Origin of the sequence: Trinickia sp., from assembly GCF_051954495.1 — a bacterium.
In the GTDB taxonomy this organism is placed as follows: domain Bacteria; phylum Pseudomonadota; class Gammaproteobacteria; order Burkholderiales; family Burkholderiaceae; genus Trinickia.
This window is the reverse complement of sequence record NZ_JBQCHR010000153.1, coordinates 1-115,002: the sequence shown is the minus strand read 5'-3', so window position 1 is coordinate 115,002 and position 115,002 is coordinate 1. Positions and strand designations below refer to the sequence as shown.

The following is a 115,002-nucleotide window of genomic DNA, read 5'->3' as shown; positions in this document are numbered from 1 at the left end:
TTGAAACCCCGCCCTTCAGGGCGGTGAGCTGGGACCCCGGCCTGAAGGCCGGGGTTTCAGCGATTCTTTGGGAGGGGTGCAAACCCCTTCCAAAAGTGTTCAGCCAAACCGGCCTGAAGGCCGGTTGTGGACAGTTGCTCGAGGCTGGCCGAAAAATTCGAAAGTGAGGTCGAGTACTGGCGCTTCGTCGAAATCCTCAATCTCTTCAAGGGCGAGATAGACTCGAGGCTCCTCGGGAAAGTGAAGCAAATCAAGCAGTACCGCGATTGGATCGCACATCGAAACCCGAGCAAACCGGCCCCGCTCAAGCCACACCCGAGACGACCTTCGACGTTCTGACGCAGATGATCGAGCAAATCCGGCTCACGCATACTCAGCCTGTCGAAGACGAGGTAATCGAACGACTAACGCTTGCACCCACGCCATAATCCTCCCTTCCGTGCGGCGCGCGCCAAACAAAAAACGGCGGACGCATCAACGACACGCCCGCCCAAGCACGACGAGGAGTTACTTCAAAACGAGTGCCGCATGCCGATCCGCAAATCCGCTTGCGTCGTCGTGGTCGACGGCGCAAAGCTGTATCCGATGACGGCATCGACGCCGCTCGAGGCCTTCAGGTAATCCCCCGAGATATACACATCCGTGCGCTTCGACAGCAGGTAGTGCAAGCCCGCCGACACCTGATTCCAATGGTGCCCCTCGAAGTGCGTGTATTGATACCCGCCGATCGCGCTGAACGCCGGCGTCACATTCCACGCCACCCCGCCCTCGCCCACCTGCATGTGCGACGATTGCCCCAGCGCCTTGATCGTCGTGTACGAATAGTTGCCCATCACCGTCACGGGGCCGAACGCGTAGCTCGCGCCTACGCCGAACGTGCCTTGCTTGTCGACGGGAAACGACGTGCTGGAGAACAGATCCGTCACGGCGCCCGTCGCGGGATCGACACTGACGGTCGGGGCGCCGAGGAACGTGCGCGTGCCGATCATCGCGTATGGATCGAAGGCATAGATGCCGAACGGGTTGTTCAATTGCGTATACGCCGCGCCCATCGTGAACTTGCCGTGCGCATAGTGTGCGCCGACGCTGTAGGCGCTGTTCTGGTGGAAGTTGCCGGCCGTATTGCCGAACGACCACATGCCGCCGAACTTGAAGCCGTCGATGTCGTTGGACAGGAACTTCACCGAATTGGGCAGGCGGTCGCCGTTGAAGCGGTCGAAGTCGCCCTGGTGGATCGCGTACCCGCTGGCCCAGGCCGAGACGTTGTACAGAAACACCATCTCCTCGGTCATGTCCTGCTGATTGCCGAACGATACCGTGCCCCAAGGGCCTGCAAGCCCGACATAGGCCTGCCGCCCGAACTCGGAACCGCCGAACGTGAGCCGCCCCGTACCGAGCTTGAACCCGCTCTCCAACGCAAATACCGCTTTCAGCCCGCCGCCCAGATCCTCGGTGCCCTTAATGCCCCAGCGGTTGCCGTATGAAATGCCGTCGTCGAATTTGACGACATGTGAACCGCCCGTATTGCTGACGTAGGTGATGCCCGCATCGAGGATGCCATACAACGTAACGCTGCTTTGAGCGTGGCCGACGCCGGGCAATCCGGCGAGCGCCAACGCGATACCCGCGCCGATCGGGGTGCGCAATGCTTTCATCATGTGCTCTCGTTATGTTTAAAGGGTGGCGGTCCGTTCAGTGATCGGCAAGCGCGCTGGTCACGGCCTGCAGCCCATTCGCCCCGTTGGCGGTCGTCACGCCGTCGAGCCAAGGACCGAGCAAGTCGGGGTGCGACTTCAGCGCATCGCGCGCGGCGGTGTTCACGTTGACTTTGTCCTGCAGAACGCTGGCGATGATGTGATTCTCCAAGTCCACGCTGAACGTCATCTGCTTGAACAGCCTGCCCAGATTCGCGCATTGGCTCGCGAAGCCCGTCCTCGTGACGGTATTCACCGTCGCCCCGCCGTAGTTCGGGCCGAAGTACGCATCGCCTCCCGACAAATACGTCAAATGGAATTTGGTATTCATCAGGTGAGGCTCCCACGCGAGGAACACGATCCACCGCTTGTCGCGCACGGCGCGTTCGACCTGCGTCAGCATGGCGGTCTCGCTCGAGGCGACGAGCGTCCAGTTGCCGAGGCCGAAGGCCTTGTCCCCGATCATCTTCGTGATGTTCTGATTGGCCGGCGCGCCGGGCTCGATGCCGTAGATCTTGTCGTCGAACTTGTCCGCGTACTTCGCGAGATCGGCGAATGAGTGCACGCCCGCCGCGGCCACGTAGTCGGGCACCGCCAGCGTGAACTTCGCATTCGTCAGGTTGGCGTGCAGCACGTCGATCGAATGGCTATCGACGAACGGCTTCACGAGAGGCCCTTGAGCCGGCATCCAATTGCCCAGGAAGACGTCGACCTGCCCCTTCTTCAACCCCTCGTAGGTGATCGGCACCGACAGATTGGCGACGCTCTGCCGATAGCCGAGCGCTTTGAGCACGACGCCGCTGATGGCGTTCGTCGCATCGATGTCCGTCCAGCCCGGGTCGGCCATGCGAACGTCGGTACAACTGCTCGCCTCGCCCGCCCGCGTCGCCGCCGGCATCGCCGCTGCCACCGCCAGTAGGAACGCTCCAATCAAGCGCCCATATCCCAACTGCCCGCTTCCGTTCATCTCTGCTCCTTCAAGATTGACCTGCGTGTGGTGTGATTCGGTCTCGGTCGGCCGGACGTGCCCGTTATTCTTTTGCGACGCGCGGAAAGCGCGCCATGGCCTCGAGCGTGTCGAGTTCGATGTGATTGCGCATATAGCGCTGGCTCGCGTCGGCAAACGGCTGCCAATCCCAGGCTTGAATGCGTCCCTGGGTAGATGCCGCGTAGTGAAAGCGCCGACGGCGCTGGCTTGCCAATACATCCCGATGTATGGCGTCGATGTCCCAACGCCTCTCGACTTCGGCCCTGAACTGCTCCACTAACGCGGCATGCTCGGGATTCGCGGCGAGATTGACGAGTTCTTTAGGATCGGCGGATAGATCGAACAACTGATCGGGGTCGGCCGGAGTGTGAATGAATTTGTAGCGGCCCCGACGAATCATCACGATCGGGGCGATCGCGCCTTCCGCAAGGTATTCGCCGAAGGTTTCGTCGTGCCCGCCGTCGCCCTGCAAATGCGGAACGAGGCTGCGGCCGTCGACCGGATCGGGCCACGCCGTTTGGCGCTCGCCGGTCGCCAGTTCGACGAGCGTCGGCAGCAGATCGATCGTCGACACCGAACCCGCCACGCGGTGCGGCGTGAAGTGCTTCGGCGCATGAACGATCAGCGGCACGCGGGCTGCGTTCTCGAAAAACGTCATCTTGTACCAAAGGCCGCGTTCGCCGAGCATATCGCCGTGATCGGAAGTCACGACCACGATCGTATCGTCTGCTAGCCCCGTTGCGTCGAGCGCATCGAGGATGGCCCCGAATTGTGAATCCACGTACGACAGAGCGCCGTAGTAGGCACGGCGCGCGTTGCGCACCTGCTCTTCGGTCGGCGGCGTCCGGTCGTTCTCGCAGACATGGCGCAACCGCTTCGAGTGCGGATCGCTTTCGTCGAAGGTGAGCGTCGTGCTCGGCATGTCGATCTCTTCATCGCGATAGAGATTCCAGTACTCGGGCGTAATCGCATACGGATCGTGCGGATGAGTCAGCGACGCGACGACGCAAAACGGCCGCACGTCGGCGCCTGCCTGCTGCTCGCGCGCAATGTCGTAAAGCTTTTGCCGCACGGTGAAGGTGACCTCGTCGTCGAAATCGAGCTGATTCGTGCGCACGCATCGGCCGGCGTCGAGCACCGAGCTCATGTTGTGGTACCAGCTGGGGCGCACCTCCGGGTGATCCCAATCCGGCGCCCAGCCGAAATCGGCCGGGTAGATGTCGGTGGTCAAACGCTCCTCGAATCCATGCAGCTGATCCGGCCCGCAAAAGTGCATCTTGCCCGACAACACGGTGCGGTAGCCGGCCGCACGCAGGTAGTGCGCGAACGTCAAGGTTTGCGCGGGAAATTCGGCCGCGTTATCGTAGGCGCCGATATTCGAGGGCAGCTTGCCGGCCATGAGCGCGAAACGCGACGGCGCGCACAGCGGGCTCGCGCAGTACGCCGAGTCGAACACCACCCCGTCGCGCGCCAGCGCATCGATACGTGGCGTCTTCGACACTGCGTTGCCGTAGGCGCGCAGCGACGACGGCGTCATTTGGTCGGCCATCAAGACGAGAATGTTCTTTCCGGTGTTGGGCTTCATGAACTCGATGTTTAAAATGCGTTGAACGGGCGTCGCCGCGATCGGCCTGGATGCGCCGCTGCTGCACTGCAAGATCGCGACGGCTTGGCGCCGGTGACGTGACGCCAATATGTCGACCCACAATTCGCGTGTGAAGACGGCCGCTATTTATGGCCCCATAAGGCATGCTTATGTCTGAGCAAGACCGTTTGCCCCCGCTGCAGATGCTGTCGGTGTTCGAGTCCGCGGCGCGGCTGGCCAGCTTCACGGCCGCTGCCCGCGAGCTCGGCTCGACGCAGCCGGCCGTGAGCCAGCGCATCGTGCAGTTGGAGGCGGATCTGGGTGTGCCGCTGTTCGAGCGCGGGCATCGCGGCGTCACCTTGACGCCCGATGGCCAACGTCTTTACGAAGCGGTCCGCCAAAGCATCGGGACCATTCGCGATGCCGTGGCCGACATCCGGGCCGCCCGCGCGAAAGGCGCGCTGACGATCGTGACCGACGCCGGCTTCGCCACCTATTGGCTCGTGCCGCGGCTCATGGACTTGCGGCGCTTTCTGCCCGACATCAACGTGAAGGTCGTGACGTCGCAATTGGCATTCGATCCCCGCCGGGACCACGCGGATGTCGCCATCGCATTCGGCGACGGCGATTGGTCGCCGTGCACCGCCACGCGGCTTTTTCAGGAGCAGGTCGTACCCGTTTGCTCGCCCGCCTTTCGGGCGGCGCACCCCGAAATCGCGAGGCCAGCCGATTTGCGCGGCGCGCCGTTGCTGCACGTGCAGCCGGCGCAGCCCGAGCGCTGGATGGGGTGGAACGGTTGGTTCGCGACGCACGGGTTGTCCGCGCCGCCCGACGAACACGGGTCGACCTTCAACAGCTATGCGCTCGTCATGCATGCGGCGCTCACGCATCAGGGGGTGGCGCTAGGATGGCTGCCGCTCGTCGACGAACTCGTGGCCAGCGGCCAACTCGTCACCCTGTTCGACGAGCCGGTCACGACCGCGCGCGGGTATTTTCTCGTGTGTCCGCCAGCGCGGCCCGAAACGCCTGCCGCGCCGGCCTTTCGGCGTTGGCTGTTCGCCGCCTGCGCGGCGAGCCCGGTGACGGCGCAGTAGGTGCGCTTCCGGCTTATGAGCGGTGCAGTCGTCGCCGAACCCACTCGGCGAAAGCTTCGTCTTCCACTCGATAATGGCCAAACAAGGCGCGCGACCACGGCAAAGCGCCAGGGGTCCGGCTCGAGCGTTTCACGGCTGTCACAGCGCCTCGATCAAGTCCTTCCGCTTTGTCCGGCAATACGCGGTGCAGGCGAGATGCGCGGCGCTGGCGGCGGCGTTGACCATCGCACTCGCATTCGTTGGCTTGCAGACCGATACGACGATCGGCGGCGGTACGGGTTTAAGGGGAAGCTCGACGAACTCGCCGGTCTGCAGCTCGTCGGTCACGAATAAGCTCGGGATGCACGCCACGCCGTAGCCGTCCCGAATGAGCTGTACGATCGCGGCCACCGAAGGCGAGCAGGTCGTCCGCGTGTGCTCGGGACTGATTCTCTCCTGCCGCGCAAGCGCCAGCACGATGCTCTGCAGCGCGACTTGCGGCGCCGTACCGCGGCCGAACGTCAAGATCGGACGCTGCAACACGCGCGCCGCAAGTCCGCTCGCGCGCCGCGACAGCAAGCCACGGCGAGCGATCCAGCGCACCGGATAGCTCGCGATCGCGCTCGAGGCGATCTTCGTGCTGTCGATGCCTTCCACCCGTATCGCAAGATCGAGTTCGCCCGCAAGCAGCCGCTGCTGGAGCACCGCACTCGAATCGACCGTCAAATCCACATCGAGCTGCGGGAATTTCGAATTCAAGTGCGTGACGTAGTGCGAAAGCCACGAGTGCACGACCGTCTCGATCACGCCCAGCCGCAGCTTCCCGCCGACGATCACCTCCTGTCCGGCCGCCTCGCGCAACGCGCGCGCCGCGTCGACGACGTTGCGCGCAAGACCGAGCAAACTCTCGCCGGCAGGCGTCAAACGAAACTGCGTCGTCGAACGGTCGATCAGTTCGGTGCGTAGCTCGTCTTCCAGCGACTTGATCCGCAAGGAGATCGTCGCCGGGGTCGCATGCAAGACGCGCGCCGTCGCCCGAAAGCTTTCGAGTTCCGCCAGCGTCACGAACGTTTCGATGAAACGCGTATTCATCGCATTCTTGCGTGCCCGGTATCGCTCTCGACGCGGAATGCCTGCATCGCTTCGCCGAGCTGCTGCGCCTGCTCGTTGAGCGAGACGGCCGCCGCCGCGGCTTGTTCGACCAGCGCGGCATTTTGCTGCGTCGCCCCGTCCATCTGCGAAATCGCGCGATTGACTTCGTCGATGCCGATGCTCTGCTGCGTCGAAGCGCTCGCGATCTCGCCGACGATCGTCGTCACACGCTTGACCGCCGTCACGATCCCGTCCATCGCGGCGCCGGCCGTTTCCGCCAGCGCCGCCCCGCTTTCTACCTGCGTGATGGACGTATCGACGAGCACGCGGATTTCCTTCGCGGCCGCCGCGCTGCGCTGCGCCAAGCTGCGCACCTCGCTCGCCACCACCGCGAAGCCGCGGCCGTTTTCTCCGGCGCGTGCCGCTTCCACCGCCGCGTTCAACGCCAGGATGTTCGTCTGGAACGCGATGCTGTCGATGACCGACGTGATGTCGGCCACCTTCTTCGAACTTTCGGCGATCGCGCGCACCTTGCCCACGACGTCGCCCACCACATTGCCGCCGCGCTCGGCTTCCGACGACGCGCTTGCCGCCACTTCCGTCGCCCGCGAGGCGTTTTCAGCGTTTTGCTTGACGGTCGAGGTCAGCTCATCCATGGCCGCGGCAGTCTGCTCGAGCGAGGCCGCCTGCTGCTCGGTGCGGCTCGACAAATCGCCATTGCCGGTGGCGATTTCGGCCGCGGCCGTGCGTATCGTCTCCGCCGCCGTCTTCACGCGCGAGACCGTGCCCGCCAGCGTGTCGCGCGTGTAAGCGATGGCCGACACGATGCTCTCGTCGTCGCCGTGCGCCACGTCGATGCGCCCCGTCAAATCGCCCGAGGCGATCTGGCGGGCCAGTTCCGCCGCCTTCGCCGGCTCGCCGCCCACCGAACGCCGCACGCTCTTGATCGCGAGGGAAGTCAGCACGGAGATCGCCGCCCCGAGAATGATTAGGACAACCAACGATGTGATCAGCGTGTGATAGAAGGACGCCTGAATGTCATCTTGGTAGACCCCAGCGATGAAATCCCAATTCCACGGCTTATAGCGTTTCACGAAGCCGAGCTTGGAACTGGGCTCCTTCTCGCCCGGTTTCGGCCACCAGTATTCGACGTAGCCCGTCCCGCTCGGCGAGGCGCCGGCTGCCGCGATATCGCGGTAAAGGAAATTTCCCTTGGCATCCTTCCATTGCGACATGTCCTGGCCGTTCAGCTTCGGCGCCATCGGGTGCATGACGACCACCGAGTCGCCGCCGACGACGGTCACGTAGCCGTTGCCGCTATAGCGCAAGTCGGCAATTCGGGCCAACGCTTGCTGCTTGGCCGCGTCGGCGGCGAGCTTGCCGGCCTGCGCGTCGCGATCGAGACCGGCCGCGATCGAATAGGCCATTTCCGCGATATCGGAGAGCGCGTGCTTGCGCTCGGTCAATTGCATGTCGCGCATCTGCATCGCGTGCCAGACAGTCAACGTCAGCAGGCCGAGCCAAGTGAGAAGGAGGGGAATCCAAAGCTTTTGTCGCAGGGTCAAACGAGACATGTGGTTTCTTCCGACGAATGAGGCTTGTTGGTATAGAAGGCGCAGCGAAGGGCGTGGGGCCGCCCTTCTCTGTTAACGGCACTCGAAGGCGGATGTTAAGCGGATCGAGATGTATCGACCGCGCTTTTTCATGCGCGAATTCGACTGCGCGGCGCGGGATAACTCAATCGGGGAACACCCTGCAGCGGCGGCTTCGAACGGCGATTTTTGCTTCATTCGGCAATGACTTAGGCGATCGGTCCCGATGCGGATCCTCTATGTCACGCTGGGGAAAACCCGCACGAAAGCGTTAAGAAAACCTTGACAGCGGCGCACGGAATTCCTTGCTGGCGGAGGATTTTTTTCAAACCTAATCTCCTCACCAAGCTCATCGTCATCAAGGAATGCCGCCATGCCTCAGCGCTTTCGTCAGCTCGTGCGCCATAAGGACTTCAAAGGCCCCACCGCCGGGCAGTGCGGCGAGTATGCCCAAGCCAATCTCGTCATCATCCCGAGCGCCTATGCGCAGGATTTCCTGCGCTTTTGCGTGAGCAATCCCAAAGCGTGTCCGCTGCTCGGCGTGGGCGAACGCGGCCAATGGAATGTGCCGTCGCTCGGGCGGGACTTGGACTTGCGCACGGACGTGCCCGGCTATAACGTCTATCGCGACGGCCGGCTCGCGGAGCAGCCCGACGATATCGTTGGGCTTTGGAACGACGATCTCGTCGCATTCGCGATCGGCTGCTCGTTCTCGTTCGAACAGATGCTGACGCAAGAGCGCATTGCGCTGCGGCACGTCGACGAGGGCGTCAACGTCCCGATGTTTCGCACCCACATCGCCAACGTGAAGGCCGGGCCGTTCGGCGGGCAACTCGTGGTATCGATGCGCCCGATGTCCGGCGCGCACGCGATACGCGCCGTGCAAGTGACGAGCCGCTTTCCGTCCGTGCACGGCGCGCCCGTCCATCTCGGCAGCCCGCGTGCGATCGGCATCGCCGATCTGTCGCGCCCCGACTACGGCGACGCCGTCACGATTTACGAAGATGAAATACCGGTGTTCTGGGCCTGCGGCGTGACGCCGCAAAGCGCGATCGAAGCGGCGAAGCTGCCGTTCGCGATCGCTCATCGCCCCGGGCACATGCTCGTTACCGATATCCCCAACGCATCGCTGGCCGTCCTCTGACGCGCAGCGCGCATCCCAACGCCGTGGTAGAGGAGACAGAGACCATCATGAACACCAAAGCCCATTATCCGAATCGGGAAGCCGTCGACGGACGCGCCGATCCGCCCGCGGCGCCCGGCGACAGCCACGCCCTGTTCGGCTGGTACGGCCACTTGAACAGCAACGAGCGCCGGGCGTTTTGGAGCTGCAAGATCGGCTATGCGCTCGACGCGATGGATACGCAGTTTTTGAGCTTCGTCATTCCCGCGCTGATCGCCACTTGGGGCTTGACCACGGGCGAGGCCGGCCTGATCGGGACCGTCACGCTCTTGATGTCGGCGCTCGGGGGCTGGGTCGCCGGCATCCTGTCCGACAAGTATGGGCGCGTGCGAACGCTGCAGATCACGATCGTCTGGTTCGCGCTCTTCACACTCGCCTGCGCCTTCGCGCAGAACTTCTCCCAGCTGCTGATCGCGCGCGGGTTGATGGGGCTGGGGTTCGGCGGGGAATGGACGGCCGGCGCCGTGCTGATCGGCGAGGTGATTCGCGCCCGCGACCGCGGCAAGGCCGTAGGCATGGTTCAGGCAGGCTGGGCGATCGGCTGGGCCGTCGCGGCGGGGCTCTATACGCTCGTGTTCTCGCTGCTGCCGCACGATATGGCTTGGCGCGCGCTCTTCGCGATCGGCATCCTGCCGGCGCCGTTCGTCATCTTCATTCGGCGCTTCGTCAGCGAACCCGAAGTGCATCGTCTCGCCAAGCAGCACGAACGCGACACGCACACGACGCACTCGTTCATGGAAATTTTCAGCGCGGACATGTGGTTCACGACGCTGCGCACCGCGCTGCTCGCCACGGGCGCACAAGGCGGCTACTACGCAATCACGACCTGGCTGCCGACCTACCTGAAGACCGAGCAACATTTGAGCGTGGTCGGAACGGGTGGGTATCTAGCCGTGATCATCGCGGGCTCGTACGCCGGCTATCTGTTCGGCGCATGGCTCTCCGACCGGATCGGCCGTCGCCGCTCTTTCATCGCCTTCGCCCTGGCGTCGATGATCATCGCCCTGGCCTACACGCACGTGTCGCTCGACAACACACTGCTGCTGATTCTCGGCTTCCCGCTCGGCTTCTTCGCATCGGGCATGTTCGCCGGCATGGGGGCGTTCATGTCGGAGCTGTTCCCCACTCGGGTACGCGGCTCCGGCCAAGGTTTTTGCTACAACTTCGGCCGTGCGGTCGGCGCTGCGTTCCCGTTCCTCATCGGCTACGTCGCGCAGCAAATGTCGCTCGGGTCGGCGATCGGCGCCTTCGCCGCCGGCGCGTATGGGATCGTGATTGTCGCCGCGTTGACGTTGCCGGAAACGCGCGGCGCGCAATTGAAGTACTGATGTGTCAATCCGACGCGCCGAGCAGCCTTAGATACGAGAGCAGGGTTCTGTGCGTCGCCTCGGCAACGCACTTGACGATCGCGCTGTAGTCGCCCCGCACATCCGCCTCGACGAGCGCCGCCTGGTAGCCCTGACGATCCTCCTGCCGAATGACGGCCGGAGGATAGCCGGCCTTCATGAGGTCGAAGTTCAGCAGCAGCCGGGCCGTGCTTCCGTTTCCGTCTGCAAATGGGCGAATCTTGAGGAATCGAGCATGCAGTTCGGCTGCGCGCGCCACCGGATGCATCGTCGCTGCTTGCTCGTACCAAGCGATGAGTCCAGCCATCTCGGCCGGCACCTGCGAAAAATCGGGACTAGTCGTACTCCCCCCGGCGATCGTCGCGTTCTCTTGGCGATAGCGCCCGGCCGCTTGATCGTCGATCCCTTTGAGCACCAGCCGATGAATGTTTTGAATCTGCGGCTCCGACAGCGCCTCATTGCCCGCGACGATCTCTTCGACGTAGAGAATCGCATCGCGGTGATTCGCCGCTTCGCGTTGCTCTCGAAGGGTCTTGCCGTCCACCGTCACGCCCTCGAGCGCTACCTTGGTTTCGAGCACCGTCAGTGTGTTCCCCTCGATTGCGTTCGAATGGTAAGTCCAATCGAGCGTCAACTGCTCGCGCAGCGACTCCAGCGTATGCAGCGGCAGCGGACGCGCGCCGTCGAGCCGAGCTTTGTCGGCATCGACGGCTTGCAGTAAAGACTGTGTAGAGACATCCATCGAATCACCCTTGCGATCGTTAGCGCCACAGAGTATAGCCTCTGCGATGCACCTAAAAGGGGTACAAGGCGCGCGAGCGCGCCGCGCCCTCTGCGCAAGGGTGACTTCGTCCTCTCTCAGCGCATTTCGCGCGCTTCCTTCATCGCCAATATAGGCGCCGCGATCGGGTGCCGTTCTACCTTCACCGTATCGAGCGCGCGCAGAAAATCCTGCGCGTCGAAGATCGCGCCGAGGCTCACCACGCCGCCCTTGCTCGTCGTGCGCCGGCTCGCCAATCGCTCGGCGGCTTCGACGACGATCGGTGCGCTGACCGCATAGATGTCGCGCCCCGCCGCCGTGATGCGACGCGTCGCGCCGCCTTGCTCGATGACGATGTCCATGACGAACTGCTGAGCGGAGCGGCCCTGCTCGTCGCGCGCCTCGGGCGGCGGCGTGTTCGGATTACGAATATCGCGTAGCGCCGACGCCGCAAGCCATGACTCGATCGTATCGACGCGCAGATGACGCGACACCGTCAACACCTCCGTGAACGGAATCATCGTGACATCCATCTCGCCGAGCGGCGTCGGGAACGACCAGGCGGCTTCGGCCGCCGGCAGCGGCAAAGGCGTCAGGGCGCCGCCACGTTGAATGAGGCGCGTCGCGCGATTGCGCTCGCCCGCAACCCGCGTGCCGCGAGTCGGATGCCAGCTGTCGAGTCCGATCGCGATATCGATCCGCTCGATCGGCACATCGGCGTCGACCGCCGCCGTCACAAGCAGATCGGCAAGCCCGCCGTAAAACGCCGCGGCGGGAACGAGCGCCACGCCTGCCTCGCGTGCACGCTCGTCGCGCTGCTCGACGAGTTGCTGGAGCGCGGGCTGCTCGGCCGTCACGTCGAGATACGGAATGCCCGCGCGCAACGCCGCATCGACGATCGGCAGCGCCGTATCGAGAAACGGACCAGCGCAATTGATGACGGCATCCGCGCCGCGCAGCGCGGCGTCGAGCTGCGCGGCATCGTCCATCGCCGCCACTCGCCATACCCCCTCGCGATCATCCGCGATCGATTCCTGCAAGCGCGCCGCGTCCCGCCCAACACGAATGACGCCATGCCCGCGCCGCTTCAATTCCGCGACGACGAAACGCCCCGTGTGGCCCGCAGCCCCGTACACCGCAACAGTCATTCGATCGCTCATCGCTCAACTCCAAGTGGGAATGGCGCATTTATAGTACAGATCTGTAGCGTGGTCAATACAGATCTGTAGCGTCGTCATTCTCGTAGTGCTACCATCGCTTCCCATACACGGCATCCGGAAAATTTCGAGGGCGACCATGGCGAAGAGAGGAGAACAGGCGGCAGCCTCGCCCGCCGACACACGCGAGCGCATTTTGCGCACGGCCAGCGAACTCTTTTATCGCGAGGGCACGCGCGCGGTGGGTGTCGACCTCATCGTGGCGGAATCGGGCGTCGCCAAAACAAGCCTGTATCGGCACTTCGGGACGAAAGACGATCTGATCGAAGCGTTTTTGCTGCGCGAGGACGACGACTTCTGGCGACATTGGGACGCCGTTGCCGCCGAACACGAGGGCGCTCCGCGTGAAGAACTGGATGCGCAGCTTCAGTGGCTCGGCGAACGTATCGCTCGGCCCGGGTATCGCGGTTGCCCGCAGATCAACATCGCGGCGGAGTATGCCGACGACAAACACCCCGCGCGCAAGGTGGCCGTGGCGCATAAGCGTGAACTGCGACGCAGGCTGGCGGAATTGGGGCGTGCCATGCGGCTCGACGATCCCGAGACGTTCGCCTTACGCTTGGGCACGATCATCGACGGCGCGCTGAGCAGCGGGCGCGCGCTGCACGCAGCGGGGCCCGCGAAGTTTCTGCAGGAATTGGCGCAGGCGCTATTACCGAAAAAGCCGAAGCGTTGAACACGCCGCGGCGCGCTCGGTTTGTCCCGCTGTCGGCAATCAATGCTCTAGGCGTTCGAGATAGAGCATTACGCCGCACGGCGGAACGACGGGGCGTGAATTGTCCGCGAAGGATACCTCGAATCGAATCCAGTCCTCGCGGCTCGGCCGGGCTGCACCCTTCCACACCTTGAACGTCAGCGACGCGATATAGTCTCTGGGCAACCGATCGCGCACTTCGACCGTATTGTGTTGCTGGGAAAAGGTGAAAGCGCGCAATCCCATTGGGACTTCCGGGTAATTCGAGCGGGTATCGAGTTCGATGACGCTGCCGAAGGCACCCGCGCCGCTGCACGTAAACTTGAACGCGACGTCCTGCACAAAGTCGTCGACGATTTGCATCGCGTAGTGAAATTCCGCCGCGTAATCGCACGGCGTGGCATTGGCCGGCAGGCCCAGTCGGGCCGGATAGAGGGCAAAGTCCTCTCGGTGCTTGTTCGGAGCATACATTTTCAAACCGCCCATGTCCTGCGCGGGCGCACTGGCGAGAACCGAAGCCTCCGCCGGCGTTTCAGCGAACGATCGTCCATACCCCGCGACGAAATTCAAACTATGCGATCGATGACTAACATTCGGCATGTTGCGTCTCCACGTCTATAAGCGCTTTCGTTGGCGCACTACTCCCCGTATTCGACGCATCATGCCAGATGTCCGTTTCGACTCAAAGACTGCGAGCGGCCCGCCGTCAACCGTCAATCAGCGCCAGCGCATCGGCGCCCGCGGCGATGCGCATGGGGCTCGACGGATCGTTCGCCGCCCGCCACACCGCTTCCACCACATCGATCGAACGCGTGGTCTCGGAGGACTCCCATCCCCCGTAAACGCTTTGGGCGAGTTCTGCATACGGCGCGGGGATGCCGTCTTGCATCCGCGGCTGCGCATTCTCGCGAAAGCGCGTTTCCGGCGCCCGCCCCGGAAGCACGAGCGCCACACGCACGCCGAACTGCTCTAGCTCGAACGCCAGCGATTCCGTGAACGCATTGACGGCCGCCTTGCTGGCCGTATAGATCGACAGCAGCGGCAGCGACTTCAGCGTGACGCTCGACGTCACGTTCACGACCACGCTGGCCCTTCGCTCGCGAAATTGCGGCAGCACGGCGCGCGTCATCGCGATCGTGCCGAACGTATTCGTCTCGAACACGTCGCGGATCACCTCCATCGACATGCCTTCGAGCGCGCCCAGCACCCCCACGCCCGCGTTGTTGACGAGGACGTCGATCGGGCCCGCTTCATCGACCGCCCGGCGGATGCTATCAGCGTCGGTCACGTCGAGCGCCAGCACGCGCAAGCGTTCCGAGCGAGGCAGCAAGTCCTCGCGCGGCGTGCGCATCGTGGCGACGACGCGCCAATCGCGAGCGAGAAAATACCGGGCGATTTCGAGGCCGAATCCGGACGAGCAGCCGGTGATCAGGATGGTTTTCGACATGGAAAGACTCCTACGAGTGGGTTTGGCGTACCGAGACGATAGGCGCTCCCCGCCGGATTCGCTACAATCCTAAGTCCGATTTTCATTCGCGAGAGTCCAGCCCATGGTCGACCCGCTCTCCGAGGTGGTCGCGCTGCTTCAGCCGAGCGCCTCATTCTCGAAAGTCGTCGGCGGCGCCGGCCGCTGGCGCGTACGCCGCGCCGAATCGGGGCAGCCGTTCTACTGCTTGGTCGTCGACGGCGCGTGCTGGCTCGCGGTGGACGGGTACGAGCCAATCACGCTGGTGGCCGGCGACTTCGTCCTCATTCCGTCGGGCTACGGCCGCTCGATGTCGAGCCTCGAAGCGCCTACGCAGAAGGACACCGTCACGGCTCCGGTTCAGCTCGAAGACGGCGAGTTCCGGCTCGGCGAACGACACGGCCCGGCGGACGTTCGTTTCCTGATCGGCCATTGTGTCTTCGGTTCGCCCGATGCCGCATTGCTCGTCTCGCTGCTGCCCAAAGTCGTGCACATTCGCGGCGATCGACGCCTCGCGACGATCGCGCAACTCGTGGGCGAAGAGTCGCGTGCGATGCGGCCCGCGCGCGACGTGGTCCTCGCGCGGCTATTGGAAGTGCTCTTGATCGAAGCGTTGCGATCGACAGCGGGCACCGACGCTTCGCCGGGCCTTTTGCGCGGGCTTGCCGACGAGCGCCTTTCCGCCGCCATTCGACGGATGCACGAGAACCCGCGGCAAGCTTGGACGGTCCCGCAGCTAGCAAAAGAGGCGGCCCTCTCGCGCTCGGCGTTTTTCGAGCGATTCAGCCGTGCGGTGGGCGTGCCGCCGATGGAGTACCTACTCGGTTGGCGCATGGCGATGGCCAAGCACATGCTGCTGCGCAAGGAAGGCAGCGTCGCCGAGGTGGCCGAACGCGTGGGGTATGGTTCCGCCAGCGCGTTCAGCGTCGCGTTCACGCGCTTCGTCGGCGTGCCGCCTACGCGCTATTGCCGCGAGCAAGCGGAAGATAAGGCTGGCCAATCACCCGCGGCGGCGCCCAATACGATCGAGAGCGAAATCGATGCCGATGCCGACACGGATACCGACACCGACGCATTGGAAGACCCCGCCTTGCTGCGCCGCCTGCTGCGAGCCAAGGACCGGATGGACGCGGCATCGCACGAAGTTTGGCCGGTCAAGCGGCTCGCGAAGGTCAGCGGTATCTCGGAAGCGCACTTTGCGCGCTCCTTCAAACGTGCGTTCGGTCTGCCGCCGCACCGCTATCTGTTGACGCGGCGAATCGAACAGGCCACCACGCTCTTGCGCGATACCGATATGAGCATCACCGAAATCGCCTTCGCCACGGGCTGGGAAAGCCTCGGCACGTTCGGCCGAATTTTTCGCGACGTGACGGGGCAAAACCCTGGCGCGCTGCGTCAGCAAGCCCAGATGAATATTCCCAACCTCGCCCTCATGCCCGCCTGCGTCGCGAAGGCCGCGCAGCGGCCGGACCTCAAGGTGGCAGTTTCGGAGAAGCGACGCCGTGCCGCCGCGGATACAGTGCCGTCACCAACAAAGGAGGCGTCATGAACGAAAGTGTCAATGTGGTGGGCATCTATGTCGACGATCAAGACGAAGCGCTCGCGTTTTATGTCGATAAACTCGGCTTCAAGGTTCATTCCGACGTGCGCAACGGCAATTACCGCTGGCTTACCGTGCAGCACCCCGATCAACCTTCGTTCCAACTGGGCCTATTCATGCCTGGGCCGCCGATGCACGACGAGGCCACGGCGCAAACGCTGCGCGCGATGGTCGCCAAGGGGGCGATGCCTCCGCTCGTGCTGTCCGTCGACGACTGCCGCGCGACCTACGAGCGCCTGCGCGAGCGCGGCGTGGAATTCACGCAAGCGCCGGTCGATCGGTACGGCAATGTCGATGCCGGTTTTCGCGATCCGGCCGGCAACGGATGGAAGATGATCGAAAGCGCGAAGGTCAAGGCATGAGCGTCGCCGCCGTCATTCGTCGTTTTTGTCGATGGCGCCCTCGATACGTGCGGTCCGCGTAGCGTCGGCTAGCCGTTCGCGACGACGAACTGCGCGGGCACGCTGGCGGACAGCACGAGATCGGCGTTGATCAAATCGTTCTCGTCCAGCTTTTCTCGTATGGCCGCCTGATCCATGCCGTACCCTCGCCATCGCGCGATCAAGCGCTCGATCAGCACTTCGCGCGGCACATCGAGCATGACCGTGACGTCGAAGCGGCGCTGCAGCGGCAACCAGGCAGGATCGTCGAGCAGCAAGTAGTTGCCTTCGACCAAGACGATCCGCGCCGAAGCCGGAATGATGGCCGCGCCGGCGCGCGCGATCTCGAGCGAGCGATCGAAAACGGGCACGGCGATGTCCTCGCCTTCGTCGGCGCGCAGGCGATCGACCATGGCGACAAGGCCGCCCACATCGAACGTGAACGGCGCGCCCTTGCGCGGTCGATGGCCGCGCGCTTCCAATACGCGATCGTCGAAGTGGTAGCCGTCCATGGCCAGCACGCAAGCCAAGCCAGGGCGATCGGCGTTCAGTTGTTCGGCAAGCGATTCGACGAAGGTGCTCTTACCCGATCCGGGCGCTCCCGCGATGGCGACCACGCGGCGCGCCGTGCGTTGCGAGCGGTGAAGGTGTTCGGTTAACTGGGGGAGATCGAGGCGGTGTTGTTCGGGTTGGGTGCGGTCCACGGCAAGCGGCTCCGTTAAGAAGGCGTCGACGCCGGCCTCGCTGCGAACCGAGCAGCGCGCGGCGTACTGATCTGCGTATCGATGCTAGATCGTAGCAGCCTTCTTGGAGCGCGCGCTCGCGACGAACATGGTCGGCGTCATCCCGCACATCCGCTTGAAATGCCGGCCGAAATGGCTTTGATCGAAAAAACCGACTTCGGTGGCCACGGCCACGCTCGGCACGCCCGCCAGCAGCAGCGCTTGCGCCCGCGCGATGCGCAAGCCGCACAGATAGCGATAGGGCGACGAGCCGAAACGCTCTCGAAACGCCGTCGCGAAGCGAGAAATACTGAGCGCGGCGGGCGCGGCCATTTGCTGGAGCGTCAGCGGCTCCGCGAAATGCGCCTCGATAAACGCCCGCGCTTGATCCAAGCCTTCTGTTCGCTTCATCAGATTTTGCTCCGAGAGACCTCGGACTTTAGTCCGAGGAGGTAAGGAGCGCCGCCGCAAGACGGCATTTTAGAGGTAGTATGAGCGGCATGATCAACGCCAAACCCAAGACGGCGAAAAGCATCTACGACGCATCTTGGTCGGCCTTCCGAAACAAGCTCCGCTATCAAGCGATCACGCACGGAGCGCGGTTCGACGAAGTGACCGAGGCGTTTTTTTACGTAAACAGTTATGCGTGCCATGCGCGCAGCGGCCCAAGCGGGCTGAAAGGCTTGCGAATGAGAGAGTGGCAGTGCGGTGGTTGCGGTTGTGTGCATGATCGCGACATCAATGCTGCGCTGAACATTCTCCGATGCGGACGTGCATCGCCAGTTGTGGGAATCACCCGCCTTCAGGCGGGCGAGGACGTCAAGTCACACCTGCTTCGTTCTTCACCCGCGCTCGGCGATGCATAAGCATCGCCGGCTCATGCCGCGCCCCGTACCGGCTGAAGGGCTTGGAGTTCATCCGCGGAGCGATGACACAGTATCTGCGCGCCCGACGGCAGCCTTCTCAAGGGCGGCGGCGTCGTGTTGCATTTGCCGTCTACGCGCGCGGAGCAGCGCGTGCGGAAACTGCACAGCCCGCCGTTGCCCGAATCCGCCGACAGCGGCGGAAGCGCGCATGCCCCCACGTTGCGATGCGCGTCCAGCCAGCCGCGCTTGAGCGCCGGCACCGAATCCACCAGCAACCCCGTGTAGGGATGATGCGGCGGCTGGTCGAGCAGCTTGCGGTGCCCCGCTTCCACGCGCCGGCCCGCGTACAGCACCACGACCTCGTCGCAGATCGCACGCACCGTGGAGATATCGTGGCTGATGAACATGTAGGACACGCCAAGCTCTCGGCGCAACTCGCGCAACAAATCGAGGATCGCGGCGCCTACGACGGTGTCGAGCGCCGATGTCACCTCGTCGCATAAGATCAGCGACGGCTCCGCCGCCAAGGCCCGCGCGAAATTCACGCGTTGCTTCTGGCCGCCGGACAAACCGCCGGGGCGCCGCGTCGCCGTGGACGCCGGCAGCTTCACGAGATCGAGCAGTTCCCCGATGCGCCGCTTCGCGGCCGCGCCGCGCAGCCCCTTGTAGAACGCGAGCGGGCGCCCCAATATGTCTTCGACCGTATGGCTCGGATTGAGCGCCGTATCGGCGTTTTGAAAGACGAGCTGAATGCGCCGGTATTGATCGGCGGTACGCCCGCTCAGTTGCGCGGACAACGGTTTGCCCTCGAACAGCACCTCCCCGCTCGCACGCTGGACGAGTCCCGCCACGACGCGCGCGAGCGTCGTCTTGCCCGATCCGGATTCCCCGATCACGCCAAGCGCGCTGCCGCGCGCAATCGAAAGATTGACGTCGTCGAGCACGCACACGGCGGGATAGCCGTGCCGGTCGATACGGCCGTAGCCTGCCGCCAAACCGCGGATCTCCAATAACGGTACGCCGGCGCTGCCGCCCGCGGCCGCGGCCGCGGCGCGATCTTGCGTCGACCGTCCCTCCCGGTGGGCGGAAGCCGCGAGCAGCGCCCGCGTATAAGCATGTGCGGGCGCGTCGAGCACCTGATCGACGTCGCCGCATTCCTGCACTTCCCCGCCGTTCAGAACGACGATCCGATCGGCCATCTGCGCCACGACCGCCAGATCGTGCGACACGTATACCGCGGTCGCCCCGACCTCTTTGATGACGCGCTTGAACGCGACCAACACCTCGATCTGCGTCGTCACGTCGAGCGCGGTCGTCGGCTCGTCGAACACGACGACGGCCGGGTCGGTAATCAGCGCCATCGCCGCCATCACGCGCTGCAGCTGCCCGCCCGATACCTGATGCGGATACCGATCGCCGATGCTGTCCGGAGCCGGCAGCGCCAATGCGCGAAACAGCTCGACGGCCTTGGCGCGCGCCGCATCGCGCGTCATCAGGCGATGCAGCAGCGCCGGCTCGATCACTTGGTCCATCAACGTACGCGCCGGATTGAACCCGGCTGCCGCGCTCTGCGCAACGTAAGCCACCGTGCGCGCCCGAAGCGCGCGCCGCCCCGCATCGTCGAGCGCCAACACGTCGGTCGCGCCCACGCGCACCGAGCCGCCGGCGAACGAGCAGCCGTGCCGCGTATAGCCGAGCAGCGACAACGCGATCGTGGTCTTGCCGGAGCCCGATTCGCCGATCAGCGCCAGCACCTCGCCCTTCTTCACGCTGAAGTCGACGCCCTTCACGATTTCGGTCAAGCCTTCGCTCGCGCTGCCGGCGACGATGCGCAAGCCTTTCACTTCGATCATCACGTCGCTCATTTCTGGCCTCCCTGGCCAAAGCCCGCATGGCGGCGCAAGCTATCGATCAGCAAATTCATTCCGACCGTCAGCGTCGCAATAGCGATCGACGGCATCAACACGGCGGGCGCCGCTTGCGACAAGCCGCCGATGTTCTCCCGAACGAGCGAGCCCCAATCCGCGTTCGGCGGCTGCACGCCGAGGCCAAGGAAACTCAAGCCGCTCAACAGCAGCACGATGAAGACGAACCGCAATCCGAAATCGGCCAGCACCGGATGAATCATGTTCGGCAGCACTTCGACGCGCGCGATATAGAAGAGCCGCTCCCCGCGCGCCCGGGCGACGAGAACGTACTCGAGCGTCATCAAATTGACGGCGAGCGAGCGTGAAATCCGGAATGCGCCCGGGATGTACGCCACCGCGGCAATGATCGTCAGCATCGGAATCGACGAGCCGAAGGCCGCGATCGCAACGAGCGCAAGCACCTTGCTCGGGATCGAAATCAAGGCGTCGAAGAAGCGCCCCATGGCTTCGTCCACCCAACGCACGGAAACGGCCGCAACGAGCCCCAAGCAGGTGCCGATACCGCTCGCCAGCACCGCGGCGCCGAGCGCTAGACCGACGGTGTAGCGCGCGCCGATGAGAATCCGGCTCAGCATGTCGCGGCCCAGATAATCGGTGCCGAACGGATGCGCCGCGCTGTAGCCCGCGAAACTGAACGGCGAAGCGAGCGCGCCTTCCTTGTACGGGGCGAGCATCGGCCCGAACACGGCCATCAGCAGCCAGAAGCAGACGAGGGCCAGGCCGATCTTGCCGAACCACGACATGCGGCCTCGCCGCGCGCGGCGCGAACGCTTGACCGCATGAGGCGCCGCCTCGTCGTAAATCTCGGTTCCCGGATGCGGGATGGAGGGTTGGGCGGGGCGATTCATCGTTGACGAAGCCTCGGATTGGAAATGATCTGACATAGGTCGGCCATCAATACGAGTGCGAGATAGGCTGCGCAAAAAACCATGACGCAGCCCTGAACGAGCGGCATATCGCGGTTGGTCACCGCATCCACCATCAGGCTCGCGAGTCCGGGGTAATTGAAAATCGATTCGACGATCACGACGCCGCCGAACAAGTACGACAGACTAAGCGCCACGGCGTTGGCGATCGGACCGATCGCATTGGGCAGCACGTGGCGCAGCACGATGCGCACTTGCGACGCCCCCTTCAGCGACGCCATCTCCACGTAGCCCGAGTTCAGCTGGTCCAGCACGGCCGCCCGGGTCATGCGCGCCATCTGCGCGATCAAGACGCAGCACAGCGTCATCACGGGCATGGCGTAGATGCGGACCAGGTCGCTGAACGAGGAGACCGACGACAGATACGACAGCGCGGGCAGCCAGTGGAGATTGACGGCGAAGATCAACACGGCGATCGTCGCGACGAGGAACTCCGGTACGGCTACTGTCGACAGCGTCAAGAGGTTCAAGGCGCGATCGAGCAGCGAGCCCCGATACATCGCCGACAAAATGCCGATAGCCAAAGCGATCGGCACCGCCACGACCGTCGTCAATCCGGCGAGCATCAACGAATTCGGCAAGCGGGTTTGAATGAGTTCGCTCACGGGCAGGCTGTTCGACAGCGATATGCCGAAGTCGCCCCTGACGATATGAAAGAGCCATTGCAGATACCGCTGCAACGCCGGTTGGTCGAGACCGAACTGATGCCGCAACGCGGCGACGGCTTCGGGCGTGGCGGCCTGGCCGAGCGCCTCCTGGGCGGCATCGCCGGGCAGCAGGCCGGTCATGGCGAATACTATGGCCGAGACGATCAGCAAGGTCAGCAATGCCAGCCCCAGGCGGCTGGCAATGAGCCTATAGGCTTGTCGTTTCATGGATGCTCGTCTCCTTCGTCATGCTTTGCATCTTGTTTCGTCGCCGGTGTCCGAATGCACCTCCCATCCGGACACCGAGGCGTGTTTCGATCAGGCTTCGAGCCACACGTGCTCGGCGAACATGCCGCCCATCAACCCCATCAGCGGGATCGATCCGAGGCCTTTCAGCTTGCTCGTATGCGCATCGAGCGAGCTGAGGAACATCGGAATGCCCAGACCGCCCTTCTCGTGCACGAGCACTTGCATGTCGCCGTAGATCTTCTTGCGCTTCGCTTCATCGGGCTCGCTGCGAGCCGCCAGCAGCATCTGGTCGAATTGCGGATCCTTCCAGTTCGCTTCGTTCCACGGCGCGTTGGACGCGAAGAACTGCGTGAACAGCATGTCGGCGGTCGGCCGCGCGTTGATGTTGCCGTAGCTGAGCGGGTGCTTCATCCAGTGATTGGACCAATACCCGTCGGCGGGCACGCGCATCACCTGCAAGTTCAGGCCCGCTTGCGGCGCGGCTTGTTGCAGCAGCATGGCCATGTCGACCGAGCCGTCGGCGGCCGGCGATGCGAACACCTGCAGCGGCGTGCTGCCGAGGTTCGCCTTCTTGAAGTAGAACTTGGCCTTGTCCGGATCGAACTTGCGTTGCGGCAAGCCGGCGAAGTAGTACTTGTTGGTCGGATCGATCGGCTGATCGTTGCCGATCGATCCATAGCCCTGGAAGACGGCCTGGCGCATTTGATCGCGGTTTTGCAGATGCATGAGCCCGAGCCGGAAATCCTGGTTGCCCGTGATGCCGCCTTCGTTGCGCATGATGAGGTCGGTGTATTGCCCCGTCTTCGTCTCGAGCACCGCAAAACCGGGCGTCCCTTTGATGCGGCCGGTCGACTGCGGGCTCACCTGGTTGATGAGCTGCACGTCGCCCGAGAGCAACGCATTGACGCGCGCCGCTTCGTCGCTGATGCCGATGAGTTCGATCTCATCCAAGTGCGGCAGCCCAGGCTTCCAATAATGCTCGTTTTTGACGACGACCGTATGCACGCCCGGCGTGAATTCCTTGAGCGTGAACGGGCGCGTGCCCACGGCCGTTTTAGTGTAATCCTTCGTGCCGTCCTTGACGATCAGGAAATGCGCATCGGCCAGGATGACCGGAAAATCGGCGTTCGGGCCCGACAACGTGATGGTCACTTCGTTCGGTCCGCTGGCTTTCACGTCGCTGATTTGATCGGCGAGCGTCTTGGCCTTCGAGGCGGTGGCCGGATCTTTGTGGCGCATGAGCGAATAGACCACGTCGGCCGGCGTCAAGGCTTTGCCGTCGTGGAATTGCACGCCCGAGCGCAGCTTCACGACCCACACTTTCGTGTCTTGCGTGTCGAACGACGTGGCGAGCGCCATGGTGGCGCCCAGGTGCGAATCGAGTTCGGTCAGGCCGTTATAGATCATGTTGCAGCGCACGTAGTCCGTCGCGAGCGCGCCTTTGGCCGGATCGAGCGTGTCGGCCGTCGACGACGACTGCGTGGCCACGCGAATCTTGCCGCCCTGCTTGGGCGTGCCCTGCGCTTGCGCGGACGCGCTGGCGACGAGCAGGCCGCCGCCCGTTACCGTGACGAGGCCGGCCGCCATGAGCGCGCGCAGCGCATCGCGGCGCGACGCGCCCTTCGCGGTCAACTGTTCGAGCGTGGTCTCGGCCCCGACAGCACCGTATTGTGAGGTGTCCTTTTTCATTGCACTTCTCCGCGATGTAAGCCAAGGCTGGCAAAAATAGTTAACCGGCGGTCAACTCGATGATTCAATCAGCGCCTTCGTTCGGCGATCGCCGATGTCAATAAAAGACATCCTTGATCCGGTAGTACGTGCCGACGATCGGTAAAAACCAGGGCTTGCCCGTATGCCCCGGAATGGCGGGCCACGACAAATCCCGCCATGGGTTGGCGTCCTCTCGGCCGCCGATGACCTCCGCCATGACTTGCCCCATGTGCGTGGACATCTGCGTGCCGTGGCCGCTGTAGCCCAGCGAGAAATACACGCCGTCGTGCTGTCCGGCGCGCGGCAAGCGATCGGCCGTCATGTCGACGAGGCCGCCCCAGCAGTAGTCGATGCGCGCGCTCGCCAGCGATGGAAACAGTTCGGCCAAGCTGCGCTGCAAGATGCGCCCGCTGCGTTCGTCGGAGGGCTGCTCCGACGCCGTGAAGCGCGCCCTTCCGCCGAATACGAGCCGGCTGTCGGCCGTGACGCGGAAGTAGTTGTGCATGAGCCGCGTCGTCGTATAGGCGCGCCGGTTCGGAAACATGCGCGCTACGACGTCCGCCCCGAGCGGCTCGGTCACGATGATGAAAGATCCGATCGGTGCGATGCGCCGCCGATACCAGGCGAACGGGCCATGCTTGGACGGGCCGGTCGCGATGAGCACGTTCGTCGCGCTGAGCTCGCCGCGCGCGGAGACCACGCGATACCCGAGCGTGCCCTGCTTGGCGATCGTCGAGACGCCCGCGTGCTCGTGAAGCGTTGCGCCGTAGCGGCGCGCCGCCCGCGCCAAACCGGCGGCGAATTTGCCCATGTGCATCTGGCCGCCGTGACGCTGCAGCAAACCGCCGTGGAACCGGTCGGACTGCACTTCGGCGCCGATACGGGAGCGATCGATCAGTTCGATGTTCGAATCGACTTCTCGATGAATGAGCTCGGCGGTCTTGGCCAAGTGCTCGTAGTGATGCGGCTTCGAGGCTAGCTTGAGCTTACCCGTCGCGACATAGTCGCAATCGATCGATTCCTCGCGAACGAGGCGCTCGACGGTGTCGACGGCCGAGGCGTAGGCAAGGTAATACCGTCGCGCGCGCTCGAGCCCGATCTTCCCGACTAGCGCGGAAAAGTCCTGCGCCACGCCGGTGTTGACGTGTCCGCCGTTGCGCCCCGAGGCGCCGCCGCCGATCCGTCCGGCATCGAGCAATGCGACGCTCGCGCCGCGCCGGCTCAGCGCGAGCGCGGCCGACAGTCCCGTGAAGCCGCCGCCGATCACGGCAACGTCCACGCGGCCCTCCACGGGCCCTTCATCGCCGAGCGGCGTGGCGGGCGCGGTATCGAGCCAGTAGGACTCTAACTTCATCGTGGGTTTCCTCGTTCGATCTCTAATGCGTTCAGCCGGCCGCGCCGCTGGAAGCTAGGGGTGCTCAGGTCGCGCTTCAAAGGCTGTTAATGCCTGCGTCGTGAATACATTTAATCAATGCAAAAACAAAAATGCTTTCAATTTGGAGGGCGACCGCCACACAAAGCGCTCGTTTTGCCCCGGCGCGACAGCAGAGTCTGCGGCCATTCGGGTGCACCCTTAGCGCGAGGCGCACCGGCCGGTGCGCCGCCGCTTCGATCAACCGTTCAGGTCGATCAGCACGCTCTTGAATCTAAGGTTGGCTTCGTAGGCTTGCTTGCCGAGATCCTTGCCGATGCCCGAGCGCTTGTAGCCCCCCGTCGGAATGACGAAGTCGTTCGAGCGGCCATAGCGGTTGACCCATACCGTACCGGCCTCGAGCTTTCTCACCAAGCGCAGGGCGCGGCCCACGTCGGCGGTGTGAACGCCCGCCGCGAGCCCATAGTCGGCATGGGCCGCCAGTGCGAGCGCCTCGTCTTCGGAATCGAAGGTTTGCACGGTCAGGACCGGGCCGAAAATCTCTTCTCGCACCGCCGTGCTGTCGGCGCTCACGTGTTCGAGGATCGTCGGGGCGTAGTAGGCGCCGCCGGCGGGGGCGCCGGTTTCGACGCGCCGTGCGCCGCAACGCGCCTGCGCACCTTCTTCCAGCGCGGCGCGAACGATGGCGTCGATACGCTGCGCCTGCGGCGTGGAAATAATCGGGGCGAGCGTCGTATCCGCCTCCCAAGTCGCGCCCGCGTTCAATCCTCCGAGGATTCGCTCGATCCGCTCTATGAGCGGCTCGGCGATCGATCGCTCGACGAGCAGACGCGACCCGGCCACGCAGACTTGTCCGGCGTTCGTCGCAATGCCCGATGCAATGCGGCGGGCGACGTCGTCGAGCCGCGGCGCATCGGCGAATACGATCTGCGGGCTCTTGCCGCCGAGCTCGAGCGTGACCGGCTTCGTGCCGGTATGCGCGCACGCGGCCATGATCGCCGCGCCGGTACGCGTCGATCCCGTGAAGGTGACCTTGCCGATGAGCGGATGACGGACCAACGCGTCTCCGGTCGTGCGTCCATCGCCTTGGACGACGTTGAAGACGCCGGCAGGCACGCCGGCCTCGATTGCGAGTTCCGCGAGCCGCAGCACCGAAAACGGCGTCATCTCCGAGGGCTTCAATACGACGGCATTGCCGGCCGCCAAAGCGGGGCCGATCTTCCACGAAGCCATGACGAGCGGAAAATTCCAAGGCGCGATTGCACCGACCACGCCATAGGGTTCGGCGATCGTCATCCCCAGGTGGCCATGATCGGTCGCCGCGACGTCGCCGCCGATCTTGTCGGCGAATTCCGCATAGAAGCGAATGCCTTCGGCCGCGAACGGGACATCCCATGCGAAGGCGTCGCGTACGGGGCGGGTCGAGCCGAGCGCTTCGAGCGGCGCGAGCGTCTTGGAGTCGGCCGCGATCGCGTCGGCGAAGCGGCGCAGGATGCGCGCGCGCTCGCGCGGAGCCATCGTCCCCCAGCCGCTTTGTCGCCACGCGCGCCAGGCGTTGTCGACGGCGTGCGCAACGAGATCGGCGTCGCCTATGGGCAACTCGGCATAGACGCGGCCGTCGGAGGGACGCGCGACGTCGAGGCTCGCGCCTTGCGCCTGTATGTATTCCCCGCCGATGTAATGCGCACCGCGCACGACGATCGCGCCCGGATCGAAGCTGTTCATTAGAGGTTCCTCCCTGGTCTCGGCCGCTGACACCGGCGCCGCGGCACGTCGGCTGCATGGGTGAAATCGTAAGTCGGCAGGCACAGCATATGTCGCCGACAAAATTCGTCCGACGGCAGAACACGCGCGTCGTTGCGTCGCGAACCAGCGAGATTGCATTGCACCAAAAACGGCGCGCGGCGCGTCTTTCCGATGAAAAGATCGTCCTAGTCAGGCCGCGTGGCCCATGACACAGTTCGTACCAATCAAGATCACGAGGGGGTGTGCGTGTCCGACTCCATTCAATACAGGCGATTCACCGCGGCGGATATCGCTGCCGCTCACGCGCTGACCGCCGAACTCAAATGGCCGCATCGCGCGGAAGACTGGCAATTCGTCGTCGGCCTAGGCGAAGGCTTCGTCGCGGAGCGCGACTCGCGCGTCGTCGGCACGGTGCTCTGCTGGAAGTATGGGGAGCGAACTTCGTCGGTCGGCATGATCATCGTCTCGCCGGCCCATCAGGGCTTCGGCATCGGCCGCAAGCTCACCGAGATGGCGTTGGAAGCGCTCGGCGCGCGAGCCACCGTCCTCCACGCGACTCCGGCCGGGCGGCCGCTGTATGAAAAGCTCGGTTTCGCGCCCATCGGCACGCTCGACCAGCATCAAGGCGCCGCGCTGCAGCCGCCGCTGTTGCCGCTGCCCGCGCGGGAGCGCTTGCGTCCCCTCGGCGTGAACGACACGTCGCGTCTGATCGAGATGGCGTCGCGCGCGAGCGGCCTCGACCGCTCGTCCGTGCTGCCGGCGCTGCTCGAATCCGCCGAAGGCATCGGTCTCGACCGCGATGGCGAGCTGATCGGCTTTGCGCTGTTTCGGCGGTTCGGACGCGGTCGCGCGATCGGCCCGGTGGTCGTACCGCGCGACGAAGATTCGGTGCGCGCCAAAGCGCTCATCGGTCACTGGCTGGCCTCGAACCCCGGCATGTTCATCCGCCTGGATACGCCTGGCGACAGCGGCCTGACCGACTGGCTCGAATCGCTCGGCCTCACGCGCGTCGACACCGTCGTCAAAATGGTGCGCAATCCCGAGCACATGCCCGGCCCCGATGCCGAATTCGCCCAATACGGCATCATCAACCAAGCGATCGGCTAACCCGCGCGGCCCCGACGCAGCGTCAGCAGAAAATGCTGACGAACGGGATCAAAACGCGCGCCGTGCACTTTCCAGGGGCGTTTTTCGGAAACGAAGCGGGGTGCGCCGCCGCTACTATGGAATCGTCATCGTTCCTACTCACACAGGGCCGTCACCATGTCGATTTCCTCGCTGATCGAAGCCGATCGCAAGCACCTGATTCACCCGGTCGTCAACTATCGCGCGCACGAGGCGCGCGGCGTCACTATCCTCGAATCGGCGCACGGATCCTTCGTGCGCGACGCGCAAGGCAACGAATTGCTCGATGCGTTCGCGGGCCTGTGGTGCGTCAACGTGGGCTATGGTCAGCAAAGCATCGTCGAAGCCGCGTGCGCGCAAATGAAGAAGCTGCCTTACGCAACCGGCTATTTTCACTTCGGCTCCGAGCCCGCGATCGAACTCGCCGCGCAGCTCGTCGAGCGCAGCCCCGCTTCGCTCCAGCACGTGTATTTCACGCTGGGCGGATCAGATGCCGTCGATTCGGCCGTGCGCTTCATCACGCACTACTTCAACGCGATCGGCAAGCCGGGCAAGAAGCAGTTCATTTCGCTCGCGCGCGGGTATCACGGCTCGTCGTCGGTCGGCTCGGGCTTGACCGCTCTGCCCGCCTTTCACCGCCATTTCGATCTTCCGCTGCCGAGCCAGCACTACATTGCGTCGCCCTATGCATACCGGAACGACTTCGCCGACGATGCGGCCCTGATCGCGGCCTCGGTCGCCGCGCTCGAAGCGAAAGTGGACGAACTCGGCGCGCAGCACGTCGCGGCGTTCTTCTGCGAGCCGATCCAAGGCTCGGGCGGCGTCATCGTGCCGCCGGTCGGCTGGCTCAAGGCCATGCGCGATGCATGCCGCAAGCTCGGCATTCTGTTCGTGGCCGATGAAGTCATCACGGGATTCGGGCGCACCGGGCCGTTGTTCGCGTGCGAAGCGGAGGGCGTCGAGCCCGATTTGATGACCGTCGCCAAAGGGTTGACGGCAGGGTATGCGCCAATGGGCGCGGTGCTGATGTCGGACGAGGTGTATCGCGGCATCGCCGACGGCAGCCCAGAGGCCGCGATCGGCCACGGCTACACCTACTCGGCGCACCCGGTCAGCGCCGCCATCGCACTCGAAGTGATGCGGCTCTATCACGAAGGCGGCCTGCTCGCGAATGCGGCGGCGCTCGGCCCGCGCGTCGCGCAGGGCCTGGACGCGCTGCTCGATCCCCCGCTCGTGGGCGATTCGCGCCATCGCGGCATGCTGGGCGCGCTCGAACTCGTCTCCGACAAGGACACCAAAGCCGGCTTCGACGCCGCGCTGAAGCTGCCCGAGCGCATCGCGGCCGCCGCCTATCGCAACGGGCTGATCTTCCGCGCCTTCGGCGACAACATCCTCGGGTTTGCCCCAGCGTTGTCCTACACGGCAGGCGAATTCGATTTGCTGTTCGAGCGCCTGCGCCGCACGCTCGACGACGTGCTGGCGCAGCCCGATGTGAGGGCGGCGATGGATAGTGGAACGCGCGTGACCGCGTGCTAAAGTAATCGCTCACCGTTAGTGGTATGACTCGGGCAACGATACGATGACGATGAGCGGCGACAGCAAGCTTGATCGGATCGATTTACGGATCCTTTCGCAACTTCAGAAGCGTGGACGCATTACGAACGTCGAACTTGCCGATGCCGTCGGCCTTTCGCCGAGCCCCTGCTTGATACGGGTCAAGCGGCTCGAGAAGGCCGGCTACATCGTCGGCTACGGCGCGCAGATCCAGCTCGAGAAGCTCGGCGACGTGCAGATCGTTTTCACCGAGGTGACGCTGGCCGATCACCGGCGCGAAGACTTCGTGCGCTTCGTCGCCGCGATCAAGGATGTCGACGAGATCATCGAATGCCATCTCGCGAGCGGCGGATACGACTATCTGCTCAAGTTCGTCACACGCAGCGTCAGCCACTATCAAAGCGTGATCGAAGGCTTGCTCGAGCGCGATATCGGCATCGAGAAATACTTCAGCTACGTCATCATCAAATCGCCTTTCGTGAAAACGCACTATCCGCTCGAGGTGCTGTTTCGGCATTCTTGAAGCAGCGCAGTCGGTCATCGACATCGCTTTGTTCGCGTCTCGCTTCATGCGATTCGCGATGGACTACCTATTTCGCTCATTCCATACTTGGAGGCATTTGCATCATGGCTGGCACTTATCGAATCGCCGTGATTCCCGGCGACGGCATCGGCACGGAAGTCATGCCGGAAGGTTTGCGCGTGCTCGACGCGGCGAGCCGGCGTTTCGGCATTGCGCTCGAATACGAGCATATCGACTGGGCCAGCTGCGATTATTACGAGAAGCACGGGCAGATGATGCCCGACGACTGGAAAGCGCAGTTGCTGCGCTGCGATGCGATCCTGTTCGGGGCCGTGGGTTGGCCGGAGCGCGTGCCCGATCACATTTCGCTTTGGGGCTCGCTGATCAAGTTCCGGCGCGAATTCGACCAGTACATCAACCTTCGTCCGGCCCGGCTGTTCGAAGGCGTGCCCTCGCCGCTCGCCAACCGGCGCGCCGGCGACATTGACTTCTGGATCGTGCGGGAAAACACCGAAGGCGAGTATTCGTCGGTGGGCGGGGTGATGTTCGCCGGCACCGACCGCGAGTTCGTCGTGCAGGAATCGATCTTCACGCGCCGCGGCAGCGAGCGGGTGCTCAAGTTCGCGTTCGATCTCGCGCAGCGCCGAGCGAGAAAGAAGCTGACCGTCGCGACGAAAAGCAACGGCATCGCGCTCAGCATGCCGTGGTGGGACGAACGCGCGGCCGAGGTCGCCGCCGCTTATCCCGACGTGACGTGGGACAAGCAGCATATCGATATCCTCTGCGCGCGCTTCGTGCTCAATCCCGACCGCTTCGACGTGGTCGTGGCGACGAACCTGTTCGGCGACATCCTGTCCGATCTCGGTCCCGCCTGCACGGGCACGATCGGCCTTGCTCCGTCGGCGAACCTCAACCCCGACCGCGCGTTCCCGTCGTTGTTCGAGCCCGTGCACGGTTCGGCGCCCGACATCGCCGGCAAGAACATCGCCAATCCGATCGCCATGATCTGGTCCGCGGCCATGATGCTCGACTTCTTGGGGCAGCACGGCGGCAAGGAGCGGGAAGCGCACGACGCCATCCTCGCCGCGATCGAAGCCACGCTGCAAGAGGGCCCGCGCACGGGCGATCTGGGCGGCAAGGCAAGCACCGACGAAGTGGGCGCGGCCATCGCCGAGCGCGTCGCCCGCGCATGAAGCGCGCGGCATGACGCCAGCGCTCGCCAAACGACCAACGACCAACGACCAACGACTTAGACCATACGAGAGGAGTCTCGAACATGACGCGCATCTTCACGCCCGAAGCGTTGATTCGCACGGAAAACTTCATCGGCGGCCAATGGGTGCCCGCCGTAGACGGCAAGCGGTTCGCCGTGACCGATCCGGCAAACGGCAAGACGATCGCCGAAGTGACGGACAGCCACGCCGCCGATGCGCGCGCGGCGACCGACGCCGCCGCGGCCGCCCTGCCCGCCTGGCGCGATACGCTGCCCAAAACGCGCGCCGAGATTCTGCGGCGCTGGCACGCGCTCATCGTCGCGAATCAAGACGCGCTCGGCGCGCTGATCTCGCGCGAGCAAGGCAAGCCGCTGGCCGAAGGGCGCGGCGAAGTGGCTTACGGCGCGTCGTACGTCGCGTGGTTCGCCGAGGAAGCGACGCGCATCTACGGCGATTTGATTCCGCAGCAGCAGCACGGCAAGCGCATGAGCGCGGTCAAGGAGCCCATCGGCATCGTCGCCGCGATCACGCCTTGGAATTTCCCGCTCGCGATGATCGCGCGCAAGATCGCGCCCGCATTGGCCGCAGGCTGCACGGTGGTGGGCAAGCCCGCCGAGGACACGCCGCTCACGGCGTCGGCGCTCGTGCTGCTCGCGCACGAAGCGGGCGTGCCCCCGGGCGTCCTGAACCTCGTCACGGCCTCACGCGATCGTGGCATCGACGCCGTGGCCGACTGGCTGCAAGACAGCCGCGTACGCAAGATCACGTTCACGGGCTCGACCGCCGTGGGCAAGTACTTGGCGCGCGAATCGGCCGGCACGCTCAAGAAACTTTCGCTCGAATTGGGCGGCAACGCCCCGTTCATCGTGTTCGACGACGCCGATCTCGATGCAGCAGTCACGGGGCTGCTCGCCGCGAAATTCCGCAACGGCGGTCAGACTTGCGTCAGCCCCAATCGCGTCTACGTGCAAGCCGGGGTCTACGAACGTTTCGCCGCGCTGCTCGCCGAGCGTGTGAGCGCATTGAAGGTTGGCCCCGCCAGCGACCCTGCCACGCAAATCGGGCCGATGATCAACGCGCGCGCGGTGGACAAGATCGCACGGCATGTGGACGACGCGCTCACGCGCGGCGCGCGGGTCGTGACGGGCGGCAAGCGCCTGCCCGAACTCGGCGTCAACTTTTTCGCGCCGACCGTCCTGGCCGATGCGAACGCCAGCATGCAGCTATGCGACGAAGAAACGTTCGGCCCCGTCGTCCCCCTCTTTCGCTTCGACAACGAGCAAGAGGCCGTCGATGCGGCGAACGCCACGCCCTTTGGACTCGCGTCGTACTTTTACAGCAACGACATGAAGCGGGTCGAGCGTGTGTCGCGCGCACTCGAATCAGGCCTTGTCGGCATCAACGAAGGGGCGATTTCGAGCGAGGCGGCCCCCTTCGGCGGCGTCAAGGAATCGGGCTACGGTAGGGAAGGCTCGAAGTACGGCCTCGACGATTATCTGTCGATCAAGTACGTATGCCAGGGTAATCTGGCGTAGCGACCCGACGACGCCGAACCGGATGAGCGGGCTGAGTGCAGGCTATGGGCGGCGTTTCGCCAAACGTTGCGGCGCGGGCTAGAATGCGCACGTTTGCTGAGACACTCGGATGACGACATGTACATCGATAGCCACTTTCACATCTGGTCGCTCGCGCGCGGCGATTACGGCTGGCTCACGCCCGATCTCACCGCGCTCTACCGCGACTTCGGCGTCGCTGACTGGCAGGCGCAATGGGGTCCGCTCGGCGTAAGCGGCGGCATCCTCGTGCAAGCGGCCCCGACCGAGGCCGAAACGGCGTTCTTGCTCGAACAGGCCGCCGCGCACGCCGATGTCGTACTGGGTGTAGTCGGTTGGGTCGATTTCGAACATGCCGATGCCCCCTCGCGCATCCGATCGCTCGCGACCGATAAACGGCTCGTCGGCTTGCGGCCCATGCTTCAGGATTTGCCCGATCCCGCTTGGATCGCGCGCGAATCGGTCCAGCCGGCGCTGCAAGCGATGGCGGACGCCGCGCTGACGTTCGATGCGCTCGTGCACCCGGTTCATTTGCCTTACATCGACGCGCTGGCCGAACGCTACCCCACGCTCACGATCGTCATCGATCATGCCGCGAAGCCGTCCATTGCCACGGGAAAGGACCGCGATGCCTGGTTGCGTGCATTGACCGCGCTCGCGCGGCGGCCGTCGGTCTACTGCAAGCTGTCGGGGCTCTGGACGGAAGCCGCGCCGGGGGCGAGCGTGTCGAGCGTCGAGCCGTGGGCCGAGGCGGCGCTCGATCTCTTCGGCGTGGAACGCATGCTGTGGGGCAGCGATTGGCCCGTCCTGCGCTGCGCGGGCGGCGCGGCCGACTGGTTCGACTGCGCGATGCGGATGGTGGCCGCACGAGGACAGGACGCAGTGGCTAGCGTATTCGACGGCAACGCCCGGCGCGCCTATCGATTGACGCCACGCGCTTGACGGCTCGTGCGTACGTGCATCGCCTTCGATCGAGTGTCAGAACTCGATCGAAGGCGATGCGGGCGTCAAGATCGTTTGGTCCACAGGGGCCGTCCAGAGGGTTTTCAATTCGCTCGCCAAGGCGTCGAGCAATCTCGACACATCGGCGAATGCGGTAGCGTGCAGCGCCTCGGCCACGATCAACACGGCCGAGGTCTCCGGCCTCACCGCCGACAACGCGCTTTGCCGATGCGTCCAACGGCGCGCATGGGCGGCGTTCCCCGCGTCGACGAACACCACCTCGCCCACGTCCGGTTGTTCGGTCTCGCCGGCGAAAGATCGATACCGCTCATCGCCCATGGCCAGGCGCACTTCGAGATGCTGCTCGATACGCGACAAGTCGAATACGGCGATGGGGATTCCGAACGCCAGCGACATCGCGTTGCACAAATCGACCAACGGATGCAGGCTTGGAAGAGCGCCCTCCTTTCGGAACCGCCGGAGCAGCGATTCCGCCGCGCAGCGGTATTGCGTGGGCTTGAGCCCCATCTGCGAGAACGCCCGGCGCCATGCCTGAATCTCCGGCCAGTCGCCTTCCGTGGCGACATCGAGCCGTGCACGCGCGAGCGCCTCATACTCCGCCGTGCGCGCCCGCACGTCCCTATCGGCGGCGAGCCCCCACGCGATCAGCACGCCGGGGACCAAGTTCGGGTAGCCGCGCCAAATGTCGGGCGAGTGTCGGAAATACATCGAGCGGCCTCCTGTTCCTATGAAAAGTCACAGGGTGGCCGAGCCCGCGCTTGCGGTCTTGAACGAAATTGCAGCGGAACGGGGCGCGCCTTGCGGGCGCACGTCGCCGTACGTTGAAGCGCGCGGGCCGCAATATGCCGCGGCTTGGCCGAGGCGCGCCGCGAACGCGTGCGCCCCGCCCTCCTAGCAGCAAGGCCTTACTTGCGCTTGAGCTGCGAAAGGTCGCGCACGGCGCCGCGATCGGCCGAGGTGGCCAACGCGGCATACGCCTGCAGCGCCTGCGACACGACGCGCTCGCGACCAACCGGCTGCCAGGCCTTGTCGCCGCGCGCTTCCATGGCCGCGCGACGGCTCGCCAACACCTCGTCGGAGACGGCCAAGTGCATCTTGCGCTGCGGAATGTCGATCTCGATCACATCGCCGTCTTCCACGAGACCGATCGTGCCGCCTTCAGCCGCCTCGGGCGACGCGTGACCGATCACGAGCCCCGACGAACCACCCGAGAAACGACCGTCGGTAAACAGCGCGCAGGTCTTGCCCAAACCCTTCGATTTCAGATACGAGGTGGGGTACAGCATTTCTTGCATGCCGGGGCCGCCCTTGGGCCCTTCGTAACGGATCACGACGACATCGCCCGCCACGACCTTGTCGCCGAGGATGGCCTCGACGGCGTCGTCCTGGCTTTCGAACACGCGCGCCCGGCCGGAGAACACCCATTGCGACTCGTCGACGCCGGCCGTCTTCACGATGCAGCCCTTCTCGGCCAGGTTGCCGTACAGCACCGCGAGGCCGCCGTCTTTCGAATACGCGTTTTGCTTGCTGCGGATACAGCCGCTCTTGCGATCGGTGTCGAGCGAAGCGAAAGTCGCCTCCTGGCTGAACGCGACCGTGGTGGGAATCCCGCCCGGCGCCGCACGATAGAACTTTTGCGCTTCCTCGCCCGCGCTGCCCATGACGTCCCACTTGGCGATTGCATCGCCCAGCGTGCCGCTGTGCACGTTGCCGCACGACAGGTCGACGAGCTCGGCGCGCGCGAGTTCGCCGAGAATGCCGAGAATGCCGCCCGCGCGATGCACGTCTTCGATGTGGTATTTGTCCGTCGCGGGCGCCGCCTTGCACAAGCAAGGCACTTTGCGCGAAATGCGATCGATGTCCGACATCGTGAAATCGACGCCGGCTTCCTGCGCGGCCGCCAGCAAGTGCAGCACAGTGTTGGTCGAACCGCCCATGGCCACGTCGAGCGCCATGGCGTTTTCGAAGGCCTGCTTGGTGGCGATGCTGCGCGGCAGGACCGACGTGTCCTCTTCCTGATAGTAGCGACGGCACAGATCGACGACGAGGCGCCCAGCTTGCTCGAACAGGCCTTTGCGCCAGGCGTGCGTAGCCACGATCGTGCCGTTGCCCGGCAGCGACAGGCCGATCGCCTCGGTCAGGCAGTTCATCGAATTGGCGGTGAACATCCCCGAGCACGAGCCGCACGTGGGGCAGGCGCTGCGCTCGACTTCGGCGACTTCCGCATCGCTGATTTTCGGATCGGCGGCTTTGATCATCGCGTCGATCAGATCGATCTTCGCGATCACTTGACCGTCGGTGGGCGATTTGACCTTGCCGGCTTCCATCGGACCGCCGGATACGAAGACGACGGGGATGTTCAGGCGCATGGCCGCCATCAGCATGCCCGGCGTGATCTTGTCGCAATTCGAAATGCAGACCATGGCGTCGGCGCAGTGCGCGTTGACCATGTACTCCACGGAATCGGCGATGAGTTCGCGCGAGGGCAGCGAATAGAGCATGCCGCCGTGGCCCATGGCGATGCCGTCGTCCACGGCGATGGTGTTGAATTCCTTGGCCACCCCGCCGGCCGCTTCGATTTCCTTCGCGACCAGCGCGCCCAAATCGCGCAGATGCACATGACCCGGAACGAACTGCGTGAACGAATTCACGACGGCGATGATCGGTTTGCCGAAATCGTCGTCTTTCATGCCGGTGGCGCGCCACAACGCGCGCGCGCCGGCCATGTTGCGGCCGTGGGTGGAAGTGCGTGACCGGTACTGGGGCATCTGTATCCTCTAATGTGGCGAAGGCAAGGGCGGAGGCGGCCGCCCTTGCGGTTGTTATCGTCGAATAGCCGAATAGTGCGAGAACGCCCGTAAGACGTCCAATATATTTTTACTACGTTATTAGGTCGCAAATTATATCAACGCGGGACGACGCCAGACGGCAGTCGCCTGCGCCCAAATCGACCTGACCGCTGTTGGGGTACGACCTAGTGCTCAACGGTTCGACCGCCATGCACCATGAGGTCGAGGACGCGGGCGAACAGGAACGTAATCGGGGACACTTCGCCATAGCTAGGATTGAGCCGGAATTGCGCCTCTTTTTGCCCAATCGCATTCGTGGGCGGGGGTGCACACTGTCTCCATCGACACGCTGATCGCCTCAAGGGGTAGACGGCTTGGGTCGCGATCCTCGACATTTAGGAGACTGGCATGACCACATTGGCGGTAATCGTTTGCGTTTGGGCCATGGTCGCCACGTGCGCGGCCCTCTTCATCCGCGGCGCCAGCCCGCGCCTTGAGCGCGCCACGGTGCGCGTGTCGCCGGACAACCATCGAACGCACGCTTCGTTCACCGAATAACCGCCGGCGGGCATGCGCCCGCATGCCTAGTCAGGTCCGCGTCGTCTATCGGCCGGGCCTTGCCTCGTTTTTCCCCGCCTCCTCTAGTCGTTCCTCGCGCAACGACGCTCTCTTCCGCTCCCGCTGGAATCGCACTTCCCCTGCTCCTCGCACAAGGCCGCGCAAGGCCGCCTGATAAAATCGCTGGCGCCAGCTACGAACAAGGACCTCTTCATGTCGACCGCCTCGCATGCGCTCCCTCGCTGGACGCTATGGGCTCCGCTCGCCGCATGGCTGATACTCGCGCTGTCGCGCGTCCTGCCCGCGCAGGGGGTCGCCGTCGCCCTTCTCGCCGTCGGGCTCGCGGGCGCTGTCTTCGCGGCAGTCCACCACGCCGAGGTCGTCGCTCACCGCGTGGGCGAACCGTTCGGTACGCTCGTACTCGCCATCGCCGTGACGATCATCGAGGTCGCGTTGATCGTTTCCGTGATGCTCACGGGCGGCCCCGAGAAAGCCGGCCTCGCGCGCGACACGGTATTCGCCGCGGTCATGATCGTTTGCAACGGGATCGTCGGACTGTGCCTGCTCGTGGGCGGCTGGAAACACGGCGAGCAGGATTTTCAAGGGCTGGGCGCGAGCAAGGCGCTCGCCGTGCTGGCTTCTTTGTCGGTGCTTTCGCTCGTCATGCCCAATTACCTGAGCGCGATGCCTGGGCCGCAGTTGTCCACATCGCAGCTCGCATTCGCGGGGGTATCGTCGCTCGTGCTGTACGGCGTGTTCGTGTTCGTCCAAACCGTGCGCCATCGCGGCTATTTTCTCGCGGCCGGCGCGGAAGACGAGGCCGCGCATGCGGTTCGGCCTAGCGGCCGCGTCACATCGACCAGCGTGGCGCTGCTGTTCGCGAGCCTCGTCGCCGTCGTGCTGCTCGCGAAGCTGCTCTCGCCCGCGGTCGAGCGCGGCGTGCTCAGCCTCGGCGCGCCCGAGGCCGCGGTCGGCATCGTGATTGCAGCGCTCGTGCTGCTGCCCGAAGGGCTGGCCGCCGTGGGCGCCGCCCGGGCGAACCGGCTGCAGACCAGCATGAACCTCGCGCTAGGCTCGGCCCTCGCCAGCATCGGGCTGACGATTCCGACCGTCGCCGCCGTGTTTATTTGGACGGGGCGCCCGCTCCTGCTCGGGATCGGAGGGATGGAAACGGTGTTGCTGGCGCTGACCCTGTTCGTCAGTTCGTTGACGCTCAGCACGGGACGCACGACCGTGCTGCAAGGGGCGGTGCATTTGTCGCTGTTCGCGGCGTACTTGTTTCTGTCGGTCACGCATTGAGGTGCGGCGCGGCATGCGCGGCGCGGCGCAGCTGGTCACGGTGCGGCCAGCGCGTCCCAAAGGGCCGGACCGTCGTTCAAGTTTCGCGGTAAATTTGCGGTAGTACATCGGAGGCGTGTGCGACAAGCCGGTCAGCAGCCTTAGATGCAAACGAACTCTCGATGTCATGCAAGCAACGCTCATCCAACTGACCGCGAATAGAAGCCAACGATTGACCGCCGCGCTGGCGGCCGCCGTCTTGCTGTGCACGATGGCGATGGTCTGGCCGTATTCGACGGTCCAGGCCAGTGCCGTGCTTCCGTTCATGCCGATCTTCGCCACCTCGGTGGTGATCGCGGAAGGTCTGACCGCCTATTTTTTGGCGACGCAGTACCGCATATCGGGCCGATTCGTTTTCGCGGTATTGGCAAGCGCTTACGCTTTTACGAGCGTCGCCGCCGCAGCTCATTTAGCCGTTTACCCGGGCGTCTTCTCCGCCTCCGGCCTCTTTCATACGGGCAGGCAAACAGCGATCTGGATTTGGCTGCTGTGGCGCGGCGCGTTCGCGCTGTTCGTCATGCTCGCCCTTGCTATCAGGTCGCGCCCGCCGATCGGAAGTCACGATGGACGGCGCTGGCGCGGCGCGCTGGCGATGGGGGGGTCGATCGCGGGCTCGATCGCCCTGTGCGCGGCGGCGGGCGCTGCGCACGATCGGCTGCCGAATCTCGTCGCGAGCGCGGGGCCGTATCGGCACTTGAGCGCCAATCCCGCAATCGTCTCGGTCGCGCTGATGTGCATCGCCGCGCTCGCCGTTCACGCCTACGTCACTCGGCTGCGAACCTTGATGGATCTCTGGCTCGCGGTCGCGCTCCTTGCCGGCGTAGTGGATATCGTGCTCACGCTCGGCGCAGGCGCGCGCTACAGCGTGGGCTGGTACGCCGCGCGTATCGCCTCGATGGTGTCGGCCAATGCTTTGCTAGGGATGCTCGTGTCGGAAACGAGCCGCACCTATCTGCGCCTTGCCGATGCCCATCGCACGCTGCAAGCGCTATCCGTGCGAGACGGACTGACCGGCGTATTCAACCGCGCCTATTTCGACGAACGCTATCCCCGCGAGCTGACGCTCGCGCGCGCGGCCGGCTACCCCCTGTCCATCCTGCTGGTCGACGTCGATCACTTCAAGGATTACAACGACGCGCTCGGGCATTTGGCCGGCGATGAGTGTCTTCGTCGCATTGCGCACACGCTGGCCGCATCGTTGACGCGCCAAACCGATTTCGTCGCCCGCTACGGCGGCGAGGAATTCGCCGTCGTGCTGCCCGCTTGCGATCCGCGCGTGGGGGCAAGCACCGCGGAACGCTTGCGGCAAGCCGTGGCCGATATGAAGCTGCCCGGCCCATCGGAAAAAACGCCCTACGTGACGATTTCGATCGGTCACGCATCGAGCCGTTCGCATGCGGACCTGCAAGGCGCGACCTTGCTGGCCGGCGCCGACGCGGCGCTCTATGCGGCTAAGGCCTCCGGGCGCAATCGCGTGGAGCACGAACAAGCGGGATAATGCCGTGTAGACGGGTCGAGCGCGACGCCGCGCTCGCCCCACAGTCGCTCGTCCAAGAGGACAACGCATGCACTTTCGCGAAACCATCGGCGCCCGCGCCTATCGCTTCGACAGCCTCGCCGCGCTGCTCGCCAAGGCGAGCCCGCGGCGCTCCGGGGACGAACTGGCGGGCCTGGCCGCGGCCACCGAGGAAGAACGCGTAGCGGCGAAAATGGCGCTCGCCCAAACGCCGCTGGCCGCCTTTCTGACCGAAGCGCTGATCCCTTACGAGCACGACGAGGTCACGCGGCTCATCGTCGATACGCATAGCGCGGAGGCCTTCGCCGAAATCTCGCACCTCACGGTGGGCGATTTTCGTAATTGGCTGCTGGCCGATACCACCGACACGTCGGCGCTCGAGCGCGTGACGGCCGGTCTCACGCCCGAGATGGTCGCCGCCGTATCGAAGCTGATGCGCAATCAGGATCTGATACTCGTTGCGCGTAAACGGCCCGTGGTGACCCGATTCAGGAATACCGCGGGCCTGCCGGGACGCCTTTCCGTGAGACTGCAGCCGAACCACCCGACCGACGATGTGAAAGGCATCGCCGCCTCGATGATCGACGGTTTGATGTACGGCTGCGGCGACGCGATGATCGGCGTCAACCCCGCCTCCGATTCGCTCGCGGCCATTACCGCGCTGCTCTCGATGATGGACGATTTTCGCCGCGCTTACGCGGTGCCCACGCAGACCTGCGTGCTGACGCACGTAACGAATACGCTCGCGGCGATCGAAGCCGGCGCCCCCGTGGATCTCATCTTCCAGTCGATCGCGGGCACCGAAAAGGCGAATGCGAGCTTCGGCATTTCGCTGTCGCTGCTGGCCGAGGCCTACGACGCCGGGCTATCGCTCAAGCGCGGCACGGTGGGCGAGAACCTCATGTACTTCGAAACCGGGCAAGGCAGCGCGCTGTCGGCCGATGCGCATCACGGCGTCGATCAGCAAACGTGCGAGGCAAGAGCCTACGCGGTGGCGCGCAGGTTCAATCCGTTCTTGACGAATACCGTGGTCGGTTTCATCGGCCCCGAGTACCTATACGACGGCAAGCAGATCATCCGCGCGGGCCTCGAAGACCACTTCTGCGGCAAGCTCCTTGGCGTGCCGATGGGGTGCGACATCTGCTACACGAACCATGCCGAAGCCGATCAGGACGATATGGACACGCTGCTGACGCTGCTCGGCGCGGCCAACGTGAACTTCATCATGGGCGTGCCAGGCGCGGACGACATCATGCTCAACTACCAGAGCACGTCGTTTCACGATGCGCTTTACGTGCGGCGCTTGCTCGATCTCAAACGCGCGCCCGAATTCGAATCGTGGCTCGAGGCGATGCGCATCACCGATGCCTTCGGCCAAATTCAGGATCAGGCGCGTCACCCGCCGCTACTCGATTGGATCGAACGATGACGGACGACATTTCGGATGGCCCCGGCGCGAAGGCCGTCGCCGCCAACTCTTGGCATGGGCTGCGCCGGTTCACGGATGCGCGCATCGCACTCGGGCGCGCCGGAGCAAGCTTGCCGACGGCGCCGCTGCTCGCGTTCAACTTGGCTCATGCTCAAGCGAGGGACGCGGTTCACGCCCCGCTCGACACCGAGGCGCTCAAACGCGAACTCGATTCGCGGGCGCTCGATTCGATCGAAGTACGCAGCGCCGCGCACAACCGCGAGCAGTATTTGAGGCGCCCCGATCTCGGTCGCATGCTCGACGCGGCAAGCGCGGAGCAGCTGGCGCGGCATGCGGCCGGCGCCAAAACCAAGCCGGATTTGGTTTTCGTCATCGCGGACGGGCTGTCCTCTCAAGCCGCTGCGTTGCACGCCATTCCGTTGATCGATCGAACCATCGGGCGATTGAACGGCTGGCGCATCGGCTCGGTCGTCATCGCCACGCAGGCGCGCGTGGCGCTCGGCGATCCTATCGGCGAGCTCATGCAGGCGCGAATCGTCGCCGTCCTGATCGGCGAACGGCCTGGCCTCAGTTCTCCGGCCAGCCTCGGCGTGTACCTGACGTATCAGCCGCGCGTCGGACGCAGCGATGCGGACCGCAATTGCATTTCGAACGTGCGGCCCGAAGGCCTTGTGTACGATGCGGCCGCTTTCAAGCTCGCGCATCTGCTCGAGGCGGCGCGCAGCCGACAACTCACGGGCGTGGCCTTAAAAGACGAAAGCGTCTGGGACGACGCCCCGCTGCTCGCGCCTAACGAACGGAGTTAGCCCGGTAAAGGTCGAGCGCCTTTCTGGCTTGTGCCTGCACGGCCCGCCGCACGAGCGGCGTCCATCCGAGCAGCCAGCCCTTGAACCCGAGCGCGTGGCGCGACCAACGCCACAGGTCGAACGTGTCTCGATGCTCTGCGATCAATCCATCGCGGAAGACGAACCGCGCGTCGATCCGGTTCACCACGGTCCGTCCCGTTTGCGCGAACACATACGTAGCGGTCCACGATGCGCGGCCGGTATGGTCGTTCGCCTCGACATCGGAAAACGTCAGCGAAAAATCTTTGGCGCGCCGCGTCAGCATGCGCCACATGTCGCTTGCGGCCGCACCGCGCAACTCGCCGAAAGCCGGATCGCTGAATACGACGTCGTCGGCGTAGCAATGCGCCATCGCCTCGGCATCGAGTTTTTGGAAGGCCTCGTAGAAGCGGACCACAAGGCCGGCGTTGGGATGACGATCGTCCATAGGCTGCGGATAACCCCGATTTTTGTTTAATGAAAAGGCTGGCCCAGCCGCCACGATACTACGCGTGGGCCACGCGCGCGTGCTGCGTGGCGACTCATTCCCACTGACCTGACTTGTCCTCGGGATCGACGAGCGTCATGCCCGCCGCGGGCAATGGCAACGCCGTCTTATAGCGCACTTGCTTCAGCGCGAAGCTCGAACGAATGTTCGAGACACCCGGAATCGTCGTCAACCGTTCGATGATGAAACGCTCGAGCGCGCGCATGTCAGGCATGACGACGCGCAGCAGATAATCCGCGTCCCCGGACATCAGGTAACACTCCATGACTTCCGGCTGTTCCGAGATCGCCTTCTCGAAGCGCTGCAACGCATGCTCGACTTGCTTCTCTAGGCTGACCTGAATGAACACGTTGATGCTGAGCCCGAGCGGCTCCGGATCGAGCAGCGTGACTTGCTGTTTGAAGAGGCCAAGCTTCTCCAGCGCACGGACGCGATTGAAGCACGGCGTAGTCGACAGATTGACGGCGCGCGCCAGCTCCGCGTTCGTGATCCGCGCGTTCTGCTGCAGCTGATTGAGGATGCCGATGTCGATCCGATCGAGCCGTTTGGGGTTTACGCTCATTCTTCAGAATTCTTTCGATTAGGTCATTGGCAGAATATTTACACTACATAAAGCCAAAATCAAAGCGAAATGAGACGCAAATTTTGTATGGCGGCGGGTAGCATGACTCCTGTTGATGCAAGCCGACGAGACTTCGGCGGGGGACATGCCATGACGGATTTGTCGAACGGGATGGAGCAAGCGAAGCACGCCGAGGCCGGCACGGTCGACTCGGATCCGGCCGAAACGGCTGAATGGCTGGACGCGCTCGACGCCGTGCTCGCGCATGTGGGCAAGGCGCGCGGGCAATATCTCCTCGATCGCCTCGCCGACCACGCGCACCGCGCCGGCCTCGCGCCCGCCCGTGCTCGCGCCACGCCATACCTGAACACGATCCCCGTTCACGAGCAGCCCCGCTATCCGGGCGACCTGGACATCGAAGAGCGGCTGTCGGCGGCGCTGCGCTGGAATGCCCTGGCGATGGTCGTACGCGCCAATCGCGCCTATGGCGAACTGGGCGGCCACATCGCAAGCTATGCGTCGGCCTCGGATCTGTTCGAAGTCGGCTTCAATCATTTCTTTCGCGCCGGCGCACCCGGCGCGGAATCCGGCTCGGGCGGCGACCTCGTCTACTTCCAGCCGCATTCGTCGCCGGGCGTCTACGCCCGTGCGTTCCTCGAAGGGTTTCTGACCGAAGATCATTTGCGGCACTACCGCCAAGAAATCGCCGGGCCCGGGCTGTGTTCTTACCCGCACCCGTGGCTGATGCCCGACTTCTGGCAGTTTCCCACGGGCTCGATGGGCATCGGCCCGATCAACGCGATCTACCAAGCGCGCTTCATGCGCTACCTGCACAACCGTGGCCTCGCGCAAACCGAAGGCCGGACGGTCTGGGGCTTCTTCGGCGACGGCGAAATGGACGAACCCGAATCGCTCGGCGCGCTCTCGCTCGCCTCGCGCGAAGGGCTCGACAACCTCGTTTTCGTGATCAACTGCAATTTGCAGCGCCTCGACGGCCCCGTGCGCGGCAACGGTCGCGTGATCGACGAACTGGAGGCGCATTTCGCCGGCGCGGGATGGAACGTCATCAAGGTGCTGTGGGGCTCCGATTGGGACCCGCTCTTCGCCCGCGATCATGCCGGCGCACTGGCCCGCGCATTCGCCGAGACGGTCGACGGCCAGTTCCAGACCTTCTCGGCGAACGACGGCGCCTACAACCGAACGCGCTTTTTCAGCCAAAACCCGTCGCTCTGCGCGCTCGCCTCGCAACTCACCGACGCTGAGATCGACCGCTTGCGCCGCGGCGGTCACGATGCGCGCAAGCTGCACGCCGCCTATACCCGTGCGCTCGCGCACCGGGGCCAACCCACCGTCATCCTCGCCAAGACGATGAAGGGCTTCGGCATGGGTGCGGCGGGACAGGGCCGCATGACCACGCATCAACAAAAGAAGCTCGAGTTAGAAGATCTGAAGGCGTTTCGCGATCGCTTTCGCCTGCCATTGTCCGACGACGACGTCGAACAGTTGACCTTTTACAAGCCGAAGGAAGACAGCCCGGAAATGCAGTATTTGCATGCTCGACGGGCTGCCCTGGGAGGCTATCTGCCCAGAAGGCGGAGAGCGGCATCGAAGGGGCTGACCGTCCCTTCGATGCCATCCTGGGGAGCATTCGCTTGGGAAGCGAACGGACGCGAAATGTCGACGACGATGGCGCTCGTGCGCATGCTCACCGCGCTGCTCAAAGACGGTGAATTCGGCCAGCGTATCGTGCCGATCGTGGCCGACGAGGCACGCACGTTCGGCATGGCGAACATGTTCCGGCAAGTGGGCATCTACTCGCCGCTCGGGCAGCGCTACGAACCGGAAGACCTCGGCTCGATGCTCTACTATCGCGAAGATACGCGCGGGCAGATCTTGGAGGAAGGTATTTCAGAGGCGGGCGCGATCTCGTCATGGATTGCCGCGGCCACCTCGTACAGCGTGCACGATCTGCCGATGCTGCCGTTCTACATCTATTACTCGATGTTCGGGTTCCAGCGGATCGGCGATTTGATTTGGGCCGCCGCGGATCAACGCTCGCGCGGCTTTCTGATCGGCGCGACCTCGGGCCGCACGACGCTCGGCGGTGAAGGCCTGCAGCATCAGGACGGCAGCAGTCATCTCGCGGCGTCGACGATTCCGAACTGTCGCGCCTACGATCCGGCTTTCGCCTATGAAGTCGCGACGATCGTCGATGCCGGCATGCGCGAGATGGTCGAGGAACAGCGCGACGTGTTCTATTACGTGACCGTCACGAACGAGAACTACGCGCAGCCGTCCGCTCCTGAAGGCGACGCGCAAGCGTTGAGAGAGGGCATTCTCAAAGGGTTGTATCCATTGCCTCGCACATCGCACGAGTCGCCGCGTGAGACCGCGCAGGTTCAGTTGCTGGGTTCAGGCGCGATTCTTGGCGAAGTCCTGGCCGCGCAGCGCATGCTCGAGGACGATTGGGGCATCGACGCCGCCGTATGGAGCGTGACGAGCTTCTCCGAATTGCAGCGCGATGCGATGGCGGCCGAGCGGCAATCGCGCCTGAGCGATGAGACGGTAACGCCCTACGTGAGCGCCGCGCTCGCCCCATCGCGCGGGCCGGTGATTGCCGCCACCGATTACGTGAGAGCCGTGCCCGAACTCATCCGCGCCCATGTGCCGCGCCGCTACGTGACGCTCGGCACCGACGGGTTCGGCCGAAGCGATACCCGGCAGGCGTTGCGTGCGTTCTTCGAGGTCGATCGCGCCAGTATCGTCATCGCCGCGTTGAAGGCGCTTGCGGACGAAGGCGAGATAGATGCAGGCGTCGTGCGCGCAGCGCGTGATCGATACGCGTCGACGTCACGGGAAGACGCCGCCCCTTGGGAGCGTTGAGCAACCGTTCCTGCTGAAGCCGCTCGTCGATGCCAGCCCGCACTGCAACGCGGGCCGGCGCGCGGGCGCAATTCATTGATTCGGCAGTGCATAGGCGATGACGTAATCGCCTAGCTTGGTCCCGAACGATCCGTGTCCGCCCGCCGCGATGACCACGTACTGCCGGCCGTTCACGGAATACGTCATCGGCGTGGCCTGGCCGCCCGCGGGCAGACGCTTGCGCCACAGTTCCTTGCCATTGTCGACATCGAAAGCGCGGATGTAGTTGTCAGCCGTCGCACCGATGAACGCCACGCCCCCGGCCGTCACGATCGGGCCGCCCAACATCGGCATACCCACCTTGAAGGACAAAGGAATCGGCGTGCTGTCGCGCGTGGTGCCGATACGCTTTTTCCAGACGATGGTGTTCGTCTTCAGATCGATAGCGGACATGTAGCCCCATGCGGGCTGCTTGCAAGGCAAGCCGAACGGGGAAAGGAATGGATTGAGCGTCACGCCGAATGGAACACCGTATTGCGGCTGCACGCCCGCCTCCGTCCCGCTTCCTTTCGCGCCGGCGACAGGCTCCATCGGATTGCCCGGCCCTCGCGGAATCAGCCGCGAAACGAACGGCAGCGCGATCGGATTGGCGATGGCGATCTGGCGATCGGTATCGACGGCAATGCCGCCCCACTCGAACATGCCGAGATTGCCCGGAAAAACGAGCGTGCCCTGAAGCGACGGCGGCGTGTAGATGCCGTCGTAGCGCAGCCGGTGGAACATGACGCGGCACACGAGCTGGTCATACATCGTCGCGCCCCACATGTCCGCGCCGGACAGGTTGCGGTCGGGCCGGTACGTCAATGCGGAGAACGGCTGCGTGGGCGAGACGTGATCGCCAGGCGCTGCGCCCTGCGGCACCGAACGTTCGGGCGCGGGCACGACGGGCGTACCGGTGCGCCGATCGAGCACGTAGAGGTTGCCTGTTTTCGCGGGGGCGTAGACCACGGGCACCGTCTTGCCGTCGGTGCCGGTGATGTCGGCGATCGTCGGCTGCGAAGGTTGGTCCATATCCCAGAGGTCGTGATGCGTGCTCTGGTAGAACCAAGCGAGCTTGCCGGTCGATGCGTGCAGCGCAAGCAGGCCGCTCGCATAGCGTTCTTGCAGCGGCGTGCGGTTACCGCCCCAGATGTCCGGCGTCGAAACACCCATCGGCAAATAGACGATATCGAGCTTCGGATCGTAAGCGGCGGGCGCCCATGAGTTGGGCGAGTTCCAGCTATAGTGCTGGCCCGGGCCCGGAATGGCGTTCGGATCCTGTGCGCCTGGATCGAACGCCCAGAGCAGCTTGCCGGTGCGCACGTCGAAGCCGCGGATCACACCCGAGGGCTCGCGCGTCGAGAAGTTGTCCTCCACGGAACCCGCCACGACGATGACCTTGCTCGTGACGACTGGGGGCGAGGTGGGCTCGTACATGCCCGGTGTCGTGACGGGCTCGCTGTGCTGGAGATCAAGGTCGCCATTGTCGGCGAAGTCGGGGCAGCGCTGGCCTGTGTCGGCATCGAGTGCGTAGAGATGGCCGTCGTTGACGGGTAGCAGCACGCGGCGGGCGCAGGCAGGTGCCGATGCCGATGCCGATGTCGATGCCGATGCCGATGCCGATGCCGATGCCGATGCCGATGCCGATGCGGCAGTGTCTGCCGAGGCGGCGTCCGGGGCCGACGCAGCGTCCGGAGTCGACGCGGCCGTCGCGCCGGATGCTGCGGCATCGGAAGCCGGCGCCGTCGCCATGTCCGGTGTGGCGCTCGCCGTGGTTGAAAGGTCGACGTAGGAAACGCCGCGGCAAGTCACGTGCTGGAACGACGGATCGGCCTTGAGCTTAGGATCGAATTTCCACTTCAGCTTGCCCGTCTGCGCATCGAGCGCGAACAAGATCTGGTGCGGCGAGCACAGATAAAGCAAGTTGCCGATTTTCACCGGCGTAACTTCGTTCGTGATTTCGACGGGATCGTTCGGCCCCTTCATGTCGCCCGTGCGAAAGGTCCACGCCACTTGGAGGTTCTTCACATTGTCGGGCGTGATCTGCCCGAGAGGCGAGTAGCGCGTGCCCTGCTCCGTGCGGCCGTAGGCGGGCCAATCGGCGGCGTCCGCATCGCTTGCTGGAGCTGGCGCCGCCTGGGCGGTCAACGTGCCGTTGACGGTTTGCGGATCGTGGAAGACGGCGTAGACGAGCACGGCGCCCCAAATCACGAGCGCGCCGAGCAGCACGCCAACCGCCAAGCCGCGTGGCGCGAGCAGCGAAGGACTCGCGACGATCAACAGCCACAATCCGAAAATGACAAGCACGTCGCAGCGCGGCACCAGCGCCCAAAAATCCGGGCCCGATTCCCATAGGCCCCAGCCAGCGGTGCCGACAAGGACGAGCGCATAGAGCAGAAACGCAGCTGGGTGCCTTCGTGCGAGCAACCATGCAACGACGAGCAGAACGAGCCCCGTCGCGATGTAATACGGCGATCCGCCGATGGCGATCAACCACCCGCCGCCGACCAAAAGATAAATGGCCGTGAGCCCGCAGAAGGCGACCGACAGCGCGTTGGCTACGCGCATCGGGCTAGAAAGGGTAGACGTGTTGGCCACGACCGCGCTCCCGTGAAGACGGTTTGAAGTACGGCGCGTCCATTTACACCAAGTTGCGCCGGATCAACCGCAACGCGACGCAAGAGACGTTCCCGGTTCGGTGGCGACGCGCTTCGTCTGAGCGGTCAATGGCCTGCCGCGCCCTCTACCTTGAGGTCGTTTTGTACGGCCGTTACGCCGTCGAGACTCTGCACGGCATCGCCGGCGGCCCGTTTCTGCTCGGCGTTCGCGACGTGCCCCTCGAGCTTGACGACGCCACCCGCGGTGGTGACGTGCACGTTATTGGAATCGACGTGGACGGCGCGCAGCAACGCCATCTTCGCGCGCGCGGTGATGATGCCATCATTGACCCCTATGCCGCGCGAAGGCGTGGACAGGCTCTCGGGCGGGACAGCTTTGCGCGGCATCGTACTCGATGCCTGGCACCACGCCTCGCTCGCCATGAGCGCGAGTGAGAAGCCAAGCCCCACAGTCAAACCAAAACGCTTCAACGTCCCTTGTTTCATTCGGATCTCCCAATGACTACGCACGCGTTCGCGGCTCGCGTCGACCTGCTCGGTCGCCAGCGAGAACGCGCAACGTACGTACCAAAGGGAGGAAGATCCGGCATGGCGCCGCATCGACCTTCCGGTTCAAACCAGATTCGGCGTAATGGAGTTGATCAATCCCGCGCCTTGCTGCCAAACGATGAAATCGTCGCCGGCTAGGTAATAGCTCATTCTTTTGTACGCGTGCACCGCCTCGCTCATGTGCACGAACCCCATGGTGCTATTCAGTTGAGCGGTCGTTTGAGGCTGCTGTCCCGGTTGCAGCGGGAATGTTCGTCGAAATTCCTTTTCGAAGTCGGTGGCGTTCGCGTGCGCCTGCGGACCGACATGCCCGGCGCGATGGCTCGCTATCTGCCCTTGGCGGCGCGTTGCCTCAAGCACGCTATTGACGATCAACGGATCCTTGAGAATATAGGTAGCGTGCATATCATCCGACGCGTCGTGGATGATTCCCGCGCACATGTAGCAGCTTTCCAGCGTCGTGAACAACTCGACCCCTTGCGGGAAATTCTGACGCCCGGTTCTGGCCATCCACCTCATGACGGCGTAGGTTTCCGCATGCAACGTCGGGTTGAGCAACCCGACATTCACGCCCCACTCGATGATTTCCCCCTGATCGGACGTGACGATGCAGCCTATGTTGTGCCCTGTAAGGTGCCCGCTCGTCCCACCGTTGCGCGCGATGCCCCTGCGATCCCTGAACCCCACCGCCGCGACCAAGGCCTGTGCCATCACCGTCAGCATGGCTCGGCGGTTGGTCGTCAATGGCGTCGTCAGCGGTGCACTCAAAGCCGGCAAGACGCCGACTTGCGCCGGAAGGGCCACCGTGCGATAGACATAGCAGTGTTCGGCGGAGATGAAAAAGTCTCGCGTTTCCGGAACGATGAAAGCCCGATGCAGTTGGTCCCACCAGGTTCTTGCCAGTGCGGCTTTCACCTGTGTACTCGCCGTGTCGAAATTTGGCGGGAGCGACGCAACGCTGACGGACGCTGGCGCGTGAACGGCCTGCGCTGCCCACGGACGGTTTCCGTTCATGACCCGGCGGCGCAGTACATTCCCCTCGTAATGGAATACGTTTCGCGCGCCGATCATCTTCGCCATTCCCAAGCATGCCTCGGTGGGCGGGTAGGTCAGCGCGATGTCGAAGCGGTTTCGCGGCATTTGCGCATAGCCGCCCTGAAGCAAGTTCACTGCCGCGGTCGCGGGGTCGTTGCCGTGTATCCGCGTGTCGACGCCTATCGCCAGCACCGTTTCGCTGTCGAAAGCAACGGCGATATGACGATTGCCATGCTCGGTCATCGTCGCATAGGCAATGTACGTCACGTGCTGCGCGACGGTGATGTTCGGCATTTGAATGGTCCCCGAAATGACTAACGCGTAATTGTTCTACCTCGAACGGCGGATGCCGTTCACGGAGGTACGAGAGCGTTCACTCGTGATTCTTATTGCTGCTGGTGCTTTCGCTGGCTCTTCCCACCGCAACATTCCCCAACATCGGCAGCACCCCGCTGCTCCCGATCACCTCCGGCAGGCGCCCATCCCACTTGGCGACGGCCTGCTGCTGAATGATCTCGGGCGTTAAGGTTTGCTGAAGCAGCTTTTGCGCTTGAGCCTGGGCATTTGCTTCGACGATCCTTTGCTCGGCAAGCACCTTAGCCTTCTGCAACTCGTATTGCGCCTGCTGCGCGACCTGCTTCTGCTCGATCGCCTGCGCAAACTGCGAACTGAAATGGAAGTCGGTGATGTTCACCGAATCCACGACCAATCGATAGGGTCTGAGTTCGCTGGTGATCTGCGCTTCGATCTGCCCGCGCACCTGATCGCGGTGCGTGATCAAATCTTCCGCGTTGTAGTGGGCCGTCACCGCCTTCACGGAGTTGCTGATCGCAGGCTTGATGATCTTGGCGACCAACGCGGCCTCATTGCCTATGTGCTGGTAGACCCACTCGGCATCGGCAGGCAATATGTGCCAGTTCGTCGCGACTGTCGTAGTCACATCCTGTAGATCGAGGCTCGCCGCGGTTTCGGCGTCCTGCGAGTTTTGCACCTGCACGTCCATTTTGGCGACCGATTGCACAATCGGCATTTTCAAATGCAAGCCAGGGTCGAGCACGCCCGGCGCGACGGCGCCCCACGTCATGAGCACACCCCGCTGCCCCGGGCCGACTGTCACGAAACAGCCGCCGATGATCGCAAGCGCGACGAAAGCGGCGGCGACGATGCCGCCAACGCGAAACTGCCCCGGAATGGTCATGATGTCGTTTTCTGGTTTCCCCGGCGTATATAGTGACGGATTAAGGATTGTTCCGCAATCTGGGGGGATGCCGGGTGAACGCCTGGGAACGGTCGTCTACTTGCATGGCGGGAGGCCGGTAGGCGTGGGACCGTCGTTTTGACTAATGCCAAGGGGACAAGGTGCTAGCCGACTCACCCGGCCGAGGCAGACGCAATACATCGAAATACACGTCGAGCGATCGTTGAACAGATTCAGCGACCAAGGACGTGATCCCGATGTAGTCGCCGCTTCCGCACGCGATTTCGAGGGCATCGTGGTACGCGAGTTGATCTTCCTTGCGGATAATCGCAGGTGGGTAGCCTGCCTTCATCAATTCGAAGTTCAGCAGCAAACGTGCTGTCCGTCCGTTGCTATCGACAAATGGGTGAATCTTAACGAATCGGGTGTGCAGCTCGGCCGCCCTCTGGATCGGATGCATCGCGCCGGCACGACCATACCACTCCGCCAGCGCGGCCATTTCCGCTTGCGGATACACGAAGTCCGGCGCAGTCGTGCTCGCGCGCGCGGTCACAACGTTCTCCTGCCGATCCCAGCCGACATGTCCTGGTTTGATGCTCATAACGACGACAGCGTGCAGATTGAGAATCTGCCGCTCCGTGAGCACCTCATGCTTCGCGACGCTCTCCTCGACGTACAGAATCGCGTCGCGGTGATTCGTCGCCTCGATGTGCTCGCGAAGGGACTTTCCGGCGACAGTAATGCCTTCCAACACCACCTTGGTTTCGCGCAGCGTCAATGTATTGCCTTCGATCGCGTTCGAGTGATACGTCCACTCCAGCATCAGCTTGTCCCACACCGAGGCAACGGTGTACGGCGGCAGCGGATGCGCGGCGTCGAGCGTCGCCTGGTTAGCGTCGATTGTCGTCAGCAGCGCGGAAGTTTGGGGCGACACTTGTCTTTTGCAATGAAGTTCGGTACGTCCAACACGTTTTGAGGAATCGTCGGCACGGAGTTAGTCGGTCGAGCACGAAGCTATCGATGATGCGCAATCTTATTGCCTTGCGCCGGATACCCCCGCTCCGCGATGGCCCGGTTCATCTCCTCGATCGACACTGGCTTCGCAGGCTTCTTCACGATGCCTTTGAGCAACCAGCTAGTCCACTTCAATGACGCGAATTACGTCCGCTAATGTGAGCGCAGCATCAGCTGGCGACACCACTATCAGCTCGGCTTCTTTTGGATGTTGCAGCATGCTCGTATGCTCGCACGGATTAAAGATCCCGCATCCGAGAGCCACGAGCCGCTCCAAGCTAACCACGTAGACGACACCGCTCACAAGCCCACCGATCGTGGCGAAGCGACGCGCAACGTGCTCATCGGTCGAGAACGAAAGTCCGGGGCCGCCGAACGCCTCGCTATTTCGATGATGCGCGTGGACCGCTTGGCTTGTGGGATTCCCGTAGATCGCAGATCCGTCGCAGTTCCAAGTACCGTCAAGCTTTGCTTCCCGACGGAATGAGCGCTCGGCGTTTCGCGGGCGCAGATCAATGCCCTGTTCGTGCATCTCCCGATTCACTCCCCGATATAAATGCACCTCCCCATTCGTTGCTACGCTCATAGCCGTTTGTGCTCCTCCGTGGCGAGATCGTCGCCCCGTCAGTGAATTTCTTCGAAGCGCTGCACTTGCACTCCATCCACATCAACCAGCTCGAAGAACACTGCTTTCGGTCGACACCAAATTGAACCGTTAGCGGCCCGATAGACGATGATCGGCGTATGATCCGACTCCATCGTGGCCTCGCATACGAGTTCATAGATGCCACCCTTGTAGTGCCGATATCGAACCATCAACTGTTTTCCTATATGTTGCATCCGAATCAAGGCTAGGTCGAAGCCGCACCTGCGAGTTTGGCAGTTTCGGCGTGATTGCGCAGGTGTTTCTCGTGCGGGCGCCAACGCGCGATCACCGGCCGCTTGAGCGCGCGCCCGTGTAACGTCCCGTATTCCGTTCGGCGCAACTCGTCGGCAATGCAAATCCGCATCGTATCGGCATCGATCCACAGGCGTCCAAGGTCGAAAAGAGTGTGGATGTCACCCCGTAAGAGCAAGCCGTTGTCCAGACGGTTCGAATGCTCGCCAAGATACGGAATAATGTGCGCAGCCTCAAGCACGTCAACCGCCGTGCATCCGGTCACCGCGCATGAGCCCTGATATGCCTCGATCAAGGCTTTCCGAAACTTCGCTTGGCCACGCCGCACTACAACACCCTGCAGCGCTCGCTGACGAGCGTCTTCCAGCGAGTCAATGGCGGATCGGGCCGCCGCGATCGCCTGTTCGGCGGTTGCGAGTGCGTCGCCAATGGGATTCCGCCGGCGGTGGATCGACGCAGACGACCCAGAGAACGATTTGGTCGTCTTGATGAACACTTGGAGATCAGTCAACTCATCGTCGCACCGGACTTTAATGTCGACTGCGTGGTAATCGCGCCCGTACGCGTCCTTCAACGGCTTGGAAGGCCATGGCCTGCGTTTGCGGGGTCGATACAGAGGAAACCGCACGATGACGTGCTTAGCCCTCGCCACAACCTGAATAGTCCAGCTGATCGAATCGCCTACCACCGGGTCAAACCGATACTCGACTTCGTTTGCGGTCCGATTGATATAGCCGTGATCGTCGCCGATGTAGTGGTCTAGGAGCAAGCGGATGACTCGCCTCAAATTGGAGGCAGCTTCGGCATGTTTTCGCATCCATTCATGAGCAAACGGCGATGCTTCAATATTCGGGTCTCTGTGGCGCGGCATGGATCGTCTCGTACGTTGGTTGTGTTTCCCGTTCTCTTGTCGAAGTCAGAGCATAACGACCAGGACGCCGACGTGGCCATAGCGAGCACACGTCTGGGTAACTTTATCGTTGAGCCTAGTTGAGGATGTGACATTGCGTACCAGGCCGGAGGATTCTACGTTGTCATCGCAAAATGATCGACCATGCCTTTCACTGTTGTATGTGGCGTCGACATCTAGACAACGGCTTCCTGGCCGTCTCTAAATTCGCATAATCGCCAGTTGGGACGTTGCCGGAGCGAAGTACATCGCACCGCTGCAAACTCTCCGATGACAAAACAATGCGTGGCAAGAAGATCAGCGATCGACAGCATCGAAAGGTTGGCACCGGGCGTCGTTGCAATAGCAATTTGACGATCCCATCCGCGATAATCTGCCAGGCGAGGTGCCTTGTTGCTCATACCGGCTGCGCCTCCGCGAGCACTCGCGCCCGGAATCTATCCGGCAGAGCATTCGGCGTCAGCACGTCTACTACGACACCGAGCAAATCGGCCAGCTTGTAACGAATGATCCCGACGTTGATCAACGACATATCCGGCAGCGGCTCCACCAACAGGTTAAGATCGCTTTCGTCCGTATCCTCACCACGCAGCACGGAGCCGAACACGCGCGCGTTCGAGGCGTGATTGTCTTCCACAATCCTGCGAATCTCCGCGCGATGCGCGTTCAGTGCGATAGACGGCCTCACGAAAAGCTCCTGATGATGGACTCATGACATACCCGCAGTCGGGGGCGTTGTGCAAAGCGCGAGCGCTCGCTTCTTCATCCCGATCCGCTGCGGGAACAGCTCACGGGTCATGCCAAGCTCGCTCATCGCATGACGAAGCAACGCCTGCGGTGTCTGTGACGTTTCCTTCTTCACGAAGCGATCCCCGGCTTGTGCTCGTTCACTTCGTCATACATGACGTCGGGTGCGATATCCGCGCCGTTCGGCCAAACCACTACGCCGTCGCAGATCGTTGCCTGAGCAAAATACGACTCGTCGGCCAGAGGGGCGAATACACTGCTGAATTTGTCTTTCGACATATCGACAATGCCCTTCAGACCATCGGCAAATGACACCTCGAGCCGATGACCGGACAGAACCTTCAGCGTTGTTACGCTCCATGCAATCATCATGTCCACTCCAAGGGAAGAATCAGTTCCTAGTCTTCGAAAAGAATATGCTCACCAGCGCGCGACTGCATCCGGACCTTGCCCTCGCTACGCATCACGTTCTGCCATGCAACGATCGCCTCTGCAACCGCTTCCTCTTCGCCGCTGAACGCAAGCACGGTTTCACCGCATGCGGGGCAGATGCCGCCAAAGGCAGCGTGAATACCTCGCATGTTTCGCGTGTCCATGGCATCGAAGTCGGTGAAAGCCGTTTTGCAGGCACCACACACCAGCTGTTCCGGACGTAGCGCATCCATCTTCGCCCTCCGAACACGGTCACACCGTGGTCGATCAAGGGCAAGCAGAGGTCGATGATCTGGAACGTGTTGTCGGTGGCCACCTCAAGCAGGTCGTTGGCGCGGCGTGAGGCGGTAGACTTCGCGTCCGGGTCGGTGGCTGCATCGCGCTCCATCCGCAGTCGGACGATTTCGTCAAACTCACGGGCATCCTTCTCGAACAAGGTGCGCAGCGAGGGTTCGATCGCGCCGAGTTCATCGAGCAGGTGGCGCAGTGTGACCTCGGTATTGCGCTCGGGATTCTTCTGCAAGCTCTTCAGGCACACCGTGCGGATGAGTTTGACCGCCAGCAGTCCCATGAGCGCCGCGGCGCTGCCAGAGCCGGGCGATGCTTGACCGGCGCCGAAGGCGTCGAGCAACTGATTGGTCGGCTGCGCGAGCAGCTCGGCCTCAGGAAGTACGTGGTCGGTCACGAGGGGGCCTCTTCCTAGGGTTTTGCGTCCTATTTGGCCAGGGTCGCGGCAAGAGCATTCTTGCCAAGAATGTCTGTCAGCTCCGCTGTGATTGCGTCCACTCGACGCGACTCATCTGAAATTGCGCCAGAGACCGATTTGTTCGAACCAATAAACTCGACGAGTTCCGCGCGCTCGTGCAGGAGCCGCTCGACCACTTCGTAGTCGAGGCCTGGCAGCACGACCGAGATAACGTTTGACTTCAGCATGTGTCTGTCCTTTTTCCTACTCAAATGGAGTCGCCGGCTTGCGCCCGGAACGCTTCGATTGCCGAAATGTGGACTCGATAGAGCGCTGCCTCGTGCTCATTGAGAGACAGCGCATTCACAAAAGTGGGCTGCACATAGAACGAAGGGTCGCCGCTGACTCGCGCACCAACTACGTACCAAAGAAGCGTCCGAGGCGTATACCCTCGCTCCCGCCCGCTCGCCTGAACGTCCTGGCGCACAGCTTTGTTCATAGCATCCATCGCGACGTCCCGGCCTTTGTGAGCGAAGACCGTCAGCATCCGGTCCAAGATAACGCCGGGATTGCCGACGAATGACAGTTCGGTGTTGTCCATACGTATCCGCCCGAGAACCCCCGTTATTGAGCGAACGTCGCTGATGGCTGAGGATTCTCCCATTGCGATGACGGGAGGATATCCATGCTTGAAGCGGAGAAGTTGGCTGAGGATGCGGCGGATGTGAGTTCGGCGCCGGCGAGAAGGCGGCGCAATCGTGGGACACGGCCGTGGCGAGAGGTCATAGGCGAGTTTCGAGCAAGCGGGTTGACGATCCAAGCCTATAGCGAGCGAAGTGGGATTTCCCGCTCCTCGATGACGAGGTACTTGGCGCTTGCTCGCCACGCCGAGCGAAGCGGTGACGTGCAACAGAACGCGGGCGCCACGGTTGCGCTCGCTCAGACCATGGCGGGGTTTATGCGCGTTGGCATCGTCGATCGCGCGATGGACGCTACTGGCAACGGCAGTTCGTGCGATGTGCCGGAGTTGATCCTAGGCAATGGAGTTCGGCTGCGACTGCCTGCGTATGCGCTCGAGCCTTTGCTGCAGGCGATGATCGACCGTATCGGTGCGGGGGCGCGATGATGATGCTGTCGACGGCAGTGAAGGTGTACATCGCCGCCGAGCCGATCGACATGCGCAAGTCGATCGATTCGCTTTCGATGCTTGTGCGCCCGATGTTCGATCAGGACGCCCTGAGCGGACACGTGTTCGTCTTCTATGGTCGGCGTCGCGACAAGATCAAGGTTTTGGTCTACGACCGCACGGGATTTTGGCTGATGTACGAGCGATTCGAGAGCGGCTCGCTGGCCGATCCCGCGACGATCGCGCGGCGTGGCATCTCGCTCGCCGAGCTCACGACGTGGCTCGAAGGAATCGATGTCGGTGTGCGCCGTCGCGTGCGTGCGGTGAACGCAACGGTGGTCGCATGAATCGCGAGGATATACCCATGAGCGGGTCGATCGCAGCGATAATGCTGACCTATGCAACCGCTCAACGTCCCTGCCTCGAAACAACCCTTGCCGATGGCATTGGGGGCATGGAGCCTTCCCGAATTACTCGACGCGATTGCGACGCGCGATGCGACGATCGAGCAGCAGCAACGCGAGATCGAACGGCTGCGCGAACGGCTCGAGGGGCAAAGCGAAGTGCTAGCCAAGACGCAGCAAGCGCTGCTCGAGATGCGGGCCAAACTGACCCATGCGCGGCAGGACATGTTCGGGGCGAGCCGCGAGCGCATGAGTGCGTGGCAACTGGACATCTTCGATCAGGCGCACGAAGCACCCCTGCCGCCGCAGCAAGGGTCGGCCAGCGCTGCCAAGCGATCTGCCGATCGAGCGCGTCGTGCATCCGATGCCGGAACAGGAGTTGTCGCAATACGATCGGGTGACGGTGATCGGCGAGACAATCACGCGAACGCTCAAGTACACCCCGGCCAAGATGTCGGTGGTCGAGCATGTGTGCCCGCGATATGCACTGGTCAAGAACGGCGTCTCGACGGTGCGCGGCACGACGTTCCAAGCGTCCCCGCTGATAAAGAGCAACGCGAGCCCGGAACTGCTCGCGCGCATCGTCGTGGCGCACTTCGACTCTGGCCTGCCGTTTTACCGGCTGGAGGAAGAGTTCGCGATGCACGGGCTTCGCATTTCGCGCAATACGATGAGCGACTGGACCATTCGGCTTTCGAGGCTGGTGTCGCCGCTGTACGAGGCGTTCGCTCGGCAGTTGCTCAGCGCGCCGGTGATCTTCGGCGACGACACGCCGTTTCCACAGTTATGCAAGCAACTGGAGCGCACCAAGACGGTCCGGCTGTGGGGCTATGCGAGTGCGGGAGCGAAGTTGCTCGATGGTCAGTGGGTGAGCGTTCCCAAGGTGATCTACTACGACTACACGTCGAGCCGGGCCGGCCGCCATCCGATGGCGCTGCTGGGCAACTACGAGGGTTATCTGCAAGCCGACGATTACTCGGGCTGGGCGGCGCTGTTTCGCGGCGGCAAGGTTCGGCACGTGGCTTGTCACGTTCACGCGCGCAGGATGTTCTACAAGATCTACCGGCAGCTTCGCAAGGAATCGCCGCAGACCGCCCACGAGAGCGTGGCCGCGCAGGCACTGGCGTGGATCCGCAAGCTCTACGACATCGAGCGCAAGCTGCGCGATGCCGATCCGATAGCGCGAAGACGAGTGCGACAACTGGAATCGGTGCCCGTTTTACGCGACTACCAGCTTTGGTTGCAGGCCAAGGCGAACGAAGTGCTGCCCAAGTCGGCCCTGGGCCGGGCCATTGCCTATTCGCTGTCCAATTGGGAAGCGCTTACGCGCTATGTGGACGACGGCAATCTGGCGATGGATTCGAACCTGATCGAGCGGGCCATCCGCAGAGTCGCCATCGCTCGCAAGAACCATCTGTTCTTTGGCTCCGAGGCCGGGGGCAAAGCCGCGGCGGTGTTCTACAGCATGCTGGCGACCTGTCGGGCCAACGATATCAACCCGTACGATTACCTGAGCGACGTGCTCGGGCGAATCAACGACCACCCGATCAACCGGATCGAGGAATTGGCACCCTACAACTGGAAGCCCTCTGGCGTGGCCGGATCGGCATCGAGCGTGGCGTCGACGTCGTCCTTGCCGGCTGCCAGCTCGGCGACGCGGCACTGAATCGAGCTCGCGCATCAAGCGGAACGAAACGATGAATAAGGCAAGCGCGGGCAAGCCCGAACGCAAGATCTCCGAGACGATTCTGGACTTCGGCGAGCCGCTTCTCTCCGAGGCGATTACCGAAGACACGCCGATCGCCGTGGTGCGTGAGATATACAAGCTGGTGGTGCTCGTTTGGAACGCGCATGTCGCGGCCACCTCCCGCTGGGGCGACCCCAGTTACCTACAGATGCTGCAGCAGTTGGCCGCCTCGCCGCAGATGCCATCGGAAGCACGTGACTGGATCGGCAAACTCTCGAATCGCTGGCGGGAGAAGTTTGCCGACGCCAAGTACTGCGTTGGCCATTGGCACGTCAAGATCAAAGACGACGATACCCTGAGCTTCTACTGCGACGCGCGGGAAGCGCCGCGGCGATAGTCCTTCGTCGCGCACGCTGTCCCCTCAACGGCGACGACGTCGCTACGTATCGGCGTCGCTGCCGCTGACCACGCTCCCCCACGGTACTCGATCTTCCGCGAAATCGGGGGCACTCGCTACTACGGGGATTCTCGGGCGGATACGTCCATACGGCAGTGTCAATGATCGCCGCTATGGAGCCAAACCGGGATCGGCGTATTGGAGCCACCGCAGGATCGGCGTAAAGGAGCCAGCGGATGATCGCCGTAATGGCGCCACTTCAGGATCGCCGTAAAGGCGCCAGCCGATGATCGGCGTAATGGAGCCACCGGCGCCGTAACCGGAACGCGTTTCGAACTTCCATCAACTGGTTACCCTTCGAGCTTTGCTCGGAGGGGCCGTGGGTAACAGGAGGTTCGAAGTGTTTGAGTACCGCCAAGTCCTCGCGCGCATGCGTCAGGGCGATTCCGACCGAGACATCGCCCGCGCCGGGCTGATGGGCCGCAAGAAGTTAGCGACCATCCGCGACGCCGCCCTCCAGCACGATTGGCTCAACCCCGCGCGGCCCATGCCCGACGACGCCGTGCTGGCCGCCATGTTCGGCCGCAATCCCCAACTGCCGCGTACCTGCGTGTCGACGCTGGAGCCATTTCGCGATCTGATCACGCAATGGTTCAACGCCGACATCCAAGGCACCACGATCCATAGCGCGCTTCAGCGCAATCACGGCTATACCGGCAGCTACTCGGCCGTGCGCCGCTTCCTGCAGGCGCTCAGTGTTGAGCGCGGCGTGAAGGCCACGACCGTTCTCGAGTTCGCACCGGCTGACGCCGCGCAGATCGACTTCGGCGCCGGACCGCAACTGCTCGACGCCGACGGCAAGCCGGTCAAGACGTGGTTCTTCGTCGCGACGCTGTGCTGGTCGCGCCATCAGTACGCCGAACTCGTGTTCGATCAAACCGTGGCGACGTGGCTCGCCTGCCACCGGCGGGCGTTCAACTGGTGGGGCGGCATCCCCGCACGGATGATCATCGATAACGCCAAGTGCGCCATCACGCGGGCCTGCATGTATGACCCAGAGGTGCAGCGCTCTTACGCCGAGTTGGCCGAAGGATACGGCTTCAAGATCGACGCATGCCCGCCGCACGATCCGCAGAAGAAAGGGATCGTCGAATCGGGCGTCAAATACATCAAGAAGTCCTTCCTACCGCTGCGTACGTTTCGCGATCTGCCCGACGCCAACCGCCAGTTGCATCAGTGGGTCATGAGCGAGGCGGGCAACCGCATGCACGGCACAACACGCGAACAGCCGTTGGCGCGCTTTGCGCTCGAGAAGCCGCTATTGAACGCGTTGCCCGACGTGCCGCCGGTGTTGGCCGCCGAATGGACCAAGGTCAGCGTTCATCGCGACTGCCACGTGCAATTCCATAAGGCGCTGTACTCGGCGCCGTGCGTCATTCAGGATCTGGCCACCGGCCGTTACCTGCAGGAGAACGCCAACGTGCTGATCGCAGGTCCCACCGGCGTCGGCAAGTCGCATCTCGCGCAGGCACTGGGCCACTGCGCGGCTCGCCAGGGACATGACGTCCTGTTCCTCACGCAGACCAAGTTGCCTCCTGCGATCGACGGCAGATAGCCCGAACTGACGATGACCGAAATCATACTTTCGATGGAGGAGTCGTCAGCGACGTCGAAGGTCTTTCCGTGAGGCGCATCGCAGTCGTCTCCAGCCGATACACTCGCTCTTGACACATAGACGCGCATCTTGTTTTCCGCGCTACATGCGAGGGCGCGGCGCCGAAGTCTGACCCGGTGTATCGAATTCATCCAGCAGCGTTTGCAAGTCTTGGCGCATCGTCGGAAGGTCGGTTTTGATGGTCGCCCACACTATGTCCAGGTCTACCTTGAAATAATCGTGTGCCACAATGCTCCGCATTTTGTAGCTGAACTTCCACGGCACATTGGGGTGCTGCTTCACAAACGCGGGATCATGCTTGAGAACTTTGTTGCTGGCCTCACCGATAATTTCGATGTTGCGAATCACTGCATCAACCACAAGATTGCTCGCGCCAAACGCGTCTCTGTCCATATCACCGATATAACTCTCGATACGGTCGATCGCTTCAATCATGTGGCCGAGATAGTCAGGCACCCGGAGTTCCTTGCCGCTCATACAGGTTGAGCCTCCGCCATGACGTGTGCGCGGAATTTTTCCGGAAGGGCATTCGGTGTCAGCACGTCTACCTCTACGCCCAGCAACTCCGACACACCGCATTCGATCGCGCCGACATTCAACAATGTCATGCCAGGTTTCGGCTCGACGAGGAGATCCAAGTCGCTCTCGACGGTATCCTCGCCGCGCAGCACCGAGCCGAACACGCGCGCATTAGAAGCTCGATTGCTTTCCACGATCCTGCGAATCTCCGCGCGGTGCGCGTTCAGTGCGACAGAAGGTTTCACGCGAATCTCCGGTTGATTGGAATTACTATATACCCCCATTGGGGGTATATCAAGCCCTTTTTTCGTTCCACTCCAAAATCTCGCGAACATACGCCCAAACCACGTCGGGCATGTTCCTGAAATCACTTGTCCCCGCAGGAGCAAGCCACTTATCGAGCGTCTTCTCCGGCACGCTGATTCGTTGGGCAAAGCTCGCACGAGTCATCCCCAGCCGCTGAATCGCGCCCTTCAAAAACTCTTGCTGCGAAAGGGTTGAGGATTGCTCCATGACCATCAGATCACCCCCCGTACGATCGCCGACAATCGCATTGGATCGCCTTCTACGAGGTTCTTAACGGCAGACAGCGACGAAACGCCAATAAGCTCCTGAATCAGCTTTAGTGAACGTCCGTCGCGATGTAGGCGCACAGCAAACGTGCGTCTCGCGGCGGAGGCATTGCCGCCCTCGATCCCTGCTTGCTGATGCAGCCGCCGCACAATCTCCGTCAGACTTTCACACGAATAGCTGATCGCGCCAGCGACGGTGACGCGCTTCGTGAATGCAAACGGTCCGCCGTCACCGGTCAGAAAGAGCGGCCCGTGGGGGTCTAGCCCGCGATACGCGGCCGGAGCAGTCGTGACGCCATGGCCTGCGGCCAGTCGATACGCGAGGTAGTCGTCGATCGCGCTGCAAATCTTTTCGTTCGCCCACACCAAGGGGCGAGGCTTCCCGTTAAAAGCGATTTCGGCACGAACAGTAGAGTCAACACGTACAGCCCCGTCCGCTTTCAGATAGTCCGAAACTACGAGCTTTGCGGCCTCGTTCGGCATAAGCCCCGTGCCATAGAAAACGAGTAGCAGCGCAACGTCGCGCATAGGGCTTTGCCCCGTAACGGCAGCCACCTTGAGCGCGTGGCGAAGCTGATGAGGTTCGATAACTGGAGGTTTTGCCATCTCGTAATGCCATTCGATTTCATGGTATTACGAGAAAGTATGCCCGCGCGCAAGTGCAAACGCAAATGCGGGCCGCACAGCAGCTCGCTTCCTCGGGAAAACGCCCCCGCCGACGCGCAGCGCGAAGCCGCAATGGATAGCCTCCCAACCCGCCCCCGCCCCACCTCACACCGTCCCCTGCGGCGCGACAACCGCCGCCTCCTTGATCTGCCGAAAGATCAAAGCGGACCCCAGCGTGATCACGCCCACGCAGACGAACGCCATCCTGAACCCCATGGCCGTGGCGCTCGACTGCTCTGAAAACACCTTGACCAGCGCCCCGCCGATCGACACGCCCAAGCCCATGGCCAACATCTGCACCATCGAGAACAGGCTATTCCCACCGCCTGCGTCTTCATGCGACAACCCTTTGAGCGTGACGCTGTTCATCGCCGCGAACTGCATCGAGTTGGCCGCGCCGAAGATCGCAAGAATGACGGCCTCGACAACGAGCGGCGTATCACGAGTAATCAGCGCGAACCCCACGATCGATCCGCCGACCACCAGCGTGTTGAACAACAAAAACATGTCGTACCCATAGCGGCGAATCAACGGCGCGATCCAGCGCTTCGCCACCGTACCTGCCAATGCCGCGGGCAACATCATCAGCCCAGACTGCAGCGGCGTGTAACCCAACTCGAGCTGCATCAGCAGCGGAACGAGAAACGGCACGGCGCTCGAGCCGATCCTGCACACGAGATTGCCGATCAAACCAACACTGAAATTCGGCTCGCCGAACAACGATAATTTGAACAACGGGTCACGACGTCGCCGAGCATACGGCACGTAAGCCAGCATCGCGACGAACCCAAGCAAGAACAAACCGCTCGACCAACCCACCCGATGCGATTCGAACGGCACATCCACCGCCAGGGAAAACGCGAGCATGCACAACGACAGCAGCGCGCAGCCCGCCAAGTCGAACGGCGGAGCCGACGACTCGGTTTCGCGCGGCAAATACCGGTGCACCGCCACCATGCCGACCAAGCCGATGGGCACGTTGATGAGGAAGATCCAATGCCACGTAGCGGCCTCGACGAACCAGCCGCCGAGCGTCGGCCCGACGATCGGCCCAACTTGGCCCGCAATCGAAATCATGGCGAGCGCCGAGACATATTGCTCTCCGCGCACCGTGCGCAGCACGGCAAGCCGCCCGATCGGCAGCAGCATCGACCCTCCGACACCCTGCAACACCCGCGCGATCACGAGCTGCCCGAGCGTATGCGCACTCGCGCAGCACAGCGAACCGAGCACAAAGATCAAAATCGCGGAAAAGTACACGCGGCGCGTGCCGAAGCGGTCGGCCAGCCACCCGGACGCGGGCGTCAGCATGGCCATCGTCAACGTATAGGCGACGATAGCCGACTGCATCGCCAACGGCTTCACGCCGAGGCTATGCGCCATGGAAGGCAGCGCGGTATTGACGATCGTCGTATCGAGCGCCTGCATGAAAAAACCTGCAGCGACGATCCACAACAATGCCGTATGGGTGGAGTTCTTGTTCATCCGAAGCGCTTGAATGCGCCGCGCGAGAACGCCTGGCGCATTAGACTAAAACCTGATCTCGACATGATATTGAAATCGGTTCCAATCGAGAACCCCACTGGCGGCATTGACTGTTATCGGCGTTGCCGATAACAATGCGTCATGCTCAACCCTATCTGGTTAAACACGTTCGTCACCGTCTCGGCGTGCCACAGCTTCACTGAAGCGGCTCGCCGCCTGGGCTTGACGCAATCGAGCGTCAGCGAACATATCCGTCGCCTCGAGCAGGCCGTCGGGCGCCGGCTGTTGGTGCGCGATACGCACTCGTTGTCGATGACGGCCGACGGCGAGGCGATGCTCGCGCATGCCGGCGTGATCCTGCAAGCCATCAACCGGGCGGAATCTCAGTTTCGCGGGCCGAGGCTGAAGGGGCGCGTGCGTCTGGGCTCGTCCGACGATATCGCGCTGGGTCCGCTGCCGACAGTCTTGGCGGCGTTTCGCAACGCTCACCCCGATGTCGAACTCGAGATCACGATCGGCATGACAGGAAGGCTATACGAACTGCTCGATGCCGGGTCGATCGATCTCCTGGTGGGTAAGCGCCGGCTCGGCGACAAGCGCGGTGTGCCGTTGTTCACAGGGCGGCTTGAATGGCTCGCGCGCCCCGGCACGCAAGTGGACCTCGATCAGCCGCTGCCGCTGATTCTCGTCGCGGAGCCCAGCGTGACGCGGGCCGTCGTGCTCGACACGCTCGCGCAAACCGATTTCCGCTGGCAGGTGGTCTGCACGAGCAGCAGTCATTCGGGCTGCATCGCCGCGGCGCGCGGCGGTCTCGGCATTACGGTTCGCGCGCAATATCTCTCGGCGCGCGGGCTCGCTCAGCCCGTCAACGCCGCGAGTCTTCCCGCCCTACCCGACGTCGAATTCATCGCGCTCGCCGCCAAGCGGCTCAGCCGTCCAGCCGGCACGCTGTTGCAACTGCTGTACGACAGCGACTTGCGCGGGTCGTGGATCGGCGAATGATTCGCATTCGCCGCACACGCGTTCAATCGTCGACCGGCGGCGTCAGGTAGGGACTGTCGACGCCGGGCTCGTAACGCCGCGCGCCGATCTCCATGCGCGCAATGCTCTGCAAGTGAACCTCGTCCGGGCCGTCCGCGAATCGCAGCGCGCGCCCCCACGTCCAATGGTCGGCCAGCGGCGTATCCGGGCTCAAGCCCATCGCGCCGAACGCTTGCATCGCCCGGTCGCACACGGCCGTATGCACGCCCGGTACGAGCGCCTTGATCATCGAGATCTCTTTGCGCGCCGCCTTCGCCCCTACGTTGTCGATCATCCATGCCGTCTTCAGCACCAATAGCCGAGCCTGGTCGATTTCGATACGCGACTTCGCGATCCACTCGCCCACCGTGCCGTGCTCATGCAGCTTCTTGCCGAACGCGGTGCGCGCCTGCGCGCGCTCGACCATCAACTCGAGCGCCAGCTCGGCCGCGCCGATCGAACGCATGCAGTGATGAATGCGCCCGGGCCCGAGCCGGGCCTGCGCCAGCGCGAAGCCACTGCCTTCCTCGCCCAGCAGGTTCGCACGCGGCACGCGCACGCCTTTGAATTCGATCTCGCAGTGTCCTTCGGGCGCGACATGATTGACGACCGTGATATTGCGCACGACCCTGACGCCCGGCGTGTCGCGCGGCACGAGAATCATGCTTTGCTGACGATGGCTCGGCGCTTGCGGGTCGGTCTTGCCCATCACGATGACGAGCTTGCAGTTCGGATGCGCCGCGTTCGTGATGAACCACTTTCGCCCGTCGATGACGTAGTCGTCGCCGTCCGGGCGAATCGATGTCGTGATGTTCGTGGCGTCCGACGAGGCCACGGCCGGTTCCGTCATAGCAAACGCCGAGCGGATCGTGCCGTCGAGCAGCGGGTCGAGCCATTGCTTGCGCTGATCGGGCGTGGCGAACATATGGAGCAGCTCCATGTTGCCCGTGTCCGGCGCATTGCAGTTGAACACTTCCGGCGCCCAAGCCACGCGGCCCATGATTTCGGCAAGCGGCGCGTACTCGAGATTCGTCAGACGCGTGCCGGGTTCGTCGTCGCGAAGATGCGGCAGAAAGAGATTCCACAATCCCTCCGCGCGTGCGCGTTCTTTCAACGCTTCCATGAACGAAACCGGGTATTGCCCGGCGGCCACCTCCTCGTTCCATTGGCGAATGCGCGGCACGATGTGCGTGTCCATGAACGCGCGCACTTGCGTGCGCAGTGTCTCGACCTTCGGGCTATATGCGAAGTCCATCGCGATCTCCATCGATTCCGTTAGAAAGGCTCGCCAGCATTCAAATCAACGCGACGCCCATGCCTGCCAGCGCACCGGCCATGCTGCCCACTTGCTCCGCGCTCGCGTTCGACGCGTTCCCGCTCAGCGCGCGTTTCTTCACGCCCTGGGCGATGGCGGCCAGCCGGAAAAAACTAAAAGCCAGATAGAAGTTCCAGTGCTCGATCGCCGGAATACCGCGCAGCGCGCAGTAACGTTCGACGATGGCCGTCTCGTCGGGCAACCCGAGCGAGCGCCGGTCCAGCCCGTCGAGGCCCACGATATGGCCGCTAGGCGGTAGCCGCAAACACATGCAGAAATACGCGAGGTCCGCGAGCGGATTGCCCAGTGTCGACAGCTCCCAGTCGAGCACGGCGCGCACCCGTGGCGCATCCGGCATGAAGATGAGATTGTCGATGCGAAAATCGCCGTGCACGAGCGAGGGCTTTCCGCTCTGCTCGGGGCAGCGCGACGGCAGCCAATCGATCAGCGCATCCATCGCCTTCAATTCTTCCGTCTGCGCGGCGCGGTACTGGCGCGTCCACACGTCGATCTGGCGCGCGAAATAGTTGCCCGGCCGGCCGTAATCGGACAGCCCCACTTCGTCGACATCCACATCGTGCAGCGACGCCATCGTGCTCAGCAACGCGTCGTAGATGGGCTCGCGATCGCGAGCGGCGAGTTCGGGCAGCGCCGGATTCCAGAAGATCCGCCCCGCTTCGAAGCTCATCACATAGAACATGCTGCCGATAACAGCCGGGTCTTCGCAAAGATGATAGGCACGCGCGACCGGCACCTTCGTTCCGGCCAGCGCGGACAACACCCGGTATTCGCGGTCCACGGCATGGGCGGATTTGAGCAGCGTGCCGGGCGGTTGCCGCCGCAGCACATAGTCGCCGCTTCGGGCCTTCAACAAGTAGGTTGGATTCGATTGACCGCCGGAGAATTTCTCGACGGCCATCGGCCCCTCGAATCCCGCGACATGGGCCGTGAGATAACTCGTCAACTGGTCGATGTCGAATTGAAAGCTAGCATTCATGGCGTGCTGTCCGTCCCGATCGTGTTCAACCATAGGTGACGAATTCGTGCCGCTCCGCGCGCTCGAGGTGCGGTACGGCGTTGAAGCTGACGAGCGACATCGCGGCCTCGTTGAAGACGTATTGGCAGACGCTGCTGTTGCGGATCTGCATGTTCAAGGCGATCGCGGCGGCATCGGGCGCCTGCAGAATTTGCTGCGCCGTCACCGCGATCGGCCCGCCCGAACTGACGACCAGAACACGCCTGCCGCCGCCGCGCTGAATGTCCAGGCGAGAGCGCTCGACGCGCGCTTGAAACTCCGCCCACGTTTCGGGCACCGGGCCGGGGAGACGCGCTTCGGCCCACAACTGCAACACGTGCTTGAGCGCCCGATAGAAGTCCTTCTTCGAACTCGTCGAGGATACGCGCGACGGCGAGCCCTCTTCGCCGAGCGCCGCGAACAACGCGCTGAAATCGTATTCGTCGAACCCGGCGTCGCGCCCGGTCTCGAGCAGCGGGCCGCCCATCCCGGCGACGATTTCGTCAGCGGTTTGCCCGTGCCGCTGCATCGTTCCGGTCACGATGCGATCGAACCGCAACCCGGCCTGCGCGAAGTACTCGCCTAGCCAACGCGATTGAGTTCGCCCCGCGGGCGAGAGTTCATCGTAGTTGCGCGCGCCGAACGACGCTTGACCATGCCGCACGAAATAGAGTTCCGCCATGTCGTCCTCGTCCCTTCATGGATCAGCAGAATACTCAACGGCAGTGCATTCATGAAATTTATTATTGAAATACCGCGCAATAAATTTTTGTGACACCTTACTCGACACACGTCGCCCAGTCGTTACTGATTCATCTCCCGCATCAATCGGCCCACTTGTTCGCGCAGCCAAACGTGCGCCGGATCGGCGGTCGCGCTGCGGTGCCAATAGCAGTGCCACTCGAGCTTCGGCAGCGGAAAAGGCAATTCGAGAATGCGGGCGTCGTAACGCTGAAGCAGCACGAGCGGCGCCGTGAGGACGAGCTCGGTTCGCATCGCAATCAACGGGGCGACGAGGTAATGCTGAACGCGCGTCTTGATCGAGCGCCGCAAGCCTAGCCGATTCAATTCCGCATCGACGAGCCCCGGGCCCTGCGGACGGCTCGATACGTGGATGTGCCCGAAGCCGAGGTAATCGTCGAGCGTCAGCTTCTTCTTTCGATAGGGGTGGCCGGGGCGCAGCATGCAGGCATATCGGTCGCTGCCGAGCGGCGCCTGGTCGAGGTACGGATCGTCGATCAGCGGCGCGTCGATCGCGAGATTGACGGCGCCGCTCGCCAGCGCCTGCGGCACGTCTCGGCGGGCCGTGGGGTAGCTTTCCAGGCGAATGCCAGGGGCGAGCCGCTGCAGCACCTCTTCCAACGCGGGCAGCAACAGCGCCTCCGTGAGGTCGGTCATGCTCAGACGAAACGTGCGCTCGGACGTGGCGGGATCGAAGCGGCCGCCGGCGTGCGTGCTCGAATCGAGGAGCTGCAGCGCTTCGCGCACCCGCCCGATGATGTTTTCGGCGGCAGGCGTCGGCACCATCCCCGACGACGTGCTGACGAACAACGGATCGTCGAATGCCTTGCGCATGCGGGCCAACGCGTTGCTGACGGCAGGCTGGGTGATGAACAACGCCTCGGCGGCGCGCGTGAGATTTCGCGTCCGATAGACGGCTTCGAATACGACGAAAAGATTCAGATCGACCTTGGATAAGCGCATGTTTTCGTATGTCCTCGACGCCCGCTGCTTGCGAAGCCGTAGTGCTCTCAAGGATCCGCAGCGGCGAATCGCAAGGTACCACGGAAGCGAAGCGCAACGAGCACACAAGGCCCGGACCGGCCCATCACACGCGCGCGAGTTGATCCGCGTCAAGCCGGGCGTTCTCGAAGCGCGAAACAATCGATGACGACACCCTCTGCGAAGAGGCAACGATGGACTCGGAAGCATCGCAGGGCACGAACATCGACGCCAATGCCGACGCCGACGCCGATGCAAGGCTGCTCGCAATCGTTCGCGCGCTGAGCCGTGAACTGCACGGCAACGAGAGCGGCTACCGCGAGCCCTCGCTCGCGTCGCACTTCGAGCGCGATCTCGGTTTCGACAGCTTGGCCCGCGCCGAACTGCTCGGTCGAATCGAGGAAGCATTCGATCGACAATTGCCGATCGAAGCGTTCACGACGGCCGCCACGCCGGCCGACCTCGTTCGCCTGTTGACAGGCAAGGCGGCTCGCGCGCCAGCGCAGCCCGCCGACACCTCGCGCATAGCGGGCGCGGCGATCTCGGGCGCGCCGGCCGCTCCCGCCGGGCTCGTCTTTCCTCGGCATGCGGCGACGCTCGTCGAAGCGCTGCATTGGCATGCCGACGAGCACCCGGAACGCACGCATATCGTGTTGATCGGCCCGGATGGAACAAGCGAAACACGCATCGCCTACGGCGAACTGCGCGAACGCGCCGTGCACAGGGCGGGCGGCTTGCGCGCGCTCGGTATCGATCCGGGCGACACGGTCGCGCTGATGCTGTCCACGACCTCCGATTATTTCGTCACGTTCATGGCCGCCCTGTTGTGCGGCGCGATTCCCGTTCCGATCTACCCGCCCCTGCGCGCCGATCAAGTTGCCGAGCATGTCGAGCGCTATACCACTTTGCTGACGTGCGCGGGGGTCAAGGCGCTCATCACGTTCGACGAGGTCAAGACCGTCGCTCGTTTGCTCGGCGCGCGCGTGCCGACGTTACGCCATGTGCTGACACCCGAGCACATCGCTTCGCTGCCGCTGAATGCGGCGGTGAGTGTGCATGCCGCGGACATGGCCATGCTGCAGTACACGTCCGGCAGTACCGGCGCGCCCAAGGGCGTCATCCTCACGCACGCGAACCTGATCGCCAACATCCGCGCGATGGGCGAGCGCATCGACGTCGGGCCCGACGATGTGCTCGTCAGCTGGCTGCCGCTCTCGCACAACATGGGCCTGATCGCGGCTTGGCTAGCTCCGCTTTATTTCGGCATACCGCTCGTCATCGCCTCGCCGCTCGTTTTCCTCTCGCGTCCGGAAACGTGGCTGGCGATGATTTCGCGCTATCGCGGGACCATCACGGCCGCGCCGAACTTCGCTTACGACCGCTGTGCACGCCATTTGCCGGACGGCGTGCTCGCCGGCCTCGATCTCTCTTCGTTGAGGCTCGCGGTATGCGGCGCCGAGCCCGTCAGCCCCAAAACGATGCGCGCTTTCTCCGAGCGCATGCGCCTCGCGCACTTCGACGCGCGCGCGATCACGCCTGTGTACGGGCTCGCCGAAAATACGCTCGCGTTGACGATTCCTTCGCCCGGTCGTGCGCTAGTGACGGACAAGGTGGCGCGCACCTCGCTCTCGCACGAACATCGCGCGATGCCCGCGCCAAGCGATGAAGACACGATCGAAGTCGTCTCCTGCGGGCCGGCGCTATCCTGCTCCGAGCTGCGCATCGTGGGCGACCATGGCCGAGTTCTCCCCGATCGCTACATCGGGAAGATCGAATTTCGCGGCCCGTCCGCCACGGCCGGCTACTATCGCAACCCCGAACAAACGCAACGTCTCATGGACGACGATTGGCTCGACAGCGGGGACCTGGGATACGTCGCCAATGGCGACCTCTTCGTCACCGGCCGCGCCAAGGACATGATCATTCGCGGGGGCCGGCACTTCTTCCCCTACGAGTTGGAAGACGCAATCGGCCGCCTCGCCGACGCCGTGTTGGGCGGCGTCGCGGTATGCGGCGTGACCGATGCGGATACAGGCACGCAAAGCGTCGTCATCTTCGCCGAAACGCCGCAGATGGATGTCACGCACCGCAGCCAATTGCTGGAACGCATCAATGCGGCCACCGTCGCCTGCTTCGGCGCTCCAGCCGAACGCGTCGTGCTGCTCCCGCCTGGCGCGATTCCAAAGACGCCCGGCGGAAAGATTCAACACGCCGCCATGCTCGAGCGATTCGAGCAATCCGAACGGGCGCATCGCACGTTGGACCAAACGAGTGCGCCGAGGCCGTTGTGGCGGCAACTGTTGGATATCGCCGCCGGCAGCGTCCGGCTTCTTTTCGGGCGAACGGCCGCGCGCACCTCGTCGATCGACTTCGGGTTATGGTGCTGGGCCGTCGCCGCGGCGATCGCGTTCGTGCTTTGGTTTCGCGTCGCTTTGAGCAAAGACGAGTCGCGCAACTGGCAGGCGGCCGCTCGCGGCGCACGCCTCTTTCTTCGGCTGACGGGTTTGTCGCCCGACGTCACGGGTGCGCCTTCCTCGTTCCCCGCCCCCCCTTCGATCGTCGCCGTGAACCATACGAGCTATCTAGACAGCGTGGTATTGATGGCCTGGCTGCCCCAGAGCGGGCACTTCGTCGCGAAGCGAGAACTGGCGAGAGCGCCGTTCGTCGGATTGTTCCTCCGGCGATTGGGCACACGGTTCGTCGAGCGAGCGAACTATCGCCAAAGCCTCGAAGACGAAGCGCAGCTCGAACGCGCGGCGAGCCATGAAACCTTGATCTTCTTTCCCGAGGGTACCTTCGGGCGAGCGGCCGGGCTGGGAGCATTTCATCTCGGCGCCTTTCGCGCAGCGTGCGTCGCGGGCCGTCCGGTCGTTCCCATCGCGTTGCGAGGCGTGCGGGCAGTGCTGCGCGACGGCGACTGGCTACCGAAGCGCGGGCAGATCGAATTGACGGTGTTGCCGCCGATCATGCCGGCCGGCGCCGATGTGGGTTCCATGGCGAAACTGCGCGACGAGGTGCATAACGCCATATTTGTGCATTGCGGCGAACCGGAACTGGTCGGGCTCGCCCAGAGCGCACGCCTGCAATCGGCCGAGTCGGCTTCGGCGCCCTGGCCTTAAGCTCGCGTTAATGTCGCGTCGGTATGCTGCCCTCCATCCCATACCGACCGGCCACCCTATATGTTCCTCTCCCTCAAGCGCCTTCGCGTGCGCGCCTTGCTGCTCGCCTGCTTGTTCGCCGCCGCTCCGGTCGCGCATGCGAGTCAAATCAAGACGTTGATGCGCGACATGAAAGCCTCGATGCGCGGCGCCATGGCAAGCAGCACGATGCCTCAATTCAGCCAATACCTCACGCGACTCGAAAACGACGTGGCGCAGGCCAGCCGCCAACCGTATCGCGACGACCCCGCCACGTACCGCGAAGGCATGCAGACGCTGCAGCGCGAGTTCGTACCCGTCGATGAAGCCGTCCGCGCCAATGACCTAGCAGGCGCGAAGCAAGCGCTGAAAAAAATCAACGCCACCAGAAAGCACTATCACGACTTGCTCAATTGATGGCGCCCATTGCTCCCCTTTCGTCGAGAACCCCACACCATGAAACGGCCCACCGTCTACCCGCTCTCGGTCAGCCTGCTCCACTGGGCGCTTGCCGCGGCTTTGATCGGCAACCTGGTCCTGGGCTGGATGCTCGACGACAATGAAGATCTCGTCGGCCTGCACCGGTCGATCGGCATCGCGATTCTCGGCTTGGTGGTGATTCGTCTGGTCAATCGGCTTCGACTGCGCAGAGCGCTCCCCGATTCCGTCAATGAACCCGGCACGCTGACTCATTTCGCAGAGCGTGCCGTGCATTTCATGCTGTACGCATCGATGCTCGCCATACCCCTCCTCGGCTGGATGAAAACCGACGCCGCCGGACACCCGGTCAGTTTCTTCGGGCTCTTTTCGCTGCCCTCGTTGCTCGGAAGAAGTCATGCTTTGTCGCACTGGCTCGGCGTCGCGCACGCGGCCGCGGCTTACGGCCTAGCCGGTTTGATCGCGCTTCACGTGAGCGCGGCGGTGATCCATCGCTTCGTGACATCGGAAAGCGTGCTGGCGCGGATCCTGCCGTTTCGCGGCAGGTCGGTTGACTTGCGTCAACCCGCACTGCGTAGGCAAGACCAAAATTAGACACGCTATCGGGCGCTGGGAACAGCGCGTCTAGGCGGGAGAGAAGTAATCGGCCGCCGCCGATGGCGGTCGAGGGTGAATGACGGACGTCCAAAGCGTCCGCGCGGTGCCGCTCGGCGACGACGAATCTCGCGTCCGACGGGGCACCCATGTCAGTTGCGCGCATCTTCTTCACATTGCTGTCCTGCGCCAAGGGCCGCGCCGGCGTGCGATCGGCGCATCGCCGATGGGCGAATCCAGGGTCGCAGCGTTGGCCGTGGCTGCTCGCCGCCGTCTGCTACGCAGGCGTGCTCGCCCCGGCTCACGGGCAAAGCCTCGCCACACTGACCGTCGATGCCGTTCCGCTGTCGGATGAATTCATCGCCGATGCGCTCATCGAATCGACGCGGCAAACCGTCATCGCCGCACAGGTCTCGGGGCGCGTCACGGCGCTCTATGTCAAGGCCGGCGACCGCGTCAGCGCAGGGCAAGCCTTGCTTGCCGTCGATCGCCGCGCGGCGGACCAGCAGCTTGCGGCGGCACGCGCACAGGCCGCCGCGGCACGCGCCGAACTCGACGTCTCGCGACGCGAGCTCGGTAGGGCACAAACCCTGTTCGACAAGAAATACGTCAGCCAAGCCGCGCTCGATCGAGCGAAGGCGCGCTATGACGCGGCCTCCGCGATGTCGCTCGCGCGGCAAGCCGACGCTCGGGCGGCCGCCGTCGAGTCCACCTTGCGCGGCATCTCCGCGCCATACGCCGGCACGGTTGGCAGTGTCGAGATCGAACTCGGCTCGATGGCGACACCCGGCATGCCGCTCGTCACCTTATTCGATCCCGGCGCGCTGCGCGCCGTGGCGAACGTGCCGCAGTCGCGTGCCGCGAAGCTGCGCGCGGACGCGCCCGTGCGGGTCGAACTACCCGACGCGCCGCTCGCCGAACAATGGCAAACGGCAACCGCGGTCGCGATCTTGCCGCTCGTCGATCCGCTCAGCGATTCGGTCAAGATCCGCCTGACGTTGCCCGCGGCCGCCGGCTCCGCGGCACGCCCCGGCATGTTCGCTCGCGCGCACTTTTCGATCGGCGCGCCGCGGCCGAGGCTATTGGTGCCGCTCTCGGCGATCGTGCGGCGCACGGAAGTCACCGCGCTCTATGTCGTGGCAGGCGACGGCAGCGTGACGTTGCGCCAAGTTCGCCTCGGCGAAACGCGTGGCGACCGGGTCGAGGTTCTGGCCGGCCTCGCCGCCGGCGAACGCGTCGCGCTCGATCCGCTCGCGGCGGCGCGACGCTAAGGCAGAGGCCGCCGATGACTACGACCCCGCCCAAGCTAGGCATTTCCGGCCGCATTGCCGCGCGCTTCCAGAGCAATCGCATCACGCCGCTCATTGCGCTCGTCGCCCTATTGCTTGGCGCGTTCGCGATGGCGATGACGCCGCGCGAGGAAGAACCGCAGATCAACGTGACCATGGCGAACGTGCTCGTGCCGTTCCCAGGCGCGAGTGCGCGCGACGTCGAGCGCATGGTGGCGGGGCCGGCCGAGCAGGTGCTGTCGCAAATCAGCGGTATCGAACACGTGATGTCCGTGTCGCGGCCCGGCCTCGCCGTGTTGACCGTTCAGTTCAAGGTGGGCGTGCCGCGCACGGAGGCGCTCGTGCGCCTCTACGACACGGTGTTTTCGAACGAAGACTGGCTGCCGAGGAATCTCGGCGTGCTGCCGCCGCTCATCAAGCCGAAAGGGATCGACGACGTTCCCATCGTCGTCCTCACGCTTTATGCGACCCGTGCAGGCGCCAATGCATTCGACCTGGAGCGCGTCGCTCATTCGATCGAAGCCGAACTGAAGCGCGTACCGGGCACGCGCGAAATCGCGACCGTCGGCGGCCCTCGGCGCGCCGTCAACGTGCTGCTCGACCCTGGCCGGATGCGGGCCGCCGGTGTGACGGTCGACGATTTGCGGCGCGTGCTGGCAGCGGCCAATTCGACCGCCACGGTGGGCGATCTCGTCAGAGACAATCGCAGCGTTCACGTGGAAAGCGGTCCCGTATTGGCCAACGCGCACGATGTGGGCGACGTCATCGTCGGCGTGCATAACGGCCGCCCCGTCTTCGTCTCCGATGTCGCCGCCATCGAAGAAGGACCGCCGGCCGCCACGCATTACGTCTGGGAGGGCATCGGGGGCTCGCGTCACGCCGAATATCCGGCCGTCTCCCTGACCATCACCAAAAAGCCCGGAGAAAATGCGGTGACGGTCGCCAAACAGGTGCTTCGTCGCGTGGACGCGCTGCGCAACGTCGTGATTCCGGCCGACGTCAAGATCGAAGCGGCGCGCGACTACGGCGTCACCGCCGACGCCAAAGCGCTCAAGCTGATCGAGAAGCTCGCCTTCGCCACCACGTCCGTCGTCGTGCTCGTGCTGTTCGCGCTCGGGTGGCGCGAAGCGCTCGTCGTCGGCGCGGCCGTTGTCTTGACGCTCACGACGACGTTGTTCGCCTCCTGGGCATGGGGCTTCACGCTCAATCGCGTATCGCTGTTCGCGCTCATCTTGTCGATCGGCATTCTCGTCGACGACGCGATCGTCGTCGTGGAGAACATTCATCGGCATCGCTCCATCGAGCCCGACGCGCCCCTCGCCGCCATCATTCCGCGCGCCGTCGATGAAGTCGGCGGGCCCACCATCCTCGCCACGTTGACGGTGATCGCGGCGCTCTTGCCGATGGCCTTCGTCACCGGCTTGATGGGACCGTACATGAGCCCGATTCCGATCAACGCCAGCATGGGCATGGCCATCTCGCTCTCGATCGCATTCGTCGTCACGCCGTGGCTGGCGCGCACGTGCCTCGGGCGCGCGCAACACGGCGGAGACGATGGTCCGAAAGACAAGCTGCGAACGAAGCTGCTGCCGTTCTTCGGCCGGCTGTTCGCGCCGTTTCTCGACGATGCGCGCGGCGCTCGCCATCGCACGTTCCTTTGGATCGGCGTGGCGCTCGCCATCGCGCTTTCGCTGGCGCTGCCCGCCGTGCAATGGGTGGTCCTGAAAATGCTGCCGTTCGACAACAAATCGGAGTTCCAGGTCGTCGTCGACATGCCCGCCGGCACGCCGCTCGAGCGCACCTCGAGCGTCCTGCACGACATGGGCGCCTATCTCGCGACCGTGCCCGAGACGGCCACCTACCAGGCTTATGCAGGACTGTCCGCGCCGATCAATTTCAACGGTCTCGTCCGCCAGTACTATCTGCGCGCCGGTCCGAACGTAGGCGACATTCAGGTCAACCTCGTCGATCAGTCCAAGCGTCGGCGTCAGAGCCATGCCGTCGCCACCGCCGTTCGCCCGATGCTGGAGCGCATCGCCGAGCGAGACGGCGCGCGCGTCAAGGTGGTGGAGGTTCCCCCCGGGCCACCCGTATTGGCGCCGATCGTCGCCGAGGTATACGGCGCGGGCGCCGCCGAACGCAACGCGGTGGCCGATGAGGTTCGCCGCGTGTTCGCGTCGACAAAGGGTGTCGTCGACATCGACGACAGCACCGTCGCCGCCGCGCCGCAACGCGATTTCGAGCTCGACCGGCGCAAAGCGGGCCTGCTCGGCGTTTCGCAGCAAGACGTTGGGCAAACGCTGCGGGCGGGCCTGACAGGCGATGACGTCGCCTACGTTCGCGACGGCAGCAAGTACCCCACCGCGGTGCGCCTCGCGCTACCGACGGCTTCCGGCGCCGACGCGTCGGCCTTGCTCGCGCTCGCGGTACGCGGCGGGCAGGGACAGCTCGTGCCGCTCTCCGAGCTCGTCAGGGAGCGCGACACGCACATCGAGCAGCCGATTTATCACAAGGACTTGCTGCCGGTCACCTATGTGGTGGGCGACATGGCCGGACGAGTCGATAGCCCGCTGTACGGCATGTTCGACATGCGCGCGCGACTTGCCAAGCTGGCCGTGCCCGGCGGCGGGAAGCTGGGCGAATGGTTCATCCGCCAGCCCGACGACCCTTACCGGGGATTTTCGATCAAATGGGACGGCGAGTGGCAGGTCACCTACGAGACGTTCCGCGACATGGGCGTCGCCTACGCGGTCGGCCTGATCCTCATCTACTTGCTCGTCGTGGCCGAATTCGGTTCATATTTGACGCCGCTCATCATCATGGCGCCGATCCCGCTCACGATCATCGGGGTCATGCCGGGCCACGCCTTGCTCGGTGCACAGTTCACCGCCACGTCCATGATCGGCATGATCGCGCTCGCAGGCATCATCGTGCGCAATTCGATCCTGCTCGTCGATTTCATCAATCTTCAAATCGCCGACGGCGTGCCGTTCCGGGAGGCGGTCGTTCGCTCCGCCGCCACGCGCGCGCAGCCGATCGTGCTCACGGCGGCGGCCGCCATGATCGGCGCGCTCTTCATCCTCGACGACCCCATCTTCAACGGCCTTGCGGTCTCGTTGATCTTCGGGATTCTGGTCTCGACGCTGCTCACGCTCGTGGTGATCCCCTTGCTCTACTACACGGCCTATCGGCGCCGCTTCGGCGCTACGCCGCCCTCCAACCCGCAACCGTAAGGAGCCCGTCATGACTTCCTGGCAAATCACCCGAATCTTCGCAGGCCTGTTCGTGCTGGTATCGCTCGCCCTCGGCGCGCCTGCGAGCCCGCTCTATCTCAGCAGCTGGTGGCTATGGGTCACGGCGTTCGTCGGCGCGAACTTGCTGCAAAGCGGCTTGACGCAGTGGTGCCCGATGGAGATCTTCATGCGCAAGCTCGGCGTTCGCGGCGGCGCGTAAGGTCTCGCGCGATCGATAGGGGCCCGGCCATGTTTATCCGAAGCCAGCGCACATCCGTCTGCGCCGTCGTGCTCGCGGCGGCCAGTGCGCTTGCTCACGCGCAGACCGATCTGCTCGACGCGGCGCACGCAGCCCTGGCTCACGACCCCGTCTATGCCGCGGCCGTCGCACAGAACCAAGCCGACGCGACCAAACGCAAGCAAGGTCGAGCCGCCTACCTGCCGCAAGTATTCGCGACGGGCAACGTCCGCTACGGCACGCTCGATCAGGAAACGACGGGCGCACGCTTTTCAGGCGGAGGCTTCGGCGCGAGCAACGGTATCGCGTTCGATACGCGCGCGGCCGGCGCCACAGGGGCGGGGTGGGCCATCACCATCAAGGAAAATCTCTATAGCGCCGCCAAGACTGTCGACGCGCGGCAGATGAACGATGCAGCCGATGCCGGCGATGCTTCGCTGAGGCTCGCAAGGCAAACACTGCTGCTGCAAGTGGCGCAAGCGTATTTCGCCGTGCTGGGCGCGGACGACGACCTAGCCGCGTTGCGCTCGGTTCGCGATGCCGCGCTCCAGGCGCGCCATATCGCCCAAGGCCGCTTCGATTCGGGCGACGCTTCGATTACGGACGTGAACGACGCGCAAGCGCGCGCGGATTTGGCCGACGCCCAAATGCTGGCGGCCGAGACGACGCTCGAACTCAAGCGCGCCGAGCTGCGCGATCTCACAGGCGCCGCCGGGCCCGATGCGCCGCTGCGCCGCCTCGATCGCTCCGAGGAAGTGCTAGCGATCGGCGCGGGCGATCTCGGCGACTGGCAAGTGCGCGCGATAACGGGCAACCCCCTCATCGAAGTGCGCCGGCTCGGCGTCGACAGCGCTCGCGCGCAGACTTCGCGCTATCGCCCGGGCGCCGGCACGACAGTCGACGCGTTCGCCTCATACATCGGCGATCGCACGAACGGCGCGGGCTACGGCGGCAACAGTTCGATGCGCAGCAACAGCGCCGTCGTCGGCATCATGATCACCATCCCGCTTTATACGGGGGGCTTGCGCAGCGCGAAAGCCGAAGAAAGCGCCGCGCTGCTCAACCGCGCCGGCTTGGATGAGGAGGCTGCGCGGGTGGCCGTGTCGCGCGAGGTTCGTCAGGCTTTTCTCGGCATGCAAAGCGCGAAAGCACAGGTGAGCGCATTGGCGCAAGCATTGCGCTCGGCCGAGCTTCAGCTCGATTCGAACCGCACCGGATTCGAGGCGGGTGAGCGTCCGTCGATCGACGTGCTCAACGCGGAGCAGATGCTGTTCGCCACGCGACGCGATCTCGCGGCCGCACGGTACCAAGTCGTATTGAGCCGGCTGCGCCTCGCGGCGGCAGCCGGGGAACTAGACGAACAGCAACTCGCGCAAATCAACGCGCTTTTACGCTAGCCGAGGGCGACGAAGTTCCGACGGCGACACGCTCGAATCTTTCGCGCTGCAACGCGCGAAACAACGAACCGATGCCGCGTGACACACGCGACGAGGAGGCAACATGGCACATATCGTAATCTTGGGTGCGGGTCTGGGCGGCCTGTCCATGGCCTTCGCCATGCGCAAGGCGGCGCGGCAGGACGATCGCGTGACCGTCGTGTCAGACAGCGCGTTTTTTCACTTCGTTCCGTCCAATCCGTGGGTTGCGGTGAATTGGCGCACGCGAGGCGACGTCAGCGTGGAGCTGAAACCCGTACTCGATAAGAAGGGCATCGGCTTCGACGCAGCGGGCGCCAAGCGCGTCCACCCCGAGCGCCGCGAGATCGAATTGGCGGACGGCAAAGTGCTCGCCTACGACTTTCTCGTCATCGCCACCGGGCCAAAGCTCGCCTTCGATGAAATCGAAGGCCTAGGGCCGCAGGCAAATACGGCATCGATCTGCCACATCGATCATGCCGAGCAGGCCGCTCGCAAGTGGGCGGAGTTCGTCGAAACCCCAGGCCCGATCGTCGTGGGCGCGGTACAGGGCGCATCGTGCTACGGTCCCGCCTACGAGTACGCGATGATCATGGACGCGGACCTGCGGCGCCGCAAGATTCGGGACCGCGTAGCCATGACGTTCGTCACGGCCGAACCATACGTCGGCCATCTCGGGCTGGGGGGCGTGGGCGATTCGAAGGGCATGCTCGAATCGGCCATGCGCGAGCACGACATCAAGTGGATTTGCAATGCGAAGACGACGCGCATCGAGGCGGACAAAATATTCGTCACCGAATGCGACGATCTGGGCCAGGAGCGTCGCCGGCACGAGTTGCCGTTTCGATTTTGCATGATGCTGCCGGCATTCAAGGGGGTCGACGCCGTGGCCGGTATCGACAAGCTGACCAATGCGCGCGGCTTCGTGTTCATCGACGAATTCCAACGCAACCCCACCTATCGCGAGATCTATGCCGTCGGCGTCTGCGTGGCGATCGCCCCCCAGGAAACCACGCCCGTGCCCACCGGCGTGCCGAAGACCGGCTTCATGATCGAATCGATGGTGAGCGCGACCGCCGAGAATATTCGCGCGGTGCTGGATGGGCGCGAACCCTCCACCCGCGCGACTTGGAACGCCATCTGCCTTGCCGATTTCGGCGACCGAGGCGTGGCATTCGTCGCGCTGCCGCAGATTCCCCCGCGCAATTTGAACTGGTCGAGTGAAGGAAAGTGGGTGCATGTGGCCAAGATCGGTTTCGAGAAGTACTTCATGCACCGCATGCGCACCGGCGCGACGGAGCCCGCCTATGAGCGCATCTTGCTCGACTTGCTCGGCGTGAAGAAGCTCAAAGGTTGAGGCGCTAGACCGAACATGACGTTGCGTACCGTCGTCTCGACCGCACCCGGGGCCGCCGAGCGCGTGCTCGGCCGGTGGTTGCCCGGCATCGCCATGCTGCGCGGCTATCGACGCGCGTGGCTGGTGAAGGACGTGTTCGCCGGATGCGCGCTCACCGCGTTTCTCGTGCCGATCGGCATGAGCTACGCCCAGGCTGCCGGCCTTCCGGTCATTGCAGGCCTGTACGCCTCGATCGCGGCGCTCCTCGCCTATGCCGTCTTCGGGCCGAGCCGCATTCTCATGCTAGGCCCCGACTCCGCGCTCGCCGCTCTCATCGCCGCCACCGTATTGCCCCTTTCGACGAACCCGGCGCACACGGTGACGCTGGCGTCGACGCTCGCCATCATGGCCGGTGGGATCTGCGTGCTGCTCGGGCTCTTGCGAATGGGTTTCGTCTCCGATTTGCTCTCTCACCCGATTCGCTACGGCTACCTCAACGGCATCGCCGTCACGCTGATCGCCAGCCAACTGCCGATATTGCTGGGGTTTTCCGGCCTGCATGAAACGTTCATCGGCGATTCGATCGCACTCGTTCGCGGCGTGCTTTCGGGCGCGGTCGACGTCGCCACGGCGACGATCGGCGGTGTCTGTATCGCGGCTATCCTGGCGCTGCGCCGATACGCACCGGCGCTGCCGGCCGTGTTCCTCGTCTCGGTGGCGGCGGCCGGGGCGCTCTGGTGGCTGCAAGCGGCGCATCACATCGCCGTGTCCGTGATCGGGCCCATGCCGTCGGGATTGACGATGCCGCGCGTGCCCGTACCATCCGCCGCCGACATCCGCGGCTTGTTCGGCGGGGCCGTCGCGATCGCGCTCGTCTCGTTCGCCGATATCAGCGTCTTGTCGCGCGTCTTCGCCGCACGAACCGATCGCACCGCCAATCGCGACCAGGAACTCGTCGCCCTCGGAGCCGCCAATCTGCTCGCCGGCTTCTTGCAAGGCTTCCCGGTCACCAGCAGCGCATCGCGCACGCCTGTCGCACAGGCAGCGGGCGCGCAGACCCAAGTCACCGGCATCGTGGCTGCGGCCTGCATCGCGCTGCTGCTGCTCGTCGCCCCGGCGCTGCTGGCTCACGTACCCTACTCGGCGCTCGCGGCCGTCGTCATCTGCGCGTCGCTCGGCGTGGCCGAAGTGCGCAGCGTGGCGCGGCTGTACCGCCAACGGCGCAGCGAATTCGCCGTCTCGATGCTCTGCTTCGCCGGCGTCGTGCTGTTGGGGGTCGTTCAGGGCATCTTCCTTTCCGTCGGGCTCGCCTTGCTGTCGTTCGTGTGGCGCGCCTGGCACCCTTACGATGCCGTACTCGGCCGAGTGTCCGGGACGCGCGGCTATCATGACGTCAGCCGGCACGCGGACGCGCATCAGTGGCCCGGCCTGCTGCTCTTTCGCTGGGACGCCCCGCTCTTCTTCGCCAATGCGAACATCTTCGCGGATCATCTACGGCGCGCCGTTTCAGGAGCCGAGTCCCGCGTGCAATGGGTCATCGTCGCCGCCGAACCCGTGACCGACATCGACGTCACCGCCGCCGACATCCTCGACGTTTTATATGACGAATTGCAAGCGGACGGTGTCCAGCTGGGTTTCGCGGAAATGAAAGGCCCCGTGAAGGACCGCCTGCGGGCCTACGGCCTGTTCGACAAATTCAGCGACGGCTCGCCGTTCTTCGCGACGGTGGGAGAAGCCGTCGAATATTGTCTGTCACAACTTGCGAAGCCGATACGTCTAGTCGACTACCCCACTCACGACTAGCACTTTCGCCTTTATGTCAGATTTCGTCTCTCCCCTTGCCTCTTCCGTCCCGGCCCCGAGTACCGACGATCCGTTCTCGAGCAGTTTCGCGGCCAGCTACGCCGGCGTCATCTCCTTCCTGGCCGTCGCCAATGAAGGCAGCTTCGCCCGCGCCGGCGACCGCCTGGGCATCGGCCGGTCGTCGGTCAGCCGCAACGTGCAGCGGCTCGAGGCGCAGCTCGACGCCCGCTTGTTCCTGCGCACGACGCGTCGTACGTCCCTCACGCGCGAGGGCGAGCTCTTTTATGAAAACTGCCGACAAGGCATCGAGCGCATCGCCCGCGCGTTCGACGACATGCGCGAGCTGCGCAACGGGCCGCCGCGCGGCCACCTGCGCGTCGCCTCCACGTCCGGGTTCGGCCGCAAAATCGTCGCTCCGTTGCTGCGGGGCTTTTACGAGGCGTATCCGGACATTACCGTCGAATTGCTGCTGGACGACGGCCCGGCCGATTTCACGGCGGAGCGAATCGATGTCTCGTTCCGCGACGGGCGCATGGAAGACAGCGGCATCGTCGCCAGACAGTTGATTCCGATGCAGATGATGGTATGCGCCTCGCCCGCCTACGCCGCGATCCACGGTCTGCCTCGCCGCATCGACGAACTCGCCCATCATCGCTGCATCAATCTGCGCACCGCCTCGGGCCGGATCAGGGAATGGGAGTTCAAGGTCGACGGCCATGGCCAGCGGCACCGCGTAGCGTCGCGGCACACGTTCAACGATGCCGGGCTGATGCTGCAAGCGGTGCTCGACGGGCTCGGCATCGCGCAACTGCCGGCGTATCAGGTGTGCGATCTGCTTGCCGGCGGCCATTTGGTCCATTGCCTGGGACATCATGCGCCCGACGACGGTGGACACTACATCTGCTACCTGAGCCGAAAGCACCTTCCCGCGCGAATCCGCGCGTTCGTCGATTACATGACCGAGCACACGAGAGCACTCGATTTGCTGTGCCTGCCGATGATGCGCTCGACACCGGCCAATACGCAGCCGCCGGCTCGCGCGCTCACGCCGCTGGCCTTCGCCGAGGGAAGCGGCGAGTGACGCCGCGAACGGCCTGCTCATGCCGCCAATTCAGTGATCGTCGCGGATGCGAGACCGCCCGCTTCCAGCCCGCTCAGCGCGCGCTCGTCGGCATCCAGCATGGCCGGCACCTCTTCGCGCAGCACATCGATGAAGGCCCGGATCTTCGCATCGAGAAAGCGCCGCGAGCGATACACCGCGTAGACGTTCACGGGCTGCGTCTCGTACTCGCACAGAAGCTGAACGAGCGCCTTCGAGCGCAACCCGGGCAGCGCCACGCCGGCCGGCAGAATCGCGATGCCGAGCCCTCTCGTCACCGCCGGCGCCAGCGCCTCCATGGCGTTGACGGTCAAGCGCGCGGCGCCCGCGTTCACGGCGATCCGAGCGCCGTCGCGCTTACTCGTCCATCGGTCGAACGAAAAAATGGGGGCGGTGAGCTGCAGGCAATGGTGAGCGCTCAACGCCTCCGGCGTGGCGGGCGTGCCATGCGCTTCGAGGTATGACGGCGCTGCGCAGACCACGCCGCCGATCGTGCCGAGCCGAACGCAAACGAGTCCCGAATTCGGCAGCTCGGAGGCGATCACGATCGATGCATCGTAGCCGTCTTCCAGCAGGCGCGTCGACGCGCCCGTCATCGCCACCTCGATGCAGAGGCTGGAAAACCGCTGCTGATACTGAAGGACGGCCGGCACGAGCAGTTGATGACCGAAACTCGAGCGCGCATGCACCCGCAGACGCCCTGTCGGGTGGGCCGTTGCCGAGCGGGCCTCGGCTTCGGCGTCGTCGTAGCTCGACAGGATTTCCAAGGATCGGCTCAGGTAACGCTCGCCGGTCTCCGTCAACGCCACGCGCCGCGTCGTCCGGTGGAACAGCCTGCTGCTCAGGCGCGTTTCCAGTTGGGCGATCGCGCGCGATACGGCGGGTACCTTGATGTTCAGTCGCTTGGCCGCGGAGGTGAAGCCTCCGTCGGTCGCAACGTGGACGAAGATGCGCATGCATTCGAGCGTGTCCATGAACGATCCCTCGCAAGGAATGATTACGTCGAAACGGTCATCGCGCGCTCTTGCGCGACGCCATCGCGTTGCGGTCGATGATTCGGGCGATTTCCGCATCGGCTTGCGCGCCGTATGCCGCGAACACGTCCGTGCGGTAGCTCGTGTTGTGCGCCGCGCCAAGCTGCGTGCCCGAGTCGTCATGCGTATCGACCTCGACCTGCATCGACAAGCCGATACGCAGCGGATGCGCTTCGAGTTCGCGTTGGTCGATGCGGATCCGCACGGGCAGGCGCTGGACGATCTTGATCCAGTTGCCCGTCGCGTTTTGCGCCGGCAAGGTGGCGAACGCACTGCCGGTCCCGGCCGAGAAGCCCTCGATGCGGCCGTGATACTTCACGCGCGAGCCATACACGTCGGCCGTCAGCGTGACGGGTTGGCCGATGCGCATGCGCTCGAGCTGCACCTCCTTGAAGTTGGCGTCGATCCAAACGCCGTCGAGCGGCACGATGGCCATCAGCGGCGTGCTGGGCGATACGCGCTGGCCCACTTGCACCGAGCGCTTCGCGACGTAGCCGGTCACCGGTGCGGGCAGCGTGTCGCGGGCATAGGCGAGGTAGGCGTCGCGCACCTTCGACGCGGCAGCCTGCACGTCGGGGTGCTGCGCAACCGTGGTGCGATCGGTCAGCGCGCGGTTCGCTTCGGCCTGCCGGCGTGCGGCATCGAGCGCAGCCCGCGCCGCATTGACCGTGTCGCGCGCATGGGCGATATCCTCGGCCGACACGGCGCCGGTGCTCGCGACCGCCTGCCGGCGGCGAAAGTCGTCCTGCGCACGTGCCAGATCCGACTGGCGCTGGGCGACGGTCGCCGCATAGAAATCGTTGTCGACGTATAGGCGGCTGACGCGGCGCACGGTCTCCCCGAGCGCGGCCTCCGCGCTGGAGAGCGCGACCTTGGCGTCGGCCGGATCGAGCGTGACGACCGGCTGCCCGGCTTTCACGATTTGCGTGTCGTCGGCATCGACGGCGATGACCGTGCCGGTGACTTGCGGCGTGAGCTGCACGAGATTGCCGCTCACATAAGCGTCGTCGGTCGACTCGTAATACCGGCCGTGGGTCAGATAGTAGGCGGCGTAAGCCGCGCCGCATGCCGCGACGGCCAGCACGAGCAATGCGATGAGGCGCTTGCGCCGCGTCGGCGGCGGCGCCCCGGCCCCACGGCCGTCGGCCGGCGTGGGCGCGCGGCCGGCGCCTTCGTCGCGGCGTTCGCGGCTTCGTTCGTCCGCCACTTCGCGGTCGGTCGTGATGGTATCGCTCATTTCGAACCTCCTATTGATTGAGTTGGCCAACGATCGATCAGCGGGCGGGCGCCGATGATGTATCGACATAACCGCCGCCGAGCGCCGACGCGAGGGCGATCCGCTGGTCGCGACGATTCATTTCGAGGTTGGCGACAGCCTGTTCGGCATTGAGCGCGGCAACATCGGCGTTCAGTACCGTCAGTTGGTTGGTCAGGCCCGCCCGATACTGCGTCATCGCCAACTGATCGGCGCTTTGGGCGGCTTGTTGCGCCGCTTGCGCGTCGGTGAGCTGCGCATCGCTCGAGCGGATCTGGCCCAGTTGCGTCGCCACGTCGGCGAGCGCCGCGATGAGCGTCTGGTCGTAGGCGGCGACCGCGTAGTCGAACTCGGCATAGCGGCCCTTCAACTTCGCCCGCAGCGCGCCGGCATCGAAGATCGGCAGATGAATCGCGGGGCCGACAGAAGCTGTGCGGCTCGCGGCCGTCAGAAAGCGGCCGAAGCCGAAAGCATCGAGGCCGATCGCGGCGCTCAGGTTGATGTCCGGATAGAACTCGGCTTTCGCTTCCTTGACTTCGTGCGTGATCGCGTCGACGCGCCAGCGGGCCGCGACGATATCGGGCCGACGGCTCAGCAAGTCGGCAGGCAAGTTGTCCGGCAACTGGACCTCGTCGCTCGCGCTCGGCGTCGGGCGCTCGATCGAAAGCCCACGGTCCGGCCCCGCCCCCACCAACGCGGCCAGTTGGTAGCGCGTGGTCAAGATGCTGCCGTCCAGCGCTGTGACGGCGGCGCGGCTCGTCGCCAGATTGGCCTGCGCGGTGCGGCGCTCGACTTCGGTGTCGAGGCCCGTCGCGATGCGGCCCGCCGTCACACGGTCGATCTGTTCGCGCCGCGTCACTTCGCGCACGGCAATGCCGTGCAACAGGTACAGTCGCGCCAATTGGTTGTAGCTGCGCGCAATCGCGGTGACGAGCGTCAGCTTGACGAACGCTTCGTCCGCTTCGCTCGCTTGCGCCTGCGACACAGCGGCCTTCAACGCTTCACGGTTCTTGCCCCACAGATCGAGATCGTACGAAGCCGTCAATACGCCTTTATTTTCGGTTTGCCATCCGCCCGCGTAGGGCGGCGGCACAAGCGCGGTGCTGCTGTACTGCTGCCGCGTGAGCGAGTAGTTCGCATCGACGCGCGGCAGCGTGCCGGCTTTCGCGGTTTCGCTGAAGGCCTGCGCCTGCCGCAGCCGCGCGCCGGCCTGCTCGAGCGTGGGACTGTCCTTGAGCGCCTGCGCGATCAATGCTTTCAGCTGCGCATCGCCGAATTGCTCCGCCCAGTCGGCCGTGGGCCAACGCCCATGTTCGGCCGGCAGACTATGCGCGGTCTCGAACTGCTCTGCACTCGCCATCCGTTTGTCGCTGTGGATGCCCGCGTAGTTTGCGCAGCCGGACAGCGCCGCGGCGATGATCGCCGACGCGGCCAGCTTGGCCGCCTGCGGGCGAGCGCACCAATGAGAAGTCTGCGATTTCATGATGAGTCCGTTCCGATTGAGAAAAACGCATCGCATCAATGGCCGCCCGCCGCCGCGCCCGCGCTTGCACCCTTTGCGGGCTTGGTCAGCCAGATCAACGGGATGATCGCGATAAAGGTCACGGCCGACAGCCAGAAGATGTCATTCAGCCCCAGCATCGCGGCCTGCGCACTGAGCGACGATTCGAAGAACGCGCTCGCCTTTTGCGCGCTCGCCCCGAGCGTGGCTTGCAAGCCGGCGATCGCGTCGACGAAGCTCGGGTTGTTTACGCTCGTCTGCTCGACGAGCCGCGCATGGTGAAAGATGGTGCGGTCGTTCCACCCGGTGGCGACCAGCGACGTGCCCACGGCGCCCGTGAAGATGCGAGCGAAATTGGATAGACCGGCCGCCGCGGGGATCTTCTCCGGCGGCAGGCCCGACAAGATGATGGCGGTGAGCGGGGTGAAGAACAGCGCCATGGGAATGCCCTGCAGCAGCGTCGGCAAGACGAGCGTGTAGGGATCGACGCCCGTCGTATAGTGCGAGCGCATGAAGAACACGCCCGCAAACCCGAGGAACGCCAACGTGGCGAGCACACGCATGTCGGAGCGCGGCATGATCTTGCCCATGACGGGCGCGAGCATGACGGAGAAGATGCCGAGCGGCGCGGTCACGAGCCCCGCATCGACGGAGCGGTACCCGAGATAGCCCTGAATCCACTGCGGCAGCACGACCAGGTTCGCGAAGAAGATCGCATAGGCGACCGAAATCGCCACGGTGCCACCCAGGAAGTTGCGCCCCGCGAACAACCTTAGATCGATGATCGGCTTGTCCTCGGTCAGCTCCCAGATGAGGAAGAACACGAAACCGACAGCCGCGACGATCGTCAGTACCCAGATCGTCGGCGAAGCGAACCAGTCGAGATCCTTGCCCTTGTCGAGCATGATCTGCAGCGACGCCACCCACACGATCAGCGACATCAGACCCACCTTGTCGATCGGCAGTTTGCGCGAGGGCGTCTCGCGATCGCGATAGATCGCCCAGATCACGCCGGCGGCGAAAAGACCGACGGGCACATTGATGTAGAAGATCCACGACCAGCTGTAGCTGTCGGTGATCCAGCCCCCGAGCGCAGGCCCCGCAATCGGCCCGACCGTCGCGGTCATCGCCCACAGCGAGAGGGCGCTCGATCCTTTGTCCTTCGGAAACGACGCCAGCAGCAGCGCCTGGGAGAGCGGCACGAGCGGCCCCGCCACCGCGCCCTGCACGACGCGCGCCGCCAGCAGCACGAGCAGATTCGGCGCGAGCCCGCAAGCGGCCGAGGACACGACGAACAAGAGGATCGCCCAAACGAAGAGTTTGACCTGGCCGATGCGCTGCGTGAGCCACCCCGTCAGCGGAATCGACACCGCATTGGCCGCGGCGAACAGCGTGATGACCCACGTCCCTTCATCGACAGAGACGCCGAGGTTGCCGGACAGCGTCGGGATGGCGACGTTGGCAATGGACGAGTCGAGCACGTTCATGAACGTGGCGAGCGCGACCGCGAACGTTCCGAGCACGAAGCGCACGCCGGTCAAGGGCGCAGGAACGGCGGAGGTGGGGTGTGTGCTCATGTTCCATCCTTTAGTAGTCCTAAAAAAATGCAAGCGAACGACCTGCGTGTAGCGGCGGTTGACCGAGCTTCTGTTCGGCTACGCTCGTGCGAGCGCCTGCGGAATCGAATGCGTCGCGATGAATCTCGACAATTCGCCGGCATATCGACGAAGCCGGCTCGGGCGGCGATGCGGCCTATACCAACCCAGCGAAATCGCGAGCAGCGTCGTCATGCCCACCCATGGGTTGCGTAAGCAACGGCGCACTTGCTCGCTGCGCCCGACGCCCCGCACGCACCACGTGCAGAAGTGTTCGCAGTTGTTGGTCAACAACCGATACCTGTCTTCGCCCAAACGCGACTTCGCGCGTTCGACGGCCTCCTCCGCTCCGTATATCGCGCCCGGTTCGGGCTGAACCCGTACGCTTCTCCCGGCGCAAAACCCGCGCAGCGCGACGTATTCGACGGGCCGCCGAGCCGACGACTCATGAAAGCCGCCGTAGTGAATCACCAGGCCATTTCCGACGTAGATGCCGTGATGCGTGTAACCATCGCGGTCGCTGACGAGATGCGCGCCGGGCTGGATCGCGTGCGCGGCCTGCTCCCACATCTGCGATGTCGCGTGCCTATCGATAAGCAACGTGTTCATGGCGAGTCACCCACGTCATGCCTGCAATGCGCCGCTTACCGATTCGGACTCCTACGGTTACGGTCTCCCGCATCGAAGCGCCAATCACCCTTTCGCTGGGTCGAAGGCAAAGCGGGGCCCGCCAAGGCACGCGGCCTCGGAACGAGTCGTCACTGCATGAGATCGATTAGAGCGGAAGCTTTGCCATGGCTCGAATGGTAGGTGCCTGCGCCCACCAGCGGTAGATACGCAAGGGAACACTCATTGTTGCCGAGCAGACACCAATGAGCGGGGCGCTGGGGTCATGCGAAGCGAACCCGGCGGCGCCGGGCAACGCGCACGCCCACGCGCTAGTCAGTCGATCAAGCAGAGCAGATCGAGCGCGCGAATTTCGTCGGTCATGAAATCGACGAACACGCGAATGCGCGAGGGCAGATGCTGCCGGCTCAAGTAGCAGATGTAGTGCCCTCGGTCGTCGGGCACATGCCGCTTCAGTGCAATGACGAGCTCGTCGCGCGCGATGTGATCGCGTACTTGGTAACCGGGCATTTGAGCGATGCCTCGGCCATCCAGCACCGCTTTGAGCACGAGGTCGGCGTCGTTGAACGTCAATCTGGAGGTGGGCAGGTACTTGCGCATATGGCCGTCGACCTTGAACTCCCATTCGAAGATTCGGCCGCCGGAGAAGCGCAAATTGATGCACTCATGCCCGTCCAGTTCGTCGAGCGTGGCCGGCAGGCCGCGCGCTTCGACATAGGCGTGCGACGCGCATAGCATCATCTCCATCGGAATCAACTGTTTGGCGATGATGCTCGAATCTTCGATGCGCCCGTCGCGGAACGCCACATCGATCTGTTCGGAAACGAAATCGGTCTGACGATCGTCGAGCAGAAGATCGATCGAGATGTCGGGGTAGACCTGCATGAAGCGCTCGAGCAGCGGCGCCACGACTTTCCTGCCGAAACCCACGGGCGCGCTGATGCGCACGAGACCGCGCGGCGGCCCCTCGCGCAGGTCCAGCATGTCGTTCATGGCCTCGACGATATGCGAGACCCCTCGATGGCAGTTTTCGAAAAAGCGCTCGCCTTCGAGCGTCAAGTGCGTCGTTCTCGTCGTGCGCAGAAACAGACGCGTGCTCAGTTGCGTTTCGAGCTTTTGAACATTGCGGCAAACAGCCGACCGGCCAATCCCCAGCCGCTCGCCCGCCTTCGCGAAGCTCCCTTCAGTGGCGACCGCCATGAATGCGATGATGCCGGCGTAGCTGGTCGCGAAACCCGTAGACAAATCGACGGCGCGGGTAGGCAACTCGGCCCGCGCGCCGCTATGCGATACATCCGGTCGATCCATTGATGGCCCCCCAGCCATGGCAAAGTTCTGCGCGATGCGGTCCGGGGCGCCGGGATTGGGCTGTCGAGGCGTTCCGGCACGAAGCGTGCGCCGTCGGCTTCGAGTCTACGACACATCGAACTTGTACGAAATCGCAGCCCCCGTAAAACTGCACCCGATCCGTTACAAAGGCGTGTAAAGGCTGTCGATTCATGTCGCCCGGCGCCGATTCGATAGAAATCAGCTATAGCAGCCTCGATCTTCGAAGGATTCGGCAATTTTGGGGCTTTATCACACTGAATCACCTTTCGATTCGTAAGGCACCGAAGGTCATTTTCAAGGCCCGGATTGGTGCCCAAATGGAAACACCATGCGTCCGGATGAAGCGCTACCGCCTCCGGGGGTGCATCCGTATCATTGAGTCGGCGGCGCCCGTTAGTCTCGCCACGAAGCGAAGCGAACGGCCCACCGAGCGGTGAGCGGCCTTACCGGCCGCGACGCCGCATGCCAATGGATTGGCGAACGCGCACAAACACGCGCGTTGCCGTGCTCGAGACCGCACCATGGATGACAAAGAACTCGTTCCCCCTCCGCTTTCCCTGCTCGACAAGTATCGCGGCCGCGATTTTCAAGCGCTCTACACCACCACGGTTACCGTCTCCGGCGGCGAAACAGGGCATGGGCGGACATCGGGCATCGTGCGCTCGGACGACGGCAATCTGAACCTCGAGTTGCGCCTTCCCACGGAGTTTGGCGGCCCCGGCGACGGCACGAATCCCGAGCAGTTGTTCGCCGCCGGCTTTGCCGCCTGCTTTCATGGCGCATTGAACCTGCTGGTCAAACGCGCTTCGATGGACGCGCCCGGCATGGCGGTGCAAGTGCAGGTCTCGTTTGGGCGCGACCCCATGGACGGCGGGTACGCGCTGGTGATCGACCTGCGCGTCCAGATGCCCGGCATCGAGCGTAGCGCGGCCGAAGAACTCGTCCGCCACGCCGAACGCCTGTGTCCTTACGCGAAAATGGCGCGGCAAGGCACCGTCAATATCGTGACGGTGGTCGACTAATCCGATCGATCGGCCTGGCCGTGTGAACGGGCGACGCGGGCCTAGCCCGCGTCCCGCCATGCGCCAAGCAGGAGGTCAGTCTACAGGCCAAGCAACGCCTGATCGACGGCTTGCTGAGTCTTGATCGTTTGCGCATTCGCTTGATAGTCGCGTTGCGCCGTAATCAGATTGACGAGTTCCGAGGTCAAGTCGACGTTCGAATCCTCCGTCTCCCCGCCTTGCAGCACACCGTGATTCGGCGACCCGGGCGCATCGATCTGGGCTACGCCCGACTCGGTGGTTTGCGCGTACAGATTGTTGCCGAGATTCACGAGGCCGTTGGGGTTCGCGAACGTCGCCAGCGCGATCTGCCCGAGGGCGAGCGTCGCGCCGTTGGAGTAGGAACCGGTCAACACGCCATCGTCGCCCACGGTAATGGACGTGAGTTGCCCCGAACCGTAACCGTCGGGCTGCAGACTCAATACGGCATTCTTGCCCCCGTATTGCGTCGTACCCGTTAAATCGAGCGATAGCGCTTGCGTCGTGGCGCCGCCGTCCGCGCCGTTGGGAATCGTGAAAGCGAGCTTGCCGCTCGAGGTCAGCTGACCTGAATTGCCGAACGTGATCGCGCCGAGGTCGCCCGTCGCGCTGGGGCCGGCCGGCGTCGACGAAGCCCCCGATGCCGCATAGACTTCGTAGCTCCCGGTCGCGTTCTTGACGAAGTAGACAGTGACCGATTGATTGCCGCCTAGCGAATCGTAGACCGGGACTTGTTGGCTGTAGTTGAAGGTTGTCGGATCGGACGGGTTGAACGGCGAACCCGACGGGATAGCGGCTTGCGCATCGAGATTGAACGACGCCGCGATCGTCGACGTCGCCACTGGCGGAGCGTCGGCAGTGGAGATGCGAATCGGACCGGTTGTGCCGGTATTCATCGCACCGTTCGCCGAGGGCGTGTAGCCCATTAGCTGCTGGCCTTCCGCGTTTTCTATCGCACCGGTCTTGTCCAGATGAAAGACACCGTTTCTCGAATACACCAGCGCGCCGTTGTTCGACAGCTGAAAAAAGCCATTGCCGTTGATCGCAATGTCCAGCGGCCGCTCGCTTTTCGTGAAGGTGCCGTTAGCAAAATTCTGCTCGACCGTCGAAAGGTGCGTGCCGATACCGACTTGATTATTGACGGCAGAAACAATCGCATTCGCGTACATGTCGGCAAATTGCGCCGTCGAGCCTTTGAAACCTACCGTGTTCGCGTTCGCGATGTTGTTTCCGATCACGTCGAGATCCGTCGATGCGGCGTCCAGCCCGCTCAGTCCGGTTTGATAGCTCATAAGGGGTCCCTTTTCGCGAATGAATGGGCGGGTTGAAGATGCGTGTCGGATGACGAATTCAGCGGGCGGTCAAGCGCAGCGATACGCTGTTGACCGTAGGCGGTTTTGGAATGCGCGGCGTGCCCCCTCCGTCGACGGCGAAGCGCACTTCGATCCACGTCGACACGGGCAAGCGATGCTGGGCCAGATCGAACGTAAGCGTCCGCGGCATGTTGTCGCCGAAATAGCGAAGGTCGATCATGCCGATGTAGGCGCCGGACCGGCCGTCGTACAGGTACCCCGTGGCCTTGATGCCGTAGGTCGCCGCGCCCAAGGTCGTCACCGACACCGACAACGTGTCGATGATTCGCTCTCCGATCGACACCGGCGCCACGAAGCAGGGGCCCGGATAGTCGACACACCATTCACGGATGCAGACGAAGCATGAATCGAATCCGCCCCACTCAGCGGGGTCGTATTCGCTTGAAATGAGCGGCGAGATCGCCGCCGCGCGGTCGTCGCTACTCGGCGCCACCGGTGCGTCACCGGTTTCCGACGAGAAGAATTGAGCTGCTATTCGGTCCACGTTCACTTTCGATCTGCTGTTGTTTCAACGGCGCTTCATGCGCCATATCTCGGGGGCGATCGATCGGTTTCGGCAATCGAGCAATGCGTCTCGCGTTGCGACAGTGCAAAAACGATTGCGCGCATAGTGCGGGGAAAGCAGCCGCGTGTAATGGGCCGCTTAGCGACTCGTGCAATGGGCCACTTTTCGCGCTGTCACAACGGGCTAGGGCCGCGCGTCTGGAAGCACGCGATAAAGAAAATGCGATATCAGTGCGATGAACGATAGATGTGACGCGGTAGAAGAAGCGGCGCAACGACGGCGCGCCTGCTTGGTGTGGTCTTTGCCCTTGGGTGCGCCCAACGCCCAGACGGGGCTTCAGCGTTGGCTGTATGACGCATTGAGACGAGCGATCGTCGCCGGCCACGTTCCGGCAGACAGCGTGCTTCCGGGCACCCGGACGATGGCGCGGCAATACGGACTCGCCCGCGGCACTGTTGCAAGCGCCTATGAACAACTGCTGTCCGAAGGGTATTTGGTCGCACGCAAAGGCAGCGGCACGCGCGTGAGCAGCACCTTACCCGATCACAAGTACAGCGCAGGCAGCCTCGCACCGTCGCCGGCAGCGCCTTTGGAGAACGTTCCGGCCTTCGACCGGCGTGCCGCAAGGACACCCGAGGCCCCGTGGATCAAACGGCTGAGCGAAGCGGATTCGCCGTTCCCGCTGTTCGCCCCGAACGTGCTGCCACAGCCCTTTGCTCCCCATCGCGGCGACATCCGCTTGTTTCCCATCGATCTATGGCGGCGGCTTCACACGCGGCACTTGAGATCCTCCCGGCTGCTCACGCTCAACGAAACGAGCCCGGGCGGACTGCCGGCGCTGCGCTCGGCGATCGCCGCGCATTTGGCCTTGGTGCGCGGCGTTCACGTGCCGCCCGAGCAGATCGTGGTCGTGGGCAGCGTGCAACAGGCGCTCGATCTATGCCTTCGGCTATGGCTCGAGCCCGGCGATTCCGTTTGGATGGAAGACCCCGGCTACGTGGGCGCTCGCCAGATCCTGCATGCGAGCGGTGCGCGCGTGATCGATCTGCCCGTCGACGATGCCGGCCTGCTCGTCGAGGAAGGGATACGCCTAGCGCCGCAAGCCGCGCTTGCGTATGTGACGCCTTCGCGTCACGCGCCGCTCGGCGTCACGATGTCCGTGGCGCGTCGTAAGGCATTGCTCGATTGGGCCATCGGTCAGGACGCGATCATTTTCGAAGACGATTACGACAGCGAGTACGCGTTTCGCTCGGGGCCGCTGCCCGCGCTGCGCAGCCTGCCCGGCGCCGCATCGCATGTCGTATTGGCGGGCACGTTCAGTAAGCTGATGTTTCCCTCCCTGCGGCTCGCCTACGTCGTGCCGCCGCCTCGACTGGTCGAACCCTTCGTCCGGGGCGTCTCTATCACCGCACGCAGCGCCAACGGTTTGACGCAAGCCGTGCTTGCGGATTTTCTCGGCGAAGGCCATTTCGATCGATTCATCCGTCGCAGCAGGAAAATCTACGCCGCCCGCGCGCATGCGTTCGAGCATGCGGCCGGACGTCATTGGCGGGATCTCATCGACGTGTCGCCGCCTCACGCGGGGTTGGACGTCGTCGGCCGTCTATTGGCGCACGACGAACGCACCGCCGTGCGCAGATTGACGCGCGCGGGAATCGAATCCGCGCCGCTGGGCAAATACACGCAGCGGCACGGCCACCATGACGCTCTCGTGATGGGCTTCGCCCCGTTCAACGAAGAAGAAACCGAGCGCGCCGCACAGCGGGTCGCCACGGCGCTGCACAAGGAGGAGTGACTCGCTTTTGCTGCCGCGGACTTTCGATTGGTGCCGTAGCGGCAACACCGTGAGTGCGGCGGCATATCTACCGGTGAGCGCGGCGCGCGCCTACGATTCTTCTCGTGCGGCGCCTTGCCGCCAACGAACCACGGAGGATCACCATGAAGATCGTCGTCATCGGCGGCACCGGCCTGATCGGCTCGAAAACGGTCGCCATTCTTCGCAAAGCCGGCCACGATGTGCTGGCCGCGTCGCCGAAAAGCGGCATCGACACGCTGACGGGCGCGGGCCTCGGCGAAGCGCTGGCCGGCGCCAAGGTCGTGATCGATCTGACGAATTCGCCGTCCTTCGAGGACAACGCCGTGATGGAATTCTTCCAAACCTCGGGACGCAACCTGCTGGCCGCGGAAGCCGCCGCCGATGTCGGCCACCACGTCGCGCTCTCGATCGTCGGCACCGATCGCACGCCCGAGAACGGCTATTTCCGCGCAAAAGTCGCGCAGGAAAAACTGATCGAGGCCTCGGGCATCCCCTATACGATCGTGCGCTCGACGCAATTCTTCGAATTCCTCGGCGGAATCGCCGACGCCGGTATGCAAGACGGCGCGGTTCATCTTTCGCCGGGACTGTTTCAGCCGATCGCGTCCGACGATGTCGCCGCGGCCGTCGCAGACGCGGCGCAGGCCGCGCCCAAGAACGGCATCGTCGAAATCGCGGGGCCCGAACTCGCACCGTTCGACGAAATCGTGGCGCGCTACCTGGAAGCCGCGGGCGACAAGCGTCGCGTCGTGCGCGATCCGGCCGCGCGCTATTTCGGCGGGCTCGTCGAGGAGCGGTCGCTCGTCCCGCTGGGCGACGCACGCCTCGGCAAGATCGGCTTCGCCGAGTGGTTCAGTCGCTCGCGCGCCTGAGGTCGTCGCCCTCGGCGAGAGAACGGGCTGCGTGACGCACGTCACGCAGCATCGTTTCGATCTCGGCCGGCGGAACCGGCTTGCTGAAGTGATAGCCCTGCACTTCGTGACAATGGTTCTCGGTTAGGAAGTCGACTTGGGCCTGGGTTTCCACGCCCTCTGCGATCACATTCAGATTCAAGCGCTGCCCGAGCGAAATCACCGCGATCGCGATAGCTTTGTCGTCTTCGCCATCGGGCAATTCGCGCACGAACGACTTATCGATCTTGAGCCGATCGACGGGGAAATGCTTCAACGCGCTCAGGCTCGAATACCCCGTGCCGAAATCGTCGATCGACAGTCGTACGCCCATGTCCTGCAGTCGCTGCATGGTGACGATGGATCCTTCGACGTCGCGCATGATCAGGCTTTCGGTCAATTCGAGCTCGAGATATCTAGGCGCGAGGGCCGTGCGTGCAAGGACGTTCGCCACGCTGTGCACCCAATCCTTTTGCAGAAACTGGTGCGCCGATACGTTGACCGACACGGTGATCGGCGGCAGCCCTTGCGCTTGCCATCGGCGGTTCTGTGCGCAAGCCGTCTCCAGCACCCATTCCCCGATCTGAACGATCAAGCCCGTCTCTTCGGCGATCGGAATGAATTCGGCGGGCGAAACCATCCCCTCCGTCGGATGATCCCAGCGCAGCAGCGCTTCGACGCCGAAGACCGCGCCCGTACGCGCATCGACTTGCGGCTGATAGACCAACCGAAACTGCCCCTCTTCCAGCGCGACCCGCAACTGCTCACGACGGCGCAGCCGCTCGTGCACCTTGATGTTCATTTCGGCCGTATAGCGCTGATAGTTGTTGCGGCCGAGTTCCTTCGCACGGTACATCGCGGCGTCGGCATTCATTAAGAGCGTCGATGCGTCATCGCCGTCGTCGGGATAACGAGCAAGGCCCATGCTGCATGTCACCTTGTACGTCTGCCCGCCCAGTTGCACGGGTTCGGCGATGGCGTTGCGCAAGCGCTCGATCACCGTGCGCAAATCGTCGCCTTGCGGAGCATCGTCGAACAGCACGAGCACGAACTCGTCGCCTCCTAGGCGAACGACAGTGTCCGTCGCGCGCACGCACGTGCGCATGCGCGCGGCGATCGTCTTCAACAATTCGTCGCCGGCATGGTGGCCCAGGCTGTCGTTGATCAGCTTGAAGTTGTCGAGGTCGAGGAACGCGACCGACACGCCGCGTGCATAGCGCTGTGCGTGAAGCACCGCCTGGCTCAGGCGATCGGCGAGCAACGTCCGGTTCGGCAACCCCGTCAGCGCGTCGTGATTCGCCATGTGGCGAATGCTGTCTTCCGCTCGCGTACGCTCGATCGCGATGCCCGCGATGCGAATCGCCATCGCGACGGTTTGCGCGTCGACGGCATCGGGCGAGCACTCGGCGCGAGCGAAAATCGTCAGCGCGCCGAGCGCGCAGCCGTCGTGCGACAGGATCGGCATCGAGCGGCACGTGGGGAAATCCGTCATCTGCGCGGCGCGCATGAAATCGCCGTGACGGGGATGCGACGGCAGATTCGTCAGCGAAACGCTCTGATGCGTATGGATCGCAAGACCGCTCGGGCCGGCATCGGGGCCGATCGTCCAGCCGTTCGCCTGTTTGGCGAACGCGTCGGGCAGGCTCGGCGCCGCCCCCACCCGCAGGTGCACGCCGTCATCGTCGCGCAGGAGCACTGCGCACGCGCAGTCCGGAATCTGCGATTCGAGCAAGCGCATGAGCGAGCTGAGGACTTCGTCGAGCGGCGTGCTCGCCGCGATCATCTCGAGCACGCGGTTTTGCTCGGCACGCATGACTTCGGCGCGTTTGCGCGCGCTGATGTCGCGCACGATGGCGACCACGCCGTCGTCGACGCGTACGATCTGGCGATGCATCCAAGCGTGCGAGCCGTCGGCTCGCACCAGTCGCCATTCGCATTCGGCCATCTCGCCGGTATCGAATACGCGCGAAAACTCATCGGCCGCGGCGTCCGGCGCTTTCCCACTTTGATCGGGAAAGACGTCGCATGGCGCGCAACCGGCTAGCACGTCCCTCGGCTTACCCATCATCTCCAGCCCACGGCGGCTCACGTCACGCAAGACGAATGCGTGAGGATCGCCGCTGCGCGCCCCGGACGATGCGGCGCTCGGTGCAAGGTCGCTCTCGCGAGGCAGGCGCTCCCAGACGAAAAACGCGTCGAGACTGGCGCCGGATGCGGCGAAGTACGTTTGCTGCAATTGTCGCGCGCGTGCGCGGCTTTTCGACAGCTCCAGCGTCTTCAGGCTCAGAATGGCCGTCAATACGATGAGCAACGAACTGGCCGCCGTCGTTTCGCAGATGTAGACGAATCGATCGCGCCGATACGGCGCAAGCTGTTCGTTTTGAGAAAGGCCGACGATGACCGCGAGCGGAAAGACGTGCAATGCCCGCACGTTGGTGAATCGCCGCATGCCGTTGTCCCATGGCTGCGCGGCCAGGCGTTCGCTCGATCCCGACGCATCGAAGCCGCGCGGCATCACCGCGCCCCAAGAAACATCGTCGCCGGTCTGCTGCACGCGCATCGCTCCATCCGAGCCGAGCAGGGCGAGCAACCCGTGCTTTCCCATGCGCGGCGAATCGTAGCTGCTCGTGAAGTAAGCCGGATCGACCGCGAGCGTGACCACGCCCACGAACGCGCCCACCGGATCGGATAGCCGGCGGCTGAAGATGATCTCCGGGGCGTGCGCCCAATCGGGCTTGGTGCGGCTGACGAACAGCCGATCGCCCTGTTTTTGCGCCTGAAAATACGGTTCGTCGCCCACGTTGGCCGGCGGCATGGGACGCGTGCTCGAGATGACGTCGCCCCGATCGTTCATGATCGATATCCGGAACACGATCGCAGGCGGCAGCATGTCCTTGTTCTGCAGTTCCGCGAGCGCGACGTTTCCGCTGACCGCATAGGCGTATGCAACCGTCTTGAGCGTCTGGTCGATCGAGACGAGGCTGCGCACGACCTGAGCTTCGTAGGCATCGGCAAGCTCGCGGCTCGATTGGATCGCGGCGCGCGTGGCCGTGGCCTTCTCCAACGCAAGCACGTGAAAGACGGCCGCCCACGCAAGCGCCAGCAGCACGAATGCGAACAGCGGAAACCACAACCATGTATCCGCGAAACGCGAGCGGGCCGACGCCAAGCGCGCCTTCAGTCTCCGGGGCGCAACGGCCAGCGCGGCAAGGACGCGACGCCATCCGGCGACGGCCGCTTCGTTGATCGTGTCTCGCATCGCCGCCATGGTTTCAGTGCAACGACAAAACGGCTTTGACCGTCGCGTCGAGTTGGCTTTTGTCGATGTAGCCGATGGCGCTCGCGCCGCCCGTCCCGGCCGCGACGAGCCGTTTCACCGCCTCGGCGCCGCCCACCTCTCGCGGCGGCTGTCCAGCGCCCGTGAAAATCAGCTTCGACCAGTAAGCGCGCAGTTGCGCGGGCGACTTGCCGCAGACGACGCGATAGAACGTCGCTCTATTGGCCGCCTCATCGGCCAGGTCGATCGGCGTAACATGCGTGCCCCCGGGCAGTTCACTCACGCGGCCGAGATAGATGTCGGCCACTTCGTTTTCCGAGAGTGTCGTCACCGGGCTGTTGGCCGAGACGATCACGACGAGCTGCGCGTCGCACACCGACGCGCAAAGCCACAAGGCCGCGCCGACCAGCCCCGACCATAAAACGCGAATCGAATGCCTCATCGCGCCCCCTTAGAAAACGAAGTCGAGGGTTGCGGTGATCACGTCGGTTCCGCTGCCCAGCCTGAAGCCGGGTTGCTCGTTCACGAAAAGACCGGTCGATCCCTGCGGCGTCCATACGTGGTCGTATTGCACCTTCGCGTCGACATTCTTTGCGAAATCCCAGCGCACGCCGCCGGAGAGCGCGCGCTGCCCCGCATTCATATTGTCGGAGACCATCGGATGATCGAGCGAATGCTCGACCGCGTACGTCACATAGGGCGTGAACTTGCCCACGCGTACGCCCGCCGTCGCATAGCCCGCGAGATACCCGGGCGTCAGTCCGTCCACCGTCACGCGCGCCGCTTCGGCCTGCACGAACCAGCGCGCCATATCCAGGCTCGCGGCGGCGCTGTAGACGGCAACGGGCATTGCCGTCGCAAACGGTACGTCGGCGTGCGCGCGCAAATAGCCGAGGTGGGCCGTCAGCGCCCGATACTCGATCGTGTCGAAGATTCCGAATATCCCTCTGGCTTCCGTGCGGATCGGGCCCGGCGTGGCGTGGAAGGTGCTCGTTCCGTAGATCAGGTGCAACGTGTTCGAAACGGGCCCGAGATGCACGCGATACGAACCGTCGACGCCGTCGCTGTTCGTGATCGGCACGGTATCGTAAAACTCGGGCGGCACACGCACCCATGGGTTTGCATAGCCTACTTGCCGATAATCCGAGGTGAGAAACGTCGGCAACTCGATTCGGCCCACCCGCACGTTCAGGTCGGGCGTGAACGCATAGTTGACGTTGGCCCATTCGAGCGTGGGCGTGAAGCTGTTGTCGTAGTTGTTGTGTGAAACGACTTGAACGACGGCGGACAACTTGCTCGTGAACTTGGCCGTGAGCTGTACGCCGAGGCGCGAGTCGTCGGCGAAATCGACATGGCGGCTCGCACCCGCGCCATAGGGCTCGAACGCCGCGCCCGCGTAATCGGCCGTGCGAAGAGTCGAATAAGCCGCACCGAGCGTACCGAAACCGCTGAGCGTGAACATCGAGGCGAGCTCGCCTGCGTGCGCGCAGCTAACCGATGCGAGAGAGGCGAGGCAAACAACGGCGCCCAACGCCGCGATACGCGTTGGGCGAAACGAAAAGGGTCGGGACATTTACTGCAAGCTGCCGTATTGACTTCCCTTAATCACGGCAGTTTGCGGGTTTTCTTTAACCGCTTAAATCGGGGACGGGTACGCCATTGCGTTCCTGGCGCCCCGTCCCTCATTTACGAATCAAAGGGGTTGCAGATAGTTCGTGATTACCGATTGCGAATAGCCGCAAAGCCCGTTGATGTTGCTCACTTCGCTGGACGTGTTGACGGTCACGTTTCCGTAGTTGTCGGAGGAGCCCGCGAGGATCGGACCGAAATCGTCGCCGTAAATCGTGGCGGTCACGATCGCGTTCGACGGGTTGTAATTCCATACCTGCTGGTACGTGCCGTCCAATCCTAGCTGCGTCTGCTGCACGAAGAATTGCGTGTAGTACTGGGCCTTCGTGAAGGGTCCGGCCCACCCGCCCGTCGTCACGCCGAAGCCGTCGTCCGAGAAGAAGTTGTAGACGAGCGTCGTCGGCGGGAAATCATCATCGGATGACTGCATCCACCATTCGTTGAGCGTGACGTAATCGTCGACTTGTTGAGCGCCGTTGTACCACACCGAAAGATCGTCGTCGCGATCGGCGACGTATTGCGAGCAGTCCCCGCCGGGGCCCGTCACCGATGCGATCGTGCCGTCCCACCACTGCTTGCCCGGCGCGCGGTTCGGGTACGTGCGCGATTGGATTCCGTACAGCTGCGAGCTGATTTGGATCATCAGGTTCTGCGTGTAGCTCGCGACCATCTGCTGCGATAGCAGGGCCCAGTACTCGTCGCCCTTGACGATCGTCTGCGGCGTGTACGCGAGCATGCCGAGCTGCACGCTGCGCCCCGAGATCGGATCGGCGTACGGCGATTGCCACAAGGTTTGCAAAGCGTCGCCGCTCGCCTGCTGCAGCTCGTCGTGCATCTTCGTGACGTAGTCGATCGTGGCATTGGTCGCGTCGACGAGCATGTTCTGATACTGCTCGAGCGAGAACGTGCCGCCGCTGCTCTTGGTCGCATCCACGGCAACCTGCACTGCCGTCGATACGAGCGAAGCCAACACGCCGCCTACGCCCGGGATCGCGTTGAGGCAGGCCTGCACGGCGCCGAACAAGCAGTCGACGAGAATCTGCATCGTCGGATCTTCGATCGGCGCTGCGGTGAAATCGACGAAGACGCCCGTCGTGAGCCCTGAAGCCACGCCCTCGCAGTCCTGCAGCGCCTCATACGTTCGATGCAGCACCGCGACCACCGTATTCACGTTGTCCGTGCTCGCGTCGGGGAGCGGGCCGAGGTCGTACTCGGGAATTCCGACCAAGCCGCGGTTCGTGGTCCATTCCCAAGTGGGCCAGCCTGCTGCGTAACCGAGGTTCTGCGCCACGCGCATGGTGGCGTTGGCCCACACTGCAGGGTCCATTAGATTGATCAACTTGGCCGTCTGCTGCAGCGAGAAGAACAACTGCGCGTTCGGGGCGTCGTAAAACGCGAGCGTCGGGTAGCTAGACGTGAACGCTAGCGCCGACGCATTGACGCCGTCGCTCACGTAAGTCGGAATCGCGAGCTGATAGGCGCCTCCTGCTTGGCCTGTCGCCCAACGCATGATTGCCTGGCCGCTCGCTTGCGGATTGTTGGGATCGTATCCGGGCAAATCGGCAATCGGAATCTGGATCACGCTCAGCCCCGGATGGGCGACAAAACACATGACACCCCACGTGCCGTTGCCGACTTCCCAAGTCGGAATGGCGCCCGCGAAACCTTGCGCTTGCGCCCATCGCATGACGGTATACACGGCGTACTGTCCCATCGGCGCCGAGGCATTGGACGGCGCATACGGAGCAAGCGCGCTTGTGCTGACATCCTGCCATTGCACCAGTTGCGTAGCTTGCGGGGGCGGCGGGATTTCCTTGAAGGCGGAACGAAGGACTTTCGATACGGCGGTCACGATAGGTCTCCTACGCGAAACGTCGATGAAAATGGCCGCCGCAATGCTTCACGGCGACCTGTGGGCGCGCCAGGCGGCGCGAAATCGCGTTTTTTTGTGCACTAACGTAGCATTGACGTCATTCGATTGACGCAAATGCGCAGTATTGCGCCAGCCTATGGAAGAAACACCGCGGACATTGCCCGCATGGCTGAAGCGTCGATACGCCTTTGATTGCCGGCATTGAATCAGGTCTTTATGCGAAATGCAATCGCCTGATGAATGGAACGATGCTGTTCCTATCCCTGCTCCCCGACCGCGTGAAATAACTCCTCTTCCTGCGCGCAATGCAAACGCACGATCGCTTCCAGGCCGTACAGCAAGCGCTGCACTTCTTGCAGCCGATGCGCGTCGGGTCCATCGGACGGCAGGTTCGCCGTCATCTGCTTGAGCAACCGCGTCATGCGGAAAATTTCCCGATGGGCGCCGCTCATCGCCGCGAGGGGATCCTCACCGCCGAGCAGCGGGGCTAGCCGCGGATAGATGTCGGTGTCGTCGCTGCGCTCATGGGCGATCAAATCCCGATCCAGCGAATCGCTCAACGCGCAGAGCGCGGTTGCCACCGCGGCGCCGGACAAATCGGGAAGGCTGTCCGCCAGACGCCTGATTTGTTCGAGCACGGGACCAAGGGCCGCATGCTCGGCTTTCAATCGCTCGACATCGACGTACGCCCATTTGCCGGCCGGCTCGCTCGCCCCCGTCCGCGCGATCGAGATTCGCGCGGCGCGCAACGCGTTGACGATGACGATCACGTCGATCGCTTCCTGAAGCATGGCCCCCGCGATGGGCGGCAAGAAGCCGAACGCAGCGACGAGCATCGCCACGATGGAAAGCGTCATGCCCGCGACCACGCTCTGCACCGCGATGCCGCGCGCATGCCTCGCGATGCGGATGGCCTCCACGAGGCGATCGAGGCGGTCGACCAGCAGCACGACATCGGCGGCTTCCGACGAAGCCGCCGCGCCATGGGCCCCCATCGCTACCCCGACGTCGGCTGCGGCCAGCGCGGGCGCGTCGTTGATCCCGTCGCCCACCATGATGACCACGCCTTCTTTTCGCGCGGCTTCGATCGCGCGGAGTTTGTCCTCGGGCGTCTGTTCGGCCCTCACTTGCGTGACGCCGAGCAGCGCGCCGAGCGTCTGTGCGACATCGCGTCGATCGCCTGTCAGCATCACGAGTCGCTCGATCCCGGCGCGCTTGAGCAGCCGCAACGCGCGCGGCGTTTCGAGCCGCATCTGATCGGCCATTCGAATCGCGCCGACCATGACGCCGTCCACCCCGACGAACACGGCCGCCCCCTCTTCGTAGGCCATGTCGCGCAAAACGCGCTCGCTCCAAGGCCCGGCGGCTGCGCGTGCCGCCACGTAGGCAAATGCACCGATCGTCACCGCTTGGCCGTCTACCTGGCCCGTCAGCCCCGCTCCTGGGGTTTCCTCGACCCCATTGGGCGGCAGCAGCTCGACATTGCGTTCGCGCGCCGCGATCGTCAGCGCTTCCGATATCACGTGCCCGGACGCTTGCGCGAGCGAGGCGGCCCATCGCAGGACGGCGCGCGCGTCGGTCTCGGGGCCGCAGTCGATCGAGACGAGCCGCGCCCGCCCGCCCGTGAGCGTGCCCGTTTTGTCGAAGAACAAGATGGAAGCTTGAGCAAGCCGCTCGAGCGCGCCGCCGCCTTTGACGAGCACGCCTCGTTTCGCGCAGCGCGACATGCCCGACACGATCGCGACCGGCACCGCGAGAATCAGCGGACAGGGCGTGGCCACGACGAGGACGGCCAGCGCACGCGACAGACTTCCGGTCGCCAGCCAGCCCCCGCCGGCGAGAGCGAGGGAAACCAGAACGAAGAAGCCCGCATAGCGATCGGCAAGCCGGGCCGCTGGGCTGCGCTCGCGCTGCGCGCTTTGGACCATGCGGACGATGCCGGCCAACGTGCTTTCGTGGGCGGCCGCGGCGGCGATCATTTCGAACGGCGCGCCCGCGTTCACGACGCCGCTGCACGCGGCTTCGCCCGCCAGCCGTCGCCGAATCGCCGCTTCGCCCGTCAGCATCGATTCGTCCAATTCGGCGACGCCCGTGAGCGCCCCATCGACCGGCACGAACTCGCCGCCGCGCACGAGCAGCCGGTCTCCCGGCCGCACGGCATCGAGCGCGACGGTGCGCCATTCGCCGGCTTCGAAGCGGTTGGCCGAACGCGGCGCCCGGCTGAGCAATGCGGTCATCTCGCGCTTCGCGCGCGTGCGCGCATACGCCTCGAGCGCTCGCCCGCTCGCCACCATCAATGCGATGACCGCGGCGGCGAGCGTTTCGCCAAGCGCCACGGCGAGACCGATTGCAAGCCAAGCAAGAATGTCGACGCCCGACTCGCGTCGCATCAGCGATCGCGCGATCGACAGCGTCAACGCAGCCAATATCGGCAATGCGCCAATGAGCCAGACGGCATGCGCGAGCGCTCCCCTGCCGACGGCCGCGCACGCCGCGCCGGCGGCGAGCGTCAGCGCGGAAACGATCAGCAGGGCGAAATCGGCGGAAAGCGAAAAGGTGGGCATGGCATCCGTGCGACGAGAACCGCCCCGCTCGATGCTGGGCGTGTCTTCGAGTGACCCGCTTCGATCGTACGGTTCGACGCTTTCGGCAGGCTTGATCTGTCGCAAAATCGAAGCTTGATATCCGTCAAATGGCTCGCCCCCGCCGGCCGACACAATGCTCATACACGTGACAGCCCGTACCCCGCGAGGAGCACATCATGAACGCCCCGGCTTCCAGCCGCCCCAATCCGACGCTGCCCGCAAAGGTTCTCATCGCAGTCGATCCGTCCGCCGCATCGCAACATGCCGCCGCCTATGCGCGCAACCTGATCGCGCCCGGCGGTGAAGTGCGGCTGGTGAGCATCGCAGAGAACCCACGCACGCTCGTTCCGATGGGCACGATCGTGAGCGCGACGCTCGACGCCGCACGCGACGAACTCTCACGCGACGCACGGCGTGCGCTGGATACGGCGCGCGACGTGTTCACCGGATGCGACGTGCGCGTGGACACGGAGGAAATCGATCTTTCGCAGCACGGCGGCGATATCGTGCATGCGCTCATCGATGCCGCTCAAGCGTGGCAGGCCGACATGATCGTCGTCGGCGCCCGTCAGCACCACGGCCTCGCGCGATGGATCGAGGGCGCCGTATCGGGGCCGCTCGCGCGATTGTCGCACTGCCCGATTCTCATCGTGCCCGCAGCCTATGCCGTCCAGGCCGATCGCTTGCCCGAGCGGATTCTCTTCGCTGTCGACGGCAGCCGTCATGCCGAAGAAGCGTTGCAGTACGGTACGCGACTCGCGACCGAGGACACATCGCTGCTGGCCGTCTATGTAGTCGATCGCGCGGTGCGCTTGACCGACTTCGTGCCGATCGACGTGCTCGAAGATGCTTTCGTCGAGGAGGGAGAGCGTGCGCTCGCGGCAGCGAAGCCGTTGCTCGCCGCCGCGTCGAGCCATACGAGCACGCACCTGGCCGAAACGGAGCGTACGGGCGACGACATTGCGCACGCGATCGTGCGCGAAGCAGGCGCCTGCCAAGCGGAACTCATCGTGATGGGCACGCATGGGCGCCGCGGCGTCGCGCGCTGGATGCTCGGCAGCGTCGCTGAACGCGTCGCTCGCCTCACGCGCGTCCCGCTCTTGCTCGTGCACGCGAGCGAAGGGTAAACGCTCGAGGCCAGGCGATAACCGCCATGAATTCTTAGAGTTTGGGCATTTAACCAACATGAGGCACGCTTTAATCGACGGGTCATAAATTCTTAACGTCGAAGTCAACGCGCGCCGTCACACTCCGCCGCCATTCTCATGACGACGGAGTGTCCCGCATGTCCGCACCACGCAGCGCCCTGCTACTGCGCCTCGCCGCCCTTTCGACGGTTGCCGCCCTCACCGCCTGCGGAGGCGGCAACGACTCGACGACGACGAGCGCGATTCCCGCACCGCCGGCCGATCAGGGCTTCGTCGATAGCGCCGCCATCCCGGACGTGCCGGCCTTCGTCGACAACATCGCCACCAATCAGCGCGGCGATGCCCGCTACGCTACGTTGTCCACCAATGCAGGCGTGCGCCTCGCCGCGCGTTTTCTCGATCTATGGCAGCCGTTGACGATGCTAGTCGACGCGGGCGTGTCCGCGCCGGCGAACGGTTCGTTCCCGGCCGTCGCGACCTCCACGTGGACCGGCCTGCCCAACGACGGCACCCCCGGCGGCGCGATCTTGAACAGCGCGGTGCTGTCCGCCAACATCCAATATGTCGTCAACGCGACGACGGCACGCACGCAAGCGCAAGCCGACGCCGCCTACTACGACGACCGGCGCGGCAAGGGCTACAGCGTGACCGACGGCATGGGCCCGCTCACGAGCGCCTGGCGCACCGCGGCCCAGCAGACGACGAGCATCACCTCGATTCCCGCCGACGCCACCACGGTGCTCTACAACGACTCGGGCAACAACACGGGCGTGGGCAGTGCGACCAATGCGAATTTCGGCCAGGTAGTGGACCTGCTCAATGCGATGGGGGCGAACGCATCGACGGAGCCGACCAAACGCTTTTACAAGTACGCGCGGCCATTTCGCTGGAGCGCGAGTGTCGTGGTCGATCCGACGCTCGTCCCGGCGATCAGCCCGACGCCTGTCACCGACGGCGGCTTTCTCAGCGGCCACGAAGCCGAAGCCATGCGCGATGCGATCACCATGGCGTATGTCGTGCCCGAGCGCTATCAGGAATTGGTGAGCCGAGGCCTCGAACTCGGAGAAAACCGCATCTTCGCGGGCATGCACTCCCCGCTCGACGTCATCGGCGGCCGCATGTTCGCGCTGGCGGCCGCGGCCGCGAACCTGAACGATCCGGCCAACGCGACGCTCAAGAGCGCGGCTTATACGCAAGCGCACAGCACGCTGATGCAATTGACCGGCACGAGCGCGGCGACGTTTTCCGCCTTCGCGCACTCGGGCACGACCGCAACGGATCGCTTCGCCGACTACGCGACGAACAAATCGGAATTCGCCCGCCGCATGACATTCGGGTTCGCTCAGATCGAATCGACCAACGCGCCGCCGGTCGTACCGAAGGGCGCCGAGGTACTGCTCGAGACACGCTTTCCCTACTTGAGCGCCGCGCAGCGCCGCGTGGTGTTGAAGACGACGGAAATCGCTTCGGGGTATCCGGTCATGGACGATGCGGAAGGTTGGGGGCGGCTGAACCTATTCGCCGCCGCCGACGGCTACGGCGCCTTCAACGGCGATGTAAAAGTCTCGATGGATGCCACCCAAGGCGGCTTCAACGCGGCCGACACCTGGCGCAACGATATCGCCGGATCGGGCAAGCTCACGCTGCAAGGCAGCGGCACGCTCACGCTGGCGGGCAACAACAGCTACACCGGCGGCACGCAAGTGAGCGGCGGCGTGCTCGCGGCCGCGTCCAACTCGGCCTTCGGCAAGGGCGACGTGTACGTGGGCTCGGGCGCCGGCGTGCAGGTGACGGCCAGCGCACCGGTGACGATCGCGGGCGCGTACACGCAAACGAGCAACGGCTCGCTGGAACTGGACATCGACGGCAACGGCGGCGGGCGGTTGAAGGTGGGCGGCCCGCTCACCATCGCGGGCGGCGCGCTGCACGTGAAGTTCGTCAACGGCTATGCGCCGAAGGCCGGCGATACGATCTCGCTGATCGACGGCGCCGCCGCTGCGGCAAAGTTCTCGACCGTCACCGTGGACGGCTTCGGCGCAACGCCGCTGTATAGCGCGACGGGTGTCTCCGTGAAGCTCGCCGCGCGCTAAGCTGCCAAGCGGTCAAGCGGACAACTTGAACTCGCCAACTGCCTGCGCGAGCTTCGCCGCTTGCTCGCGCAGCATCTGCGCGGCCGCCGCCGATTCCTCGACGAGCGCCGCGTTTTGCTGCGTCGTGTTGTCGAGTTGCGCCAACGCCTGGTTCACTTGGCCGAGCCCCAAGCTTTGCTCGTTCGCCGCAACCGTAATCTCGGAGATCACGTTCGTGATGCCGCGCACGCCTTCGACGATTTCATCCATGGTCGCGCCGGCCGTCTGCACCAGCGTCGAGCCGCTTTCGATCCGCTCGACCGATGAATTGATGAGTTGCTTGATTTCCTTGGCCGCCTGCGCGCTGCGTTGCGCCAGCGCGCGCACTTCGCCGGCCACGACCGCGAAGCCGCGTCCGTGCTCGCTGGCCCGCGCGGCTTCCACGGCCGCGTTGAGCGCGAGGATGTTGGTCTGGAACGCGATGCCGTCGATGACGCCGATGATGTTCGCGATCTCGGTCGACGCTTTCGTGATGGCGTCCATCGTCGACACGACATCGCCCACCACTTGTCCGCCGCGCGTCGCGACGCTCGACGCCGATTCCGCCAGCTGGCTCACCTGCGTGGCCGCATCCGCGGAATTGCGCGCCGTGCCGGAGATCTCTTCGAGCGCGGCAGCCGTCCTCTGCAAGTTCGACGCCGCCAATTCCGTGCGGCTCGACAAATCCTGATTGCCTTGCGCGATCTCGGCGCTGGCCACGTTGACCGATTCGCTGAAATCGCGAATGTGACGCAGAATCACGCTGATCTTTTCGGCGAACAAATTGAACGCGTGCGCGATTTGCGACGCTTCGTCGTTCCCGTTGACAGGCAGCCGCCGCGCGAGGTCGCCGCTGCCGCTGGCCACGTCGGTCAGCGCGTCGCGCACCAGCAGCACGCGGCGGAAGGCGGCGTTCGTCAGCGTACCGACGAGCGCCGCTGCGATCAATGCGACCAAGACAATGGCGACGAGCGTGGTCGTCGCCACGGCGCGCATGCCGGCTGTGACGTCCGCTTTGTCCAACGCGAGGACGAGGCTCCAGTCCGTGCCGCCGATCGGCTGCGCGCGCAGCAGCTTGGTCGCGCCGTCGATCCGAACCGCCACCGACGCGGAGGCGCCTTGCATCGCCTTGAGGGCATCGGGCGTCAACTCGGGCGCCATGTCCGTGGCCGGCTTCATGATGAGATCGGTCTTCGCGCTCGCAATGACTTCGCCCTTCTCGTCGACGAGAAAGGCGAAGCTCGCGGGCGTGGGGTGCACGGACGTCACGATCTCGCTGACGCTTTGCATGAACAGGCTCGCGGCCATGACGGCCTTGACGCCGCCGTCGCGCACGATCGGCACCGCGAATGCGAACGCCGGCTTGCCCGATGACGCATCGCGATAGAGTCCGGTGACGACGATATGGCCGGCGGCGACCGCCTGTTTGTACCACGGGCGAGCCGTCGGGTCGTAGCCCGGCGCGAGCGGCACGTTGGAGAAGGCCGTCTTGTCCGGCAGCCCGAGCGTCATGATTTCGAAGCCGCCCGACTTGGCCAGCAGCTTGAGCGCCGGCAAAGGATCGCCTTGGCCCACGTCGATCGTATCCGCGAGCGCTTGCGTTTCGCGCGTGCGGCTCTCGATCCATCCATCGATGGCCAGCGCGTGGCCCGTCAAAATCGATTTGAAGTTTTGATCGATGGTCTCGTCGTTGTGGATTTTCACGACGTAGTAGATGAGGCCGCCCGTCACCGCCAGGGCGGTAACGACAATTGCCACGCAAGTCGCGAGGATTCGACCGCGGATGGTTCCAAGCATCATGCCGTTCTTCTCCAAAAGTCACAAATATGACGAGTACAAAAGCGATTTCGCCTTTCGGAGATAACGACAATGTGCAATGCAAACTTGAGCGGCTAGGCGGCGAATTAGCCAGCTTTTTTAGCCTTAGCGATGGCCGTGCTACGGATTTCCTTAATCGTCGTTAAGGAAATCCTTAATTCCATTCAGCAAATCCGTGATCGCATGAACCGGGAACGGACGTTGCTTTACTGACGCGTCGCCACGAACTGCCGAGAGTCGATATGTCGAGCACCACGCCGATCGCCGAAGGGCTTCCGTTTCCGCTCGGCGCAAGCTGGGACGGTGCGGGCGTGAACTTCGCACTGTTTTCCGCCAACGCAACCAAAGTCGAATTGTGCTTGTTCGACGAAAGCGGGCAGCATGAACGCGAGCGCATCGAACTGCCCGAATTCACCGACGAGGTATGGCACGTCTACGTGCCCGGCCTCAAGCCGGGCGCCGTCTACGGATACCGCGTGCACGGCCCCTATGAGCCCGAAACCGGTCATCGCTTCAATCCGAACAAACTGCTGCTCGATCCTTATGCAAAGGCGCATGTCGGCGCTTTGAAATGGGACTCGGCGGTTTTCGGCTACACGATCGGAGCCGAGGGCGACGATCTGACGTTCGACGAGCGCGATAGCGCGCCGTTCGTGCCGAAATGCGTCGTGGTCGACCAAACCTACTCCTGGACCCACCCCAAGGGCGTGCGCGTGCCCTGGGACCGCGCCGTGATCTACGAATTGCACGTGCGCGGCTATACGAAGCGGCGCCCCGATCTTCCCGCATCGTTGCGCGGCACGTTCGAAGGGCTCGCGCAAAAGCCGATCGTCGATTACATCAAACAGCTCGGCGTCACGACCATCGAATTGATGCCGATTCACTCATTCGTCAACGATAGTTATTTGCTCGACAAAGGGCTGACGAACTACTGGGGATACAACACGATCGGTTTTTTCGCGGCCGATCCGCGATTCTTCGCGCGGGGCGCGGGGGCGATCGCCGAATTCAAGGAAATGGTCGACCGCTATCACGACGCCGGCCTCGAAGTGATCTTGGATGTGGTGTACAACCACACGGCGGAAGGCAACGAGCGCGGCCCGACGCTATCGCTGCGCGGCATCGACAACGCGTCGTATTACCGGCTGCTGCCCGAGCAGCAGCGCTATTACATCAACGACACCGGTACCGGCAACACGCTGAACCTCTCTCATCCTCGCGTGCTTCAGATGGTGACCGACAGCTTGCGCTATTGGGTGGGCGAGATGAACGTCGACGGCTTTCGCTTCGACCTCGCGACCATTCTCGCGCGCGAGCCCTACGGTTTCGACGAAGGCGGCGGTTTCCTGCACAGCTGCCGGCAAGACCCGGTCCTCTCGAGCGTGAAGCTCATCGCGGAGCCGTGGGATTGCGGCCCCGGCGGCTATCAGGTCGGCGGCTTCCCGCCAGGGTGGGCCGAGTGGAACGACCGGTTCCGCGACACCGTGCGCGCATTCTGGAAAGGCGACGACGGCGTGGCCGCCGAACTCGCGAGCCGGCTCACCGGTTCCGGCGACAAGTTCGATCGCCGCGGCAGGCGGCCATGGGCCAGCGTGAACTTCGTGACCGCGCACGACGGCTTCACGTTGAACGATCTCGTGTCGTACAACGACAAACACAACGAAGCCAACGGTGAAGACAACAACGACGGCCACACCGACAACAAATCGTGGAACTGCGGGGTCGAAGGGCCGACCGACGATCCCGACGTCCGTACGCTGCGCGAGCGCCAGAAGCGCAACCTGTTGGCGACCCTGCTCTTCTCGCAAGGCACGCCCATGATCGTCGCCGGCGACGAGTTCGGCCGCACGCAGCGCGGCAACAACAACGCCTATTGTCAGGACAACGAAATAAGCTGGGTCGACTGGGAGGGGATGGACGACGATGGCCGAGCGCTGACCGATTTCGTCGTGAAGTTGACGACGCTGCGCCATACGCTGCCCGTCCTGCGACGCAATCGTTTTTTGACGGGGCGTTTCGACGAGCGTCAGCAGCTTAGCGAAGTACGCTGGATGAGCCCCGCCGGCACCGAATTGACCGACGAGCAATGGCAAGATCCGTCGATGCGGTGTTTCGGCGTCGTGCTCGACGGACGGGCGCAAGCGAGCGGTATTCGCCGGCCCGCATCCGATGCGACGCTGCTCATCGTGCTGAACGCGCATCACGACGTCGTCGAATTCAAGCTGCCCGATATCCCCGGCAGCGATCAGTGGAGCTGCCTCATCGATACGAACGTGCCCGTGCGGGACGAACTGCCCGAATTCGAATCGGGCGACGTCTATCAAGTCACGGGCCGTTCGCTGCTGCTGTTCGCGCTGCATGCGAAAGGTCAGACGCAGCGGATTTTCATGAGCCTTGAAAAGAAGCTCACCGAGGATGCCGAGCCCAAGTAATGCGGGCGGGCGGTGGCGGCCCCTCGCGCGTGGAGCGCGGCGGCCGCGTTGTCGCATGGGCGACGGCCCTCAGTGATAAAGCAATGCGATCAAGATGATGATGGGAATCGGTACACCGAGCAAATAGAGCAGGATCGAGCGCATAGGTCCTCCTGGTTCGGTTGCGAAATCGGATCGAGGATCGAACGACGACGTCGATCCTCCCGTCAAAGCGTGCTGCCTCGCGTAGTCGGGCTCGTCAAACGTCGCGCAGGCGTCCGCCGAAAACCGCCATGAAGCTTGCCGCGAACGCCCCCATCAATAGCGAAACGAACAGCCACAGCGAGGCGGATGCGCTCGCGTGCCGCGCGTGATCGGCGGCCACTTTAGCCTCGTCTCGCATGGCGGCCGCCTTCTGCTGAAGTTGCGTATAGGTCGCACTGACGCGCGCCTGCGCGACCTGCGGTGGGACGCCTGTGTAGCGTGCGACGAGACTCGCGACGTAATCCGTATCGGCGCTCGAGAGCGCGTCGCCCGTTGCGAGGCTGTTCAGGAAGATACGCGTCACCTCGGCCTTCGGCGGCGTACCGGCGCCCGCGCCTGCCGGCGCGCTCATGGCGGCGCCGGGCTCGGTCGCCGCCGTCGCGGCGACCGCGGGCGTCGCGACCGGGCTGACGACGGCGCCGCTGGCCGTGTTCGCCGTCTCATTCGGGGCCGACGCGGCG

At 63.9% G+C, this 115,002-nt stretch carries 98 protein-coding genes and 6 pseudogenes; 44 read left to right on the top strand and 60 right to left on the bottom strand.

The window, feature by feature from the left end; all coding sequences use genetic code 11:
• Positions 1 to 266: 266 nt before the first annotated feature.
• Positions 267 to 428, top strand: a complete 162-nt coding sequence (locus ACTHNR_RS21075) for a hypothetical protein (protein ID WP_440549597.1) — start codon at positions 267 to 269, stop codon at positions 426 to 428.
• Between the two features lie 84 nt (positions 429 to 512).
• On the opposite strand, the gene ACTHNR_RS21070 is transcribed toward ACTHNR_RS21075, so the two are convergent.
• From ACTHNR_RS21070 to betC, 3 genes are all read right to left on the bottom strand, one after another.
• The gene (locus ACTHNR_RS21070; protein WP_440549611.1) at positions 513 to 1,655 is read right to left on the bottom strand and encodes a porin; all 1,143 of its coding nucleotides are present in this window, start codon (positions 1,653 to 1,655) and stop codon (positions 513 to 515) included.
• Positions 1,656 to 1,692: 37 nt separating this feature from the next.
• On the bottom strand, positions 1,693 to 2,661 hold the full coding sequence (choX, locus tag ACTHNR_RS21065) for a choline ABC transporter substrate-binding protein (RefSeq protein WP_440549595.1): 969 nt from the start codon (positions 2,659 to 2,661) through the stop codon (positions 1,693 to 1,695).
• A gap of 64 nt (positions 2,662 to 2,725) precedes the next feature.
• The gene (gene betC / locus ACTHNR_RS21060; protein ID WP_440549593.1) at positions 2,726 to 4,267 is read right to left on the bottom strand and encodes a choline-sulfatase; all 1,542 of its coding nucleotides are present in this window, start codon (positions 4,265 to 4,267) and stop codon (positions 2,726 to 2,728) included.
• 170 nt (positions 4,268 to 4,437) lie between these two features.
• On the opposite strand from betC, the gene ACTHNR_RS21055 reads away from it, so the two are divergent.
• On the top strand, positions 4,438 to 5,361 hold the full coding sequence (locus ACTHNR_RS21055) for a choline sulfate utilization transcriptional regulator (RefSeq protein ID WP_440549592.1): 924 nt from the start codon (positions 4,438 to 4,440) through the stop codon (positions 5,359 to 5,361).
• 138 nt (positions 5,362 to 5,499) lie between these two features.
• Here the strand turns inward: ACTHNR_RS21055 and ACTHNR_RS21050 are convergent, their stop codons facing one another.
• The gene (locus ACTHNR_RS21050; protein WP_440549591.1) at positions 5,500 to 6,432 is read right to left on the bottom strand and encodes a LysR family transcriptional regulator; all 933 of its coding nucleotides are present in this window, start codon (positions 6,430 to 6,432) and stop codon (positions 5,500 to 5,502) included.
• Positions 6,429 to 8,006, bottom strand: coding sequence for a methyl-accepting chemotaxis protein (locus ACTHNR_RS21045; protein ID WP_440549590.1), 1,578 nt, complete (start codon positions 8,004 to 8,006; stop codon positions 6,429 to 6,431). Before ACTHNR_RS21045 ends, ACTHNR_RS21050 begins: the two co-directional genes overlap by 4 nt.
• 352 nt (positions 8,007 to 8,358) lie before the next feature.
• Between ACTHNR_RS21045 and ACTHNR_RS21040 the strand changes: the two genes are divergently transcribed.
• Together ACTHNR_RS21040 and ACTHNR_RS21035 are read left to right on the top strand one after the other, a co-directional pair.
• Entirely contained in the window at positions 8,359 to 9,168 is an 810-nt protein-coding gene (locus ACTHNR_RS21040; RefSeq protein WP_440549609.1) for a putative hydro-lyase, read from the top strand.
• Positions 9,169 to 9,215: 47 nt separating this feature from the next.
• Positions 9,216 to 10,535: an MFS transporter gene (locus tag ACTHNR_RS21035; protein WP_440549589.1), complete on the top strand. Its 1,320-nt coding sequence runs from the start codon at positions 9,216 to 9,218 to the stop codon at positions 10,533 to 10,535.
• Between the two features lie 4 nt (positions 10,536 to 10,539).
• On the opposite strand, the gene ACTHNR_RS21030 is transcribed toward ACTHNR_RS21035, so the two are convergent.
• Entirely contained in the window at positions 10,540 to 11,295 is a 756-nt protein-coding gene (locus ACTHNR_RS21030) for a Fic family protein (RefSeq protein WP_440549588.1), read from the bottom strand.
• A gap of 116 nt (positions 11,296 to 11,411) precedes the next feature.
• Complete coding sequence (locus ACTHNR_RS21025; protein ID WP_440549587.1) at positions 11,412 to 12,473, bottom strand: saccharopine dehydrogenase family protein; 1,062 nt, start codon at positions 12,471 to 12,473, stop codon at positions 11,412 to 11,414.
• 136 nt (positions 12,474 to 12,609) lie between these two features.
• Between ACTHNR_RS21025 and ACTHNR_RS21020 the strand changes: the two genes are divergently transcribed.
• Positions 12,610 to 13,206 (top strand): TetR/AcrR family transcriptional regulator, encoded by a 597-nt coding sequence (locus ACTHNR_RS21020; protein ID WP_440549586.1) that lies wholly within the window; start codon positions 12,610 to 12,612, stop codon positions 13,204 to 13,206.
• 39 nt (positions 13,207 to 13,245) lie between these two features.
• Here the strand turns inward: ACTHNR_RS21020 and ACTHNR_RS21015 are convergent, their stop codons facing one another.
• Complete coding sequence (locus ACTHNR_RS21015) at positions 13,246 to 13,794, bottom strand: hypothetical protein (protein WP_440549585.1); 549 nt, start codon at positions 13,792 to 13,794, stop codon at positions 13,246 to 13,248.
• A gap of 136 nt (positions 13,795 to 13,930) precedes the next feature.
• Positions 13,931 to 14,671 (bottom strand): SDR family oxidoreductase, encoded by a 741-nt coding sequence (locus tag ACTHNR_RS21010; protein ID WP_440549584.1) that lies wholly within the window; start codon positions 14,669 to 14,671, stop codon positions 13,931 to 13,933.
• A gap of 103 nt (positions 14,672 to 14,774) precedes the next feature.
• On the opposite strand from ACTHNR_RS21010, the pseudogene ACTHNR_RS21005 reads away from it, so the two are divergent.
• From ACTHNR_RS21005 to ACTHNR_RS20995, 3 genes and pseudogenes are all read left to right on the top strand, one after another.
• A pseudogene (locus ACTHNR_RS21005) lies at positions 14,775 to 15,671 on the top strand (cupin domain-containing protein); the annotation flags it as partial.
• 54 nt (positions 15,672 to 15,725) lie between these two features.
• Positions 15,726 to 16,238, top strand: coding sequence for a helix-turn-helix transcriptional regulator (locus ACTHNR_RS21000; protein ID WP_440549607.1), 513 nt, complete (start codon positions 15,726 to 15,728; stop codon positions 16,236 to 16,238).
• Positions 16,235 to 16,651: a VOC family protein gene (locus tag ACTHNR_RS20995; RefSeq protein WP_440549583.1), complete on the top strand. Its 417-nt coding sequence runs from the start codon at positions 16,235 to 16,237 to the stop codon at positions 16,649 to 16,651. The genes ACTHNR_RS21000 and ACTHNR_RS20995 overlap by 4 nt, the downstream gene beginning before the upstream one ends.
• 68 nt (positions 16,652 to 16,719) lie before the next feature.
• On the opposite strand, the gene ACTHNR_RS20990 is transcribed toward ACTHNR_RS20995, so the two are convergent.
• Together ACTHNR_RS20990 and ACTHNR_RS20985 are read right to left on the bottom strand one after the other, a co-directional pair.
• Positions 16,720 to 17,373: a nucleoside/nucleotide kinase family protein gene (locus tag ACTHNR_RS20990; protein ID WP_440549582.1), complete on the bottom strand. Its 654-nt coding sequence runs from the start codon at positions 17,371 to 17,373 to the stop codon at positions 16,720 to 16,722.
• Between the two features lie 84 nt (positions 17,374 to 17,457).
• The gene (locus ACTHNR_RS20985; RefSeq protein WP_440549581.1) at positions 17,458 to 17,802 is read right to left on the bottom strand and encodes a helix-turn-helix domain-containing protein; all 345 of its coding nucleotides are present in this window, start codon (positions 17,800 to 17,802) and stop codon (positions 17,458 to 17,460) included.
• A 74-nt stretch (positions 17,803 to 17,876) separates the two neighbouring features.
• Between ACTHNR_RS20985 and ACTHNR_RS20980 the strand changes: the two are divergent.
• Positions 17,877 to 18,257 (top strand): annotated as a pseudogene (locus ACTHNR_RS20980) (zinc ribbon domain-containing protein); the annotation flags it as partial.
• Between the two features lie 11 nt (positions 18,258 to 18,268).
• Here the strand turns inward: ACTHNR_RS20980 and ACTHNR_RS20975 are convergent.
• The 6 genes from ACTHNR_RS20975 to ACTHNR_RS20950 form a co-directional block, all read right to left on the bottom strand.
• Positions 18,269 to 20,122, bottom strand: coding sequence for an ABC transporter ATP-binding protein (locus ACTHNR_RS20975; RefSeq protein WP_440549580.1), 1,854 nt, complete (start codon positions 20,120 to 20,122; stop codon positions 18,269 to 18,271).
• On the bottom strand, positions 20,119 to 21,033 hold the full coding sequence (locus tag ACTHNR_RS20970) for an ABC transporter permease (protein WP_440549579.1): 915 nt from the start codon (positions 21,031 to 21,033) through the stop codon (positions 20,119 to 20,121). The genes ACTHNR_RS20975 and ACTHNR_RS20970 overlap by 4 nt, the downstream gene beginning before the upstream one ends.
• Complete coding sequence (locus ACTHNR_RS20965; protein WP_440549578.1) at positions 21,030 to 21,986, bottom strand: ABC transporter permease; 957 nt, start codon at positions 21,984 to 21,986, stop codon at positions 21,030 to 21,032. Before ACTHNR_RS20965 ends, ACTHNR_RS20970 begins: the two co-directional genes overlap by 4 nt.
• Positions 21,987 to 22,076: 90 nt before the next feature.
• On the bottom strand, positions 22,077 to 23,696 hold the full coding sequence (locus tag ACTHNR_RS20960; RefSeq protein WP_440549577.1) for an ABC transporter substrate-binding protein: 1,620 nt from the start codon (positions 23,694 to 23,696) through the stop codon (positions 22,077 to 22,079).
• A gap of 97 nt (positions 23,697 to 23,793) precedes the next feature.
• On the bottom strand, positions 23,794 to 25,071 hold the full coding sequence (locus ACTHNR_RS20955) for an NAD(P)/FAD-dependent oxidoreductase (protein WP_440549576.1): 1,278 nt from the start codon (positions 25,069 to 25,071) through the stop codon (positions 23,794 to 23,796).
• A 258-nt stretch (positions 25,072 to 25,329) separates the two neighbouring features.
• Complete coding sequence (locus ACTHNR_RS20950) at positions 25,330 to 26,814, bottom strand: aldehyde dehydrogenase family protein (RefSeq protein WP_440549575.1); 1,485 nt, start codon at positions 26,812 to 26,814, stop codon at positions 25,330 to 25,332.
• A gap of 267 nt (positions 26,815 to 27,081) precedes the next feature.
• Here ACTHNR_RS20950 and ACTHNR_RS20945 point away from each other — a divergent pair, with 267 nt between their 5' ends.
• The 6 genes from ACTHNR_RS20945 (at position 27,082) to ACTHNR_RS20920 (ending at position 33,746) form a co-directional block, all read left to right on the top strand.
• Positions 27,082 to 27,942 carry a GNAT family N-acetyltransferase gene (locus ACTHNR_RS20945; protein WP_440549574.1) on the top strand — a complete coding sequence of 287 codons (861 nt, stop codon included), beginning with the start codon at positions 27,082 to 27,084 and terminating at the stop codon, positions 27,940 to 27,942.
• A 156-nt stretch (positions 27,943 to 28,098) separates the two neighbouring features.
• Positions 28,099 to 29,496 (top strand): aspartate aminotransferase family protein, encoded by a 1,398-nt coding sequence (locus ACTHNR_RS20940; RefSeq protein WP_440549573.1) that lies wholly within the window; start codon positions 28,099 to 28,101, stop codon positions 29,494 to 29,496.
• Positions 29,497 to 29,545: 49 nt separating this feature from the next.
• Positions 29,546 to 30,037: an Lrp/AsnC family transcriptional regulator gene (locus ACTHNR_RS20935; protein ID WP_440549572.1), complete on the top strand. Its 492-nt coding sequence runs from the start codon at positions 29,546 to 29,548 to the stop codon at positions 30,035 to 30,037.
• Positions 30,038 to 30,141: 104 nt separating this feature from the next.
• Positions 30,142 to 31,230, top strand: coding sequence for a tartrate dehydrogenase (locus ACTHNR_RS20930; RefSeq protein ID WP_440549571.1), 1,089 nt, complete (start codon positions 30,142 to 30,144; stop codon positions 31,228 to 31,230).
• Between the two features lie 83 nt (positions 31,231 to 31,313).
• Entirely contained in the window at positions 31,314 to 32,786 is a 1,473-nt protein-coding gene (locus ACTHNR_RS20925) for an NAD-dependent succinate-semialdehyde dehydrogenase (protein ID WP_440549570.1), read from the top strand.
• Between the two features lie 117 nt (positions 32,787 to 32,903).
• Positions 32,904 to 33,746, top strand: coding sequence for an amidohydrolase family protein (locus ACTHNR_RS20920; RefSeq protein WP_440549569.1), 843 nt, complete (start codon positions 32,904 to 32,906; stop codon positions 33,744 to 33,746).
• 36 nt (positions 33,747 to 33,782) lie between these two features.
• Here ACTHNR_RS20920 and ACTHNR_RS20915 read toward each other — a convergent pair whose 3' ends face one another.
• Together ACTHNR_RS20915 and ilvD are read right to left on the bottom strand one after the other, a co-directional pair.
• Positions 33,783 to 34,475, bottom strand: coding sequence for a B3/B4 domain-containing protein (locus ACTHNR_RS20915; RefSeq protein ID WP_440549568.1), 693 nt, complete (start codon positions 34,473 to 34,475; stop codon positions 33,783 to 33,785).
• Between the two features lie 197 nt (positions 34,476 to 34,672).
• Entirely contained in the window at positions 34,673 to 36,535 is a 1,863-nt protein-coding gene (ilvD, locus tag ACTHNR_RS20910; protein WP_440549567.1) for a dihydroxy-acid dehydratase, read from the bottom strand.
• Between the two features lie 429 nt (positions 36,536 to 36,964).
• On the opposite strand from ilvD, the gene ACTHNR_RS20905 reads away from it, so the two are divergent.
• The 5 genes from ACTHNR_RS20905 to eutC all read left to right on the top strand — a co-directional run bounded on the left by ACTHNR_RS20905 (position 36,965) and on the right by eutC (position 42,203).
• A complete protein-coding gene (locus ACTHNR_RS20905) occupies positions 36,965 to 37,114 on the top strand; it encodes a hypothetical protein (RefSeq protein ID WP_440549566.1) in 150 nt (49 codons plus the stop codon).
• A 213-nt stretch (positions 37,115 to 37,327) separates the two neighbouring features.
• Positions 37,328 to 38,413 (top strand): calcium:proton antiporter, encoded by a 1,086-nt coding sequence (locus tag ACTHNR_RS20900; RefSeq protein ID WP_440549565.1) that lies wholly within the window; start codon positions 37,328 to 37,330, stop codon positions 38,411 to 38,413.
• Positions 38,414 to 38,579: 166 nt separating this feature from the next.
• Complete coding sequence (locus tag ACTHNR_RS20895; protein WP_440549564.1) at positions 38,580 to 39,950, top strand: sensor domain-containing diguanylate cyclase; 1,371 nt, start codon at positions 38,580 to 38,582, stop codon at positions 39,948 to 39,950.
• Positions 39,951 to 40,017: 67 nt separating this feature from the next.
• Positions 40,018 to 41,397, top strand: a complete 1,380-nt coding sequence (locus ACTHNR_RS20890) for an ethanolamine ammonia-lyase subunit EutB (protein ID WP_440549563.1) — start codon at positions 40,018 to 40,020, stop codon at positions 41,395 to 41,397.
• An 8-nt stretch (positions 41,398 to 41,405) separates the two neighbouring features.
• Positions 41,406 to 42,203 carry an ethanolamine ammonia-lyase subunit EutC gene (gene eutC / locus ACTHNR_RS20885; RefSeq protein WP_440549605.1) on the top strand — a complete coding sequence of 266 codons (798 nt, stop codon included), beginning with the start codon at positions 41,406 to 41,408 and terminating at the stop codon, positions 42,201 to 42,203.
• Here the strand turns inward: eutC and ACTHNR_RS20880 are convergent.
• Both ACTHNR_RS20880 and ACTHNR_RS20875 read right to left on the bottom strand, forming a co-directional pair.
• Positions 42,187 to 42,669: a nuclear transport factor 2 family protein gene (locus ACTHNR_RS20880; protein WP_440549562.1), complete on the bottom strand. Its 483-nt coding sequence runs from the start codon at positions 42,667 to 42,669 to the stop codon at positions 42,187 to 42,189. The two genes, eutC and ACTHNR_RS20880, sit on opposite strands and share 17 nt — an antisense overlap.
• 94 nt (positions 42,670 to 42,763) lie before the next feature.
• Positions 42,764 to 43,291, bottom strand: a complete 528-nt coding sequence (locus ACTHNR_RS20875) for an Lrp/AsnC family transcriptional regulator (protein ID WP_440549561.1) — start codon at positions 43,289 to 43,291, stop codon at positions 42,764 to 42,766.
• 150 nt (positions 43,292 to 43,441) lie between these two features.
• On the opposite strand from ACTHNR_RS20875, the gene mdeB reads away from it, so the two are divergent.
• Positions 43,442 to 46,174 carry an alpha-ketoglutarate dehydrogenase gene (gene mdeB, locus ACTHNR_RS20870; RefSeq protein WP_440549603.1) on the top strand — a complete coding sequence of 911 codons (2,733 nt, stop codon included), beginning with the start codon at positions 43,442 to 43,444 and terminating at the stop codon, positions 46,172 to 46,174.
• Positions 46,175 to 46,246: 72 nt separating this feature from the next.
• On the opposite strand, the gene ACTHNR_RS20865 is transcribed toward mdeB, so the two are convergent.
• From ACTHNR_RS20865 to ACTHNR_RS20795, 15 genes and pseudogenes are all read right to left on the bottom strand, one after another.
• A complete protein-coding gene (locus ACTHNR_RS20865) occupies positions 46,247 to 48,760 on the bottom strand; it encodes a glucose/quinate/shikimate family membrane-bound PQQ-dependent dehydrogenase (protein ID WP_440549601.1) in 2,514 nt (837 codons plus the stop codon).
• Between the two features lie 155 nt (positions 48,761 to 48,915).
• On the bottom strand, positions 48,916 to 49,296 hold the full coding sequence (locus ACTHNR_RS20860; protein WP_440549560.1) for a BON domain-containing protein: 381 nt from the start codon (positions 49,294 to 49,296) through the stop codon (positions 48,916 to 48,918).
• Between the two features lie 126 nt (positions 49,297 to 49,422).
• Complete coding sequence (locus tag ACTHNR_RS20855) at positions 49,423 to 50,688, bottom strand: Bd3614 family nucleic acid deaminase (protein WP_440549559.1); 1,266 nt, start codon at positions 50,686 to 50,688, stop codon at positions 49,423 to 49,425.
• A 79-nt stretch (positions 50,689 to 50,767) separates the two neighbouring features.
• The gene (locus tag ACTHNR_RS20850; protein WP_440549558.1) at positions 50,768 to 51,592 is read right to left on the bottom strand and encodes a prohibitin family protein; all 825 of its coding nucleotides are present in this window, start codon (positions 51,590 to 51,592) and stop codon (positions 50,768 to 50,770) included.
• Between the two features lie 142 nt (positions 51,593 to 51,734).
• Positions 51,735 to 52,526 (bottom strand): Fic family protein, encoded by a 792-nt coding sequence (locus tag ACTHNR_RS20845; RefSeq protein WP_440549557.1) that lies wholly within the window; start codon positions 52,524 to 52,526, stop codon positions 51,735 to 51,737.
• 201 nt (positions 52,527 to 52,727) lie between these two features.
• A complete protein-coding gene (locus ACTHNR_RS20840; RefSeq protein ID WP_440549556.1) occupies positions 52,728 to 53,192 on the bottom strand; it encodes a hypothetical protein in 465 nt (154 codons plus the stop codon).
• Positions 53,193 to 53,230: 38 nt separating this feature from the next.
• Positions 53,231 to 53,422, bottom strand: coding sequence for a DUF1653 domain-containing protein (locus ACTHNR_RS20835; protein ID WP_440549555.1), 192 nt, complete (start codon positions 53,420 to 53,422; stop codon positions 53,231 to 53,233).
• 35 nt (positions 53,423 to 53,457) lie between these two features.
• Entirely contained in the window at positions 53,458 to 54,375 is a 918-nt protein-coding gene (locus ACTHNR_RS20830) for an HNH endonuclease (RefSeq protein ID WP_440549554.1), read from the bottom strand.
• 215 nt (positions 54,376 to 54,590) lie between these two features.
• Positions 54,591 to 54,815, bottom strand: a complete 225-nt coding sequence (locus ACTHNR_RS20825) for a hypothetical protein (protein WP_440549553.1) — start codon at positions 54,813 to 54,815, stop codon at positions 54,591 to 54,593.
• Positions 54,812 to 55,102, bottom strand: a complete 291-nt coding sequence (locus ACTHNR_RS20820; RefSeq protein WP_440549552.1) for a nucleotidyltransferase family protein — start codon at positions 55,100 to 55,102, stop codon at positions 54,812 to 54,814. The genes ACTHNR_RS20825 and ACTHNR_RS20820 overlap by 4 nt, the downstream gene beginning before the upstream one ends.
• Positions 55,103 to 55,272: 170 nt before the next feature.
• Entirely contained in the window at positions 55,273 to 55,533 is a 261-nt protein-coding gene (locus ACTHNR_RS20815) for a DUF2442 domain-containing protein (protein WP_440549551.1), read from the bottom strand.
• Positions 55,534 to 55,559: 26 nt separating this feature from the next.
• Positions 55,560 to 55,826, bottom strand: a complete 267-nt coding sequence (locus ACTHNR_RS20810) for a hypothetical protein (RefSeq protein WP_440549550.1) — start codon at positions 55,824 to 55,826, stop codon at positions 55,560 to 55,562.
• Between the two features lie 35 nt (positions 55,827 to 55,861).
• A pseudogene (locus ACTHNR_RS20805) lies at positions 55,862 to 56,278 on the bottom strand (cyclodeaminase/cyclohydrolase family protein); the annotation flags it as partial.
• Between the two features lie 29 nt (positions 56,279 to 56,307).
• Complete coding sequence (locus ACTHNR_RS20800) at positions 56,308 to 56,526, bottom strand: hypothetical protein (RefSeq protein ID WP_440549549.1); 219 nt, start codon at positions 56,524 to 56,526, stop codon at positions 56,308 to 56,310.
• Between the two features lie 20 nt (positions 56,527 to 56,546).
• On the bottom strand, positions 56,547 to 56,879 hold the full coding sequence (locus ACTHNR_RS20795) for a hypothetical protein (RefSeq protein ID WP_440549548.1): 333 nt from the start codon (positions 56,877 to 56,879) through the stop codon (positions 56,547 to 56,549).
• Positions 56,880 to 56,963: 84 nt separating this feature from the next.
• Here ACTHNR_RS20795 and tnpA point away from each other — a divergent pair, with 84 nt between their 5' ends.
• The 6 genes and pseudogenes from tnpA to ACTHNR_RS20765 all read left to right on the top strand — a co-directional run.
• Positions 56,964 to 57,404: an IS66 family insertion sequence element accessory protein TnpA gene (gene tnpA / locus ACTHNR_RS20790; protein WP_440549547.1), complete on the top strand. Its 441-nt coding sequence runs from the start codon at positions 56,964 to 56,966 to the stop codon at positions 57,402 to 57,404.
• Positions 57,401 to 57,751, top strand: coding sequence for an IS66 family insertion sequence element accessory protein TnpB (gene tnpB, locus ACTHNR_RS20785; RefSeq protein ID WP_440549546.1), 351 nt, complete (start codon positions 57,401 to 57,403; stop codon positions 57,749 to 57,751). The genes tnpA and tnpB overlap by 4 nt, the downstream gene beginning before the upstream one ends.
• A gap of 412 nt (positions 57,752 to 58,163) precedes the next feature.
• Entirely contained in the window at positions 58,164 to 59,474 is a 1,311-nt protein-coding gene (gene tnpC, locus ACTHNR_RS20780) for an IS66 family transposase (protein WP_440549545.1), read from the top strand.
• A 31-nt stretch (positions 59,475 to 59,505) separates the two neighbouring features.
• Positions 59,506 to 59,892: a hypothetical protein gene (locus tag ACTHNR_RS20775; RefSeq protein WP_440549544.1), complete on the top strand. Its 387-nt coding sequence runs from the start codon at positions 59,506 to 59,508 to the stop codon at positions 59,890 to 59,892.
• Between the two features lie 400 nt (positions 59,893 to 60,292).
• A pseudogene (gene istA / locus ACTHNR_RS20770) lies at positions 60,293 to 61,321 on the top strand (IS21 family transposase); the annotation flags it as partial.
• A gap of 3 nt (positions 61,322 to 61,324) precedes the next feature.
• A pseudogene (locus ACTHNR_RS20765) lies at positions 61,325 to 61,483 on the top strand (ATP-binding protein); the annotation flags it as partial.
• A gap of 165 nt (positions 61,484 to 61,648) precedes the next feature.
• Here the strand turns inward: ACTHNR_RS20765 and ACTHNR_RS20760 are convergent.
• The 5 genes from ACTHNR_RS20760 to mdtD all read right to left on the bottom strand — a co-directional run bounded on the left by ACTHNR_RS20760 (position 61,649) and on the right by mdtD (position 64,809).
• Positions 61,649 to 62,044 carry a HepT-like ribonuclease domain-containing protein gene (locus ACTHNR_RS20760; protein WP_440549543.1) on the bottom strand — a complete coding sequence of 132 codons (396 nt, stop codon included), beginning with the start codon at positions 62,042 to 62,044 and terminating at the stop codon, positions 61,649 to 61,651.
• Complete coding sequence (locus ACTHNR_RS20755; protein WP_440549542.1) at positions 62,041 to 62,331, bottom strand: nucleotidyltransferase family protein; 291 nt, start codon at positions 62,329 to 62,331, stop codon at positions 62,041 to 62,043. The genes ACTHNR_RS20760 and ACTHNR_RS20755 overlap by 4 nt, the downstream gene beginning before the upstream one ends.
• A 49-nt stretch (positions 62,332 to 62,380) precedes the next feature.
• The gene (locus ACTHNR_RS20750; RefSeq protein WP_440549541.1) at positions 62,381 to 62,605 is read right to left on the bottom strand and encodes a transcriptional regulator; all 225 of its coding nucleotides are present in this window, start codon (positions 62,603 to 62,605) and stop codon (positions 62,381 to 62,383) included.
• Positions 62,605 to 63,264 carry a tyrosine-type recombinase/integrase gene (locus tag ACTHNR_RS20745; protein ID WP_440549540.1) on the bottom strand — a complete coding sequence of 220 codons (660 nt, stop codon included), beginning with the start codon at positions 63,262 to 63,264 and terminating at the stop codon, positions 62,605 to 62,607. The genes ACTHNR_RS20750 and ACTHNR_RS20745 overlap by 1 nt, the downstream gene beginning before the upstream one ends.
• Positions 63,265 to 63,429: 165 nt before the next feature.
• Complete coding sequence (gene mdtD, locus ACTHNR_RS20740) at positions 63,430 to 64,809, bottom strand: multidrug transporter subunit MdtD (RefSeq protein WP_440549539.1); 1,380 nt, start codon at positions 64,807 to 64,809, stop codon at positions 63,430 to 63,432.
• A 141-nt stretch (positions 64,810 to 64,950) separates the two neighbouring features.
• Here mdtD and ACTHNR_RS20735 point away from each other — a divergent pair, with 141 nt between their 5' ends.
• Entirely contained in the window at positions 64,951 to 65,811 is an 861-nt protein-coding gene (locus ACTHNR_RS20735; RefSeq protein WP_440549538.1) for a LysR family transcriptional regulator, read from the top strand.
• 22 nt (positions 65,812 to 65,833) lie between these two features.
• On the opposite strand, the gene ACTHNR_RS20730 is transcribed toward ACTHNR_RS20735, so the two are convergent.
• The 4 genes from ACTHNR_RS20730 to ACTHNR_RS20715 all read right to left on the bottom strand — a co-directional run bounded on the left by ACTHNR_RS20730 (position 65,834) and on the right by ACTHNR_RS20715 (position 69,863).
• Positions 65,834 to 67,084, bottom strand: coding sequence for an acyl-CoA dehydrogenase family protein (locus tag ACTHNR_RS20730; RefSeq protein ID WP_440549537.1), 1,251 nt, complete (start codon positions 67,082 to 67,084; stop codon positions 65,834 to 65,836).
• A gap of 40 nt (positions 67,085 to 67,124) precedes the next feature.
• On the bottom strand, positions 67,125 to 68,141 hold the full coding sequence (locus ACTHNR_RS20725; protein ID WP_440549536.1) for a phosphotransferase: 1,017 nt from the start codon (positions 68,139 to 68,141) through the stop codon (positions 67,125 to 67,127).
• 25 nt (positions 68,142 to 68,166) lie between these two features.
• The gene (locus ACTHNR_RS20720; RefSeq protein ID WP_440549535.1) at positions 68,167 to 68,841 is read right to left on the bottom strand and encodes a histidine phosphatase family protein; all 675 of its coding nucleotides are present in this window, start codon (positions 68,839 to 68,841) and stop codon (positions 68,167 to 68,169) included.
• Positions 68,842 to 68,963: 122 nt separating this feature from the next.
• Positions 68,964 to 69,863 carry a LysR family transcriptional regulator gene (locus tag ACTHNR_RS20715; RefSeq protein ID WP_440549534.1) on the bottom strand — a complete coding sequence of 300 codons (900 nt, stop codon included), beginning with the start codon at positions 69,861 to 69,863 and terminating at the stop codon, positions 68,964 to 68,966.
• Positions 69,864 to 70,075: 212 nt separating this feature from the next.
• Between ACTHNR_RS20715 and ACTHNR_RS20710 the strand changes: the two genes are divergently transcribed.
• The 10 genes from ACTHNR_RS20710 to ACTHNR_RS20665 all read left to right on the top strand — a co-directional run bounded on the left by ACTHNR_RS20710 (position 70,076) and on the right by ACTHNR_RS20665 (position 84,445).
• Positions 70,076 to 73,000: an AMP-binding protein gene (locus ACTHNR_RS20710; protein WP_440549533.1), complete on the top strand. Its 2,925-nt coding sequence runs from the start codon at positions 70,076 to 70,078 to the stop codon at positions 72,998 to 73,000.
• 60 nt (positions 73,001 to 73,060) lie between these two features.
• On the top strand, positions 73,061 to 73,435 hold the full coding sequence (locus tag ACTHNR_RS20705; RefSeq protein ID WP_440549532.1) for a cytochrome b562: 375 nt from the start codon (positions 73,061 to 73,063) through the stop codon (positions 73,433 to 73,435).
• Positions 73,436 to 73,474: 39 nt separating this feature from the next.
• Entirely contained in the window at positions 73,475 to 74,050 is a 576-nt protein-coding gene (locus ACTHNR_RS20700; protein ID WP_440549531.1) for a cytochrome b, read from the top strand.
• A gap of 149 nt (positions 74,051 to 74,199) precedes the next feature.
• Positions 74,200 to 75,321, top strand: coding sequence for an efflux RND transporter periplasmic adaptor subunit (locus ACTHNR_RS20695; protein ID WP_440549530.1), 1,122 nt, complete (start codon positions 74,200 to 74,202; stop codon positions 75,319 to 75,321).
• A gap of 14 nt (positions 75,322 to 75,335) precedes the next feature.
• Positions 75,336 to 78,572, top strand: a complete 3,237-nt coding sequence (locus ACTHNR_RS20690) for an efflux RND transporter permease subunit (RefSeq protein ID WP_440549529.1) — start codon at positions 75,336 to 75,338, stop codon at positions 78,570 to 78,572.
• A 10-nt stretch (positions 78,573 to 78,582) separates the two neighbouring features.
• Positions 78,583 to 78,792, top strand: coding sequence for a YgaP family membrane protein (locus ACTHNR_RS20685; protein ID WP_440549528.1), 210 nt, complete (start codon positions 78,583 to 78,585; stop codon positions 78,790 to 78,792).
• A gap of 29 nt (positions 78,793 to 78,821) precedes the next feature.
• On the top strand, positions 78,822 to 80,207 hold the full coding sequence (locus ACTHNR_RS20680) for a TolC family outer membrane protein (RefSeq protein ID WP_440549527.1): 1,386 nt from the start codon (positions 78,822 to 78,824) through the stop codon (positions 80,205 to 80,207).
• Positions 80,208 to 80,310: 103 nt separating this feature from the next.
• Complete coding sequence (locus ACTHNR_RS20675; protein WP_440549526.1) at positions 80,311 to 81,582, top strand: NAD(P)/FAD-dependent oxidoreductase; 1,272 nt, start codon at positions 80,311 to 80,313, stop codon at positions 81,580 to 81,582.
• A gap of 15 nt (positions 81,583 to 81,597) precedes the next feature.
• Positions 81,598 to 83,364 (top strand): SulP family inorganic anion transporter, encoded by a 1,767-nt coding sequence (locus ACTHNR_RS20670; RefSeq protein ID WP_440549525.1) that lies wholly within the window; start codon positions 81,598 to 81,600, stop codon positions 83,362 to 83,364.
• Between the two features lie 13 nt (positions 83,365 to 83,377).
• Entirely contained in the window at positions 83,378 to 84,445 is a 1,068-nt protein-coding gene (locus ACTHNR_RS20665; protein ID WP_440549524.1) for a LysR substrate-binding domain-containing protein, read from the top strand.
• 17 nt (positions 84,446 to 84,462) lie between these two features.
• Here ACTHNR_RS20665 and ACTHNR_RS20660 read toward each other — a convergent pair whose 3' ends face one another.
• The 6 genes from ACTHNR_RS20660 to ACTHNR_RS20635 all read right to left on the bottom strand — a co-directional run bounded on the left by ACTHNR_RS20660 (position 84,463) and on the right by ACTHNR_RS20635 (position 91,783).
• Positions 84,463 to 85,437 carry a LysR family transcriptional regulator gene (locus tag ACTHNR_RS20660; protein ID WP_440549523.1) on the bottom strand — a complete coding sequence of 325 codons (975 nt, stop codon included), beginning with the start codon at positions 85,435 to 85,437 and terminating at the stop codon, positions 84,463 to 84,465.
• Positions 85,438 to 85,474: 37 nt separating this feature from the next.
• Positions 85,475 to 86,734 (bottom strand): HlyD family secretion protein, encoded by a 1,260-nt coding sequence (locus ACTHNR_RS20655; protein WP_440549522.1) that lies wholly within the window; start codon positions 86,732 to 86,734, stop codon positions 85,475 to 85,477.
• A 37-nt stretch (positions 86,735 to 86,771) separates the two neighbouring features.
• Positions 86,772 to 88,235 carry an efflux transporter outer membrane subunit gene (locus tag ACTHNR_RS20650; protein ID WP_440549521.1) on the bottom strand — a complete coding sequence of 488 codons (1,464 nt, stop codon included), beginning with the start codon at positions 88,233 to 88,235 and terminating at the stop codon, positions 86,772 to 86,774.
• A gap of 35 nt (positions 88,236 to 88,270) precedes the next feature.
• Complete coding sequence (locus ACTHNR_RS20645; protein WP_440549520.1) at positions 88,271 to 89,830, bottom strand: DHA2 family efflux MFS transporter permease subunit; 1,560 nt, start codon at positions 89,828 to 89,830, stop codon at positions 88,271 to 88,273.
• Positions 89,831 to 89,908: 78 nt separating this feature from the next.
• Entirely contained in the window at positions 89,909 to 90,457 is a 549-nt protein-coding gene (locus tag ACTHNR_RS20640; RefSeq protein ID WP_440549519.1) for a lecithin retinol acyltransferase family protein, read from the bottom strand.
• 333 nt (positions 90,458 to 90,790) lie between these two features.
• A complete protein-coding gene (locus tag ACTHNR_RS20635) occupies positions 90,791 to 91,783 on the bottom strand; it encodes a LysR substrate-binding domain-containing protein (protein WP_440549518.1) in 993 nt (330 codons plus the stop codon).
• Between the two features lie 542 nt (positions 91,784 to 92,325).
• Here ACTHNR_RS20635 and ACTHNR_RS20630 point away from each other — a divergent pair.
• Positions 92,326 to 92,826, top strand: a complete 501-nt coding sequence (locus tag ACTHNR_RS20630; RefSeq protein ID WP_440549517.1) for an Ohr family peroxiredoxin — start codon at positions 92,326 to 92,328, stop codon at positions 92,824 to 92,826.
• 80 nt (positions 92,827 to 92,906) lie between these two features.
• Here ACTHNR_RS20630 and flgE read toward each other — a convergent pair whose 3' ends face one another.
• Positions 92,907 to 94,136: a flagellar hook protein FlgE gene (gene flgE, locus ACTHNR_RS20625; RefSeq protein ID WP_440549516.1), complete on the bottom strand. Its 1,230-nt coding sequence runs from the start codon at positions 94,134 to 94,136 to the stop codon at positions 92,907 to 92,909.
• Positions 94,137 to 94,194: 58 nt separating this feature from the next.
• Positions 94,195 to 94,701 (bottom strand): hypothetical protein, encoded by a 507-nt coding sequence (locus ACTHNR_RS20620; RefSeq protein ID WP_440549515.1) that lies wholly within the window; start codon positions 94,699 to 94,701, stop codon positions 94,195 to 94,197.
• A gap of 256 nt (positions 94,702 to 94,957) precedes the next feature.
• Here ACTHNR_RS20620 and pdxR point away from each other — a divergent pair, with 256 nt between their 5' ends.
• Both pdxR and ACTHNR_RS20610 read left to right on the top strand, forming a co-directional pair.
• Positions 94,958 to 96,517, top strand: coding sequence for a MocR-like pyridoxine biosynthesis transcription factor PdxR (pdxR, locus tag ACTHNR_RS20615; protein ID WP_440549514.1), 1,560 nt, complete (start codon positions 94,958 to 94,960; stop codon positions 96,515 to 96,517).
• A gap of 143 nt (positions 96,518 to 96,660) precedes the next feature.
• Positions 96,661 to 97,410 (top strand): SDR family oxidoreductase, encoded by a 750-nt coding sequence (locus tag ACTHNR_RS20610; RefSeq protein ID WP_440549513.1) that lies wholly within the window; start codon positions 96,661 to 96,663, stop codon positions 97,408 to 97,410.
• Here the strand turns inward: ACTHNR_RS20610 and ACTHNR_RS20605 are convergent.
• The 5 genes from ACTHNR_RS20605 to ACTHNR_RS20585 form a co-directional block, all read right to left on the bottom strand.
• The gene (locus ACTHNR_RS20605) at positions 97,391 to 100,687 is read right to left on the bottom strand and encodes an EAL domain-containing protein (protein WP_440549512.1); all 3,297 of its coding nucleotides are present in this window, start codon (positions 100,685 to 100,687) and stop codon (positions 97,391 to 97,393) included. The genes ACTHNR_RS20610 and ACTHNR_RS20605 overlap by 20 nt on opposite strands.
• A 13-nt stretch (positions 100,688 to 100,700) precedes the next feature.
• Positions 100,701 to 101,147 (bottom strand): phosphate ABC transporter substrate-binding protein, encoded by a 447-nt coding sequence (locus ACTHNR_RS20600; RefSeq protein WP_440549511.1) that lies wholly within the window; start codon positions 101,145 to 101,147, stop codon positions 100,701 to 100,703.
• A gap of 9 nt (positions 101,148 to 101,156) precedes the next feature.
• Entirely contained in the window at positions 101,157 to 102,167 is a 1,011-nt protein-coding gene (locus tag ACTHNR_RS20595; RefSeq protein WP_440549510.1) for a hypothetical protein, read from the bottom strand.
• A 231-nt stretch (positions 102,168 to 102,398) separates the two neighbouring features.
• Positions 102,399 to 104,186, bottom strand: coding sequence for a hypothetical protein (locus tag ACTHNR_RS20590; RefSeq protein ID WP_440549509.1), 1,788 nt, complete (start codon positions 104,184 to 104,186; stop codon positions 102,399 to 102,401).
• A gap of 278 nt (positions 104,187 to 104,464) precedes the next feature.
• Complete coding sequence (locus tag ACTHNR_RS20585; RefSeq protein ID WP_440549508.1) at positions 104,465 to 106,771, bottom strand: heavy metal translocating P-type ATPase; 2,307 nt, start codon at positions 106,769 to 106,771, stop codon at positions 104,465 to 104,467.
• Between the two features lie 197 nt (positions 106,772 to 106,968).
• Between ACTHNR_RS20585 and ACTHNR_RS20580 the strand changes: the two genes are divergently transcribed.
• Together ACTHNR_RS20580 and ACTHNR_RS20575 are read left to right on the top strand one after the other, a co-directional pair.
• A complete protein-coding gene (locus tag ACTHNR_RS20580; protein WP_440549507.1) occupies positions 106,969 to 107,919 on the top strand; it encodes a universal stress protein in 951 nt (316 codons plus the stop codon).
• A gap of 158 nt (positions 107,920 to 108,077) precedes the next feature.
• Positions 108,078 to 110,030 (top strand): phosphatase PAP2 family protein, encoded by a 1,953-nt coding sequence (locus ACTHNR_RS20575; protein ID WP_440549506.1) that lies wholly within the window; start codon positions 108,078 to 108,080, stop codon positions 110,028 to 110,030.
• Positions 110,031 to 110,042: 12 nt separating this feature from the next.
• Here the strand turns inward: ACTHNR_RS20575 and ACTHNR_RS20570 are convergent, their stop codons facing one another.
• Positions 110,043 to 111,845: a methyl-accepting chemotaxis protein gene (locus tag ACTHNR_RS20570; RefSeq protein WP_440549599.1), complete on the bottom strand. Its 1,803-nt coding sequence runs from the start codon at positions 111,843 to 111,845 to the stop codon at positions 110,043 to 110,045.
• 263 nt (positions 111,846 to 112,108) lie between these two features.
• Between ACTHNR_RS20570 and glgX the strand changes: the two genes are divergently transcribed.
• Positions 112,109 to 114,298 (top strand): glycogen debranching protein GlgX, encoded by a 2,190-nt coding sequence (glgX, locus tag ACTHNR_RS20565; protein ID WP_440549505.1) that lies wholly within the window; start codon positions 112,109 to 112,111, stop codon positions 114,296 to 114,298.
• 238 nt (positions 114,299 to 114,536) lie between these two features.
• Here glgX and ACTHNR_RS20560 read toward each other — a convergent pair.
• Positions 114,537 to 115,002, bottom strand: a pseudogene (locus ACTHNR_RS20560) (hypothetical protein); the annotation flags it as partial.

Excerpts from the sequence above, each read along its gene's own strand:
- ACTHNR_RS20815 (WP_440549551.1), bottom strand. The coding sequence starts at position 55,533 with ATGATGATTGCATGGAGCGTAACAACGCTGAAGGTTCTGTCCGGTCAT.
- ACTHNR_RS21070 (WP_440549611.1), bottom strand. The coding sequence starts at position 1,655 with ATGAAAGCATTGCGCACCCCGATCGGCGCGGGTATCGCGTTGGCGCTC.
- ACTHNR_RS20670 (WP_440549525.1), top strand. The coding sequence starts at position 81,598 with ATGACGTTGCGTACCGTCGTCTCGACCGCACCCGGGGCCGCCGAGCGC.
- ACTHNR_RS21025 (WP_440549587.1), bottom strand. The coding sequence starts at position 12,473 with ATGAGCGATCGAATGACTGTTGCGGTGTACGGGGCTGCGGGCCACACG.
- ACTHNR_RS20985 (WP_440549581.1), bottom strand. The coding sequence starts at position 17,802 with ATGAAGCGAACAGAAGGCTTGGATCAAGCGCGGGCGTTTATCGAGGCG.
- ACTHNR_RS21030 (WP_440549588.1), bottom strand. The coding sequence starts at position 11,295 with ATGGATGTCTCTACACAGTCTTTACTGCAAGCCGTCGATGCCGACAAA.
- ACTHNR_RS20865 (WP_440549601.1), bottom strand. The coding sequence starts at position 48,760 with ATGCGCGTAGCCAACGCGCTGTCGGTCGCCTTCTGCGGGCTCACGGCC.
- ACTHNR_RS20950 (WP_440549575.1), bottom strand. The coding sequence starts at position 26,814 with ATGAACAGCTTCGATCCGGGCGCGATCGTCGTGCGCGGTGCGCATTAC.
- ilvD (WP_440549567.1), bottom strand. The coding sequence starts at position 36,535 with ATGCCCCAGTACCGGTCACGCACTTCCACCCACGGCCGCAACATGGCC.
- ACTHNR_RS20860 (WP_440549560.1), bottom strand. The coding sequence starts at position 49,296 with ATGAAACAAGGGACGTTGAAGCGTTTTGGTTTGACTGTGGGGCTTGGC.
- ACTHNR_RS20665 (WP_440549524.1), top strand. The coding sequence starts at position 83,378 with ATGTCAGATTTCGTCTCTCCCCTTGCCTCTTCCGTCCCGGCCCCGAGT.
- ACTHNR_RS21010 (WP_440549584.1), bottom strand. The coding sequence starts at position 14,671 with ATGTCGAAAACCATCCTGATCACCGGCTGCTCGTCCGGATTCGGCCTC.
- ACTHNR_RS20960 (WP_440549577.1), bottom strand. The coding sequence starts at position 23,696 with ATGAAAAAGGACACCTCACAATACGGTGCTGTCGGGGCCGAGACCACG.
- betC (WP_440549593.1), bottom strand. The coding sequence starts at position 4,267 with ATGAAGCCCAACACCGGAAAGAACATTCTCGTCTTGATGGCCGACCAA.
- ACTHNR_RS20685 (WP_440549528.1), top strand. The coding sequence starts at position 78,583 with ATGACTTCCTGGCAAATCACCCGAATCTTCGCAGGCCTGTTCGTGCTG.
- ACTHNR_RS20825 (WP_440549553.1), bottom strand. The coding sequence starts at position 54,815 with ATGAGCAACAAGGCACCTCGCCTGGCAGATTATCGCGGATGGGATCGT.
- ACTHNR_RS20920 (WP_440549569.1), top strand. The coding sequence starts at position 32,904 with ATGTACATCGATAGCCACTTTCACATCTGGTCGCTCGCGCGCGGCGAT.
- ACTHNR_RS21050 (WP_440549591.1), bottom strand. The coding sequence starts at position 6,432 with ATGAATACGCGTTTCATCGAAACGTTCGTGACGCTGGCGGAACTCGAA.
- ACTHNR_RS20930 (WP_440549571.1), top strand. The coding sequence starts at position 30,142 with ATGGCTGGCACTTATCGAATCGCCGTGATTCCCGGCGACGGCATCGGC.
- ACTHNR_RS21055 (WP_440549592.1), top strand. The coding sequence starts at position 4,438 with ATGTCTGAGCAAGACCGTTTGCCCCCGCTGCAGATGCTGTCGGTGTTC.
- ACTHNR_RS20745 (WP_440549540.1), bottom strand. The coding sequence starts at position 63,264 with ATGGCAAAACCTCCAGTTATCGAACCTCATCAGCTTCGCCACGCGCTC.
- ACTHNR_RS20905 (WP_440549566.1), top strand. The coding sequence starts at position 36,965 with ATGACCACATTGGCGGTAATCGTTTGCGTTTGGGCCATGGTCGCCACG.
- ACTHNR_RS20925 (WP_440549570.1), top strand. The coding sequence starts at position 31,314 with ATGACGCGCATCTTCACGCCCGAAGCGTTGATTCGCACGGAAAACTTC.
- ACTHNR_RS20725 (WP_440549536.1), bottom strand. The coding sequence starts at position 68,141 with ATGAATGCTAGCTTTCAATTCGACATCGACCAGTTGACGAGTTATCTC.
- ACTHNR_RS20830 (WP_440549554.1), bottom strand. The coding sequence starts at position 54,375 with ATGCCGCGCCACAGAGACCCGAATATTGAAGCATCGCCGTTTGCTCAT.
- ACTHNR_RS20730 (WP_440549537.1), bottom strand. The coding sequence starts at position 67,084 with ATGGACTTCGCATATAGCCCGAAGGTCGAGACACTGCGCACGCAAGTG.
- ACTHNR_RS20735 (WP_440549538.1), top strand. The coding sequence starts at position 64,951 with ATGCTCAACCCTATCTGGTTAAACACGTTCGTCACCGTCTCGGCGTGC.
- choX (WP_440549595.1), bottom strand. The coding sequence starts at position 2,661 with ATGAACGGAAGCGGGCAGTTGGGATATGGGCGCTTGATTGGAGCGTTC.
- ACTHNR_RS20705 (WP_440549532.1), top strand. The coding sequence starts at position 73,061 with ATGTTCCTCTCCCTCAAGCGCCTTCGCGTGCGCGCCTTGCTGCTCGCC.
- ACTHNR_RS20680 (WP_440549527.1), top strand. The coding sequence starts at position 78,822 with ATGTTTATCCGAAGCCAGCGCACATCCGTCTGCGCCGTCGTGCTCGCG.
- ACTHNR_RS21035 (WP_440549589.1), top strand. The coding sequence starts at position 9,216 with ATGAACACCAAAGCCCATTATCCGAATCGGGAAGCCGTCGACGGACGC.
- ACTHNR_RS20965 (WP_440549578.1), bottom strand. The coding sequence starts at position 21,986 with ATGAAACGACAAGCCTATAGGCTCATTGCCAGCCGCCTGGGGCTGGCA.
- ACTHNR_RS20715 (WP_440549534.1), bottom strand. The coding sequence starts at position 69,863 with ATGCGCTTATCCAAGGTCGATCTGAATCTTTTCGTCGTATTCGAAGCC.
- ACTHNR_RS21020 (WP_440549586.1), top strand. The coding sequence starts at position 12,610 with ATGGCGAAGAGAGGAGAACAGGCGGCAGCCTCGCCCGCCGACACACGC.
- ACTHNR_RS20995 (WP_440549583.1), top strand. The coding sequence starts at position 16,235 with ATGAACGAAAGTGTCAATGTGGTGGGCATCTATGTCGACGATCAAGAC.
- ACTHNR_RS20675 (WP_440549526.1), top strand. The coding sequence starts at position 80,311 with ATGGCACATATCGTAATCTTGGGTGCGGGTCTGGGCGGCCTGTCCATG.
- ACTHNR_RS20800 (WP_440549549.1), bottom strand. The coding sequence starts at position 56,526 with ATGCTGAAGTCAAACGTTATCTCGGTCGTGCTGCCAGGCCTCGACTAC.
- ACTHNR_RS20610 (WP_440549513.1), top strand. The coding sequence starts at position 96,661 with ATGAAGATCGTCGTCATCGGCGGCACCGGCCTGATCGGCTCGAAAACG.
- ACTHNR_RS20635 (WP_440549518.1), bottom strand. The coding sequence starts at position 91,783 with ATGGATCGACCGGATGTATCGCATAGCGGCGCGCGGGCCGAGTTGCCT.
- ACTHNR_RS20895 (WP_440549564.1), top strand. The coding sequence starts at position 38,580 with ATGCAAGCAACGCTCATCCAACTGACCGCGAATAGAAGCCAACGATTG.
- ACTHNR_RS20840 (WP_440549556.1), bottom strand. The coding sequence starts at position 53,192 with ATGAGCGTAGCAACGAATGGGGAGGTGCATTTATATCGGGGAGTGAAT.
- ACTHNR_RS20835 (WP_440549555.1), bottom strand. The coding sequence starts at position 53,422 with ATGGTTCGATATCGGCACTACAAGGGTGGCATCTATGAACTCGTATGC.
- ACTHNR_RS20595 (WP_440549510.1), bottom strand. The coding sequence starts at position 102,167 with ATGTTCACGCTCAGCGGTTTCGGTACGCTCGGTGCGGCTTATTCGACT.
- tnpB (WP_440549546.1), top strand. The coding sequence starts at position 57,401 with ATGATGATGCTGTCGACGGCAGTGAAGGTGTACATCGCCGCCGAGCCG.
- ACTHNR_RS20795 (WP_440549548.1), bottom strand. The coding sequence starts at position 56,879 with ATGGACAACACCGAACTGTCATTCGTCGGCAATCCCGGCGTTATCTTG.
- ACTHNR_RS20645 (WP_440549520.1), bottom strand. The coding sequence starts at position 89,830 with ATGAGCACACACCCCACCTCCGCCGTTCCTGCGCCCTTGACCGGCGTG.
- ACTHNR_RS20855 (WP_440549559.1), bottom strand. The coding sequence starts at position 50,688 with ATGCCGAACATCACCGTCGCGCAGCACGTGACGTACATTGCCTATGCG.
- tnpA (WP_440549547.1), top strand. The coding sequence starts at position 56,964 with ATGCTTGAAGCGGAGAAGTTGGCTGAGGATGCGGCGGATGTGAGTTCG.
- ACTHNR_RS20935 (WP_440549572.1), top strand. The coding sequence starts at position 29,546 with ATGAGCGGCGACAGCAAGCTTGATCGGATCGATTTACGGATCCTTTCG.
- ACTHNR_RS20810 (WP_440549550.1), bottom strand. The coding sequence starts at position 55,826 with ATGGATGCGCTACGTCCGGAACAGCTGGTGTGTGGTGCCTGCAAAACG.
- ACTHNR_RS20875 (WP_440549561.1), bottom strand. The coding sequence starts at position 43,291 with ATGAGCGTAAACCCCAAACGGCTCGATCGGATCGACATCGGCATCCTC.
- ACTHNR_RS20890 (WP_440549563.1), top strand. The coding sequence starts at position 40,018 with ATGCACTTTCGCGAAACCATCGGCGCCCGCGCCTATCGCTTCGACAGC.
- ACTHNR_RS20605 (WP_440549512.1), bottom strand. The coding sequence starts at position 100,687 with ATGCGAGACACGATCAACGAAGCGGCCGTCGCCGGATGGCGTCGCGTC.
- ACTHNR_RS20640 (WP_440549519.1), bottom strand. The coding sequence starts at position 90,457 with ATGAACACGTTGCTTATCGATAGGCACGCGACATCGCAGATGTGGGAG.
- pdxR (WP_440549514.1), top strand. The coding sequence starts at position 94,958 with ATGAACGATAGATGTGACGCGGTAGAAGAAGCGGCGCAACGACGGCGC.
- ACTHNR_RS20570 (WP_440549599.1), bottom strand. The coding sequence starts at position 111,845 with ATGCTTGGAACCATCCGCGGTCGAATCCTCGCGACTTGCGTGGCAATT.
- mdeB (WP_440549603.1), top strand. The coding sequence starts at position 43,442 with ATGACGGATTTGTCGAACGGGATGGAGCAAGCGAAGCACGCCGAGGCC.
- ACTHNR_RS20600 (WP_440549511.1), bottom strand. The coding sequence starts at position 101,147 with ATGAGGCATTCGATTCGCGTTTTATGGTCGGGGCTGGTCGGCGCGGCC.
- ACTHNR_RS20655 (WP_440549522.1), bottom strand. The coding sequence starts at position 86,734 with ATGAGCGATACCATCACGACCGACCGCGAAGTGGCGGACGAACGAAGC.
- ACTHNR_RS20720 (WP_440549535.1), bottom strand. The coding sequence starts at position 68,841 with ATGGCGGAACTCTATTTCGTGCGGCATGGTCAAGCGTCGTTCGGCGCG.
- ACTHNR_RS20900 (WP_440549565.1), top strand. The coding sequence starts at position 37,328 with ATGTCGACCGCCTCGCATGCGCTCCCTCGCTGGACGCTATGGGCTCCG.
- ACTHNR_RS20970 (WP_440549579.1), bottom strand. The coding sequence starts at position 21,033 with ATGAATCGCCCCGCCCAACCCTCCATCCCGCATCCGGGAACCGAGATT.
- ACTHNR_RS20850 (WP_440549558.1), bottom strand. The coding sequence starts at position 51,592 with ATGACCATTCCGGGGCAGTTTCGCGTTGGCGGCATCGTCGCCGCCGCT.
- ACTHNR_RS20975 (WP_440549580.1), bottom strand. The coding sequence starts at position 20,122 with ATGAGCGACGTGATGATCGAAGTGAAAGGCTTGCGCATCGTCGCCGGC.
- ACTHNR_RS20585 (WP_440549508.1), bottom strand. The coding sequence starts at position 106,771 with ATGCCCACCTTTTCGCTTTCCGCCGATTTCGCCCTGCTGATCGTTTCC.
- ACTHNR_RS20940 (WP_440549573.1), top strand. The coding sequence starts at position 28,099 with ATGTCGATTTCCTCGCTGATCGAAGCCGATCGCAAGCACCTGATTCAC.
- ACTHNR_RS20775 (WP_440549544.1), top strand. The coding sequence starts at position 59,506 with ATGAATAAGGCAAGCGCGGGCAAGCCCGAACGCAAGATCTCCGAGACG.
- ACTHNR_RS20660 (WP_440549523.1), bottom strand. The coding sequence starts at position 85,437 with ATGGACACGCTCGAATGCATGCGCATCTTCGTCCACGTTGCGACCGAC.
- ACTHNR_RS20700 (WP_440549531.1), top strand. The coding sequence starts at position 73,475 with ATGAAACGGCCCACCGTCTACCCGCTCTCGGTCAGCCTGCTCCACTGG.
- ACTHNR_RS20630 (WP_440549517.1), top strand. The coding sequence starts at position 92,326 with ATGGATGACAAAGAACTCGTTCCCCCTCCGCTTTCCCTGCTCGACAAG.
- ACTHNR_RS20710 (WP_440549533.1), top strand. The coding sequence starts at position 70,076 with ATGGACTCGGAAGCATCGCAGGGCACGAACATCGACGCCAATGCCGAC.
- ACTHNR_RS20750 (WP_440549541.1), bottom strand. The coding sequence starts at position 62,605 with ATGGTCATGGAGCAATCCTCAACCCTTTCGCAGCAAGAGTTTTTGAAG.
- glgX (WP_440549505.1), top strand. The coding sequence starts at position 112,109 with ATGTCGAGCACCACGCCGATCGCCGAAGGGCTTCCGTTTCCGCTCGGC.
- ACTHNR_RS20695 (WP_440549530.1), top strand. The coding sequence starts at position 74,200 with ATGTCAGTTGCGCGCATCTTCTTCACATTGCTGTCCTGCGCCAAGGGC.
- ACTHNR_RS20690 (WP_440549529.1), top strand. The coding sequence starts at position 75,336 with ATGACTACGACCCCGCCCAAGCTAGGCATTTCCGGCCGCATTGCCGCG.
- ACTHNR_RS20650 (WP_440549521.1), bottom strand. The coding sequence starts at position 88,235 with ATGAAATCGCAGACTTCTCATTGGTGCGCTCGCCCGCAGGCGGCCAAG.
- ACTHNR_RS20760 (WP_440549543.1), bottom strand. The coding sequence starts at position 62,044 with ATGAGCGGCAAGGAACTCCGGGTGCCTGACTATCTCGGCCACATGATT.
- ACTHNR_RS20575 (WP_440549506.1), top strand. The coding sequence starts at position 108,078 with ATGTCCGCACCACGCAGCGCCCTGCTACTGCGCCTCGCCGCCCTTTCG.
- ACTHNR_RS20880 (WP_440549562.1), bottom strand. The coding sequence starts at position 42,669 with ATGGACGATCGTCATCCCAACGCCGGCCTTGTGGTCCGCTTCTACGAG.
- mdtD (WP_440549539.1), bottom strand. The coding sequence starts at position 64,809 with ATGAACAAGAACTCCACCCATACGGCATTGTTGTGGATCGTCGCTGCA.
- ACTHNR_RS20915 (WP_440549568.1), bottom strand. The coding sequence starts at position 34,475 with ATGTATTTCCGACACTCGCCCGACATTTGGCGCGGCTACCCGAACTTG.
- ACTHNR_RS20580 (WP_440549507.1), top strand. The coding sequence starts at position 106,969 with ATGAACGCCCCGGCTTCCAGCCGCCCCAATCCGACGCTGCCCGCAAAG.
- ACTHNR_RS21045 (WP_440549590.1), bottom strand. The coding sequence starts at position 8,006 with ATGTCTCGTTTGACCCTGCGACAAAAGCTTTGGATTCCCCTCCTTCTC.
- ACTHNR_RS20955 (WP_440549576.1), bottom strand. The coding sequence starts at position 25,071 with ATGAAGTTAGAGTCCTACTGGCTCGATACCGCGCCCGCCACGCCGCTC.
- flgE (WP_440549516.1), bottom strand. The coding sequence starts at position 94,136 with ATGAGCTATCAAACCGGACTGAGCGGGCTGGACGCCGCATCGACGGAT.